117 protein-coding genes and 1 tRNA gene (1 of these 118 only partly in view) are annotated in these 111132 nt (G+C 63.8%); 79 read left to right on the forward strand and 39 right to left on the reverse strand.

The genetic code is table 11. The features are described 5' to 3' along the window. Positions 1-166: 166 nt before the first annotated feature. The 3 genes from NCS02_RS36425 to NCS02_RS33840 all read left to right on the forward strand — a co-directional run bounded on the left by NCS02_RS36425 (position 167) and on the right by NCS02_RS33840 (position 788). Complete coding sequence (locus tag NCS02_RS36425; protein WP_284507644.1) at positions 167-292, forward strand: hypothetical protein; 126 nt, start codon at positions 167-169, stop codon at positions 290-292. Positions 293-338: 46 nt separating this feature from the next. After that, complete coding sequence (locus NCS02_RS33835) at positions 339-542, forward strand: CsbD family protein (RefSeq protein ID WP_008345751.1); 204 nt, start codon at positions 339-341, stop codon at positions 540-542. A gap of 72 nt (positions 543-614) precedes the next feature. Beyond that, positions 615-788 carry a hypothetical protein gene (locus NCS02_RS33840; protein ID WP_250442198.1) on the forward strand — a complete coding sequence of 58 codons (174 nt, stop codon included), beginning with the start codon at positions 615-617 and terminating at the stop codon, positions 786-788. A 6-nt stretch (positions 789-794) separates the two neighbouring features. Here NCS02_RS33840 and NCS02_RS33845 read toward each other — a convergent pair whose 3' ends face one another. The 7 genes from NCS02_RS33845 to coxB are packed head-to-tail and all read right to left on the reverse strand — an operon-like array spanning position 795 to position 7180. Continuing rightward, on the reverse strand, positions 795-2072 hold the full coding sequence (locus NCS02_RS33845) for a c-type cytochrome (RefSeq protein ID WP_250437854.1): 1278 nt from the start codon (positions 2070-2072) through the stop codon (positions 795-797). Positions 2073-2074: 2 nt separating this feature from the next. Continuing rightward, on the reverse strand, positions 2075-2437 hold the full coding sequence (locus NCS02_RS33850) for a c-type cytochrome (RefSeq protein ID WP_175982177.1): 363 nt from the start codon (positions 2435-2437) through the stop codon (positions 2075-2077). Positions 2438-2441: 4 nt separating this feature from the next. After that, complete coding sequence (locus NCS02_RS33855) at positions 2442-3368, reverse strand: cytochrome c oxidase assembly protein (RefSeq protein WP_250520520.1); 927 nt, start codon at positions 3366-3368, stop codon at positions 2442-2444. Then, positions 3347-3682 (reverse strand): hypothetical protein, encoded by a 336-nt coding sequence (locus NCS02_RS33860; RefSeq protein WP_033535647.1) that lies wholly within the window; start codon positions 3680-3682, stop codon positions 3347-3349. The genes NCS02_RS33855 and NCS02_RS33860 overlap by 22 nt, the downstream gene beginning before the upstream one ends. Continuing rightward, entirely contained in the window at positions 3679-4308 is a 630-nt protein-coding gene (locus NCS02_RS33865) for a cytochrome c oxidase subunit 3 (RefSeq protein ID WP_250523634.1), read from the reverse strand. The genes NCS02_RS33860 and NCS02_RS33865 overlap by 4 nt, the downstream gene beginning before the upstream one ends. Continuing rightward, positions 4305-6227 (reverse strand): cytochrome c oxidase subunit I, encoded by a 1923-nt coding sequence (gene ctaD, locus NCS02_RS33870; protein WP_034471079.1) that lies wholly within the window; start codon positions 6225-6227, stop codon positions 4305-4307. The genes NCS02_RS33865 and ctaD overlap by 4 nt, the downstream gene beginning before the upstream one ends. Further along, positions 6224-7180 carry a cytochrome c oxidase subunit II gene (coxB, locus tag NCS02_RS33875; RefSeq protein WP_284504556.1) on the reverse strand — a complete coding sequence of 319 codons (957 nt, stop codon included), beginning with the start codon at positions 7178-7180 and terminating at the stop codon, positions 6224-6226. The genes ctaD and coxB overlap by 4 nt, the downstream gene beginning before the upstream one ends. Before the next feature lie 140 nt (positions 7181-7320). On the opposite strand from coxB, the gene NCS02_RS33880 reads away from it, so the two are divergent. The 3 genes from NCS02_RS33880 to NCS02_RS33890 all read left to right on the forward strand — a co-directional run bounded on the left by NCS02_RS33880 (position 7321) and on the right by NCS02_RS33890 (position 8537). Beyond that, complete coding sequence (locus NCS02_RS33880; RefSeq protein ID WP_250458508.1) at positions 7321-7758, forward strand: CBS domain-containing protein; 438 nt, start codon at positions 7321-7323, stop codon at positions 7756-7758. Between the two features lie 105 nt (positions 7759-7863). After that, positions 7864-8208, forward strand: a complete 345-nt coding sequence (locus NCS02_RS33885; protein ID WP_250520521.1) for a response regulator — start codon at positions 7864-7866, stop codon at positions 8206-8208. A 110-nt stretch (positions 8209-8318) separates the two neighbouring features. Then, positions 8319-8537 (forward strand): hypothetical protein, encoded by a 219-nt coding sequence (locus NCS02_RS33890; RefSeq protein ID WP_250520522.1) that lies wholly within the window; start codon positions 8319-8321, stop codon positions 8535-8537. 18 nt (positions 8538-8555) lie between these two features. Here NCS02_RS33890 and NCS02_RS33895 read toward each other — a convergent pair whose 3' ends face one another. Further along, positions 8556-9683, reverse strand: coding sequence for an L-dopachrome tautomerase-related protein (locus tag NCS02_RS33895; RefSeq protein ID WP_250520523.1), 1128 nt, complete (start codon positions 9681-9683; stop codon positions 8556-8558). 158 nt (positions 9684-9841) lie between these two features. Between NCS02_RS33895 and NCS02_RS33900 the strand changes: the two genes are divergently transcribed. After that, complete coding sequence (locus NCS02_RS33900; RefSeq protein ID WP_250442203.1) at positions 9842-10861, forward strand: FUSC family protein; 1020 nt, start codon at positions 9842-9844, stop codon at positions 10859-10861. A gap of 62 nt (positions 10862-10923) precedes the next feature. After that, positions 10924-12135 carry a DUF2252 family protein gene (locus NCS02_RS33905; protein ID WP_250520524.1) on the forward strand — a complete coding sequence of 404 codons (1212 nt, stop codon included), beginning with the start codon at positions 10924-10926 and terminating at the stop codon, positions 12133-12135. Between the two features lie 14 nt (positions 12136-12149). On the opposite strand, the gene NCS02_RS33910 is transcribed toward NCS02_RS33905, so the two are convergent. Continuing rightward, positions 12150-13541 (reverse strand): aminotransferase-like domain-containing protein, encoded by a 1392-nt coding sequence (locus NCS02_RS33910; RefSeq protein WP_008345729.1) that lies wholly within the window; start codon positions 13539-13541, stop codon positions 12150-12152. Positions 13542-13942: 401 nt separating this feature from the next. Between NCS02_RS33910 and NCS02_RS33915 the strand changes: the two genes are divergently transcribed. From NCS02_RS33915 to scpA, 9 genes are read left to right on the forward strand one after another with little or no spacing between them, the layout of a single operon-like run. Continuing rightward, entirely contained in the window at positions 13943-14425 is a 483-nt protein-coding gene (locus tag NCS02_RS33915) for an MSMEG_0572/Sll0783 family nitrogen starvation response protein (protein ID WP_008345727.1), read from the forward strand. A gap of 5 nt (positions 14426-14430) precedes the next feature. Continuing rightward, positions 14431-15438, forward strand: coding sequence for a Nit6803 family nitrilase (locus NCS02_RS33920; protein WP_250520525.1), 1008 nt, complete (start codon positions 14431-14433; stop codon positions 15436-15438). Next, a complete protein-coding gene (locus NCS02_RS33925) occupies positions 15431-16501 on the forward strand; it encodes an MSMEG_0568 family radical SAM protein (protein ID WP_250520526.1) in 1071 nt (356 codons plus the stop codon). The genes NCS02_RS33920 and NCS02_RS33925 overlap by 8 nt, the downstream gene beginning before the upstream one ends. Before the next feature lies 1 nt (position 16502). Next, on the forward strand, positions 16503-17063 hold the full coding sequence (locus tag NCS02_RS33930; protein ID WP_175982167.1) for an MSMEG_0567/Sll0786 family nitrogen starvation N-acetyltransferase: 561 nt from the start codon (positions 16503-16505) through the stop codon (positions 17061-17063). Then, positions 17060-18010 (forward strand): sll0787 family AIR synthase-like protein, encoded by a 951-nt coding sequence (locus tag NCS02_RS33935; RefSeq protein WP_250520527.1) that lies wholly within the window; start codon positions 17060-17062, stop codon positions 18008-18010. The genes NCS02_RS33930 and NCS02_RS33935 overlap by 4 nt, the downstream gene beginning before the upstream one ends. A gap of 22 nt (positions 18011-18032) precedes the next feature. After that, positions 18033-18317, forward strand: coding sequence for an MSMEG_0570 family nitrogen starvation response protein (locus tag NCS02_RS33940; protein ID WP_008345717.1), 285 nt, complete (start codon positions 18033-18035; stop codon positions 18315-18317). Between the two features lie 30 nt (positions 18318-18347). Then, a complete protein-coding gene (locus NCS02_RS33945; protein ID WP_250442205.1) occupies positions 18348-19637 on the forward strand; it encodes an MSMEG_0569 family flavin-dependent oxidoreductase in 1290 nt (429 codons plus the stop codon). A gap of 9 nt (positions 19638-19646) precedes the next feature. Further along, positions 19647-20471 carry a Pnap_2097 family protein gene (locus tag NCS02_RS33950; RefSeq protein WP_250437868.1) on the forward strand — a complete coding sequence of 275 codons (825 nt, stop codon included), beginning with the start codon at positions 19647-19649 and terminating at the stop codon, positions 20469-20471. After that, the gene (gene scpA, locus NCS02_RS33955) at positions 20468-22558 is read left to right on the forward strand and encodes a methylmalonyl-CoA mutase (RefSeq protein WP_250520528.1); all 2091 of its coding nucleotides are present in this window, start codon (positions 20468-20470) and stop codon (positions 22556-22558) included. The genes NCS02_RS33950 and scpA overlap by 4 nt, the downstream gene beginning before the upstream one ends. Here scpA and NCS02_RS33960 read toward each other — a convergent pair. Both NCS02_RS33960 and NCS02_RS33965 read right to left on the reverse strand, forming a co-directional pair. After that, positions 22551-24860: a M48 family metalloprotease gene (locus NCS02_RS33960; RefSeq protein WP_250520529.1), complete on the reverse strand. Its 2310-nt coding sequence runs from the start codon at positions 24858-24860 to the stop codon at positions 22551-22553. The genes scpA and NCS02_RS33960 overlap by 8 nt on opposite strands. 7 nt (positions 24861-24867) lie before the next feature. Then, the gene (locus NCS02_RS33965; RefSeq protein WP_250520530.1) at positions 24868-25341 is read right to left on the reverse strand and encodes a hypothetical protein; all 474 of its coding nucleotides are present in this window, start codon (positions 25339-25341) and stop codon (positions 24868-24870) included. A 344-nt stretch (positions 25342-25685) separates the two neighbouring features. Here NCS02_RS33965 and NCS02_RS33970 point away from each other — a divergent pair, with 344 nt between their 5' ends. Beyond that, positions 25686-26720: a methyl-accepting chemotaxis protein gene (locus tag NCS02_RS33970; protein ID WP_008345706.1), complete on the forward strand. Its 1035-nt coding sequence runs from the start codon at positions 25686-25688 to the stop codon at positions 26718-26720. 15 nt (positions 26721-26735) lie between these two features. On the opposite strand, the gene NCS02_RS33975 is transcribed toward NCS02_RS33970, so the two are convergent. Next, positions 26736-27698, reverse strand: coding sequence for a LysR family transcriptional regulator (locus NCS02_RS33975; protein ID WP_250437872.1), 963 nt, complete (start codon positions 27696-27698; stop codon positions 26736-26738). Between the two features lie 118 nt (positions 27699-27816). Between NCS02_RS33975 and NCS02_RS33980 the strand changes: the two genes are divergently transcribed. Next, positions 27817-28983 carry a mandelate racemase/muconate lactonizing enzyme family protein gene (locus NCS02_RS33980; RefSeq protein ID WP_008345702.1) on the forward strand — a complete coding sequence of 389 codons (1167 nt, stop codon included), beginning with the start codon at positions 27817-27819 and terminating at the stop codon, positions 28981-28983. Between the two features lie 32 nt (positions 28984-29015). On the opposite strand, the gene NCS02_RS33985 is transcribed toward NCS02_RS33980, so the two are convergent. Continuing rightward, a complete protein-coding gene (locus tag NCS02_RS33985) occupies positions 29016-29237 on the reverse strand; it encodes a DUF2795 domain-containing protein (protein WP_008345700.1) in 222 nt (73 codons plus the stop codon). Positions 29238-29361: 124 nt separating this feature from the next. Between NCS02_RS33985 and NCS02_RS33990 the strand changes: the two genes are divergently transcribed. The 8 genes from NCS02_RS33990 (at position 29362) to NCS02_RS34025 (ending at position 35404) form a co-directional block, all read left to right on the forward strand. Continuing rightward, a complete protein-coding gene (locus NCS02_RS33990; protein WP_008345698.1) occupies positions 29362-29907 on the forward strand; it encodes a DUF4142 domain-containing protein in 546 nt (181 codons plus the stop codon). A 149-nt stretch (positions 29908-30056) separates the two neighbouring features. After that, positions 30057-31019, forward strand: a complete 963-nt coding sequence (locus NCS02_RS33995; protein ID WP_008345696.1) for an alpha/beta fold hydrolase — start codon at positions 30057-30059, stop codon at positions 31017-31019. A 128-nt stretch (positions 31020-31147) separates the two neighbouring features. After that, on the forward strand, positions 31148-31645 hold the full coding sequence (locus tag NCS02_RS34000) for a YciE/YciF ferroxidase family protein (RefSeq protein WP_008345694.1): 498 nt from the start codon (positions 31148-31150) through the stop codon (positions 31643-31645). Positions 31646-31669: 24 nt separating this feature from the next. After that, complete coding sequence (locus NCS02_RS34005; protein ID WP_008345692.1) at positions 31670-31891, forward strand: hypothetical protein; 222 nt, start codon at positions 31670-31672, stop codon at positions 31889-31891. 157 nt (positions 31892-32048) lie between these two features. Continuing rightward, entirely contained in the window at positions 32049-32564 is a 516-nt protein-coding gene (locus NCS02_RS34010) for a CinA family protein (RefSeq protein WP_008345691.1), read from the forward strand. Next, positions 32561-33418 (forward strand): NAD(+) synthase, encoded by an 858-nt coding sequence (nadE, locus tag NCS02_RS34015; RefSeq protein WP_250520531.1) that lies wholly within the window; start codon positions 32561-32563, stop codon positions 33416-33418. The genes NCS02_RS34010 and nadE overlap by 4 nt, the downstream gene beginning before the upstream one ends. A gap of 8 nt (positions 33419-33426) precedes the next feature. Further along, a complete protein-coding gene (locus NCS02_RS34020; RefSeq protein ID WP_250520532.1) occupies positions 33427-34317 on the forward strand; it encodes an MBL fold metallo-hydrolase in 891 nt (296 codons plus the stop codon). A 55-nt stretch (positions 34318-34372) separates the two neighbouring features. Continuing rightward, positions 34373-35404: an SDR family oxidoreductase gene (locus NCS02_RS34025; protein ID WP_250523635.1), complete on the forward strand. Its 1032-nt coding sequence runs from the start codon at positions 34373-34375 to the stop codon at positions 35402-35404. Between the two features lie 25 nt (positions 35405-35429). On the opposite strand, the gene NCS02_RS34030 is transcribed toward NCS02_RS34025, so the two are convergent. Further along, a complete protein-coding gene (locus NCS02_RS34030) occupies positions 35430-35621 on the reverse strand; it encodes a DUF2934 domain-containing protein (protein ID WP_008345682.1) in 192 nt (63 codons plus the stop codon). Between the two features lie 34 nt (positions 35622-35655). Continuing rightward, complete coding sequence (locus NCS02_RS34035) at positions 35656-36000, reverse strand: ElaB/YgaM/YqjD family protein (protein ID WP_061164684.1); 345 nt, start codon at positions 35998-36000, stop codon at positions 35656-35658. A 171-nt stretch (positions 36001-36171) separates the two neighbouring features. Here NCS02_RS34035 and NCS02_RS34040 point away from each other — a divergent pair, with 171 nt between their 5' ends. Further along, positions 36172-36588 carry a hypothetical protein gene (locus tag NCS02_RS34040; RefSeq protein WP_250520534.1) on the forward strand — a complete coding sequence of 139 codons (417 nt, stop codon included), beginning with the start codon at positions 36172-36174 and terminating at the stop codon, positions 36586-36588. Between the two features lie 58 nt (positions 36589-36646). Next, entirely contained in the window at positions 36647-39064 is a 2418-nt protein-coding gene (locus tag NCS02_RS34045) for a glucose/quinate/shikimate family membrane-bound PQQ-dependent dehydrogenase (RefSeq protein ID WP_250520535.1), read from the forward strand. 52 nt (positions 39065-39116) lie between these two features. Here the strand turns inward: NCS02_RS34045 and NCS02_RS34050 are convergent, their stop codons facing one another. The 4 genes from NCS02_RS34050 to NCS02_RS34065 all read right to left on the reverse strand — a co-directional run bounded on the left by NCS02_RS34050 (position 39117) and on the right by NCS02_RS34065 (position 40907). Continuing rightward, positions 39117-39386: a hypothetical protein gene (locus tag NCS02_RS34050; RefSeq protein WP_250442214.1), complete on the reverse strand. Its 270-nt coding sequence runs from the start codon at positions 39384-39386 to the stop codon at positions 39117-39119. Continuing rightward, positions 39383-39610: a hypothetical protein gene (locus tag NCS02_RS34055; RefSeq protein WP_008345673.1), complete on the reverse strand. Its 228-nt coding sequence runs from the start codon at positions 39608-39610 to the stop codon at positions 39383-39385. The genes NCS02_RS34050 and NCS02_RS34055 overlap by 4 nt, the downstream gene beginning before the upstream one ends. A 113-nt stretch (positions 39611-39723) precedes the next feature. Beyond that, positions 39724-40365: a DUF1109 domain-containing protein gene (locus tag NCS02_RS34060; RefSeq protein WP_250523636.1), complete on the reverse strand. Its 642-nt coding sequence runs from the start codon at positions 40363-40365 to the stop codon at positions 39724-39726. Next, a complete protein-coding gene (locus tag NCS02_RS34065; protein ID WP_033535687.1) occupies positions 40362-40907 on the reverse strand; it encodes a sigma-70 family RNA polymerase sigma factor in 546 nt (181 codons plus the stop codon). Before NCS02_RS34065 ends, NCS02_RS34060 begins: the two co-directional genes overlap by 4 nt. Before the next feature lie 365 nt (positions 40908-41272). On the opposite strand from NCS02_RS34065, the gene NCS02_RS34070 reads away from it, so the two are divergent. The 3 genes from NCS02_RS34070 to NCS02_RS34080 are packed head-to-tail and all read left to right on the forward strand — an operon-like array spanning position 41273 to position 42989. Then, positions 41273-41902 carry a cytochrome b/b6 domain-containing protein gene (locus tag NCS02_RS34070; protein ID WP_250523637.1) on the forward strand — a complete coding sequence of 210 codons (630 nt, stop codon included), beginning with the start codon at positions 41273-41275 and terminating at the stop codon, positions 41900-41902. Between the two features lie 14 nt (positions 41903-41916). Next, positions 41917-42693, forward strand: a complete 777-nt coding sequence (locus NCS02_RS34075; protein ID WP_175982154.1) for a molybdopterin-dependent oxidoreductase — start codon at positions 41917-41919, stop codon at positions 42691-42693. Positions 42694-42740: 47 nt separating this feature from the next. Beyond that, complete coding sequence (locus NCS02_RS34080) at positions 42741-42989, forward strand: pentapeptide MXKDX repeat protein (RefSeq protein WP_008345665.1); 249 nt, start codon at positions 42741-42743, stop codon at positions 42987-42989. Positions 42990-43030: 41 nt separating this feature from the next. On the opposite strand, the gene NCS02_RS34085 is transcribed toward NCS02_RS34080, so the two are convergent. Continuing rightward, positions 43031-43885, reverse strand: a complete 855-nt coding sequence (locus NCS02_RS34085; protein WP_250458451.1) for an alpha/beta fold hydrolase — start codon at positions 43883-43885, stop codon at positions 43031-43033. Positions 43886-44028: 143 nt separating this feature from the next. Between NCS02_RS34085 and NCS02_RS34090 the strand changes: the two genes are divergently transcribed. After that, positions 44029-44658, forward strand: coding sequence for a CGNR zinc finger domain-containing protein (locus NCS02_RS34090; protein WP_250520537.1), 630 nt, complete (start codon positions 44029-44031; stop codon positions 44656-44658). A gap of 122 nt (positions 44659-44780) precedes the next feature. Here the strand turns inward: NCS02_RS34090 and NCS02_RS34095 are convergent, their stop codons facing one another. Beyond that, complete coding sequence (locus NCS02_RS34095) at positions 44781-45164, reverse strand: hypothetical protein (RefSeq protein ID WP_033535688.1); 384 nt, start codon at positions 45162-45164, stop codon at positions 44781-44783. Positions 45165-45409: 245 nt separating this feature from the next. On the opposite strand from NCS02_RS34095, the gene NCS02_RS34100 reads away from it, so the two are divergent. The 5 genes from NCS02_RS34100 (at position 45410) to NCS02_RS34120 (ending at position 48191) form a co-directional block, all read left to right on the forward strand. Then, complete coding sequence (locus NCS02_RS34100) at positions 45410-45850, forward strand: Hsp20/alpha crystallin family protein (RefSeq protein WP_008345658.1); 441 nt, start codon at positions 45410-45412, stop codon at positions 45848-45850. 28 nt (positions 45851-45878) lie between these two features. After that, positions 45879-46286: an Hsp20/alpha crystallin family protein gene (locus NCS02_RS34105; protein ID WP_008345656.1), complete on the forward strand. Its 408-nt coding sequence runs from the start codon at positions 45879-45881 to the stop codon at positions 46284-46286. A gap of 189 nt (positions 46287-46475) precedes the next feature. Then, a tRNA-Lys gene (locus NCS02_RS34110) sits at positions 46476-46548 on the forward strand. An 81-nt stretch (positions 46549-46629) separates the two neighbouring features. Then, positions 46630-46869, forward strand: a complete 240-nt coding sequence (locus NCS02_RS34115; protein WP_250520538.1) for a DUF3072 domain-containing protein — start codon at positions 46630-46632, stop codon at positions 46867-46869. 104 nt (positions 46870-46973) lie between these two features. Then, entirely contained in the window at positions 46974-48191 is a 1218-nt protein-coding gene (locus NCS02_RS34120) for a GGDEF domain-containing protein (RefSeq protein WP_008345652.1), read from the forward strand. A gap of 46 nt (positions 48192-48237) precedes the next feature. On the opposite strand, the gene NCS02_RS34125 is transcribed toward NCS02_RS34120, so the two are convergent. Continuing rightward, positions 48238-49737: an argininosuccinate lyase gene (locus NCS02_RS34125; protein ID WP_250520539.1), complete on the reverse strand. Its 1500-nt coding sequence runs from the start codon at positions 49735-49737 to the stop codon at positions 48238-48240. Between the two features lie 267 nt (positions 49738-50004). Between NCS02_RS34125 and NCS02_RS34130 the strand changes: the two genes are divergently transcribed. Next, positions 50005-51381, forward strand: coding sequence for a DEAD/DEAH box helicase (locus NCS02_RS34130; protein WP_175982151.1), 1377 nt, complete (start codon positions 50005-50007; stop codon positions 51379-51381). A gap of 397 nt (positions 51382-51778) precedes the next feature. Next, positions 51779-53755 carry a hypothetical protein gene (locus NCS02_RS34135; protein ID WP_284504560.1) on the forward strand — a complete coding sequence of 659 codons (1977 nt, stop codon included), beginning with the start codon at positions 51779-51781 and terminating at the stop codon, positions 53753-53755. Positions 53756-53935: 180 nt separating this feature from the next. Here NCS02_RS34135 and NCS02_RS34140 read toward each other — a convergent pair whose 3' ends face one another. The 4 genes from NCS02_RS34140 to NCS02_RS34155 are packed head-to-tail and all read right to left on the reverse strand — an operon-like array spanning position 53936 to position 57663. Beyond that, positions 53936-54730: an ABC transporter substrate-binding protein gene (locus NCS02_RS34140; RefSeq protein WP_008345645.1), complete on the reverse strand. Its 795-nt coding sequence runs from the start codon at positions 54728-54730 to the stop codon at positions 53936-53938. A gap of 46 nt (positions 54731-54776) precedes the next feature. Beyond that, entirely contained in the window at positions 54777-56237 is a 1461-nt protein-coding gene (locus tag NCS02_RS34145) for an NAD(P)/FAD-dependent oxidoreductase (RefSeq protein ID WP_250520542.1), read from the reverse strand. Next, entirely contained in the window at positions 56234-56536 is a 303-nt protein-coding gene (locus tag NCS02_RS34150; protein ID WP_250520543.1) for a (2Fe-2S)-binding protein, read from the reverse strand. The genes NCS02_RS34145 and NCS02_RS34150 overlap by 4 nt, the downstream gene beginning before the upstream one ends. A 2-nt stretch (positions 56537-56538) precedes the next feature. Beyond that, positions 56539-57663: an NAD(P)/FAD-dependent oxidoreductase gene (locus NCS02_RS34155; protein WP_250458441.1), complete on the reverse strand. Its 1125-nt coding sequence runs from the start codon at positions 57661-57663 to the stop codon at positions 56539-56541. Between the two features lie 102 nt (positions 57664-57765). On the opposite strand from NCS02_RS34155, the gene NCS02_RS34160 reads away from it, so the two are divergent. The 7 genes from NCS02_RS34160 (at position 57766) to NCS02_RS34190 (ending at position 65223) form a co-directional block, all read left to right on the forward strand. After that, positions 57766-58674 carry a LysR substrate-binding domain-containing protein gene (locus NCS02_RS34160; protein WP_175982147.1) on the forward strand — a complete coding sequence of 303 codons (909 nt, stop codon included), beginning with the start codon at positions 57766-57768 and terminating at the stop codon, positions 58672-58674. Between the two features lie 241 nt (positions 58675-58915). After that, on the forward strand, positions 58916-59320 hold the full coding sequence (locus tag NCS02_RS34165) for a thioesterase family protein (protein WP_008345636.1): 405 nt from the start codon (positions 58916-58918) through the stop codon (positions 59318-59320). Between the two features lie 24 nt (positions 59321-59344). Continuing rightward, entirely contained in the window at positions 59345-60694 is a 1350-nt protein-coding gene (locus NCS02_RS34170; protein WP_175982146.1) for a phenylacetate--CoA ligase family protein, read from the forward strand. Further along, a complete protein-coding gene (locus tag NCS02_RS34175; protein ID WP_250442226.1) occupies positions 60691-61461 on the forward strand; it encodes an enoyl-CoA hydratase/isomerase family protein in 771 nt (256 codons plus the stop codon). The genes NCS02_RS34170 and NCS02_RS34175 overlap by 4 nt, the downstream gene beginning before the upstream one ends. Further along, entirely contained in the window at positions 61458-62177 is a 720-nt protein-coding gene (locus tag NCS02_RS34180; RefSeq protein ID WP_008345631.1) for an HAD family hydrolase, read from the forward strand. The genes NCS02_RS34175 and NCS02_RS34180 overlap by 4 nt, the downstream gene beginning before the upstream one ends. Next, a complete protein-coding gene (locus tag NCS02_RS34185; protein WP_250520544.1) occupies positions 62174-63307 on the forward strand; it encodes a branched-chain amino acid ABC transporter substrate-binding protein in 1134 nt (377 codons plus the stop codon). Before NCS02_RS34180 ends, NCS02_RS34185 begins: the two co-directional genes overlap by 4 nt. Positions 63308-63390: 83 nt before the next feature. Beyond that, positions 63391-65223: a sigma-54 interaction domain-containing protein gene (locus NCS02_RS34190; RefSeq protein WP_250520545.1), complete on the forward strand. Its 1833-nt coding sequence runs from the start codon at positions 63391-63393 to the stop codon at positions 65221-65223. 22 nt (positions 65224-65245) lie between these two features. Here NCS02_RS34190 and NCS02_RS34195 read toward each other — a convergent pair whose 3' ends face one another. Beyond that, positions 65246-66130, reverse strand: coding sequence for an SDR family oxidoreductase (locus NCS02_RS34195; RefSeq protein ID WP_250520546.1), 885 nt, complete (start codon positions 66128-66130; stop codon positions 65246-65248). A gap of 115 nt (positions 66131-66245) precedes the next feature. On the opposite strand from NCS02_RS34195, the gene NCS02_RS34200 reads away from it, so the two are divergent. Both NCS02_RS34200 and NCS02_RS34205 read left to right on the forward strand, forming a co-directional pair. Beyond that, a complete protein-coding gene (locus NCS02_RS34200; protein WP_250437893.1) occupies positions 66246-67139 on the forward strand; it encodes a LysR family transcriptional regulator in 894 nt (297 codons plus the stop codon). 204 nt (positions 67140-67343) lie between these two features. Beyond that, entirely contained in the window at positions 67344-68627 is a 1284-nt protein-coding gene (locus NCS02_RS34205; RefSeq protein ID WP_250520547.1) for a sensor domain-containing diguanylate cyclase, read from the forward strand. Between the two features lie 42 nt (positions 68628-68669). On the opposite strand, the gene NCS02_RS34210 is transcribed toward NCS02_RS34205, so the two are convergent. Continuing rightward, the gene (locus tag NCS02_RS34210) at positions 68670-71027 is read right to left on the reverse strand and encodes an acetamidase/formamidase family protein (protein ID WP_250520548.1); all 2358 of its coding nucleotides are present in this window, start codon (positions 71025-71027) and stop codon (positions 68670-68672) included. A gap of 290 nt (positions 71028-71317) precedes the next feature. Between NCS02_RS34210 and NCS02_RS34215 the strand changes: the two genes are divergently transcribed. The 12 genes from NCS02_RS34215 to NCS02_RS34270 all read left to right on the forward strand — a co-directional run bounded on the left by NCS02_RS34215 (position 71318) and on the right by NCS02_RS34270 (position 84216). After that, positions 71318-72199 carry an ABC transporter substrate-binding protein gene (locus NCS02_RS34215; protein WP_008345619.1) on the forward strand — a complete coding sequence of 294 codons (882 nt, stop codon included), beginning with the start codon at positions 71318-71320 and terminating at the stop codon, positions 72197-72199. Positions 72200-72217: 18 nt separating this feature from the next. After that, a complete protein-coding gene (locus tag NCS02_RS34220) occupies positions 72218-73801 on the forward strand; it encodes an amino acid ABC transporter permease/ATP-binding protein (RefSeq protein ID WP_250520549.1) in 1584 nt (527 codons plus the stop codon). 39 nt (positions 73802-73840) lie between these two features. Then, entirely contained in the window at positions 73841-75091 is a 1251-nt protein-coding gene (locus tag NCS02_RS34225) for an acetamidase/formamidase family protein (protein WP_250520550.1), read from the forward strand. 379 nt (positions 75092-75470) lie between these two features. Beyond that, on the forward strand, positions 75471-76439 hold the full coding sequence (locus tag NCS02_RS34230) for a CobW family GTP-binding protein (protein WP_008345613.1): 969 nt from the start codon (positions 75471-75473) through the stop codon (positions 76437-76439). A 34-nt stretch (positions 76440-76473) separates the two neighbouring features. After that, a complete protein-coding gene (locus NCS02_RS34235; protein WP_008345611.1) occupies positions 76474-76977 on the forward strand; it encodes a DUF1097 domain-containing protein in 504 nt (167 codons plus the stop codon). A gap of 28 nt (positions 76978-77005) precedes the next feature. Next, positions 77006-77749 carry a nitrile hydratase subunit beta gene (gene nthB / locus NCS02_RS34240; protein WP_175982133.1) on the forward strand — a complete coding sequence of 248 codons (744 nt, stop codon included), beginning with the start codon at positions 77006-77008 and terminating at the stop codon, positions 77747-77749. A 31-nt stretch (positions 77750-77780) separates the two neighbouring features. Then, positions 77781-78404 (forward strand): nitrile hydratase subunit alpha, encoded by a 624-nt coding sequence (nthA, locus tag NCS02_RS34245; RefSeq protein WP_250437897.1) that lies wholly within the window; start codon positions 77781-77783, stop codon positions 78402-78404. Between the two features lie 10 nt (positions 78405-78414). After that, entirely contained in the window at positions 78415-78750 is a 336-nt protein-coding gene (locus tag NCS02_RS34250) for a nitrile hydratase accessory protein (RefSeq protein ID WP_061119069.1), read from the forward strand. Between the two features lie 29 nt (positions 78751-78779). Beyond that, positions 78780-78989: a CbtB domain-containing protein gene (locus NCS02_RS34255; RefSeq protein ID WP_008345603.1), complete on the forward strand. Its 210-nt coding sequence runs from the start codon at positions 78780-78782 to the stop codon at positions 78987-78989. A 13-nt stretch (positions 78990-79002) separates the two neighbouring features. After that, positions 79003-79788 carry a CbtA family protein gene (locus NCS02_RS34260; protein WP_250520551.1) on the forward strand — a complete coding sequence of 262 codons (786 nt, stop codon included), beginning with the start codon at positions 79003-79005 and terminating at the stop codon, positions 79786-79788. Then, positions 79785-80777 (forward strand): GlxA family transcriptional regulator, encoded by a 993-nt coding sequence (locus NCS02_RS34265; RefSeq protein WP_250520552.1) that lies wholly within the window; start codon positions 79785-79787, stop codon positions 80775-80777. Before NCS02_RS34260 ends, NCS02_RS34265 begins: the two co-directional genes overlap by 4 nt. Before the next feature lie 238 nt (positions 80778-81015). After that, entirely contained in the window at positions 81016-84216 is a 3201-nt protein-coding gene (locus NCS02_RS34270) for a bifunctional diguanylate cyclase/phosphodiesterase (RefSeq protein ID WP_250520553.1), read from the forward strand. A gap of 112 nt (positions 84217-84328) precedes the next feature. Here NCS02_RS34270 and NCS02_RS34275 read toward each other — a convergent pair whose 3' ends face one another. Further along, positions 84329-85030 (reverse strand): TMEM175 family protein, encoded by a 702-nt coding sequence (locus tag NCS02_RS34275; RefSeq protein ID WP_008345595.1) that lies wholly within the window; start codon positions 85028-85030, stop codon positions 84329-84331. Between the two features lie 474 nt (positions 85031-85504). On the opposite strand from NCS02_RS34275, the gene NCS02_RS34280 reads away from it, so the two are divergent. The 4 genes from NCS02_RS34280 (at position 85505) to NCS02_RS34295 (ending at position 88802) form a co-directional block, all read left to right on the forward strand. Next, entirely contained in the window at positions 85505-87196 is a 1692-nt protein-coding gene (locus NCS02_RS34280) for a methyl-accepting chemotaxis protein (protein ID WP_250520554.1), read from the forward strand. Between the two features lie 207 nt (positions 87197-87403). Beyond that, positions 87404-87847 (forward strand): response regulator, encoded by a 444-nt coding sequence (locus tag NCS02_RS34285; RefSeq protein WP_144403563.1) that lies wholly within the window; start codon positions 87404-87406, stop codon positions 87845-87847. Positions 87848-88347: 500 nt separating this feature from the next. Next, a complete protein-coding gene (locus NCS02_RS34290) occupies positions 88348-88656 on the forward strand; it encodes a hypothetical protein (RefSeq protein ID WP_008345590.1) in 309 nt (102 codons plus the stop codon). Next, complete coding sequence (locus NCS02_RS34295; protein ID WP_250520555.1) at positions 88653-88802, forward strand: hypothetical protein; 150 nt, start codon at positions 88653-88655, stop codon at positions 88800-88802. The genes NCS02_RS34290 and NCS02_RS34295 overlap by 4 nt, the downstream gene beginning before the upstream one ends. Positions 88803-88831: 29 nt before the next feature. Here NCS02_RS34295 and NCS02_RS34300 read toward each other — a convergent pair whose 3' ends face one another. Beyond that, a complete protein-coding gene (locus NCS02_RS34300) occupies positions 88832-89419 on the reverse strand; it encodes a MarR family winged helix-turn-helix transcriptional regulator (protein WP_033535651.1) in 588 nt (195 codons plus the stop codon). A gap of 235 nt (positions 89420-89654) precedes the next feature. On the opposite strand from NCS02_RS34300, the gene NCS02_RS34305 reads away from it, so the two are divergent. From NCS02_RS34305 to NCS02_RS34340, 8 genes are all read left to right on the forward strand, one after another. Then, positions 89655-91007: an MFS transporter gene (locus NCS02_RS34305; protein ID WP_008345585.1), complete on the forward strand. Its 1353-nt coding sequence runs from the start codon at positions 89655-89657 to the stop codon at positions 91005-91007. Between the two features lie 185 nt (positions 91008-91192). Then, entirely contained in the window at positions 91193-92155 is a 963-nt protein-coding gene (locus tag NCS02_RS34310) for a PDR/VanB family oxidoreductase (protein ID WP_250520556.1), read from the forward strand. 41 nt (positions 92156-92196) lie between these two features. Continuing rightward, on the forward strand, positions 92197-93522 hold the full coding sequence (locus tag NCS02_RS34315) for a Rieske 2Fe-2S domain-containing protein (RefSeq protein ID WP_250520557.1): 1326 nt from the start codon (positions 92197-92199) through the stop codon (positions 93520-93522). Beyond that, a complete protein-coding gene (locus tag NCS02_RS34320) occupies positions 93522-94715 on the forward strand; it encodes a Gfo/Idh/MocA family protein (protein WP_250523638.1) in 1194 nt (397 codons plus the stop codon). The genes NCS02_RS34315 and NCS02_RS34320 overlap by 1 nt, the downstream gene beginning before the upstream one ends. 2 nt (positions 94716-94717) lie before the next feature. Continuing rightward, positions 94718-95710, forward strand: a complete 993-nt coding sequence (locus NCS02_RS34325; protein ID WP_250523639.1) for an ABC transporter substrate-binding protein — start codon at positions 94718-94720, stop codon at positions 95708-95710. Positions 95711-95975: 265 nt separating this feature from the next. Beyond that, positions 95976-96908, forward strand: a complete 933-nt coding sequence (locus NCS02_RS34330) for an MBL fold metallo-hydrolase (protein WP_008345578.1) — start codon at positions 95976-95978, stop codon at positions 96906-96908. Positions 96909-97015: 107 nt separating this feature from the next. After that, positions 97016-97585 carry a YbhB/YbcL family Raf kinase inhibitor-like protein gene (locus NCS02_RS34335; protein WP_008345576.1) on the forward strand — a complete coding sequence of 190 codons (570 nt, stop codon included), beginning with the start codon at positions 97016-97018 and terminating at the stop codon, positions 97583-97585. A gap of 123 nt (positions 97586-97708) precedes the next feature. Further along, positions 97709-98146, forward strand: a complete 438-nt coding sequence (locus NCS02_RS34340) for a pyridoxamine 5'-phosphate oxidase family protein (protein ID WP_250520559.1) — start codon at positions 97709-97711, stop codon at positions 98144-98146. Here NCS02_RS34340 and NCS02_RS34345 read toward each other — a convergent pair. Next, the gene (locus NCS02_RS34345) at positions 98079-98246 is read right to left on the reverse strand and encodes a zinc-binding dehydrogenase (RefSeq protein WP_502800922.1); all 168 of its coding nucleotides are present in this window, start codon (positions 98244-98246) and stop codon (positions 98079-98081) included. The genes NCS02_RS34340 and NCS02_RS34345 overlap by 68 nt on opposite strands. Positions 98247-98277: 31 nt before the next feature. After that, positions 98278-98766 (reverse strand): hypothetical protein, encoded by a 489-nt coding sequence (locus tag NCS02_RS34350; RefSeq protein WP_250523640.1) that lies wholly within the window; start codon positions 98764-98766, stop codon positions 98278-98280. Between NCS02_RS34350 and NCS02_RS34355 the strand changes: the two genes are divergently transcribed. Together NCS02_RS34355 and NCS02_RS34360 are read left to right on the forward strand one after the other, a co-directional pair. Next, positions 98765-100069 carry an SDR family oxidoreductase gene (locus NCS02_RS34355; protein WP_250520561.1) on the forward strand — a complete coding sequence of 435 codons (1305 nt, stop codon included), beginning with the start codon at positions 98765-98767 and terminating at the stop codon, positions 100067-100069. The two genes, NCS02_RS34350 and NCS02_RS34355, sit on opposite strands and share 2 nt — an antisense overlap. Continuing rightward, the gene (locus NCS02_RS34360; RefSeq protein ID WP_250442244.1) at positions 100066-100530 is read left to right on the forward strand and encodes a DUF2269 family protein; all 465 of its coding nucleotides are present in this window, start codon (positions 100066-100068) and stop codon (positions 100528-100530) included. Before NCS02_RS34355 ends, NCS02_RS34360 begins: the two co-directional genes overlap by 4 nt. A 9-nt stretch (positions 100531-100539) precedes the next feature. On the opposite strand, the gene NCS02_RS34365 is transcribed toward NCS02_RS34360, so the two are convergent. Genes NCS02_RS34365 through NCS02_RS34380 form a run of 4 tightly spaced genes read right to left on the reverse strand, consistent with a single transcriptional unit; the run spans position 100540 to position 102262 of the window. Next, positions 100540-100785 (reverse strand): DUF3460 family protein, encoded by a 246-nt coding sequence (locus NCS02_RS34365; RefSeq protein ID WP_250437908.1) that lies wholly within the window; start codon positions 100783-100785, stop codon positions 100540-100542. 27 nt (positions 100786-100812) lie between these two features. After that, the gene (locus tag NCS02_RS34370; RefSeq protein ID WP_250523641.1) at positions 100813-101367 is read right to left on the reverse strand and encodes a DUF3005 domain-containing protein; all 555 of its coding nucleotides are present in this window, start codon (positions 101365-101367) and stop codon (positions 100813-100815) included. Positions 101368-101423: 56 nt separating this feature from the next. After that, the gene (locus NCS02_RS34375; protein ID WP_250520563.1) at positions 101424-102008 is read right to left on the reverse strand and encodes a diguanylate cyclase; all 585 of its coding nucleotides are present in this window, start codon (positions 102006-102008) and stop codon (positions 101424-101426) included. A gap of 44 nt (positions 102009-102052) precedes the next feature. Beyond that, positions 102053-102262 carry a hypothetical protein gene (locus tag NCS02_RS34380; protein WP_250520564.1) on the reverse strand — a complete coding sequence of 70 codons (210 nt, stop codon included), beginning with the start codon at positions 102260-102262 and terminating at the stop codon, positions 102053-102055. An 805-nt stretch (positions 102263-103067) separates the two neighbouring features. On the opposite strand from NCS02_RS34380, the gene NCS02_RS34385 reads away from it, so the two are divergent. From NCS02_RS34385 to NCS02_RS34400, 4 genes are all read left to right on the forward strand, one after another. Next, positions 103068-103991, forward strand: a complete 924-nt coding sequence (locus tag NCS02_RS34385; RefSeq protein WP_034471109.1) for an NAD(P)/FAD-dependent oxidoreductase — start codon at positions 103068-103070, stop codon at positions 103989-103991. Positions 103992-104192: 201 nt separating this feature from the next. Beyond that, complete coding sequence (locus NCS02_RS34390) at positions 104193-104555, forward strand: HigA family addiction module antitoxin (RefSeq protein WP_008345543.1); 363 nt, start codon at positions 104193-104195, stop codon at positions 104553-104555. Next, positions 104545-106053, forward strand: a complete 1509-nt coding sequence (locus NCS02_RS34395) for an ATPase domain-containing protein (protein WP_033535654.1) — start codon at positions 104545-104547, stop codon at positions 106051-106053. The genes NCS02_RS34390 and NCS02_RS34395 overlap by 11 nt, the downstream gene beginning before the upstream one ends. A 7-nt stretch (positions 106054-106060) precedes the next feature. Beyond that, a complete protein-coding gene (locus tag NCS02_RS34400; protein WP_250520565.1) occupies positions 106061-108130 on the forward strand; it encodes a hybrid sensor histidine kinase/response regulator in 2070 nt (689 codons plus the stop codon). A 321-nt stretch (positions 108131-108451) separates the two neighbouring features. On the opposite strand, the gene NCS02_RS34405 is transcribed toward NCS02_RS34400, so the two are convergent. The 3 genes in view from NCS02_RS34405 to NCS02_RS34415 are tightly spaced (each overlapping or abutting the next) and all read right to left on the reverse strand, a layout consistent with a single transcriptional unit that may run on beyond the window. Next, on the reverse strand, positions 108452-109609 hold the full coding sequence (locus NCS02_RS34405) for a hypothetical protein (protein WP_502800923.1): 1158 nt from the start codon (positions 109607-109609) through the stop codon (positions 108452-108454). Further along, on the reverse strand, positions 109596-110849 hold the full coding sequence (locus tag NCS02_RS34410; RefSeq protein ID WP_250442248.1) for an LssY C-terminal domain-containing protein: 1254 nt from the start codon (positions 110847-110849) through the stop codon (positions 109596-109598). The genes NCS02_RS34405 and NCS02_RS34410 overlap by 14 nt, the downstream gene beginning before the upstream one ends. Further along, positions 110846-111132 carry the final stretch of an LssY C-terminal domain-containing protein gene (locus NCS02_RS34415; RefSeq protein WP_175982114.1) on the reverse strand. Its footprint extends 1003 nt past the window's final position, so the window shows 287 of its 1290 coding nt (coding positions 1004-1290); the start codon falls outside the window, past its right edge; its stop codon occupies positions 110846-110848. The genes NCS02_RS34410 and NCS02_RS34415 overlap by 4 nt, the downstream gene beginning before the upstream one ends.

The following is a 111132-nucleotide window of genomic DNA, read 5'->3' on the forward strand; positions in this document are numbered from 1 at the left end:
TCTCGTCCATCGTGGGCTGCCTAAAGAGTGCCCTCATAGGCCCCATCGGGGGGGGGGGGGGGGGGGGGGGGGGGGGGGGGGCGGGCGGCCCCCCCCCCCCCCCCCCCCCCCCCCCCCCCCCGCCGCGACGACCGCGCTCGTCGCCTATGTCGTCGATTACCACGCCGTGCCCAAACGAGTCACGCCCGGCTTCGAAGCTCATCTGTCGAAGCGCTCGCTCGCGATGACCTACGTCGCGCTCGGCGCGGGCTTCGCGATCGCGGCGCTGATTCGCGGACGCGCGGCGCGCTGAAGGCATCGGCTGTCATCGCCATTTGTCCATCACACAGGAGCACACGATGAACAAGGATCAAAGGGAAGGGATCAAGGAACAGATCAAAGGCTGGACCGATACGGCCATCGGCACCGTGACGGGCAATGAAGATCGCAAGGTGAAAGGCGATGTCGAAATTACCAACGGCGCCAATCGCAAGGACTATGGCGATCAGAAGGACAACATCGAAAAGGGCGTGGAAGACCCGGGCGATCCGACCAACGAGTAATCGATAGCGCGCAAGCGTTGAAACAAGAGTGGCCGTATGGTGCGGCCGCCGTAACCGTAAGGAGCATCGAACATGAGCACGCCATCCCAGCAAAGCGGACGGGACCAGAAGCCCTCCGACGACGAAACCTTCACCACCGATGTCTCCGAAACGGACGACGAAGGCACGACCGTGCGCGAAGCCGAAGTGCGGAAGGACGACCTTTCCGAAGTCAAGCCGAACGAGGGCGCGGGCACGCCGGAGTAACGCACGTCATTTGTGGATGGTCGCGCGAAACGATCCCACGTCGTTGGCCGTGACCGGGCGCGCGTCGTTGCCCCACGACGCGCGCACATACGTGAGCACTTGCGCGATCTGTACGTCGGTGAGGCGTCCGGCGAAGGGCGGCATCGCCTGACGTGGCGGGCCGTGGATCGTCGCGGGGCTGTTGCCGCCTTCGACGAGCAGCCGGATCAGCGAGGTCGTATCTTCGCTGATGACCGAGGGATTGCCCGCCAGCGCGGGAAACGCATTCGGCACGCCCTTGCCATCGCTTCGATGACACTGCGCGCAAAACCCCGCATAGACCGCCGCGCCCTGTTCGGGCGCAACGTCGGGCGCGCGCGTCTTGAGACGTCCCGGCGACGCAAGCGACGGATCGAACACGCCGTCCGCCGCGCCGGTCGCGGGCAGCGTCTTCAGATAGACGGCGATCGAGCGCAGATCGTCATCGGTCAGGTATTGGGTGCTGTCCTCGATCGTTTCGACCATGCTGCCGAATGCGGCCATGCCCGCGCCGTGGCCCGTCTTGAGAAACGCGGCGATATCGTCCTGCGCGATGCGCCCGAGCCCCGAGCCGGAATCTCCGCGCAAATTCGGCGCGAACCAGTTGTCGTTGACGCCGCCGGAGAGGAACGTTTTCGATGACTCGTCGTATCCGCGTTCCTGATATGCGATCCCGCGCGGCGTGTGGCACGAGCCGCAATGCCCGAGCGACTGCACGAGATAGGCGCCGCGATTCCAGCTCGCATCGCGATCGGCGTGCGGTTCAAACCGCTGCTTCGGCGCGAACGCCATGCGCCACAGAGGCAACGCCCAGCGCTGGTTGAACGGAAAGGGTACTTTCGTTTCCGGCGGCCGGTGATTCACGGGCGGCACGCCATGCATCATGTAGGCGTAGAGCGCGCGCAGATCGTCGTCGCTGATCTTCACGAACGCCGGATACGGCATCGCGGGATAAAGCCCCTTGCCGCCCGGCGCGACGCCCTCGCGCAACGCCTTCGCAAAGTCCTCGTAGCTGTATGTGCCGATACCCGTCTCGCGATCCGGCGTGATGTTGCTGCTGACGATGGTGCCGAACGGCGACGTCATCTCGAGCCCGCCCGCATACGGCGCGCCGTTCGAGGGCGCGGTATGGCATCCGGCGCAGTCGGCGGCTTTGGCGAGATACGCGCCGCGCGCAATCAGTTCGGGCGATGGCGACGCCCTGTCGTCCGCCATGACGGCGAGCGGCCACAGAAGCAGAACGGAGAGGAAGCGGGATACGTTCATCGTTATTGGTGATACAGGTATGCGGCGATGTCACGCGCATCGATTTCGCCGACGCCCAGATCGGGCATCGCGCTCTGCGGTGAAATGCGCTGCGGAAAACGGATCCATGTCTGCAGATTCTCCGGTGTGTTCGGCAGCTTGCCCGCGACATAAGCCCGTTCGCCGATGTTTTGCAGCGTCGGTCCGACCTTGCCGTAAGCGCCCGGCACGCCGTCGATCCGGTGACACGCGCCGCAGCCGTAACGCTGGATCGCATCGAGGCCGTGTCGCGGATTGCCGCCGGTGATCGCGTCGGCCGAAGGCGGCTTGTCCTGGCAAGCGGCGAGCGTAGCGATCAGAAGGAGCGCGATTGGAGTCGTGTGCATGTGCTCATCCTTCGCTGGCCACGTCGGCGACGGCGCGCGGCGGCGGCCGCCGCATCAGCCAGCGCGCGCCGACGAGCAATCCGCCGATCAGATACGCAAGCCCGCCCGGAACCCACATCACCAGACCGCCGAGTTGCTGATCCTGCAAGGGATCGAAGCCGAGGGCGCGCGTCGTCTCGATGCACGACGGATACCAGACACCCGGCGCGAGCGTCAGCAGCGCACCGAGCGCGCCGGTGTGGACCATCGTCGTGAAGAGGGAAAGCATCGCGTGGGCATTGGATGCGCCCTGTGCTTCCGATGCGCGGCCGAACACCGTCCACCAGAACAACAGCGCGCTCGCCAGAAAACTGGCGTGCTGAAGCGTGTGGATGCCGGGGCGCGCGAGCGCCGCCTCGAAGAAGCGCGGCGCGTGCCAGCACCACAGCGCGGCGGCGTGCAACGTCCACGCGACGACGGGCAAGGTCAGGAAGCGCCATGGCAGTTTGATCCAGCGTGAACGCGTCGCCGCGCCGATGCGCGCTCTCGCGTTCGCGGGAAACGCCCAGAGCCACACGGCGAGCGGCCGGCCGATGACGAGCAGCGGCGCGGCCACGAGCATGAAGAGCTCGTGCTGCAGCATGTGCGCGGAGAAGAGCCATTCGCTCAATGCGTGCAGCGGCGAAACCAGCGCGACGACGAGCGTCGACCATCCGGCGGCGAACGCGATCAGCTTCGCGGTCCGCTCGCGACGGCCTTGCGCGCCGCGCTTGTGCAGCTTCAGATAGCCGGCGAGATAGAGCGTCAGGCTCGCCGCCAGCACGGCGACGATCCACGGTTCGAACGTCCACGCGAGCGGCGATGCCTCCGTCGCTGCGACGTGGGCATACCCATCGGCGGACGACAGGAGCACGCAAGGCAGCGCGCATTTCAGCAGGCGGACAGTAGCCATTGCGGTATCGAAATCGCGATCACGGAAAGCACCGACAGCGCGCCCACACCGGCTGCGACCGCCGCGATGAAACCGGCGCGTGCCGGACGGTCGCCGGTATCGGGCGTCGGCAGGGCGAGCTTACGCCGCGCGTCGCGCCAGCGCTGCCATGCGAGCAGCGTCGCGGCCACGCAGACGATCGCGCTCGCGCCGCTCACGCCGTCGAGCAACGCATGGCCTCCGAGCCGGCACGCGGGCGTCACCAGCGCGTAGTTCAAGCTGAGACAGGCGAGAACGATGAACGGAGCGCCGAGCAGCGCGAGCCAGGTTTTCATAGCCGCGCCGCCCAATAGAAGACGCCGTAGATCGGCAGCCAGCTCAACACGACGAAGTACCAATAGAGCGCGTTTTCGCTGACATCGACGAGCCGCTTGCCCTCGAACGGCCCCGTAAAGAGCAGCACCGTGAGCACGGCCGTATCGACGGTATCGGTGATGAGGTGAGTCGTGTGCAGACCGAGCAGCAGCCAGATGACCGAGCCATACGCGTTCGCGTACCAGCTCACGTTGAGCGATGCGAATTCGAATCCGCGTATCACGAGGAAAATCACCGATGCGCCCAGGCACACCGCGAGCCAGATCGCCGCTTTCCGGCGATCGCCACGTTCCGCCGCGTTCTTCGCGAGCTGGTTCGGCCACAAGCTGGCGAGCAGCACGACCGTGTTGAGCGTGCCCCAGAAAAGACGCGGCGGCTCGGCCGCCATCGGCCAGGCGGGGGCGCGCGTGCGCAGATAGAAGACCATCATCACCGCGATGGCGAACACCGTGCCTTCGATCAGCATCAGGCCGGCCGTGCTCCACCACATGAGGCTGCGGTGACTGAAGGCGAAGGTCGGCAACGCGCGCACGTCGAGCACGAGCTCGCCGGTGCCGTGCGCTTCGCGGCGCGTTTCGGCGTTCATGGCCGGCGCTCCCGCGCGACCGCGAGCCGGTTCTCGCCGCGACTCGGCCAGAACCAGCCGATCATCGCCACGGCGACCGGCAGCGACGCCCATACGATCGCCCACGGCGTGTAGATCGAGCCGATGAACAGAATCGTCGTGGCGACGGCGCTTGCGAACGGCCACAGAGAGGGCGTTGGAAACATCGGCCGATGATCGGGCTGCGCATCGAGCACGCTCGTCACGAGCACTTCGCGCGCATCGGCGGCGAGACCCGCGACGAAGGCCGGTTGCGCGGACGGCTCCCACAGCGGATCGCGTCCGTGCACGACCGGAATCGCATCGAAGTTATGCGGCGGCGGCGGCGACGGCACGCTCCATTCGAGCGTGCCCGCGCCCCACGGATCGGCGGCGGCGCGTTCGTCGCTGCGCATCGTCTTCACGACATTGACGATGAAAAGCAGCACGCTCAACGCGATCATGTAAGCGCCGATCGTCGCCGTGAAATTCATGCCGTCCCAGCCCATGCCGTGCGGATACGTCCACACGCGCCGCGGCATGCCTTCGAGTCCGAGCAGATGCATCGGAAAGAAGGTCACATTGAAGCCGATGAAGAACAGCCAGAATTGCCATTTGCCGAGCCGCTCGTCGAGCAAGCGTCCCGCGAATTTCGGAAACCAGTAGAAGAACGCGCCGAAGAGCGGAAACACCGCGCCGCCGAGCAGCACGTAATGCAGATGCGCGACGACGAAGTACGTATCGTGAACCTGGAGGTCGAGCGGCACCGACGCGACCATGATGCCGGTCATGCCGCCCATCACGAGGATGAAGAAGAACGCGAGGACGAACAATAGCGGCACACGCAGATTGAGCTTGCCGGTCCATAGCGTGCCGATCCAGCAGAAGATCTGTATCGCCGATGGAATCGCGATCATCAGGCTCGCCGCCGTGAAAAAGCTCTTGCCGAGCTCGGGAATGTTCGTCGCGAACATGTGATGCACCCACAGCCCGAAGGCGAGAAACGCCGTGGCGATGAGCGAAAGCACCATCGCCGGATAGCCGAATATCGGGCGGCGCGCGAACGTCGGAATGATCGACGAGATGAAGCCGAGCGGCGGAATGAAGATCAGATACACCTCGGGATGGCCGAAGAACCAGAAGAGGTGTTGCCACAGCAAAACGTCGCCGCCCTTCGCCGGGTTATAGAAATGCGTGCCGACGAGGCGGTCGAGAATCAGCGCTGTGCTGCACAGCATGACGGCGGGCATCGCGAAGATCACCATGAACTGCGTCACGAGCGTCGCCCAAACGAAGAGCGGCATGCGGTTGAGCGACATGCCGGGCGCGCGCAGCTTGAAGATCGTCGTGATGAGAACCACCGCTTCGAGCAGGCCGGAAAGCTCGGTGAAGGTAATCATCTGCGCCCAGATGTCGGTGCCCTTGTTCGGCGAGTAGTCGGGACCGGCGAGCGGCACGTAGCTGAACCAGCCGGTGTTCGGCGCGGTGTTCACGGCGAGCGCGGCGAACAGCAGCAAGCCGCCGAACAGGAACACCCAATACGCATACGCGTTCATGCGCGGAAATGCGATGCTGCGCGCGCCGATCATCAAAGGCACGAGGTACGCGGCGACGGCCTGCATCACCGGCACGGCGAAGAGGAACATCATCGTCGTGCCGTGCATCGTGAAGAGTTCGTTGTAGAGGTTCGGGCCGATCAGCCGCTGATCCGGACGCGCGAGCTGCGTGCGCATCGCGAGTGCGAGCAAGCCTGCGAGCACGAAGAACACGAAGGTCGTCACGATGAAGCGTCGCGCAATCGTCTTGTGATTGACCGCGCTCAACATGCCGATGAAGCCCGGCGGATCGCTCCAGGTTTTCGCGAGCGCATCGCGCACTTCGGGCGATGCGTGCGGACCGTCTGTCAGCGGTGCTTCACTCATTTGAGCATCTCCATCCAGACGAGCAGCGCTTGCAGATCGGCGGGCGGCAGGCGCGTCGACGGCATGACGGTGCCGGGCTTGAGCGCGCGCGGATCGACGATCCATCCGGCGAGATTGCCGCGATTGTTGGAAAGCGTCCCGGCCGCGATGAACTGCCTGCTCGCGACATGCGTGAGATCGGGGCCGATCGTGCCTTGCGCTTCGGTGCCGCGCACGGTGTGACAGCGCGCGCAGTCCTGGCTCATGAACACGTCGCGGCCGCGCACGGCGATGTCGTCCGATGGCGCGATGGACGGCTGGCGCTGACGGGCCGCCCACGCTTCATACTGTGCAGGCGGATCGGCGATGACCTGAAACGCCATCAACGCGTGTTCGTAACCGCAGAACTCGGCGCATTGTCCGCGATACACGCCCGCCCTGTCCGCGCGAAACTCGATGGTCGCATCGCGGCCGGGAATCATGTCTTTCTTGCCATGAAGATTCGGCACCCAGAACGTGTGGATCACATCGGCGGCTTTCAGCGACACGACCACCGGCCGTCCGACCGGCACATGGAGTTCGTTGGCGAGCGTGAAGCCGGGCGCGTCGCCATCGTTCGCGTAGCGCACCTGCCACCACCATTGATAACCCGTCATCTCGATGCGCAACGCGTTGTCGACGGGCAGGCGCGAGAGCGCGCGGTCCGTGAGGACATCGGCGAGAACGAGACCGAAGAGCAGAAACGTGGACACGCCCGTCGCGGCGACGACCCAGAAGCGCACGCGCGGCTCGCGATGCCCGACAGCGGAGAGATCCGCAGGCGTTGCGCGATTCGCGCGAGGCGCGCGCATCATCGCGATGAGACACGCGAGCAGAATCGCCGCGAACACAACGCAGCAGACGGCCAGCGTCAGATGCCACAGGTCGAGAATGCGGCTGGCTTGAATGCCCGCGGGCGTCAATGCGCTTTGCATGGGTGCATCGTCTCTATGGACAGAAAGCGGACGTGCGACCTGATTAGCAATCGGCGTGCCGCACGCTGACGCGAGACGAGGGCATGACGGATGCTGTTTCTCTCATCGCGAGAACAGCGTGATTCAGACGGGAGAATGTCATGACCAAGGTAGCCGATGTAATGACACGAGACGTTCAGGCGATCGCGTCGGGCGACACGATTCGCCGCGCGGCCGAGCTGATGGACGAATTGAACGTGGGCGCGCTGCCGGTATGCGACGGCACGCGGCTCAAGGGCGTCGTGACGGATCGCGATATCGTGGTTCGCGCGGTATCGGCGGGCAAGGATGCTTCGTGCGCCGTGCAGGAAGTGGCGAGCGAGCCGGTGGAATGGTGCTTCGAGAGCGACGATATCGAAGACGCGATGCGCCGGATGGAACGGTTGCAGATACGCCGTATGCCCGTCGTGAACGGAGAAAAGCAACTCGTCGGGATGCTTGCGCTGGGAGATATCGCGACATGGTCGGACGGCGAAGTTGCGTCGACGCTCGGCGCGATATCGACGCCGTCCGTGCCGAGTCGCGATGAACGGAAATAGCGTCGTGTCGAAGTCCGTCCGAGCGGTACGGGATTTGCTCGCGTTGCGACAGGATGCGCGTCCCTTCAAACACCGGGAGCCGGCCGCAATCGGCCGGAATCGACAATGCTGTTTCTGTTCGTCGAAGATGATGTAAACGTCGCCGCGGCTTTCGCCGAACTGGCCGCCTCGCTCGGCCATCACGCGGACGTCGCGCGTACCGGCGGCGAGGCGCTGCGCATGACAGGCCAGACTCGCTACGACTCCGTGTTCATGGATATCGGCTTGCCGGATATCGACGGACGCAAGCTCTGCGAATTCGTGCGCTGTGCGGGCGCATCGACGGAGGCGTGCATCGTCGCGGTGACCGGTACGCGCGGATTCGACATGGATTCATCGCGTCAATTCGACGGCTATCTGCGCAAGCCCGTTACCGCATCGGAACTCACGGATGTCATCCGAAGCTGCTGAGGCGCCGTGCGTGCGACGTTGCGCGGATCGCGCGGCTACGTATCCTGCATAACATTCGCTTGAGGTGAGCGACGCTACGATCGCAGCACGACAACGCACGTGCTGCCTTCATGAACCGATACTTCACCAACACGCAGGGCGCCATCCGCCGCATCATCGATCTGAAGCGCAACGGGCCCGAGGCGAGCCGCGCGAACGTCGTCGGCCAGCAGAAGGACGGCACGGAAGTCCACGGACTCGAGCAAGTGCTTCTTCACTTGCGCATCGGACGCATCGCCCATTTCACTTGCAGCAGTTCATATGTTCAGGAGATTGTCTTCGTCAGCTAGCGACGAAGACGGCATTCGCTAGCGTCCCCTGATCGCATAGAGCCGCGTCGGTAACGCGACGGGGCTTTGCGGGTCGAACCAGCTCATGTCGGGAATGCGCGAATCCGTGACGTAGATCGTGCCGTCCGCGCCTTCCGAGAACGTGTCGGGCCAGACGAGACGCTTGTCGCGCAGCAGCGTCGTGAAGCGATCGCCGTCACGCACGCGGATCGCGTGATGTTCGACCGACGACACGTAAAGCCGTCCGCGCTCGTCGAACCAGAGACCGTCCGCGGGACCGTCGATGCCGACCGCTTCGACGCGCGACGAAACCTGCTGCGCGCTCAACTGCGCGTTCTGAAGCGCGTCGGTCGCGATGCGATACAGCGTCTTGCCCTTCACCGCCTGCCAGTACAGATAGCGCCCATCGGGCGTCAGCGCGATGCCGTCGGCGGAAAAGCTCACGCGCCGTCCGTCGGTCTGCTGCAGCGGCTTGCCGTCGACCTTCACGGTCACGCTCTTGTCGGCCTGCGTGCTCGGGTCGCCGTCGAGCACGCGGCGCGCCGAGCCGGACGCCGTATCGACAACGACGATCGCGCCGCGCACGCCCGAATCGGTGATATAGACGAAGCGGCCGTCCGGGCTGAGGCGGACATCGTTGAGATAGCTGCCTTGCGGTGCGATCGTTTCATCGAACGAATAGACATGCGCGACGCGGTTCGATGCCAGATCGATCTGCACGAGCTTCGGCGCGCCCGGCACGACGAGCGACTGCGCCGGCGCACCCGGATCGATGACCCACAGATTGCCGCGCTTGTCCGCGACGACGGACTGAACGCAGACCCAGTGATCCTGCGGCGTGACTTCATCGCGACGTGAATTGCGCCAGCTATTCCAATCGGCATCGGGATAGGGTCGCAGGTCGCCGGTGCTGCCGAGCTCGGCGACGGATATCGGCGCGTCTTCCGTCCAGCGCGGAAAGTTGACGAACGTGCGGCCATCGGGCGTCACGGTGACGCCGGTCACTTGATGCTCGAAGGTCGCGACGAGCTGAAGCCTGGCATCGCCGCGTTGCCGGTCGTGTCGGCTGGCGGTTTCCTCTGCGCTGGCCATCGGCGAGAGGGCGGCGAGGCTCAGAACGAGGAGGGTTTTGACGAGCGGTCTCATGATCGGCTCCGATTCGGGGATGCGCCATTTCAGCAATCGCAATGCCGTGGCATGGGCACAGGCGATGCTCGCATCGTGCAAACCTCTCAGCGACTCAAGCCGAATTGACAATCATACGAAGACGCCCCCGACGCATCGGCCGGTTCGATGCGCTGCGCATGTGCGTGCAATCGCTCATCGCGAGCGTGCTGACGTATGCGTGCATGAATTTCATCGGTTCATCGAGTACAACGTGGGGCGTTTTTTCCAGCCTGTTCGCGCTGCAGGTGAGCTTCGACCGCAGCCTCAAGTACGGCGTAGGCCAGATGATCGGCGCGGCAATCGGCACCGTGGTGGGCCTCGCGACGCTGCATTTCTTTCCCGATGCCGCCGATGCCTTCCCGCGACTCGGTCTTGCGACGCTCGTCACATGCCTTGCGTCGACGCTCTTCCCGACGACGAACTACAGCATCGTCGTGGCGGCGGCGCTCGCGCTCGAACCATCGGCGGGCGTTGCAGGCGCGGTGTCGCGCGCCGAAGCGATCGCGCTGGGCGCGGCCATCGGCATCGGTGTGTCGTCGAGCGTGTGGCCGCAACTGTCGCGTTCGCGCGCCTTCGAGATCATGGGCGAGCTTCTCGATGACTGCCGTGCGTTGCTCGCGACGATGCCGATCCTCGGTCCGCTCGAAAACCGCGAACGCGTCGATGCGCTGCATGAGCGCTTTCTGCGCCATCTCGTCGAAGCGCGCGCGGTCTGCGGCGAGACGCGCGTGCGTGCGCGCTTCGAAACCGGATCGTCGCTCGGCGCCGCGCTCGTCGCTTTCGAAACGCTATGGCATGGACTGGTGCTGCTCGATCGCATCGGGCAATCGCAATGCGGCTGGCTGACGAACGAGGAAACGGAGCCGCTCGCGGAGCGCATCGAACTCGTGCGCGATTGCGCAAGCGGCTATCTGCAGGCACTGGCTGCATGGATGCGCGGCGGCGCACCGCTGCCGCCTGCCGAACGCTTCCTCGGGCCGCTGAACGATGCGTCCGCTGCCGTCCAATCGGATATCGCGAACGTGATTCTCGGCTACGCGAACGACTCACGGCAGTTGCAGGCGTTGTCGACGCTGTCGTTCGCACTGGAACAGATCAAGGCGAATCTCGCGAATATCGCCGGCGTGCTGGAAACACGCTTCGATCGATCCGCGTAAGCCGTTTGCAAGACGACGGCACACCATCTGCTCTGTCTTCCGACCACCTACGGCAATCGGATATGAGCAAGAACAGCAAAGCGAACAAAGGCATGCCCGCGCCCGATGACCGGCAGGCGCTTCTGACCGAACTGCGCCGTTGCAAAATGGCGCGCTCGCCGCACGCGTACGTCAGGGGCAATACCGAACGATTCTATGAGTGGGTGATGGAGGCGAACGGCGATTCGTTGCCTCGCGGCCCGGCGGTGTGGATTTGCGGCGACTGCCACACAGGCAATCTCGGACCGATTGCCAATGCCAAAGGCAAAGTGGAAATCCAGATTCGCGACCTCGATCAGACGGTGATCGGCAACCCGGTGCATGACGTCGTTCGTCTGGGCTTGTCGCTTGCGACGGCTGCGCGCGGATCATCGTTGTCGGGGCTGAACGTCGTGCGAATGATCGAGGCGCTGGCCGCAGGATATGAATCGGCATTCGCGGATGAAGTCATCGACATCAAGCGTCCCGAACCCGTTCACGTGACGATGAAGGAAGCCGTGCATCGATCGTGGCAGCATCTCGCGCGCGAGCGCATCGAGGACCTGCATCCGACGATTCCCTTGGGCAAACGCTTCTGGCCGCTTGCCGGAGACGAGCGAAAGGCGATCGAAGCGCTCTTCGCCGATGAGGACATCGCAAGCCTGCCGACGAGCCTGAAGGGACGCAAGGATTCGGGCGAGATCGTCGTGCTGGACGCGGCGTACTGGGTGAAGGGTTGCAGCTCGCTCGGCCGTCTGCGTTATGCGGTCCTGCTCGATGTCGATGGTGGCGTCGTCGAAGGCGACGACCTGTGTCTGATGGACATCAAGGAAGGCGTGAAGGCCGCCGCGCCCCGTTACGACGACGTCGCGATGCCGCGCGACAACGCCTTGCGCGTCCTCGAAGGCGCGCGAAACCTGTCGCCGTTTCTCGGTGAACGCATGCGCGCGGCCCGCCTGCTCGATCGCGGCGTGGTGATCCGCGAGTTGTTGCCGCAGGACATGAAACTCGAGATCGAGCAACTCGGCAAGGATGACGCGATGCACGTCGCGCATTATCTCGCGGGTGTCGTAGGCAAGGCGCATGCGCGTCAGATGGACGACGCAACGAAGCGCGAGTGGCGAGCCGAACTCGGCCGCAATCGATCGAAGACCATCGACGCGCCGCTATGGCTTTGGAACAGCATCGTGCAGTTGGTGAGCAACCACGAAGCGGGCTACCTCGAGCATTGCCGTCGTTACGCGACCGACGCGTGAGGGTACGCATCGCTTCAAAGCATCGGCATATGCAGATGATGCGGATCGGCCATCATGTCCGCCACGCGCCTTAGCGCTTCGCGGCAATCCTCGCGATCCTGTGGCCCGCCGAGACACAGCCGCAGCGCATTCGGCGGATTGCCATCGGTAGAGAACGCGGCGCCGGCCACCGCGCCGATGCCTTGATTGCGCAACTGCAACGCGAGTTCCGGCGCGCTCCAGTCGGACATCGAAGGCACGGGCAGCCAGAGATGAAACCCTTGCGGATCCGCGTCGAAGGCGAGACCTCGAAGCTCCGCCGACGCGATAGCCTGCCTCGCCGCCGCTTCATCGCGAATGGAATCGAGCACGTCGGCGGCGGTGCCATCGTTGATCCATTGCGTTGCGAGCAGCACGGTGAACGGGCTCGGCATGACCGACGTCGCCCGCAACGCTCCCGCGATGCGCTGAGTCTGCCGCGACGTCGGCGCCTTCAGATACGCGACACGCAACCCCGCGCCAAGCGTCTTCGATAAGCCGGTTACGTGATACGTCAGTTCGGGTGCGAGTTCGGCAAGCGTGGCGGGTGCATCGCAAGGCAACATGCCGTAAGGCTCGTCCTCGATGATCGGGACGTTATAACGCAAGGCCACATCGGCCAGCGCTTCGCGCCGCTGCCGCGTCAACGTCAACGTGCTCGGATTCTGCAAGGTCGGATTGCAATAGAAGCCGCCGGGCTTTTCCGTTCGGCACAATGCCTCGAACGCATGCGGCAGCGGTCCTTCATCGTCGCGCAACACGGCTTGCAGACGCACGCCCAGTTGCGATGCGATCGCCTTGATCCCCGGATAAGCGAGCGAATCCAGACAGATCATTTCACCCGGCCGCGCAAGCTGCGAAACGAGCGCGACGAGCGCGCCATGAATGCCGGGACAGACGAGCACGGTATCGACATCGACATCGGGAATGCGCGCCTTGAGCCACTCGCGGCCCGCAACGCGATCCGCCGTCGTGCCGCCGAAGTCCTGATAGCGCAGCAACTGAAACGGATCGGCTCGTTCCATCAGACTCGCCGCCGATGCACGCAGCCGCGCCGCGAGCGCGGGCGGTTCGGGTGGCATGTTCATCGACATCTCGACACTGCTGCCGCCCGCGAGCGGCAAGGTCTGCGTCCTGCCGCGCACGAACGTGCCGCTGCCTGCGCGTGAATCCAGCAGGCCGCGTTTGCGCGCTTCGGCATACGCGCGCGCGACGGTCGTGTAGTTGAGCCCGAGCAGATCGGCGAGGTCGCGCAGACCGGGCAGCCGGTCTCTCGGACGAAGCCGGCCGCTCGCCAAGTCTTCCTCGATCAGATCGGGAATCGTCAGATAAGCGGGCTTTCTGCTGTCTTCAAGCTTCCTGACCCAGTGATGCGCAAGCTGATTCATGACCGCGATGTCTCCGGCGATGGTTCGGATGACCTTAGCATGACAAAACAATCGATCGAAAAGAGATCGCATGCGTTGATCGCACTTGATTGCATTGATCGCATCGATGCACGGCTTCGGTGTGCCGCGCACCATGCACACGCTTTTCTGCGCTGAAATCGTGCGTGGGGTAGGCGGGCATGAGCGAGGCGGCGCGTCGCGAAGGCCCGTGAATCAAGGCTTCCGCAAAAAATTTTCGCTTCCCGCATGCAAGATCGTTTTGCTTGATTGCAAAGTGATTGCATTTCGCGGGCCAATCATTGGCATATCCGTTGCGTTTTAGCGTTCGCCGTCGCGATGAATGCGATCGACCACGATCGAGAGCGACGGCTCGTTCGCGAACCCATACATCGGAGAATGCCATGCCCGCAGTCAATCAACCGCTTCACAAGAACGGCGACTTTCTGGTCGACTACGAAGAGAAAGTCTTCGAGGATGTGAAGGCCGAACCCGGCGAAAAGGCGCTCGTCACGTTTCATACGGTTGCGTTCGAAGGCTCGATCGGCTTCGTGAACATGCTGCAGGCCACGCGTCTGCAACGCAAGGGTTTCGATACGTCGGTGCTGCTCTACGGTCCCGGCGTCACGCTCGGTCTGCAACGCGGTTTTCCGACGCTCGGCGACGAAGCCTTCCCCGGCCATCTCAACTTCAACAAGCAACTGCAGAAGTTCATGGCCGAAGGCGGCAAGGTGTACGCGTGCCGCTTCGCATTGCAGGCGCTTTACGGACACGGCGAAGCCTCGCTGATCGAAGGCATTCGTCCGATCAACCCGCTCGACGTGCTCGATCTCCAGTTGCTTCATCGCAAGGAGAATGCGCTCGTCATCCATACGTGGACCGTGTGACGATCATGGCCGATGCCCTTTCGAAAAAGCGCATCGTGCGCGCCGCCGCCGTGCAGATCACGCCGGACTTCGAGCGTCCGAACGGCACGCTCGACCGCGTCTGCACGGCCATCGACGAAGCCGCGGCGCAGGGCGTGCAGCTCATCGTGTTCCCCGAGACCTTCGTGCCGTATTACCCGTATTTCTCGTTCGTGCGCGCGCCGGTGGCATCGGGCGCGGATCACATGAAGCTCTACGAGGAAGCGGTCGTGGTGCCGGGGCCGGTCACGCAGGCGGTGGCCGAACACGCGCGGCTCGCGAACATGGTCGTCGTGCTCGGCGTGAACGAGCGCGATCACGGCAGCCTGTACAACACGCAGCTCATCTTCGATATTGACGGCAAGCTGCTGCTCAAGCGCCGCAAGATCACGCCGACGTTTCATGAACGCATGATCTGGGGACAAGGCGACGCAGCCGGTCTCAAGGTCGTCGAAACGGGCGTCGGACGAGTCGGCGCGCTCGCGTGCTGGGAGCACTACAACCCGCTCGCGCGCTATGCGCTGATGACGCAGCACGAAGAGATCCATTGCAGCCAGTTCCCCGGCTCGCTGGTCGGTCCGATCTTCGCGGAGCAGATCGAAGTGACGATCCGCCATCACGCGCTCGAATCGGGCTGCTTCGTCGTCAACGCGACGGGCTGGCTCACCGATGCGCAGATCGAAGCCGTCACGCCCGACCCGAATCTGCAACGCGCGCTGCGCGGCGGCTGCAACACGGCGATCGTCTCGCCCGAAGGCCAGCATCTCGCCGAGCCTTTGCGCGAAGGCGAGGGCATGGTGATCGCCGATCTCGACATGGCGCTCATCACGAAGCGCAAACGCATGATGGATTCGGTCGGTCATTACGCACGGCCCGAACTGCTGAGCCTCGCGATCAACGATCGCCCGGCATCGCCCGTCACTTCCTTCAAGGACACCGAACACGATGAGCGCCCGAGAGAACCTGCCGGCATCGACACGGCAATTGATGACTGAGCTTCAGTCGACGGGCCTGCGGCTCGTCGATCCGCGCGCGGGCGTGTCGAGCCGGCGCGGCGGCGCGGGACCGTCGGATCACAAGGCGGTCACGGTCGATGGCGTGACCATCATGGTGCCCGTGCATACGAGCACCGCGTGGGAATCGCCGTTCGTCGCCGGGGAGCCCGATGCGAACGGCAAGAGCGCGCTGATGCGCAACACCATTCCGATCGCGAGCATCAGCTTTCCGAAGACGCCGCGCTTCTATGCGATGCAGACGCTCGACGGCGTGCCTTACTCGCACATCGCGACGCTGCATAGCGCCGACGTGCTCGCGACGACCGTGCTGCAAACCTGCATCCGCTACGAGAGCCGGCGCAAGTCGTGCAGGTTCTGCGCGATCGGCCAGTCGCTCGCGGCGGGGCGCACAATCGCGCGCAAGACGCCGGAGCAGCTTGCCGAAGTCGCGCGCGCAGCCGTGCTTCTCGATGGCGTCAAGCATATGGTGCTCACGACCGGCACGCCGCCCACATCCGATCGCGGCGCGCAGATCCTTCGCGAAAGCGCGTTCGCGATCAAGGCCGCGGTCGATCTGCCGATCCAGGCGCAATGCGAGCCGCCCGACGACGATCGCTGGTTCGAGCGCATGAAGGCAAGCGGCATCGACACGCTCGGCATGCATCTCGAAGCGGTGACGCCTTCCGTGCGCGAACGCATCATGCCGGGCAAGGCGACGGTGCCGGTCGCGCGTTACATGGAAGCCTTCGAGGCGGCGGTCGCCGTATTCGGACGCGGACAGGTGAGCACGTACATTCTCGCGGGACTCGGCGACAGCGCGCAGGCCATCGTCGATACGGCGCGCGAGCTCATCGCGCTCGGTGTGTATCCGTTCGTCGTGCCCTTCGTGCCGATCAGCGGCACGCCGCTCGAAGATCATCCCGCGCCCACGCCCGAATTCATGCGCTCGGTGCTGGCGCCCATCGGCGCGATGCTCGCAAACGCCAACATGCGTTCCGCCGATATCAAAGCGGGCTGCGGCAAATGCGGCGCGTGCTCGTCGCTTTCTTCGTACGAGGTGTGACATGTTCGTCGAAGCCATCGAGGGCGATGCATTCGATCTCGCCTATACGCCGGTCGAATATCGCGTCAAGTGGGCGACGCTGCCGTGGGAAGCGGATGAAGCGTACAAGCTGCGCCGCGCGGTGTTCTGCATCGAGCAGGGCGTGTTCGTCGGCGACGATCGCGACGAGACCGACGAACGCGCGCAACTGCTCGTTGCGCTGAGTTGCGTCGCGGGCATGCCGGAGCAGGTCGTCGGCACGGTACGCATCCACGAGACGCAGCCGCGGGTGTGGCTCGGCTCGCGGCTCGCCGTGCACGCCGCTTTCCGTTCGCACGGCAAGATCGGCTCGACGCTGATCCGGCTCGCGGTGTCGAGCGCACACGCGCTCGGATGCGAGACTTTTCTCGCGCATGTGCAGGCGCAGAACGTGCCGCTTTTCCGGCGTCTGCGCTGGGACACGCAGCGGGAAGAGACGCTCTTCGGCCGCCCGCATCATCTGATGCGCGCGCAACTCGATGCGTATCCGCCGTGCGTCACGCCGCAAAGCGGATTCGTCGCGCTGGCGCGGAGGCCGTCGTGAACGCGCTGGCCGGTCTCGTCGAACGCTTGCGCGAGAGTCGCGGCTTTCGTCACAAGAGCGATATCTCGGGCGTGTTGTCGCGGCTGCCTGAAGGCGCTCAGGCCGTGCCGATAGGCGACGACTGCGCCGCGATTCCCGATGGCGACGGCTATCTGCTCTTCGCCATCGAAGGGCTGGTGAGCGACTTCGTGCGCGCGATGCCGTGGTTCGCGGGCTACAGCGGCGTGATGGTGAACGTGAGCGATATCTACGCGATGGGCGGACGTCCGCTCGCCGTCGTCGATGCGCTGTGGAGCGGCGACGCGCAAGCGGCATCCGAGGTGCTCGCGGGCATGGCGGCGGCATCGTCGGCGTATGGCGTGCCGATCGTCGGCGGCCATAGCAACGTGCGCAGCGACCGCGCGCAGCTCGCGGTGGCGATCGTCGGGCGGGCCAGGAAGCTTTTGACGAGCTTCGACGCGCGCCCCGGCGATGCGCTCGTGATGGCCGTCGATTTGCGCGGCCGTTTCGAGGAGCCTTATCCGTTCTGGAATGCATCGGTGAGCGCGCCTGCTGGCCGCGCGCGCGGCGATTACGAACTGCTGCCCGCGCTAGCCGAAGACGGCCTGTGCGATGCCGCGAAGGACATCAGCATGGCGGGCGCGCTCGGCACCGCGCTGATGTTGCTCGAATGCTCGAAGGCCGGCGCGCGCATCGATCTCGATGCGTTGCCCTGTCCCGAAGGCGTCGATTTCGAGCGTTGGCTCACGGCGTTTCCGAGCTTCGGCTTCGTGCTGTCCGTGCGTCCCGAACAGGTCGATGAAGTGCTCGCGCGCTTTGCTTCGCGCGATCTCGCGAGCGCGGTGATCGGCGAAGTGGATGCATCGCGTGAAGTCGTGTTGACGCGCGACGGCGATGCCGCGTTGCTATGGAACCTGCACGAGGAGCCGTTCATATGCGCGCGATGAACCCCGCAACCGAGGCTACACCATGCCAGTGATGCATTTTCTGATTCGTTGGCCCGACGGCGTCGAGGCGAACTGCTATTCGCCTTCGACGGTCGTCGGCGAGTATTTCGCGGCAGGCGAAAGCTATAGCGTCGGCGATTTCGTCGCGCGTTCGCGCGAGGCGCTGCACATCGGCTCGGAGCGCGTGCGGGAGAAATACGGCTTCGCGTGCTCGGCCGCGCTCGATCAGCTTGCGCGCATCGAAGAGGATGCGAGCCGCTTCAGCGAAGCGCACGAGGCACGGGTCACCGTGCTGGCGCTCGATTGACTCACTTGTCGAATGGTAGAGGGATTGAATATGTCGAACATCGATTCAGCACAGACCGCGCCGGCGCATTACAGCGTGATCGTCATCGGCGGCGGACAGGCCGGGCTTTCGGCCAGCTACTTCCTGAAGCAGGCCAGCATCGATCATCTCGTGCTGGAGAAGCACAGCGTCACGCACACATGGCGCACGCAACGCTGGGACACGTTCTGCCTCGTGACGCCCAACTGGCAATGCGCGTTGCCGGGGCATCCGTATCAGGGCGCGGACCCGCACGGCTTCATGAAGAAGGACGAGATCATCGACTATCTCGATGCGTTCATCGCCAAGGTGAATGCGCCGGTGCTCGAGGGCGCGGCGGTCACGCGCGTCACGCGCGACGCGCAAGGACGCTTCGCCGTGACGAGCACGCGCGGCGCGTTCACGGCGGATCAGATCGTGGTCGCGTCGGGCGGCTATCACACGCCGATCGTGCCGCGCATGGCCGAGCGTCTGCCCGCTGACATCGTGCAGGTGCAGTCATCGGAATATCGCAACGCCGGTGCGCTGCCGCCCGGCGCGGTGCTAGTCGTCGGCTCGGGTCAGTCAGGCGCGCAGATCGCGGAAGATCTGCATCTGTCGGGACGCAAGGTTCATCTCGCGGTCGGCGAGGCGCCGCGTTGCGCGCGGTTTCATCGCGGTCGCGATGTCGTCGACTGGCTCGCGGACATGCGCTATTACGACATGCCCGTGACCGATCATCCGCTGCGCGAAGGCGTGCGCGACAACACCAATCATTACGTCACGGGCCGCGACGGCGGACGCGACATCGATCTGCGCCGCTTCGCGCTCGAAGGCATGGAACTGTTTGGCCGGCTCGAAGACTTCCGTGACGGCAAGCTGCGTTTCGCGACCAACCTGCGCGCGAATCTCGATGACGCCGACGATACCTATAACCGCATCAACGCGAGCATCGACGGTTTCATCGCGAAGCACGGCATCGACGCGCCTCCCGCCGCGCCTTATGTACCCATCTGGCAGCCGCAGGAAGAGCGCGCGGAGCTCGACCTGCAGGCGAGCGGGATCACATCGATCGTATGGTGCATAGGGTTCACGCCGGACTTCGCGTGGCTCGATGCGCCGGTGTTCAACGGACGCGGTTATCCATCGCATACGCGCGGCGTGACGGCGGTGAAGGGCCTCTATTTCGTCGGCTTGCCGTGGCTGCATACGTGGGGCTCGGGCCGCTTCTCCGGCGTGGCGCGCGATGCGCAATACATCGTCGATGCGGTGTGCGCCGAGCGGGCAAACGCGCCGGAGCGCGCGTCGATCGCGTGCGCGTAAAGGAAGCTCATGCCTCGTCACGACGATACGTATCGCGCCGGCATGCCGCAGCTCAATTGCGCGGGGCTCTCGGAGAACTGGCTGCTGAAAGAGTGCGGCGACCGGCATTGGGACGCGCTCGCACGCGAAACGGCGAGCGACTTCATCTCCGACGAAGGCGGCCGCGCGTATGCCGCGTTCACGTCGATCCGGCTGCGCGCCGAAGGCATGCACGATGTGCGCGAGAACGACGCGCTCTGCATACGCACCGAGCTTTCGCGTGTGGGTCCGGTGCGGCACTTCAGCGAGCATCGCGTAAGCGGCAAAGGCGGCACGATCGCCGCGTTGTCGATGATGTCCACCTTCGTGCGACGCACCGAAGCGCGCAACAATCGCTCGGTCGCGCGGGCGAGCTTTGCGAACCTCAAAGGCGAGATCGCGCCGATGAATCCGCTCATCGCCGACATGCAGGATAGGGCGCGCAAGCTGCGCCTGCGTGAAGCAGGAGCGAGCATCGACGGAATCGCTTTGCACGAGGCGGAATGCGCGCCGGTCGAGTTTATGCCGTGCCCGTACAGCGACTTCAACGGCGCCGACTTTCTGTACTTCGCGAGCTTCCAGGCGTTCGTCGATCGTGCGGAATGGCAAACGTGGCGTCTCGCGGACTTGCCCGCGCTCGTGTCGCGCGAGCTGCATTATCACGGCAACATCAACGTCGGCGAAGGGCTGCGGGCCACGTTTCGGCGCGTGTCGATCGACGATGCGCGCATCGCGCACTGGTGCGAGATCGAGCGCACGCGCGATGGCGTGAAGATCGCCGACGTGCTGACACACAAGACACGGAGACGCGCATGAACCGCGTACCGCGCAAGCCGCTTTACACGGCGGTCGATCTGGAAGGTCTCGCGCATCTCGACTCGATGCCCGGCGCCGCGCCGTTCGTGCGCGGACCGTATCCGTCGATGTACACGACGAGACCGTGGACCCTGCGCCAGTACGCCGGTTACGCCGATGCCGCCGATTCGAACCTCGCGTTTCGCCGGGCGCTCGATCGCGGCGCGCAGGGCTTGTCCGTCGCGTTCGATCTGCCGACGCAACTCGGCTACGACTCGACCGACGATGAAGCGCGCGCCGATGTCGGTCTTGCGGGCGTGGCCATCGATACCGTCGACGACATGGCCCGTCTTTTCGAAGGCATCGCGCTAGAACGCGTCTCCGTGTCGATGACGATGAACGGCGCCGTGCTGCCCGTGCTCGCGGCGTACATCGTCGCGGCGGAGGAACGCGGCATCGCGATGGCGTCGCTCTCCGGCACCGTGCAGAACGACATCCTCAAGGAGTTCATGGTGCGCAACACCTGCGTGTTCGCGCCGGAACCGTCGATGCGAATCGTCGCGGATGTCGTGCAGTTTTTGAGCGAGCGGATGCCGCGCTTCAAGGCGCTGTCCGTTTCGGGTTATCACTTTCAGGAAGCGGGCGCGGATGCATCGCTGGAGCTGGGGCTGACGTTCGCCAACGCCCGCGCGTATGTGCGTGCGCTGCGCGCGCGCGGCCTGAACGCGGATGCCGTCTGCGAGCAACTGAGCTTTTTCTTCGGCGTCGGCGCGGACTTCTTTGCGGAGATCGCGAAGCTGCGCGCGGCGCGGCTCATCTGGTCGAGCATGGCCGAGGAAGAGGGCGCGACGTTGGCGAAGAGTTGCGCGCTGCGGATGCATTGCCAGACGTCGGGCTGGTCGCTCGGCGCGACGCGCACGCAAAACAATATCGTTCGCACGACCGTCGAAGCGATGGCGGCAGTGTTCGGCGGCACGCAATCGCTGCACACGAATGCACATGACGAAGCGCTTGCGTTGCCATCGGCATCCGCTGCGCAGCTCGCACGCGACACGCAATTGATTCTTCAGCACGAGATGGGGCTGTGCGAGGTCGTCGATCCGTGGGCGGGCTCGTACATGATGGAATCGCTGACGGCGAGCGTCGCGGCTCAAGCGCGCGAGATCGTCGACGAAATCGAGGCGCGCGGCGGTGCGCTCGAAGCAATTCGCACGGGCTGGGTTCATCGGCGGATTCAGGAGCGTGCGGCGGCGACGCAGGCGCGCATCGATTCGGGAACGCAGACGATCGTCGGCGCGAACGCGTTTATTGCCGACGATGCCGACGACGATGCGCCCGCCCGTCTCGCGATCGATGGCGAACGCGTGCGCGTGCAGCAGTCGCACAGAATCGCCGACGTGCTGCGTCGGCGTGACGAATCTCGCGTGCGTACCGCGCTCGCCGCATTGACGCGCGCCGCACGCAACGATGCCGGCAATCTGCTCGCGCTGACGATCGATTGCATGCGCGCCCGCGCGACCGTGGGTGAATGCACGCGCGCGCTGGAAGCCGTGTGGCCGCGTCATGATCCGGCATCGGCGAATACGACACGCGTGTACGGTGAATGTCGCCATGACGACGACGCATGGCACACGGCGTGCGCTCGCGTCGCGCAACTCGGCGAAACGCTCGGCCGAAAGCCATGCATGTTGATCGCGAAACTGGGACTCGACGGACACGATCGCGGCGCGAATGTCGTGGCGTGCGCGCTGGAAGATGCAGGCTTCGATGTGACGGCTACCGGATTGTTTGCATCGCCGGCGCAGGCCGCGAAGCTCGCTGCGCAACGGCCGTACGATGTCATCGGCGTCTCGTCGCTTGCCGGTGCGCACAGCACGCTCGTGCCTCGATTGCTGCGCGAGCTTGCGGAGCGCGACGTGCACACGCCGCTCGTCGTCGGCGGAATCGTGCCCGACGAAGACGCCTTCTTGCTGCGAAAGAAAGGCGTCGCCGACATATTCAATCCAGGTTCGACGATGCACGAGATCGTCGAACGGCTGGTGAAGTTGATCTGCCCGGACGCGCGCTCCGAATCGCGCCTGGTCACTTCGCAGGCCGACTTCAGATGACGTCGCTCAGCGACTTGATCCATCCGGCGATGACCACGATCCCGAGCATGGCGACGACCGCTTTGCGAACCATCGACAAGCGGTCATGTCCGTCCGAAGACCTGCCCAATTTGCCGGCGAGCGCGCCGATCATCGAAGCGGGAAGGGCGGCCAGCGACGCCACGCCGAGGTACAGCAGCACCGACGTCATGCTCGACTCGAACGTCGATTGCGCGTTGAGGTCGATGGTCACGAGGCCGCCCACGCTCATCACCGCGCCCGCGATCGATCCGGCGCACAAGCCGTAGAGCGCGTTGAAGGCGCCCCGACGCGACGCCGCGATCAGCGCCGCGAGCGCCGCCGTCAGCGCGATCGGCATGACGATCGCGAAGCCGCTTTCGCCCGCGCGTTGCGCGACGTGCAGCAGCGCGGAGAACGTCGCGTAGATCGTGCTTTCGGCATCGTGCGGAAGGAAGCGGCGAAACCGCAACAGTTCGATCCAGAGACAGAAGACGAGCCCGGCGATGATGCCCGTCGACAGCGCGCGGCCCGGTCTGAACTCGGGAAGACGCAAGCGGAATGCGTCGTCGAGAAAGACCCACGACGACGGCGCGAGCTCGCGGCGCGCGCGGCCGAACCATCGCGATGCCCACGGAAAAAGCCACGACCCGAACGCCGCGATGACCACCGGCGGCGCGGCCATCACGAGCGACGTATAGAACGTCTGATGCGGCCCGAGCGTCACGATCGACATCGACGCGAACGTGCCCCACGCGAACATCCCCGCGACGCCCGCGATGGAAACCGCGCTCGTCAGCCTGAGCGCGAAAAGCGGCGAGCGGCTTCTCACGGCGACGCCAGTCCACGCGGCGGCCGAGCGCGCGATCCAGTCGCAGATCATCCAGCATCCGATGGCCGCGAGCACGAGCGCGACCGCGTGGACTTCGAGCACCGTCGTCAGCGTGTCGGCGGTCATGCGCGGCTGGGCCGGGCCGCCCCAAAGCAGCCCCGCGCCGAGGAGCATCTGATTGACGAAGTAGCCGAGCGCGAACACGGCGCCCGCCGCCGCCGTGCCCTTCACCGGATCGCGGCCGTTCAGCACCGCTGCATAGGCGCCGCGCCAGACGCCCGTCGTGAGCGCGCCGATCGCGAAGATCATCACGGCGAGCGGCACCACCGCCGACGCGATGATCGTCACGCGCAAGACCGCCGCTTGCGCTTCGCCGGGCACGAGGCCGAGCACGAGACCGTTCATCGTTTCGATGACGACGCCCGCGCCGAAGCCGATGCCGAGCGCATCCCACTTGCCGAGGCGAAAGAGCGGCGTGGTGTCGGCGAGCACGGCGCGACGCGCATCGCCGCGCGGATGCAGGCTCAGGAACGTGCGCGCGCGCTTGTTGCTGTCGTCGCGCATCCGCGCGAGCACACGATCGACGTGAACGGGCGAGCCGTCCCATTGCGACGCTTGCACGTCCGCGTAAAACTCCCTCACGCGCAGCACCGACGCGCCCGACAGCAGCACGAGCGCGCTCCACAGCACGGTCTTTGCGAGCAGCCAGGCGGTGTCGCGCAGCGCGTGCCCGGCAAACAGAGCGACGCCGAGCAAGGGCACGACGCTCACGATGACGAACGCGAAACACGCGGCAATCGTCATGAACGTCTTGTCGATGTCACGGTTACGGATGTGCGCCAGTTCATGCAGGACGATCGCGCGGAAGGCGGCGCGATCCGCGTAGAAATAATTGGCGACGAACGCGCCGGAGAGCGCGACGTAATAGTCGCGGCGACGCCCGAACGTGACCGGCAGGCCGGTCGCGAGCGGAATCCAGACGAACGCGGGCGGCGGATTCAACTGCGCTTCGCCGCAAAGGGCGATGAGGGCATCGAAAAGACCGGGCGGATCGTCCTTTGCGATCGGCACGAGCCGCTGCGACTTCAGCTTCCACGCGGGAAAGCGCCAGTAGAAGACGCCGGCGAGCGCGAGCGTCGCGACGATTCCCGCGACTTTCCACGCCATTTGCGGCCGCAGAAGCGCCATGCAATGCGCGAATTGCGGTGCGAACTGCACACGCATTTCCGAAGCGGACAGCACGTCCCGAGTCAGTAATCGCGGATCGAAAACGCCCGCGAACATATCCGACGCGCACGCGACGAGCTTTTCCGTCGCCTCGACGTGCAGGCTTTCCCAGAAATGCCCATAGAACTGGATGCTGACGCACACGATAAGCACGATCAGCAGATCGAACCTCAGCGCGACGTCGGACGGAAACGGCAACGGATTGAGCCGCGGTCTGCGCGTGTTCGTCGTGACGGATTGCAGCACGATTCGCTCACTTCTTCGGCAGGGCCAGTTGCGCGACGACGGCATCGGCGAGGTGCGCGGCTTGTGCGCGATCGAGACGCAGGCGCGAGCCGGCCGCGATCACATGGCGATGGACTTCGCCCAACTGTTCGGGGCTCAGGATCGCGACGGCTTCGGGTTCTTCGCCCCGGAACATCTTCCGCACGCGCGCGGACACTTCTTCGCCGATGGCCGTTTCCGCCGCCTTGAGCGCGATGCCGCCGAGGATCGGCATGATTTCCGACACGACTTGAAGCACGAGCGGCGTGAAGAGGATCGAGAACGATTCGGCGCCAAAGCCGAGCGCGGCATCGCGATTTTTCGATGCCTTCATCGCGGCGTCCGGATCGGCAAACCACGCCGCGCTCGCCGCCGCGAAAAGCGGCAGCTCGTTCGGCGCGAGCTGCATCAGGACATTGCGGGACAAGTCCCGGATCAGGTCGTGTTCGGCGGTCGAGCCCATGTGTTGTCTGAACGCGTGGCTGCGTCTTCGTGTGTGGAAGAAAAGTGTTCGTCGTTAAGGACGAAGCAGCGCACCCGGTTCTGAACCGTTGCGGTCAACACTTCCGAACAAAATGTGCGCTACCGCACGTTTCGCCGCCTTTCAGTTTGTTTTAACGATTGAAGCCCGTTCGCTGATAACACGACTAGCGCGGCTCAAAACAGGGCATGTTTTCGCTTCACTGGTGCTCGGTGAAAACGCGCGTCACTTTCCAAACGTTTGCTTCGTAAAAACTCAATCGTCAGACAAACAGGCGCGAACCTTGCATTGATCGGGATACAAAACCGACCCTACGAAGAAGCCACATGTCCAATCCGCAAGCTATCGTCGATCTGACACATGAAGTCAAACGCCTCGCCTCGGGCAAGATCAGCGACATCAACGATATCAACCGCGAGACCACCTTCCTGGCACTGAACGCGCTGATCGAAGCTGCCCGCGCCGGCGATGCGGGCAAGGGCTTCGCTGTCGTCGCCAAGCAGGTGAAGCATGTATCGACACGTATCTCCGACATCACGGCCGGCCTCAACAAAGAGCTTGCCGGATCGCTTGCGACGCTCACGGAACTCGGCGACAGCATGATCGAGCGGATGCGATCGCTCGACGGTCAGCGGTACACGGACCTTGCGTTGAACATGATCGACATCATCGACCGCAACCTGTACGAGCGCTCCTGCGACGTGCGCTGGTGGGCGACGGACTCGGCATTGGTCGGATGTCTCGCCGATGAGCGCGCGGCGGCGCGCGATCATGCCTGCAGCCGCCTCAAGGTCATCCTGGATAGCTACACGGTTTATCGGGATCTCTGGGTCGTCGATGCGAACGGCGTGGTCGTGGCGAACGGACGTCACTCGACTTACGCGGTGCGCGGGCAGAACGTGGCGGGCGCGGAGTGGTACAAGGCCGCAATGAAGACGGCGTCGGGCGCGCAATACGTGGCGTCGGATGTCGAGACAGTCGCGCCGCTCGACAACGCACAGGTCGCGACGTATTCGACGGCGATTCGCGAGGGCGGCGCGCCGGATGGTCGCGTGCTCGGAGCGCTCATCATCTTCTTCGACTGGGCGCCTCAAGCCGAGACCGTCGTCAAAGGCGTTCGCCTGAGCAACGAAGAGTGGGCGCGCTCGCGCTGTCTGATCCTGGATTCGTCGTTTCGGGTGATCGCCGCGTCGGATGGCAAGGGCATCCTCAACGAGCGCTTTCGCTTGCAGACGGGCGGCAAGGAATCGGGCTTCTACCGCGATGCCGGCGGTGCAGTCGTATCGTTTGCAGCGACGCCCGGTTACGAGACCTATCGCGGTCTGGGCTGGTACGGCGTCATCTGCCAGATGCCGGCATGAGACATCGGCGGCCGCTCAACGGCGCGGACTTCGCTTCTTGCGCTCGCGAAGTTCGCTGCCTGTATCGACCGGCGTGAAGGGCGCCTGAAACCGGCTGACCAGGAAATCGATGAACGCGCGCGCGCGAGCAGTCTGATTCTTCTGCCGCGGATAGTAGACGAAGAGATCGGCCGAGGGCAGCACGGTGTTCGGCATCACGAGATTGAGCCTTCCGCTTTGCACGTACTTCGCGAGATCCCATTCCGAGCGGATCAGAATGCCGTGTCCGTCGAGCGCCCAGCGAAGCACGATATCGCCGTCATTGCTCGACAGCGCGCCCTTGACCTTGATCGCCTCGATGTGGTCATTGACGATATAGCGCCACACGCCGTAGGCATCGTCGTTCTGTCGATGAATGATGCAGCGATGCCGAGCCAGTTCTTCGACGCGCTCCGGCGTGCCGTATTTCTCGAGATATTTCGGCGACGCGCATAAGAACCGCCGGTTGCTCATGATTCGCCGCGCACTGAGCCGGCTGTCCGGAAGATCGCCGAAGCGTATCGCCAGATCGAACGCGCCTTCGATCAGATCGACAGGACGGTCCGTTACTTCGAACTGGACTTCGACGCCCGGATAGCGCTTCGCGAATTCCGAAACGATCGGGGCGATGGTCGTCCGGCCGAATCCGAGCGTTGCATTGATGCGCAACGGGCCTTGCGGATCGCGGCTCGCGACCGATAACGCCTCTTCCATCTCACGCACCTGTCCGACGATGTGAGTCGCGTAGCGCAGATACGTTTCCCCTTCGGGCGTGAGGCTGACGCTGCGGGTCGTCCGGTTGACGAGGCGCACGCCGAGCCTTTGCTCGATGACGCCAAGCCGCTTGGTCGCGGCGGGCGGAGACAGATCGAGCGCACGCGCCGCCCCCGACAAACTCCTGAGCTTCGCAAGCAGGATAAAGAACTCGAAGTCGGTCGCGGTCTGCGTTTCGGTATTCACCGGATGTGAATAATGATGTGAACGGAAGTGCAGTTTAGCAGCGTTCGTCGCGGGTAAGCTACGTTCCACGTTGCAGCCGCCGGGTTGCAATACCTGCCAAGACCCTGGAGACATTGCCGTGAGAATCGTCGAAATCCGCGAGAAGACCGTACCGATCAGTTCACCCATCCGTAACGCCTACATCGACTTCAGCAAGATGACGTTGAGCGTGGTTGCCGTCATCACCGATGTCATGCGCGATGGCGAGCCGGTCGTCGGCTACGGCTTCAACTCGAACGGCCGCTACGGCCAGGGCACGCTGATGCGCGAGCGCTTCATTCCGCGCATCCTCGAAGCCGATCCCGCTTCGCTCATGAACGACGCAGGCGACAATCTCGACCCGCACAAGATCTGGGCGACGATGTTCACGAACGAGAAGCCGGGCGGTCATGGCGAACGCTCGGTCGCCATCGGCACGATCGACATGGCGATCTGGGACGCGGTCGCGAAAATCGAGGGCAAGCCGCTATTTCAACTGCTCGCCGACCGCTATGGCGACGGTGAGCCGGACCGCAGGATTTTCGTGTACGCGGCGGGCGGTTACTACTATCCGGGCCAAGATCACGAAACGCTCAAGGACGAGATGCGCAGCTACATCGATCGGGGTTATACGGTCGTGAAGAAGAAGATCGGCGGAGCATCGCTCGATGAAGACCTGCGCCGTATCGACTCCATCCTGAGCGTGCTGCAGGACGGCCAAAAGCTCGCAGTCGATGCAAACGGCCGCTTCGACCTCGACACGGCCATTCGCTATGCGAAGGCGCTCTCGCAATACGACCTCTTCTGGTACGAAGAGCCGGGCGACCCGCTCGACTTCGAACTGCAAGCCACGCTGCGCAACTACTATGCCAATCCGATGGCCACGGGCGAAGACCTGTTCTCGATGCAGGACGCTCGCAATCTCATCCGTTACGGCGGCATGCGTGCCGACCGCGACTGGCTTCAGTTCGACTGCGCGCTAAGTTACGGTCTCGTCGAATATCTGCGCACGCTCGACATGCTGCGCGAGCACGGCTGGTCTCCGAGCCGATGCATCCCGCACGGCGGCCATCAGATGTCGCTGAACATCGCGGCGGGCTTGGGTCTCGGCGGCAACGAGTCGTATCCGGACCTGTTCCAGCCATACGGCGGCTTCCCCGACGGCGTCAAGGTCGAGAACGGCTACATCACGATGCCGGACCTGCCGGGCATCGGCTTCGAAGGCAAGTCCGATCTCATCGTCGAGATGAAGAAGCTGCTTACCTGAGCGGCAATGCGCTGCGCGCGCCGTCTACCGACTCAGCCTTCTTCCTGACCGACTGCCTTCGACACTTCCGCGGGCGTCTGAAATTGCTGATCCGGCAACGCATCGAGCGCGGACATCACGTCTTCGCTTGCGCCGTTGCTGCGCGCGGTTTCGACGAGCGTCTGCTTGTCGGCGGGATAGTCGACGCCCTTCAAGGCTTTCTGCATGTCGATGAACACGCTGTTGGAACCGCCGGAGGATGAGTTGCTTGCCATGATTCGCTCCCTTGATCGATGAATCATGGCCTTCGACAGCAGCCGTTGTGCCTGTCCAGCGCGGGGCACGGCATCGCAATTGCTGACATATGCCGCGAATCGACCATTTACTCAGGAGGCTTCCATGAAGGCACATTCGGCTCTCGTTACACTCGTCGCGGCAGGTTTCATCGGCGCGGCGCCTATCACCGTGCTGGCACAGACGCAGGCAGCGAGCACCACCCAGGCCAACGACCTGCCGGCGGTGGACAAGGCTTTCGTACAGGCCGCCAGCGAATCGAGCTCGACCGAGATCGACACGGCCAAGCTGGCGACCAGCCAGTCGCAGGACAAGGACGTGAAAAGCTTCGCGCATCACATGATGATCGACCATACGAAGCTGACGATGCAGCTGAAGATGGCGGCGCCGCATGGCGTCGAAGTGCCGAAGGACAATTCGGACACGACGGTTATCGATGCGCTCAAGCCGCTCAAGGGCAAGGAATTCGACACCATGTACATTCAGAAGGTCGGCGTCGAAGGGCATCAGAAGGCCGTCGCCGCTTTCCAGAAGGAAGCGCAGGAAGGCCAGAACGCCGACCTCAAGAAGGCGGCGCAGAAGGCGCTGCCGACCATCCAGAAGCACCTGAAGATGGCGCAGGATCTCGCCGCGAAGAAGGGCGTGCAATAAGCCCGGCTGACGGTTTCGGAGCACCGAAGCCGAAGCGATGGACGAAGCCCCGCGCGGAACCACGCGGGGCTGCTTTTTCTTGCGGGCTCGCTGGCGCGTCTACGAGGCAGCGCGGGTTCGCCGGATTCATCAGACCGAACGGGTAACGCATGTCAGATACACGAACCGGATCCCTGCTCTCGCGCCGCGCGATAGCCGGCGGCGCGGCTGTCGCGTCGATCGGTCTTGCCGCATGGACGGCCATGCGAGCGCGGCGCGCGGAACGCGACTTTCCGCCCACGGGCCAATTCATCGATGTCGATGGCGTGCGCCTCCACTACCTCGACGAAGGAGAAGGCCCGGTCGTCGTCCTGCTGCATGGCAATCTGGTCGCGTCGCAAGACTTCGTGGCGAGCGGATTGTTCGAGCGGCTTGCCCGGCGTCACCGCGTAATCGCCTTCGATCGTCCCGGCTTCGGGCACAGCGAGCGGCCGCGCGCGCGCATCTGGACGCCGCAGGCTCAGGCCACGTCGATCCAGCTTGCGCTTAAAAGGCTGGGACTGACGCAAGCGGTGGTCGTCGGTCATTCGCTCGGCAGTCTCGTCGCAGCGGCGATGGCGCTCGAACCACGTCTGGACATTCGCGGGCTCACGCTGATCTCGGGTTACTACTATCCCACTGCGCGCGCGGACGTTGCGATCAGCGCGCCCGCGGCCATGCCGATCGTCGGCGATGTGCTGCGCTACACCGTGTCGCCGATCGTCGCTCGCATGATGTACGGCCGCACGGTGCAGGCCATGTTCGCGCCGCGCGCCGTACCCGATGCCTTTCACGGCCATGTACCGCGCGAACTGGTCTTGCGCCCGTCGCAGATGCGCGCGACGGCAGAGGACGCCGCTTGCATGATTCCGGCCGCGGCATCGATGTCCGGGCGATACGGCGAGATCGACGTGCCGGTTCGCATTTTTGCCGGCAGCGACGACGCAATCGTCGATACGGACTCGCAGTCGGGCCGTCTTTACAAGGACATCGCACAAAGCGCGCTTTCGATCATGCCGGGCCTCGGGCACATGGTGCATTACGACGACGCGGGCCGCATCGGCGACGCCATCGAGACGATGGCGCTCGAATAGCCGCGACTGCGCATCCAGAACCGTTAGGCAAGCTGATCAAGATTGCACGGCACGCGAATTGCGCGGAGAGAAGCGGGCGCCGGTCGAGCCGGCGCGTCCCATCAACCCGATCCCGAAGCGGAGGCATCATGGCATCGAAAACGTTGCAGGACCTTTTCATTCATGCACTTTCCGACGTGTACAGCGCCGAGAAGCAACTGACGAGAGCGCTGCCGAAGCTCGCACGGGCGACGACCAACGGGCAACTGAAGCAGGCGTTCGAGACGCATCTGGAGGAAACGAACGGGCAGATCGAGCGCATCGATCAGGTGGTCGAACTCTTCGGCGTCAAGTTGAAGCGCATCAAATGTGCGGCGATGGAAGGTCTCGTCGAGGAAGCGCAGGACGAAATCGAAACCTTCGAGCAGGGCCCGATCCGCGACGCCGCGTTGATCGCCGCCGCGCAAAAGGTCGAGCACTACGAGATCGCGACCTACGGCACGCTGGCGACGCTCGCGAAGCAACTCGGCAACGAGGACGCGATGAAACTCTTGCTCGATACCTTGCAGGAAGAGAAGGCCACGGACGAGAAACTGACCCAGCTCGCGAAGACGCAACTCGCCGAGGAAGTGCAGCAGAAGGGCTGAAATTCGTTCACTCTGGAGATGAAGATGGCAGGCGACAATTCATACAAGCCGGGCGAGATCGTGAAGGTCTCGGGTATCTACTCGGTGGTCCACGATGACGGCAAGGACACGTTCGAAGTGACCTGCGTGGAAGGCGAGCACTTTCCGCCTACCCGGAGCGGAAAAGGCGCGCACTTCGAGCTGAAGTACGGCGCCACGCATGCTCACAAGCATGGAAATCTCAAAGGAACGGAAGCCCGGTCCTGATCGACGCCTTGCCGTAAGCGCGACATCGACGCACGCCGACAGGGTTCGGCGTGCGTCGTTTTCTTTGCGGCTGTCACACGACATGCCGGGCTCCCGCAGTGGCATACGAACTGCTAACAGCATCGCAACAGACCAGAACCTTTCGGAAGGCCGAATCATGGACATTCCCCGTCAGGCCGTGTCATTCCTCACCTCGCGCGGACTCATGCTCGCGACAGCCGAATCGTGTACCGGCGGATTCATCGCCTCGCTGGTGTCGTCGGTGCCCGGCAGCGGAAGCTGTCTCGACGTGGGCTTCGTCACGTACTCGCCGACTGGCAAGGCGGGCTTCCTCGGCGTGCGCGAGGACACCATGCAGCAGCATGGGCTGACGAGCGAAGCCGTCGCGCGCGAGATGTCGGAGGGCGCGCTGCGGCAGGAAGCATGTTGCGCGCAGATCGCGGTATCGAATACGGGCGTCGCCGATGCGGTGCCCGACGGACCGCCATCGGGTACGCAGTGCTTCGCGTGGTCGTATCGTGCGCGCGATGGCACCATCGTCACCTTCAGCGAGACGAAGAAATTCGAAGGCGAACGCAACGATGTCCGGCGCGAAGCGGCGCTTTATGCGCTATCGCGCATCGAACACTACTTCGATCAGCAGCACGCACAGCGAGTCAGGGAGAAACGATGAACGAGCAAGCTACCGATTGGCGCAGCTGGCAGGCAGCCGTGATTCGCGAACTGGGTGTCGCGAGCGATTTCGACATCGAAGCCGAGCGCGAGCGGCGCATCGACTTTCTTTGCAGCTATCTCTCATCGCAGGGACTTCGCACTTACGTACTGGGGATCAGCGGCGGCGTGGATTCGTCGACGGCGGGGCGCCTCGCGCAACTGAGCGTCGAACGTCTTCGCGCGAGCGGTTATGACGCGCACTTCGTCGCGCTGAGACTGCCCTATGGCACGCAGCGCGATGAGGAAGACGCCCGGCTCGCGCTCGATTTCATACGTCCGGACGAAACGCTGACCGTCAACGTCAAGGGCCCATCCGACGCCATGCTCGCGGCGCTCAAAGAGGGTGGCGCGCAGTACACGGACGACTTCCAGGAAGACTTCGTGCTCGGCAACATCAAGGCGCGCGAGCGCATGATCGCGCAGTACGCCGTTGCGGGCGCGCGGGTGGGCGTCGTCATCGGCACCGATCACGCGGCCGAATCGCTGATGGGATTCTTCACGAAGTTCGGCGACGGCGGCGCGGACGTGCTGCCCTTGTCGGGTCTGAACAAGCGCCGCGTGCGTGCGCTTGCGCGTTCGATGGGCGCGGCGGATCGCCTCGTGATGAAAGTGCCGACAGCCGATCTCGAATCGCTTACGCCGCAACGCCCCGACGAGGATAGCTATGGCGTGAGCTATGAAGACATCGACAACTTTCTGGAGGGCAAGGAAGTCAGCGAAGAAGTGCTGCTGACCATTCGCCGCTTCTATACGGCGACGCGCCACAAGCGCGCGCTGCCGGTCGAAGTGCCGCGCGAAGACCGCTCTGCTTGAGGCATGGCGTGCGTGTTCATCACCTCAACTGCATATCGAGTTGTCCGCTCGGCGGCAAGATCTTCGATGGCCGCACGCCCGGCCTTCTGCGCCGGGGCGAACTGACGTGCCATTGCCTGCTCGTCGAAACGGGCGAAGGGCTCGTTCTGATCGATACAGGCTTCGGATTGCGCGATGTCGCCGATCCGCGCAGCCGCCTGTCGGCGTTCTTCCTGCTGATGCTCAAGCCGGACTTTCGCGAGGAGATGACCGCGCTACGCCAGATCGAACGTCTGGGCTTTTCGGCCAGCGACGTGCGGCATATCGTGCTCAGTCATCTCGACTTCGATCACGCGGGCGGCCTCGATGATTTCCCGCACGCGAAGGTGCATATGCTGCGCATCGAGCGCGACTATGCGGTGCGTCAGCAGACGTGGCTCGATCGGCAGCGCTTCAGACCTCAACAATGGTCGACGCAGCCGAACTGGCAACTTCACGACGCCACCGCCGGCGACCGCTGGCATGGCTTCGAATGCGTGCGGCCGCTCTCGGATTCGTTGGACGGTATCGCACTCGTGCCGCTCAGAGGACACACCTTCGGTCATGCGGGCATCGCGGTACGCAAGGAAAACGGTTGGCTGCTGCTGGCGGCCGACGCGTATTTCTTTCATACGGAGATGGATCTCGAACATCCGCGCTGTACACCGGGACTGGCGTTCTATCAATGGATGATGGAAAAGGACCGCGCGGCGCGGCTAAGGAATCAGGCGAGGCTGCGTGAGCTGTGCGCCAGCGTCGGTTCGCGCGGCAAGCTCGACGTGTTTTGCAGCCACGACCCGATCGAATTCGAGCGCATGGCCGGACGATCGGCGGGCATTCCGGCCGACGCTTTCATACGGCCCGCGCGCTCGTGGGCGTAACGCGGCATGTCGCATGCTCTCCCGGTTTGGTCCAACCATAACCGGCGAGATCATCATGCGAGTACAGCTCAAACCACTCAGCGAACAAGTGATCGTCATCACGGGGGCGACGAGCGGTATCGGTCTCGTCACCGCGAGAATGGCGGCGAAGCGCGGCGCGCGCCTCATGCTCGTGGCGCGCGACGAAGCGGCGCTCAAGGCGCTGTCGGACGAGTTATCGCACGGTGACACCCAGCGAGCGGCTTACGCCGTTGCGGACGTGGGCGACGCGGCACAGTTGCAGGCCGCAGCCGATGCGGCCATCGCGCGATTCGGGCGCTTCGATACATGGATCAACAATGCGGGCGTATCGCTCTATGGCCGATGTACCGACGTCCCGCTCGAAGACCAGCGCAAGCTCTTCGATACGAATTTCTGGGGCATCGTGAACGGCTCGCTCAGTGCGTTGAAGCATCTGCGCGAGCATGGCGGCGCTTTGATCAATCTCGGCAGTGAACTGTCGGATGTCGCCATTCCGCTGCAAGGGGCATATGTCGCGTCGAAACATGCGGTGAAGGGCTATACCGATGCGTTGCGCATCGAGCTGGAAAACGATCGTGCGCCGGTGTCCGTCACGCTCATCAAGCCTGCGGGAATCGACACGCTCTTCGTCGAGCACGCGCGAAACTATCTCACGCACGAGCCGAAGCTGCCGCAACCGGTCTATGCGCCCGAGGTGGTCGCTAAAGCGATATTGCATTGCGCCGAGGTGCCCGAGCGCGATGTCCATGTCGGTGGGGCGTCGCGCGCGATGGCGTCGTTCGGCCAGCGCGCACCGCGACTGTATGACAGGCTGGTCAGTCTCGTCGGCGTGAAGGCGCAACTCACGCGGCAGCCTCATGGCGAAGGCGACGCGTTGTATGCAGGGGCGGGCAGTCTGCGCGAACGGTCGGGCCGCAACGGCAAGGTGCGCGAGCGAAGCCTTTACACCGATGCGCGCATCGATCCGCCCGGCATGCGCGGCGTGGCGATGGGCGTCGCCGCCTTGCTGCTGCTCGACGCCGGCCGCCGCTATCTTCGGGCGACGCGCAAACCGAGGTTCGAGTAAGCGCGTCGTCGAGTCATCTTCGAGATCAGCGAGAGGACGGCGATGCGCCGGCGGGCTCGCCTCCCGGCAATTCGTTGCCGCCCATGCCAGGCTCGGTCGCCAGTTGCTGCTGCGCGATGATCCAGAACTCGTCCGAGCGGCCTTCAGGGCCGCCCGCTTCTTCCCAAAGCCGATAAGCGAGTGCCCGAATCTGTTCTTCGCTAGCCGGGACGTCCATGATGCTTTCCTCCTTTTCAGCGAACGAGCGATGCTCAGCGCGCGGCGAGCATGCCCACGACCACGCCGACCAGCGCGGCCATCGTGATCGCCTTCCACGGATTCTCGTGCACGAAGTCGTCGGTCGTATCGGCGGCGGCGCGGTACTTTCGGGTCATCGCGTCTTGCATGTCGGCGAACCGGGCCTTCGCATCGGAGCGCAGATTGCTCGTCGACGTTGCATCGTTGCCTGCATCCCATGACTTCGATGCTTCGCGAAAGCTGCTGTGGTCTCCATTCGAGGATGTCATGTTGTCGCTCGTCGGGAATTCATAGGCGCTGTCGGCTCTTTCGGTCTTGATAGCGTTGACGGGTTCGAGCGCGCGGTCGTTGTCAGCCATGCTTGCCTCCACTGGAAATCGTTTGAATGCGATGAAGTCGCGGTGCGCGTCGAGAGACGCGCATGTGCGTGGCGCAATCGGCGTGCCGTCCTGACGAAACGAAAGTCCCGCGTGTATGGCATATCCGTTGCTCCATGATTCGCCGACTTTCATCGCTAATGGAGCGTACAAATGTTTCCTGTTCTGATGCAGCCTTTCTTCTCCGTCGCACGCACGAATCTCGAGACGGGCTTGCGCGCCGCTTCCAGTTTTGCGGTCGGTTTCCGGCAACTCGGAGAACTGAACGAAAAGACGATGCAATCCGCGCTCGCCGATGTGCGCGTTCAGTGGGGCGCGTCGCAGGCCAGCGAAGCGCAGCCTGCATTACCGGTCGCGTTCCTGTCGTACGCAAGCGATCTGCTGTCGATCATCGCCGCGACAGCCGCCGATGTCATCGATGCAATAGGCGCCACGTCATCGCAGCCGGACCCGGGCGCGCCGAAACTCGTGCTCGCGGAATCGATCGAGCCGCCGGCATCGGTGAGCGCATCGGGCGAGACCGCAATCGTCGACGCGACCGGCGCGGTCGTGGCCCACGTCCCCAAGTAAAGCAAACGACAGGCACGACGACTGCTGCGTTGCCGGCAACGCATCCTTTTTCCATCGAATGAACACATCCTCCTCGCCGCCGCCCGCGCGGCATCGTTCGCCTTCGTCCGTGCCGAAGTGGATCACGATCGTCTTTCTCGTTCTGTCGGGGCTTTACATGGCCATCGGCGGCGGATGGCTGATCGCGGTGGGCGGCTCGCCATACTACGTGGTCGCCGGCGTGGCGATGCTCGTGATCGCGTGGCTCGTCTGGCGCGCCAACGGCCTCGCGCTGTGGCTCTACGCGGCGCTGTTGCTCGGCACGCTGATATGGGCGATCGTCGAGTCGGGCTTCGACTTCTGGGCGCTCGCGCCGCGTCTCGATGTGCTTGTCATCGTCGGCATATGGATGGTGCTGCCATTCGTGCTGCGCATCTTTACGTGGCCCCGGCAGTCCGGCGCACTCGCGCTCGGTGCGACCATCGTGCTGTCGGGCATCGCGCTCGCATATGCGGTGTTCAACGATCCGCAGGAGCTGGACGGCACGGTGCGCGCGGCGCCGTCGGCTGCCGCCACTGCGCCCGCGCAGCAAGATGGCGACTGGCGCGCTTACGGCAATACGCAGACCGGCACGCGCTATTCGCAACTCGCGCAGATCAACGCGGGCAACGCGCACGAACTGAAGGAAGCCTGGCGCTTTCGCACGGGCGACATGAAAGGCCCGAACGATCCGGTCGAGATCACCGATGAAGTGACGCCGCTCGCCATCGACGGCACGCTCTTCTTCTGCACGCCGCATCAGAACGCGATCGCGCTCGATGGCGCCACGGGCAAGGAGAAATGGCGCTTCGATCCGAAGCTCAAGCCCGATCCGAGTTTCCAGCACGTGACTTGCCGCGGCGTGTCGTACTACGAGACGCCCGCCGCCGAGCAGGCGCGCGCCGCCGGCAACACGACGAATCTGCCGATGTGCGCGCGCCGCATCGTGTTGCCCGTCAACGATGGGCGTCTCTTCGAACTCGACGCCGCGAGCGGGAAGCCGTGCCCCGAGTTCGCGACGAACGGCTTGCTGGATCTTCAGCATCTGCAGCCGGTCAAGACGCCCGGCCAGTACGAGCCGACGTCGCCGCCGATCGTCACGTCGAAAGTGATCGTCGTCGCGGGCGCGGTCACGGACAACTACGGCACGCGCGAGCCGTCGGGCGTGATCCGTGGTTTCGACGTGAACACCGGCAAGCTGCTGTGGGCCTTCGATCCCGGCGCGCACGACCCGAACGCGATCCCCGACGATCAGCATAGCTACACGCAGAACTCGCCGAACTCGTGGGCGCCCGCTGCCTACGATGCGAAGCTCGATCTCGTCTATCTGCCGATGGGCGTGACGACCCCCGATATCTGGGGCGGCAACCGCACGCCCGATCAGGAGCGCTATGCGAGCGGGCTGCTCGCGCTCAACGCATCGACGGGCAAGCTGGCGTGGTTCTATCAGACCGTGCATCACGATCTCTGGGACATGGACCTGCCCGCGCAGCCGACCATCGCGGATATCAGGGATCAGAGCGGCAACATCGTTCCGGCGATCTACGCACCGGCTAAGACCGGCAACATCTTCGTGCTCGACCGTCGCACCGGTAAGCCGATCGTGCCCGCGCCCGAGCAGCCGGTCCCGCAAGGCGCGGCGAAGGGCGATCGCCTCTCGCCGACGCAACCGTTCTCGCAGCTCACTTTCCGACCCGCAAAGAACCTGACCGACGCGGACATGTGGGGCGCGACGATGTACGACCAGCTCATGTGCCGCGTGATCTTTCATCGGCTGAAGTACGAAGGGCCGTTCACGCCGCCGTCCGAGCAGGGCACGCTCGTGTTCCCCGGCAATCTCGGCATGTTCGAATGGGGCGGGCTCGCCGTCGATACGGACCGACGCATCGCAATCGCCAATCCGATCGCGCTGCCGTTCGTCTCGAAGCTCGTGCCGCGCGGCCCCGGCAATCCGATCGATCCGCCGCAAGCGGGCCAGGCGGGCACCGGCACCGAAGTCGGCATTCAGCCGCAATACGGCGTGCCGTATGGCGTGGAGCTCAATCCTTTCCTGTCTCCGCTGCGTCTGCCTTGCAAGCAACCCGCGTGGGGTTATGTCGCCGCGCTCGATCTCGACACGAACAAGGTGATCTGGAAGAAACGCATCGGCACGACGCGCGATGCATCGCCGATTCCGGTTCCGTTCCGCATGGGTATGCCGATGCTGGGCGGACCGATGACGACCGCCGGGCACGTCTTCTTCATCGGCGCGACGCAGGACGATTACCTGCGCGCCTTCAGCACCGACACCGGTGAAAAGCTCTGGGAAGCGCGTTTGCCCGCCGGCGGCCAAGCCACCCCGATGACCTACGAAGCGAACGGCAAGCAGTACGTGCTGATCGCGGCGGGCGGTCACGGCTCGTTTCTGACGAAGCTCGGCGATTACGTGATCGCGTATGCGCTGCCGGACAAGCATTGACCGCGACTCGTCCCGCCTGATCGATCGATTCGGGCGGGACGGCGGAGCCCGGCTAGTCGCTTTGCTCGTCGAGGTTCTTGCTCGATGAATTCGATCCTTCCGTGTCCGGTTTCGACGACTGGTCTTTTCCGGACTCGGTTCTCGATACGTCCAGTTCATCGAGCTTTTTGTCGATTTTTTCCTTGTCGCCGCGGTCCAGCGCTTCGCGAGCCGCGCGGTCTTTTTCGCGCTCGTCCTCTGCATTGGCTGCGTTGTTTTCCGGCTGGTTCATGCTTTCGTCTCGGTGGTCGATATCAGGGATGGGATCGTGCGGACGCGTCATCGCGTATTGAGCCGCACGAAAGCGTCGATCCAGTCGCGGGCCCAGATCCTTGCGTACGCGATCGCGTCTTCGCGCGTGTCGAATCCGGCAAGATCGCCGCTCATGAAGATCTGGCCCTCGCTTCCGTTTTCCGCGGGCATGGTGATTCGCGCGTGGGCCATGAACTCGCCGTCTGCCCGGCGCGGGGTGGGATCGATGTCGAAAGTAAGGGAAGTGGGGCCCATGGCGTTGCTCCGGCTGACATCTGATCGGACGCGGCGACGTCGCGCTTCCTTACATCAGCATTGATCGGGCCTGGCAGGATCGGCTTCGGTACGCTCGCGCCTCACGACGCCGATCACCAGCGCAGCAGCCTGGGCCCGAGCCAAGCGCCGATGCCCGCGGGCAGCATCATGCCGATTGCGTACCACACGCTCCAGAACGCCGGGCTCATCTCCGGGCAATGCAGGCAATAGGCGACGGTGGCGATCGCGCTCGCGAGCAGACCGGCGACCGCGCCCACGAGGCGAAGGGGTGTGGGCGCGAGACTCTTCATCGCCCAGAACACGGCGGGAAAAGTCGGGACCGACAGCAGCAGAATGTTGAACGGACACGTACGCCACGACTGGCCGAGCACGATGGGCAGACGTTCGGCCGGCGCGGCGCCCTCGAGCACCAGCCAGCCCGCGAGCCAGACCGCGACGAACGGCACGCCGACGAGCGCCCACGCATAACCCGCACGAACGCCCGGACGCCCGAGCCGCGTCACGGCGATGAACGCGCCGATCGCCACCACGAACGGATACGCCATCTTGGCCCAGAACACCGGCGTGCGCGCGATGTTCGCGAGATCCGGCCGCACGCCGTAGACGATGGCCATCAGGATCACCGAGCCGAGCGCGCCCAGCAGCAGCGCCCTGGCGAAGCGCCGCGCCACCGCGCCGCGGTCGATGCGCGTCACCTGATTCGCGAGCAGCCCGATGAGGTCGTCGGTTTTCATCGCAACCCCCGAAGCCGTGCGGCGAGCGCCTTGAGCCCACGATGCACGCCGACCTTGACCGCCGATTCCGACAGCCCCGTGATGCGCGCGGTTTCCATCACCGACAAGCCTTCGAGTTTCATATGCACGATCGGCAGGCGCTGCTTGTCCGGTAAGTCCTCCAGCAATTTGCCTATGTCGCGCCGCGCTTGCGCGGGTTCGTCGTCGGAGACGGCGAGCAAGTCGGCATAGTCGTCGATGGGATCGTTCAGGGATTCGCGGCGTGCGCGGGAGCGGAAATAGTCCATCAGCTTGTAGCGCGCGATTGCGTGCAGCCACGCGGTCAGCGGTTCGTCGGTGCGATAGGTGTGACGCGCATTATGCACGGCGAGCAGAATGTCCTGGACGAGATCTTCGACATCGTCGCGATGCTGCGGAATGCGTCTGCGCAGATAGCCGCGCAAGTGCCGCGTAAGCGCCTGCAGAAAATCGCGGTATGCGTTCGGGTCGCCATCGAGTCCGGCGATGAAAAGCACTCTCAGGCGGTTTTCCGCTTCTTGCAAGATGGTTCCCGTATTGGCGAGACGGCCGGACGGCGATTCATACACGGCGCCTGACGTGCGCGTACGGGGCGCGGACGCGTCGTGTGTCAGATCGGGCGCTTCAGAATAGACGAAGCCGTGGTGCGCCGCAATAGCGCTCACGAGGGTCGAAAAGGCGCCGTCGCGGTCCATCTTTTTCATTGCGCAAGCGTGTTGAAAGCCGTGCGTATCCGCATGACGAACTCCTTGCATGTCTTGTGAGCTAATTCGTCTTTGCGTGCCGATTGGTTACACGACGGGAAACAGAAAAAGAAAAACCCGTCTGTAACCGAACGCGGACTCGCGACGAATTCACCCGTATCCGACGCTTCATCACGGGGACCGACATGCAAACGACACTCACGCAGACGCGCGAAACCGCGCAACGCATTCCGCCCATTCATCTGCTCTGGCTGCGCATCACGCATTGGCTCAACGCGTTCGCCGCGCTGATCTTGATGCTTTCGGGCTGGCGCATCTACGACGCTTCGCCGGTGTTTCCAGGCATCGTCATTCCGACGTCGATCACGCTCGGCGGATGGCTCGGCGGGGCATTGCAATGGCATTTCGCCGCGATGTGGCTGCTGGTCTTCAACGGCATCGTGTATCTCGCGCTCAATCTCGCGAGCGGCCGCTTTCTTGCAAAGTTCTTTCCGCTCTCGCCGCGCGCCGTCCTGCACGATCTGATCGCGGCGCTCACCGGCAAGCTTTCGCACGCGGACCTTCGTCAATACAACGCGGTGCAGAAGCTCGCTTATCTCTTCGTCGTGATCGATCTGATCCTGCTCGTCCTGTCCGGTCTCGCGATCTGGAAGTCGGTGCAGTTTCCCTTGCTGCGCGAAATGATGGGCGGCTATGACCGCGCACGCGTCGTGCATTTCTGCGCGATGGCGTTGATGGCTGCGTTCGTGGTCGTGCATGTCGCGATGGTCGCGCTCGTGCCGCGTTCGCTGCTCACCATGCTGCGCGGCCGCTGATCGGGAGACTCGCGATGAACACGAACGACAGAAAGATCATGAAGCTCGACCGCGCCTCGATACTCGCGGACGCGCGCCGCGAACTCGACATGCCTTCGCGGCGTCTCTTCGGCAAGCGCATGCTGACGCTCGGCGGCCTGTCGCTGTTGACCGGCTGCTCCATCACCGATGAAGACTCGGTCAACACGTTCCTGACCGCCGTCTCGCGCCTGAACGATCGCGCGCAGGCGCTGCTCTTCGACCCGAAGCGTCTCGCGCCCACTTATACCGAAGCGCAGCTCACGCGACCGTTTCCGTTCAACGCGTATTACGGCATCGACGACGTGCCGCATGTCGATGGCGGCGACTATCGGCTGAAGGTGAGCGGCCTCGTCACGGGCAAGCGTGTGTGGACCTTGCCCGAGCTGTATGCGCTGCCTCACGCGGAGCAGATCACGCGGCACATCTGCGTCGAAGGCTGGAGCGCGATAGGGCGATGGGGCGGCACGCCGTTCTCCGAGTTTCTGCGTCGCGTGGGCGCGGACACGACCGCGAAATACGTCGGCTTTCGCTGCGCGGACGACTACTACGAAAGCATCGACATGCCGACCGCGCTGCATCCGCAGACCTTGCTCACGTTCGAATACGACGGCGAGCGTCTGCCCGCGAAATACGGTTATCCGATGAAGCTGCGCATGCCGACCAAGCTCGGCTACAAGAACCCGAAGCACATCGTCGAGATGTTCGTCACCAATACGTATCCGGGCGGCTACTGGGTCGACCAGGGCTACAACTGGTTCGGCGGTTCCTGATCGCCGCACCGCATTTTTTGCTTTTCAACCCACGAAGGAGATGCACCATGAAGCGACTGATGACCGCAGTGTTTGCAACCATGATGGCGCTCGGCGCTTCGTCCGCGTTCGCGCAGGCGAGCGGCGCGATGTCCAACGACGCCATGTCTCACGATGCCATGAGCAAAAACAGCATGTCTCACGACTCGATGAGCAAGGACGCGATGTCGCACGACTCGATGAAGAAGAGCGACAAGATGAAGAAGAACAACGCGATGGGCATGGACCATCCGGCTTCGGGCGCGATGTCGCAGTAAAAGCGAAGGCCGGGTGCGCGCCCGGCCTTGCTTACCCGTGATTAATCGGCGAGGAATTCCTTGATCGCCGCCGCAATCTGCGCCGCGTGCGTTTCGAGCGCGAAGTGGCCCGTATCGAAGAAGCGCACGTCCGCGTTCGGGATGTCGCGCTTGAATGCTTCCGCGCCCGGCGGCAGGAAGAACGGATCGTTCTTGCCCCACACGGCGAGAAACTTCGGCCGATGCTCGCGGAAATACGCCTGAAACGCCGGATAAAGCGCGACGTTGTTGCGATAGTCGGCGAACAGATCGAGCTGCACTTCGTGCGCGCCGGGACGGTTCAGGTAGTAGTCGTCGAGCGAGTAACCATCGGGCGAAACCGCCGACGCATCGGGCACGCCGTGCGTGTATTGCCACTTCGTCGTGTCCTTCGTGAGCATCGCGCGCAACGCATCGCGATTCGTCTGCGTCGGCGTCTGCCAATACGCACGGATCGGACTCCAGCCGTCGCTCAGTCCTTCCTCATAGGCATTGCCGTTCTGCGAAACGATCGCCGCGATGCGTTCCGGATGCTTCAGCGCGAGGCGGAAACCGGTCGGCGCACCGTAATCGAAGACGTAGACCGCATAGCGATCGAAGCCGACCCGTTCCGTGAAGCGGCCGATCACGCCGGCGATGTTATCGAACGTGTATGCGAAGCTGTCGCGGCTCGGCATGTCGGAGAGGCCGAAACCGGGAAGATCGGGCGCGACGATATGAAAGCGGTCGGCCAGGAGCGGAATCAGGTCGCGAAACATGTGGCTGGAACTGGGAAAGCCATGCAGCAAGAGCAGCTTCGGCGCGTCTGCCGGACCGGCTTCGCGATAGAACACGTTGAAACCGTCGACGTCGATATGGCGATGAGCAATGGTGGACATGTTGTTTCTCCGCGAGTGAGGGCGTTCGTTCGTGTAACCGTTAAACGTCTGCGATGAAGGTTACTTATCGACTAGGTAACTTGTCAAGTGCGTTTTTAGCGGTTACGATGAAGTCATCGTAGAAACACCGCTGGACCGAAGAAATGGAATACCGCTTACTTCCCGCATTCTTCGTGGCTGACGCGCCCGGCCTCGACTTTCTCAACTCGGTTGCCACGCCGGTCGATGAACCCGTCGACTGGCTCGCCGACGGCGAAGGCTTTTTGTCATGGCTCGAACAGGCGAGCCTCGTGCCCGCCGACGTGCTTGCGCACATGCGTTCGCAAATCGCACCCGCCGAACTGGACGACGTTGCGGCGAAGGCGCGCGGCTTGCGCGAATGGTTCAGATCGTTCGTGCAGAAGAACAAGGGGCGGCCGCTCGCGGCTAAAGACCTGCGCGAACTGGAAGCGCTGAACACCGTGCTGAAGCGCGATGAACAACACGGCGCGATCGTCGCGGATGCGAGCGCTTCGAGCGGGCTTGCATTCGCGATGCAGCGCCGCTATCCGACGGCCGAGTCGCTGCTGATGCCGATTGTCGAGGCGCTCGCGAAACTCGTCTGCGAAGAGGATTTCACCTACGTCAAAGCGTGCGAAGGTCCGACATGCACGCTGCTATTCGCCGATCACACGCGCGGTCACGCTCGCCGCTGGTGCAGCATGGCCAGTTGCGGGAACCGCGCGAAAGTCGCCGCGCATCGCGCGCGGCTCAGGGAAGGAAAGGGCGGTTGAGTTCTAATGGCGTGACGCGAGATCGAAAGTCCGGCCCCTGCTCGAGGTTACCGGACGCCGGGACAAGGTCGCGCACTCATTGTTCGCCGCAGGTCTGGAGCTCTGGTGTGGCGTGCGACGGTTCACTGGATCGGCGGCACCACGCCGAGCTTTTCGGCCAGCATTCTCTCGTAGACTCCGAAGTGCAGATCGACCTCTTCCTGCGTGACCACCGTCACGGAAATATTGATCTTCGTGGGCTGCAGGCCGAGGACCGTCGCGATCGCCACCTCCAGTTGCGGCGCACATAACCGGTCGTCGGCGAACGTGGTGCCGACGGCAATCTCGTAAGCAGATTCCTGCTGGAAGACGACTTCAACGAGCCGCGCACGCGCGCTCATGTTGCTGTCGATAGCCAGCCGGATGACCTCGACCGCCGTACGCATCGTCTCGGTCGGAAAACCCCTTGTCGAGCGCAGCCGGATTCGGTGCCGGCCCAGGGTCAGCCAATCGTATTCGAATTCCATGATGTCCTCGCATGGTCCGTCGGGAGCGTCGTGAAGATAGGGTGCGGGCATTCCAATTCAAGAGCGGAAAGTCGCAAAAATCCCCTTGAAATTTCCGCTCGGGATCCTATCTTGAATTCCGCTCAGGCAGTCGCGCCAGCAGTCCGGCGCGCTGCGTGTTTCGATTTGTTTGCCCGCAGCATGGCAGACGAACTGGAGCGCGTAGGCCGGTTCGTCTTCCTGCTGGTTTCAAGGAGGAAATGACCATGAGCGATCTCTACTTCGGGACCGACCTTTTCAGCGAGTTCGACCGTCTGCAACAGCAGATGGCGAGCCTCTTCGGCGGTTTCCCCTCCAGCATCCGTTCCGGGCGCTCGGGCGCCTTCCCGCAGGTCAACATCGGTTCGACCGACGACTCGATCGAGATCGTCGCGTTCGCGCCGGGTGTCGATCCGGCCAGCCTCGATGTATCGATCGACAAGGGGCTGCTGACCATCAGCGGCGAGCGCGGGAGCGCACAGCCGGAAGCCGGCGACGACACGCGTACCTATGCGCAGGAGCGGTTCGTCGGCGCTTTCCGGCGCGTCATCGAACTGCCGCAGCACGCGGACCCGGACAAGGTCACTGCGCAGTACACCAATGGCTGCCTGACCGTGAGCATCGGCAAGCGGGAGACGTCGAAGCCGCGCGCCATCACGGTTCAATGAAACGCGTCGCAGAACGTAGGAGGACATCATGAACGACACGACCAAACTTGCCAGGAAAGACGACACGACGGTGGCTCGGCGCGACGACGAGCAGTCGCCACGCCGGATCACGCTGGCGCCGCCCGTCGACGTCTTCGAGGATAGCCAGGGCGTCACTCTGTGGGCGGATCTGCCCGGCGTGACGAAGGACCGGCTCGATGTGAAGGTCCACGACGGCAACCTGTACATCGAGGCCGAGGCGGTGGTGCCCACGCCGGCAGGACTGCGCCTGCAGCATGCGGAGATCCGCCAGCCTCATTTCGCGCGGGCGTTCTCGCTGGGGGCTGACTTCGACGCATCGAAAATCGATGCGAACCTGAAGAACGGCGTGCTGAAGCTGACGATACCGCGCCGCGACGAAGCCCGGCCGCGCCGAATCGAAGTGCGTACGAACTGAGGCCGGCGGGCGGGCAGCAACGACAGGAGAACGTGGGTGGCGGCCGTCTGCCGCCACCCTCCGACTGCGCAGACCCGGATGCGCACCGTCATCAAGGAGCGCTCGCGCGGACATACACGCGATTGCCGGCCATCGGCCAGGGCAGGCACCCAAGAAGCGCCTTTGTGGCGGGCGGAGATCGGGCGAGCCGGGCCGTTAGCTCAGTTGGTAGAGCAGCGGACTTTTAATCCGTTGGTCACTGGTTCGAATCCAGTACGGCCCATATCGGCATCACACGTCGGGGCTTTCGCCCAGGCAGGGCACATTCTTTGCGCAGCAAGGGGCATTGCAAGGAGATCCCAGCATGACCCAGAAATCCGCCGATCCGCAAGACAACCCCAAATCGCACCCGACGTCGAACGCGGAAAAAGACCCCGCCGACTGGACCACAGGCGATGAGCCGATGACCGGCGCGCAGGCGTCTTACCTCAAAACGCTCTGCGAAGAAGCCAAGGAACCTTTCGACGAAACCCTGACGAAAGCCGACGCGTCCCGCAGCATCGACGAACTTCAGCAAAAGACGGGGCGCGGTAAATCAGGCTGACGGCACGCGTCCGAATCCGGCACGCGTGCCTAAATTTTCCGATTCTGCAGCCGTAAACGAGTCATGTCAGATCGTCTTCGGCCGGAAGAAGGCTTAACGAGCGCATGCGTGTCGACCTCATCACCCTTTACCTGTTAGCGATAGGAACGCTCCTCGCCAGCAGCGCGCTGACGCTCTGGGAGCGCCGGTCGTATCCGCGGCGCAGGCGCGAACTCGGCGTGCTCGCGGCCGGTTATGCGACGCTCGCGCTCGGCTGCGCCGCCGCGTCGATGCGGCACGGCGTGCCCGGCCTCCCCGGCGTCGTGGGGGCCGCGGTGTCGAATCTCATCATCGTCGGCGGGTATCTGCTCAATCTGCAAGGCGTCGCGCTCCTGAACGGACGCCGCTACGGCCGGTTCGCCGTCGGCATCCTGTCGATGCTCGCGCTCGCCTGGGCCATCGCGGGCAAGCGCGGCGAAGCGGTCATGTGGGCGTACATCAGCGCCATTCCCATTGCCGTGGTGTGCGGTCTGACTGCGCGCGAACTCCTCGGCACGCGGGATTCGAAATGGAAGCAGTCGCGCAACATCGCCGTGGCCGTCACGGGCGGCCACGCGCTCTTCTACGCATTCAGGGCCGCGATTCTGCCGTGGCTGGCGGCGTCGTTCGGACCGCAGTTGCTGGCGATCGCCGGTCAGGCGACGATGTATGAAGGCGTGCTCTATTCCGTCGTTCTGCCGATGACGCTCCTGCGCCTCGCGCGCGACGAAGCCCACGCCGATCTGCGACGCGAATCGCAGACCGATTACCTCACGGGTCTCGGCAACCGCCGATGGTTCTTCGAAGAAGGCGCACGCGTCATCCGCGAAAGCGACGCCTTTCCGCCGGCGTCGTGTCTCGCGCTCGACCTCGACCGCTTCAAGGCGATCAATGACCGCTTCGGCCACGAAGCCGGCGATGACGTACTGAAGTCGTTCGCGAAGATTCTGCGCAGCGTGCTCGGACGCGATGTGATCCTGGCGCGCATCGGCGGCGAAGAGTTTGCCGCGCTGTTGCCGGGGCACGAAAGCGCCCGCGCGAAAGACCTGGCCGAAGCCGTCGTTCGCCGCTTCGCGCAGACCGTCACGCGCACGGCGGGCGGCGTGGAGATCGAGGCGACGGTGAGTATCGGCATGGCGCGCATCGGCACCGATGAAGACACGCTGGAAAAAGTGCTCGCTGCCGCGGATCGCGCGCTCTACAGCGCAAAATCGCGCGGCGGCAACCGGCTTGAAATCGCGCGAGCCGCGACGGCCCGCGCGAATCTCGACGATGCGCCGGACCGCCGTCTGACGGCACTCTGAGCGTTCATTCGCCTGGGTCGAGCAGCCCGTCGCAACACCCGGACGATCACCGGCTGCTCAAGAGCTTGTCGAAGTCACGATCGAGTCCGGCCAACGATGAATCGATCGTCTTGCGCTTCTCGGCCACCCATGCGTCCTGCTGCGCGATCTTCGCTCTTGCCGCAGTCAGCATGCGTTCCATCTCCGCCGGTTGAGGCCCGCCGACGGTACGCCGGTTATCGACGATAGCCGCCGGATTCAGCGTCGAACGAAATTCCTCTTCGCTCATCGGCAGCACGCCGTTGCCGTAGCCTTTGGTCGTTTCGGCGTAGATGCGCTGCGCCTGATCGTAGGGGAAATCGCTGGGCTTGATATCGTTCGCTCGCGCGTATTCCACGACCTCCGACGCGAAGTGGTGGCCCAATCGGAAAGGCAGCTTGTATTTGCGCATCAGCACGTCGGCGACTTCCTGCGATGCGGTCCAGTCGCTGTTCAGTTCCTCCAGCGCCCGGCCCTGATCGATCACCAAAGCCTTGAGAATGTCGTCCCATTTGCGCAGGACGGTGATAGCGCTGTTCACCATTTCCTTGTTGTCCCTGACTTCCTTCGCGTCCGGCATGCCGGGCGGCAGATTGTGTGCGCGAATGACCGGTCCCATCGCGAGCGTGATGGCAGTCGATGCATCCGCGCGTGTCGAATTCAGCAGGCCCGGATTGCGCTTCTGAGGCATCGCGCTGGAAACGTAGGTGTTGTTGCCGCCTTCCTGAAGCAGAATCCACGGACGCGGCTGCGCATATTGCGTCATGACGTCCTCGATGAAACTGCCCGCATGAAGCGCGATGCTCGTTACGATCGAGCCGACTTCTACCGGATGATCGACCGCGGCGATCTGATGCGCGTCGTAGGCGTTGTCGACGATGTCGGCGAAGCCCAGATATTGCGCCATGCGAACGCGGTCCAGCGGCCAGCTCGTGCCGTTCAGCACCGTGGTTCCCATCGGGCACAGATCGATGCGTGCGTACGCTTCGCGGATGCGCTGCGCGTCGCGATCGAGGGCGGCAGCGTAACCGAGCAGATAATGCCCGTAGCTGTTCGGCTGGGCGGCGACGCCATTGGTGTAATTCGGCACGATGGTGCGCTCGTGCTTTTGCGCCAGCGTAACGAGCGTCGCGGATGTCTTGTTCAACTGTTCGGCGAGGCGCAGCATATCGTCGCGCAAGATGGCGGCGCGATACGTGGCATGCATGTCCTGGCTGGAGCGCCCGGCGTGCAGCAGCGTCGCATCCATTCCTGCGGCTTGAATCAGCAGCGGCTCGAATGTGATGACGGTGGAAGGGCGCTTGCCGCCGGGTTGATTGCCGTCGTGAATCACTTTGGCGAGGCCTGCCGCGATGCCGGGCACCAACGCCTTGTCCAGCAACCCTTCCTGACTATTGATGACCGCGGTAGCCTTGTTGATTTCGCCGAGCCAGTAAAACTCGTCGCGGTTCGTCGTCTGCTGGGCGCTCGCGGGCAACGCATGGAGAAGAATCGCGAAAGCGAGCGGAATTACCTTCTTTCTGAGCATGGTCTCGATTGTCCTTGTCGCTGCAGTGACAGCGTTTGTTCGAATAGCCGTTGCGCCGATAGCGAAGAGCGCATTCTAAACGCGGGCCTTTTCATCCATCATCGCAATCGATGAAGCGGGTCATCGCGGTGTCTCCTCGATCTCGCAAGCGTGGCGGGTTCATCGATGCGAATCTGGAACCCGAGCTTTCGCGCCGCTTTCGTTGGCGCGCGCCGCCGATGCGCGCTTCGTAAAGCTAAAATTGCGGTTTTAGCCCGGAATACGCGCATGTCCTTCGCCTCGCTTGGCCTGATCGGTCCGTTATTACGTAATCTGCAGGACCTCGAATATCGGACACCTACGCCGGTGCAGGCGAAGGCGATTCCTGCCGTGCTCGGCGGCAAGGACGTCATGGCTGCGGCGCAGACCGGCACTGGCAAGACGGCGGGTTTTGCGCTGCCGCTGTTGCAACGGCTGGTGCAGCACGGTCCGCCGGTGTCCAGCAACCGGGCGCGCGTTCTGGTGCTGGTGCCTACGCGTGAGCTGGCAGAACAGGTGCTGCAGAGCTTCATCGAATACGGCAAAGGCCTCGACTTGCGATATCTGGCCGCCTACGGCGGTGTGAGCATCAATCCGCAGATGATGAAGTTGCGCAAGGGCGTCGATGTGCTCGTCGCCACGCCGGGCCGTTTGCTGGATCTCAATCGGCAGAACGCGGTGCAGTTCGATCAAGTGCAGACGCTCGTGCTGGACGAAGCCGACCGCATGCTCGATCTCGGCTTTGCGCGCGAACTCAACGCTGTCTTTGCGGCGTTGCCGACCGAGCGCCAGACGCTGCTGTTCTCCGCCACCTTCACCGACGATATCCGCGCGATGGCGGCGGGCATTCTGCGCGGGCCGGTCAATATCAGCGTCAGTCCGCCCAATGCGACGGCCAGCAAGATCAGGCAGTGGGTCGTGCCGGTGGACAAGAGAAACAAGCCTGATCTCTTCATGCATCTCGTGGCCGAGAACAACTGGGAACACGCGCTGGTGTTCGTCAAAACCCGCAATGGCGTGGATTATCTGGCGGCGATGCTGGATGAAGCGGGATACGCCGTCGACACCATTCACGGCGACAAGCCGCAACCCGCGCGCTTGCGTGCGCTCGAGCGCTTCAAGACGGGCGAAGTGAGCATGCTGGTCGCCACCGACGTAGCCGCGCGCGGGCTGGATATCGATGACTTGCCGCTGGTGATCAACGTCGATCTGCCGATCGTCGCGCAGGACTATGTGCACCGTATTGGCCGTACCGGACGCGCGGGCGCCAGCGGTGTGGCGGTGTCCTTGGTGTGTGCCGATGAAGCGCCGCAACTGGCCGCGATCGAAGCGCTGATCCGGCAAACGCTGCCGCGTGAAGAAGAGCCGGGTTTCGAGGCCGAACACCGCGTGCCGCAAACCAGCGCGACGGGCCAGATCATCAAGAAACCCAAAAAGCCGAAGAAGCCCAAAGTCGCGCCGGCCGCGACGTCCCGCGTTGCGGACGCGGACAAAGGCATGATCTCGCCTGGCAGCAATCCTTTCGGCGTGCAGAAGCCACGCGGCAAATCCGCCGGCAAGCCAGCGGCGGGGTCGCGCAAGCCCGCTGGTAAATCCGCTGATGGGCGAAGCAAACGGCGACCCTGATCCGGTCTGAACCTCAGCGTGGCGATAAACAACCGCTAGTGGCCGAGAGCAATCAGCGAGACCCTGTCATGGCACGGCGGTCGAGCGTGACGTCACGGATGCGCCGCGCGGCCACGATCCGCTCTTCTTTAGCCTTTCGAATCCGCTGAACAACCGGCCGTTATCGAGTCTGATCGCCGGATCGCGGTGCTGACGCTTGCCTTACGCTGATGACGTCGATGGTCGGCTTTCCGAAAGCCGCATCGGACACATCAAGCGCGGTTCATCGCCGCGCCCGCATCCTTATCGGTAGGTCATCGTGAAGCCCATTCTTTTCACCGCCGCGGCGAGCGCGGCGTTTTCCCTGTGTCTGTCCGCGTGCGGCGGATCGACTCCGTCGACGTCGGGCGGCGTATACATGGGCCCGGTCGCGAACGCATCGGTGACCGTGCATGAGATCGCGGCCGACGGCACCGTCGCCGACAAGGCTTCCGCCGTCGCCACGACCGGCAGCGACGGCACGTTCAAGCTGACGGGCACGCTGCGCTATCCGCTGCTCGTGCGCGTGAAGGGCGGCAGCTTCGAGGAAGAAGCGAACGGCACGGCGACGACGCTCGCCGGCGAACTCGACGCGGTCTATCTGAGCGCGCCTTCGCAGATGGTCGTCTCCGCGTATTCGAACGCGATCGTCGCCGATGCGCGCGCCGCGGGCGGTCTTATCGCGGGCAATATCGCGGCGGCTATGTCGCGCGTGAACGCGTTCGCCGGCGATATCGACGTGCAGCAAACCATGCCGGCACTCGTCGCGGCCGGCACGGCGTCGACGGTCACGGACGGCGCGAAGATGGCGCTCGCCCTCGGCGCGGAGTCCGAAAGCCGCACGGCCGACGGCAGCAGCATCGAGGCGAGCACGCAGGACATCGTCGCGCAGGCGGCCAACGGCGACACGCTGACGTCGTGTCACGCGGGCGCGGGCAACATCGCGGAAGACGGCACGGTGAGCGCGCCGGGCGGCGGCAACTGCTCGATCACGACGGGCGCGGCGACGTACATGTCGAATCCGCGCAACCGCTCGGGCATCACGTCGGTCGCACAGATCGAGCCGGTGATGCCAGGCGCGGTGCAGACCGCGAAGGGCAGCGCGAGCACGTGCGGCGACCGCGTCGCGCTTCTGACCGATAACCTCGCGCTCTTCGATGGCCGCCGAAACGACGTGCAGGCGAAGCTCACCGGCAAGCTGACGAAGACCAACTGGTCGACGCTCAAGACGCCGAGCAGCTGGGGGCCGCTCGCCGGCCAGTACGGCGCGATCCAGGCGCCCGCCGGGTGCGCGGATATCGGCACGTTCCAGCGTGAACTGGTGATCGCGGTCGAGAATTACTGGGTCGATCAGAACATCAACTATTGCCACCACCATATTCCGGGCTGGCTGCCGTTCGACGATTCGTCGGACGCCGATCCGAAATATCGCAACTCGTCCAAGGGCAGCACGTCGGGCGGAAAGACCGATCCGGCGCAGAAGTACGGCATGACGTGCACGGCGCAGCGCAGCGGCGTCGACGGCTCGCAGGTCGTGCAGCGCAAGGGCGAAACGAACGCGACCGCGCTCGAGCCGGCGCAGATTCAGTGGCACGGCGTCGACTGCTCCGACTTCACCGCGTGGGTCTACAACTTCGCGGGCTTGACCACGGACAATCGCGAAGTCGAAACCGGCATCACGACGCAGGCGTGCATGACGCCCGCGGGCGCCACGACGACGCCGAAATGGGCGGGCGTCAAGCAAATGGGCGTGTTGCTCGACATCAACCACGGCAATTTCGATGCGACGTCGAAGCTGCTGTTGCCGGGCGATCTGCTCTATATCACGCAGGCGCCGAAGAAGGTCAACGGCGTGACGGCGCCCGAAACGGCGACGTCGACGATCGCGTTGTCGCACGTCGTCACGTGGACGGGCAAGACGTGGTCGCAGTTGCGCAACGGGCCGGACGGCTGGCGCTACGATCCGGCGCACATCGGCGAGCCGGGTTCGCGTCTGGGCGGCGATCTCGCGTACATCCTCAACGACGACGACGTCGAGGCCGCGCTGAAGCGTCTCGATCCGTACATGATCATCGACAGCCATTACGCGGGTCCGGCGTATCGCCCGTTCTACGGCTGGTATCGCGGCAGCGTGTCGAACGCGCGACGCATCATCGATGCGGACGCGGCGCGCGCGAACCCCGAACTCGCCGATCTGATCATCGAGCAACGTTCGACGCGCGCGGCCACGACGACCACGCTCGGCCAGATCGTGCTGGCGTCCAATCGCGGTCTCAAGAACGGCTACACGCTGCAGTACACGCAAGGCAGCAACGGCGCGATGGCGGACTGCGAACGCGTGGGCATCGCTAAATAAAGCGGCGTAAAAGCCGTCAAGCAACGGCGCGGCAAGACCACGGACAGTCGCCTCTTCGGCGCACTGCTGGACGTTTTTGGCCGCGCCGCTTCGACTAGGCGAGGACGCCGCCGCGGCCGGGTAGCGTGTGTTCGAGGCCGCCCTCACGAGCGACCCTGTGTACGCGCCAAGCTACGGACATTACTTCCCGTACATGTCGAAATCGAAGTACCGTGCTTCGATCTTGCGATAGGTTCCGTCGCGCAGCATTTCGGCGAGGGCGCCATTCAACGCCTCACGCAGTTCCGGATCCGATTTGCGCACGCCGGCGGCGTCGCCGTCGCCCATGATCTTCGCGTCATAGACCACATCGCCCGCGAATGCGAAACCCTTGCCCGCGGGCGTCGCCAGAAAACCCAGCTTGCCCTGCACGGCATCCATCAGCACCGCATCGACGCGGCCCGCCGTCAGATCGGCATACGCCTGGTCGTAGCTCGGATACGCGACCACTTCGACGCCGGACGATGCCCACTTTTCCCGCGCATAGGTTTCCTGCACCGTGCCTTGTTCGACGGCCACCCGCTTGCCCGCGAGCTTCGACGCGTCGGGCAGCAGATGCGCGCTCTCCTTGGCGATGAGGCGTGTCTGATTGCGGTACAGCCGGTCCGTGAAATCGATCTGCTCGCGGCGCTTCGCGTTCGCTGCCATCGATGACAGGATCACGTCGAACTTGCGCGCCTGCAGGCCGGGGATCAGGCCGTCGAAGCTGCTTTGCACCCAGACGCACTTCGCCTTGAGTTTCGCGCACAGTGCATTGCCGAGGTCGACGTCGAAGCCCACGACCTGACCGTCCTTCGCGACCGATTCGAACGGCGGATAGGTCGGGTCGACGCCGACGCGGATCGTGCTCCATTCCTTGGCCGATGCCATCGTGCTGACGGCCATCAGGGCGAGCGCGGCGGCGGTCGACATCGTCTTTGCGCGGGTGGTCTTCATTGGGGGCTCCGTGTATGGGGTGTCGTTTCGTCTGTCGTGGATGGATTCAACTGGGAAATTCGCCGCGTGCGAAGTCGTCGTCGAGCGCGATGGACTCGGCGATTTCATCGACCGTGACCGGCTTGATCGGCGCGCGGATGCGGTAGTAACCGACATCGCCGACCGCGCGCTCCTGCACCTGCGCGATCAGTTCGCCGACCGTCGTGCCGCACCATCGGCCCTGACACGGGCCCATGCCGCAGCGTGAGAATGCCTTCATCTGATTGGGTCCCTGGCAGCCCAACGCCGCGATCGCGCGAATCTCGCCCGCGGTGACTTCCTCGCACCGGCACACGATTACGTCGTCGGCGGGACGGCGCAGCGCGGCGGGCGGCGCGTAGAGCGCATCGAGCAGCGGACGCACGGCGAGATGGCGTTTCATCGCAAGCCGCGCAGGACGGCTGCGTGCATCGCGGGCTGGCGCATCGAGCGCGCCGAGTTCGCGCGCGATATCGAGCGCCGCAAGCGTGCCCGCGTGCGCGGCGGCCTTCGCCCCGCCGATGCCCGCGCCATCGCCCGCGATCCACACGTTCTTCACGCTGCTGCGCCCGCGCGCATCGGTGCGAGGCCGCCAGCAGGCCGACGACGCATCCCATTCGTGCTCGCAAGCGAGCGCGCGCGACAGTTGCGTCGACGGAATCACGCCCTGATGCAGCAGCACGAGCGACGTGTCGATCGATCGGGACGCGCCTTGTTCATCGACGAAACGCACGCGTTCGGCCCGTCCTTCGCCTTCGATCGAAAAAGCGCCAGCACGGCGATGCACCGGGATGCCCGCGCGCTTGACCGCGCGCATCATGCGCAGACCCTTGAGCAGATAGTCGGCGCCGGCGAGTGCGGGGAGCGCATGAGGCAGCGCGGCGCGCCAGGCATCGCGCGGTGTCGTGTCGATGATGGCCCGCACACGGCGTCCCGCATTCAGCAATTGCGATGCGAACAGCCACAAGAGCGGTCCGCAGCCGGCGAGCACGGCGTCTTGCGAGGGCGCCAATCCGGACGACTTCAGCAGCGTCTGCGCCGCGCCGACGCCCATCACGCCCGGCAAGGTCCAGCCGCGCACGGGCCACGGACGCTCCTGCGCGCCGGTCGCGACGAGCACCGCGCGCGCCGAAACGTCGAGCGTGCCGCCGGGCTCGCCGTCGTGCGCGCGGCGCGTGAGCATGGCGACGGCGCGGCCGTTTCCGGACTCGATCTGCCATACGACGCAGCGCGCGAGATGGGTCGCGCCGCTGGCCTCGAAAGCGTCGATCAGCGCGCGTCCCGCGAGATAGTCGTCGCCGAGCACGGATGCATCCGCGAGCGGAGACCGCGACGCGTTGCGATAGATCTGTCCGCCGGGCGCTTCGCCTTCGTCCGCGACTAACACCTCGAGGCCCGCGCGGCGCGCGACGATCGCCGCCGACATGCCCGCAGGCCCGGCGCCGATGATCAGCAGATCGCACTTCGACTGTGCCGGATGCCATGTCATGCGAGTCTCGCCTTGCCGGGCATCGGACGCACACGCATGCCTTCGCGCACGCGCGTCATGCACGCCTGCACGTTCGGCACGCCGTCGATTTCGACCAGACAGTCGAAGCACACGCCCATCATGCAGAACGGTCCGCGCGGTGCGCCGCTGACCGGCGTGTTCCGGCACGCCAGCGTGCCGCTTTCCAGCAGCGCCGCCGCGACCGTGTAATGCGCCGGCACCTGCCGATGCGCGCCGTCGATGTCGATGCACACCAGCGGCGTCGACAGCGTGGCGAGGGATTCGAAGTGCGTGGGCATGTCTAATTCGAAAAGCGCGTGGCGACGAAAGGATGAAGAATCGCGGGACGTGCGCCGCCCGCGATCCACGGTGCGATGACGTCCGCGTGCGCGGCGGCGAGCGTCACGCCGCTATGACAAATGGCGAGGAACGCGCCGGGATGCGCCGCCGATTCCTCGTAGACCGGCAGTCCATCCGGCGTCATGATGCGCAACGCGCCCCATGCCCGCACGATGCGCGCATGCGCGAGTGCCGGAAACGCGGTGCGTGCGCGCCGGGCGATATCGGCCATGACGGCGCGTGTCTGGCCGTCGTCGAAGCCGACCTGCTCGGCGGAGTCGCCGAGGAGCACGGAGCCTTCGCGCGTCTGCCGCACGACCAGCGTCGGATAGTCGAGAAACGGCGCGAGCCGCTCGGTCACCATGATCTGACCGCGCAGAGGCGTGATCGGCGCGTTCATGCCGACCATCGGCGCGAGGCGCTTGTTGTCGAGACCCGCGGCGAGCACGACGCGTCCGGCTTGCAGCATGCCGTGCGTCGTGTCGATCTCGAAGCGGCCCGCGCGAGGGCGAATCTCGCGCACCTCGCTATGCGGAAGATACGTGCCGCCGTGCGACGCAAAGGCCTGCTGCATGGCGCGCAGCGTGTAGAGCGGGCTCGCGTGGCCATCGTGCGGCGAATAGAGCGCGCCCGCAAGTTCGTCCGATGCCGAAGGCACACGCGCCTTGAGCGCGTCGATGTCGAGCACTTCGTAGTCGAGCGATGCGTCCTGCGCATGAATCGATTGGAGCAGCTGCCGGCCGGCTTCGAGCTGCTCGGCCGTCTCGCACAACTCGATGCCGCCGGGCCGTTCGAATCCGGCGTCGATGCCCGTTTCGCGCTTCAATTGCGCGGCGAAAGCGCTCCAGCGCTCCGACGACTCGCGCGACCATTGCGCATACGGCAGGCATCGTCCGCCTTTGCCCTGCACCCAGACAAGGCCGAAATTGCCGCGCGCCGCGCGATGCGCGGAGTCGGCTCCGTCGCACACGGCAACGCGCTGGCCCGCACGCGCGAGCCCGTAGGCGATCGCCATGCCGACGAGTCCGCCGCCCGCGACCACGATATCGAACCGGCGGCATGTGTTATGGGCGAGATCGACGTGCATGAATTGCGCTTTGTGCCTGCATTGATGTATCGAGACGCAACTTTCGGCGGATAAAAAACGCCCGTCAAATGCCGAATGATCGGTCATCTATAATTCAATGTTATGGAAATGTCCGAGCTCAAAATCCGGCAGATCGAAGCGTTTCGCGCGGTCATGCTTCGACACACCGTCACGCGCGCCGCCGAGTCGCTGCATATCTCGCAGCCCGCGGTGAGCCGTCTTATCGCCGATCTCGAAAGCCGCGTCGGCTTCGTGCTGTTCGAACGGCAGCAGGGGAGGCTTGCGCCCACGGCCGAAGCGCGCGTGCTGTTCGAGGAAGTGGAGCGCGCGTTCGTCGGACTGGACCGGATCACGCAGGCGGCCCACCAGATACGCGCGATGCGACGCGGTTCGCTGCGCGTGGCAGGGTCGCCCGCCGTCGCGCTCGATCTGCTGCCGGCGGTGATCGCGCGTTTCGTCGAGCAGCATCCGGGCATCGACGTGAGTCTGCTCGCGCACAGTGCGACGACGGTGGTCGACAAGGTTGCGTCCGGCCAGTGCGACGTGGGCCTGACCGCCGAGGCTATCCCGCATCCGGCCGTGAAGAGCGAGCGGCTTCCGAACGCGGTGATGCGATGTATCGTGCCGCGCGGGCATCGCCTGGCGCGCCGTGCATCGTTGAGTCCCGACGACCTGCGCGGCGAGCCCTTCGTTTCGTTTCCGCACAGCTTCGACGCCCGCGCCGCGATCGACCGCGTCTTCGTGGAAGCGGGCGTGACACGCAATCTCGTGATCGAGGCGCAGTTATCGCAAGCGATCGTGGCGCTGGTCGCCAATCGAGCGGGAGTCGCGCTCATCGACCCGGTGACGGCGGCCTACGCACGGCAACGTGTGGCGGTGAAGCGTTTCGCGCCTGCCGTGCACGATCATTTTTATATCGTGACGAATGCCTCCCGGCCCGTTCCCGTTGTGGCCGACGCGTTTTGCGACGCCGTGCGGGAGGCCTTCGGACGGGTTGTCGCTGAGGTCTGACTTCATGCGGAACTCGCCCCGGTTTCATCCGTGATGGATGTCGAGACCCGCGCACGCTCGTCACCGTGCAGCGACTGCCGCATCAGCCGCCAAGACGTCCGTAGCGAATCGAAACGTCAAGAATCTTAACGGTCCGCCGTTCCAACGTCTTGCAAAATCGCCCGAAGCCCCGCCCGACGGGGCTTCGGCCCATATGGCCCGGACCTTGCCTTATTGGCGGCTACACAACCCGGAGCCGCACATGATCGAACGAGGCCGAGCCGCCACGCTCACCCACACCGTCACATCCGCGGATCTCGCATCCGCCCACGCGCGCGACGCGGACGAGCGCTACCCCGACGTGCTGTCCACGCCCGCGCTCCTGTCGCTGATCGAGCGCGCTTCTGCCGATGTGCTGCGCGACGCCATCGGTGACGGGCAACTGTCCGTCGGCGTGACGACGCATCTCAACCATCTCGCGCCGACGCCGCTCGGCGCCGAAGTATCCGCGACCGCGACCTTCCGCGACATCGACGGCGCGCTGTACTGGTTCGACATCGTCGCCACCGATGCGGGCGGGCCGATCGGCACCGCGAGCCACGCGCGGGCGATCGTCGAGCGGTCCGCGATCGAAGCACGCGCCGCCAAACGCCGCCGCGCCGAATAACGCCAACACGACAGAGGACCACACATGAACGTAGCAGTTCATTCGCCGGCGCGCGGCGTCTACTTCGACGAAGCGTTCGAGACGCTCCCGCTCGACGAAGTGCGGCGTCATCAGGATGCGTTATGGGCGTCTCACTGGCCGTATCTGCGCGCGATGTCCGCGTTCTATCGCACGAAGCTCGAGCGCTGGGCCGGCCGCGACGACATCACGCTCGACACGCTGCAGGACATGCCCTTCACCGAGAAGGACGACTTGCGCGTAAGCCAGGAGAACGCGTCGCCGTATGGCGATTACGTCGCGTGCACGGAGAGCGGCATCGCGCGGCTGCATCGTACGTCGGGGACGACGGGACGGCCGCTGATCCTCGCCAACAGCGCGCGCGATGCCGCGGATATCGCCCGCGTCGGCGCGCGCTCGATGTGGGCGGCGGGACTGCGCCCGGAGCATCGCGTCGTGCACTGCCTCAACTACTGCATGTGGACGGGCGGCTTCACCGATCACACGATTCTCGAAGCCGCCGGCGCGACCGTCGTGCCGTTCGGCGTCGGCAACACGCGGCTTCTGATCGATTCGATCCTGAATCTCGGCATCGACGCGATTTCGTGCACGCCGTCTTATCCGGCGCTGATCGAGCAGGTGCTGCGCGAGACCGGCGGCCCCGCGCCGCGCGATCTCGGGCTGAAGCTCGGGCTTTTCGGCGGCGAGGCCGGTCTCGACAATCCGGAGTTGCGCGCCGCGATGGAGGAGAAGTGGGGCTTCGCGGTGCGCAATGCGAACTTCGGCCTCTCGGAAGTGCTGAGCATTCTCGGCGGGCAAACGGACTGGACGACCGATCTGCTGTATCACGCGGCGGACGTGGTGTTCGCCGAGATCATCGATCCGCACACGCTCGCGCGTCTGCCGATCGAAGCCGGCACGACGGGCGAACTCGTCTGCACGCATCTGCGCAAGCAGTGCCAGCCGCTCGTGCGTTATCGCACGCGCGACGTCGTCACGGTGACGGCCACCGACGCCGGCCCCGATGGCCGCAGCGCCTGGCGCTTTCGCGTGACGGGCCGCACCGACGACATGTTCAACGTGCGTGGCGTCAACGTGTTCCCGGGCGCGGTGCGGCTCGCGGTCGAGGCGTTGCCGCAATGGGCCTCGGGCATGTTTCGCATCGTGCTCAAAGGGCCGGGGCCATACGACCGCATCGCGATGACGGTCGAGGCCGCGAACGGCTTGCCCGTCGCACGCTGGAACGATGCCGCCGCGCGCATCGAGGCGGCCGTGCGCGAACGCATCGGCGCGAGCGCGGCTGTGACCATTGTCCCGTTCGAGCACTTTCCGCGCACCGAAGGCAAGACACGCTGGATCGACAGGGAGCCCGCATGAGCTACGTCAGGACACGCACGGAAGGACCGCTTCGGGTGGTGACGCTCGACCGCCCGGAGCGCATGAACGCGATCGGCGGCGCGCTGCTCGACGATCTGCACGAGGCGCTGCAAGAAGCGAACGACGACCCCTCGTGCCGCGTCATCGTGCTGACGGGCGCGGGCCGCGCGTTCTGCGCGGGCGACGATCTCAAGGAGTTCGGCGAGCAGAGCGCGACTGACGCAAGCATTCGTCTGCATATCGAGCGCATTCAGCGCATCACGCGCGATCTGATGTTCAACGCGAAGCCCGTCGTCGGCGCGGTGCATGGCTTTGCCGTCGGCGGCGGCTTCGAATGGATGCTCAATTGCGACATGGTCGTGGCGTCCGACGATCTCGTCGCGTTCTTTCCGGAGATGGCGTGGGGCCAGTTCGTCACGGGCGGCGTCACGCATTTGCTGCCGCAGGCGCTCGGCCATCAACGCGCAATGGAATTGTGGCTGCTCGGCGAGCGGCAAAGCGCGCAATCGCTGATGTCGATGGGACTCGTCAATCGCGTCGTGCCACGCGACGCCATGCTCGATACGTCGATCGCGCTGGCCTCGCGCATCGCGGAGCAATCGCCGGGATCCATCGCGCGGCTGAAGCGCCTCGTCACCACGCAATTGAGCGAATCGCTCGCACGGAGTCTCGAACTCGAGTTCGACGCGACGATCGACGCCTTCGCCGATCCCGACGCCGCCGAACGCGTCAAGCAGTTCGCCACGAGAAAGGAGCGCGCGCAATGAACCCCAAAGCCCTGACGTTCGATTACTTCGGCACGCTCGTCGATGTGGATCGCGGCGGCACGCTCGGCATCGCGGAAGTGTTGCGGCGTCTGTCGATCGAGACCGGCGACGCGATGTTCGACATCTATCTCGACTGGGATATTCGCAATGTGCGGCTGTATCGCGGGCAGGCGTATGCGCGTTACCGCGACGTGGCGGGCGAGGCGCTCGCCGCCGTGCTCGATGCGCGCTGGCCCGGCGCGCGCAAGGGCCACGCGCTGGACGAGCTGACCGACCTGTTTCTCGCGCATCTCGTCGAGGCGTCGCCCGCGCATGAGGACGCCGAGCCGTTTCTCGACTGGGCGGCGTCGCGCTATCCGCTGATGCCGATCACCAACATGGACAGCGACCTGTGGCGGCGCACGCAGCTCACCCGCTACTTCGAGCATGTGACGACGGCCGAGATGGCGCAGGCGTACAAGCCGTCCGAGGCGATCTTCAGGCTGGCGCTCGACCGCCTCGCGCTGCCGGCGCATGACGTGTTGCACTGCTCGCTCGCGAGCTGGGCCGACATCGACGGCGCGAAGCCGCTCGGCATGGCGGTCGCATGGATCAATCGCGGCGCGGACACGCTGGGCGCGTGGCAGCCGCGCCCGGATTTCGAGTTCGACACCTTGTCGCCGGTACGGGACCTTCTTGAGAATCTGACACTCACTGCGACGGGAGAATCACGATGAAACCGATGAAGACGGCAATCACGTTCATTGCATGCGCGGCGATGCTATGCGGCGCGGCGCATGCGCAGGAAGTCGTGAAGATCGGCGTGGCCGGCCCGCTGACCGGCAGTGCGGCGTCGAGCGGCAAGGACGACGAGCGGGGCGTGCGGCTCGCCATCGACGAATTGAACGCGAAGGGCTTCGCGATCGCCGGCAAGCCGGTGAAATTCGAGCTGATTTCGATGGACGATCAGGGCGATCCGAAGGTCGGCGTGAACGTCGCTCAGAAGCTCGTCGACGATGGCGTGTCGGCGGTCATCGGCCATTACAACTCGGGCGTGAGCATTCCGGCGGCGCGCATTTACAACGACGCCAAAGTCGTGATGATGACGGGCGCCTCGTCGAACCCGGATCTCACGCATCTCGGCTATCCGTACGTGTTCCGCCTCGCCACCAACGACAACGTGATGGGCGGGCGCATGGCGGTCTATGCGTCGAAGGTGCTGGGCGCGCAACGCGCCGCCGTCATCGACGACCGCACCGCCTACGGCACGGGCGTCGCGGACGTGTTCATCAAGACCGCGCAGAAGGAAGGCTTGCAGATCGTCGCGCGCGAGTACAGCACCGACAAGGCGACCGACTTCAAGGCCATTCTCACGCAGATCAAATCGCGCAATCCGCAGGTCGTGTTCTACGGCGGCTATTACGCGCAGGCCGCGACGCTCGCGCGGCAAATGAGCGAGCTCGGCCTGAGCGCGACGCTCGTCGGCGGCGACGGCATCTGTTCGCCCGAATTCGACAAGCTCTCGGCGGGCGTCGCGGACAAGCGCATGTTCTGCGCGCAAGGCGGCGCGCCGCTCGACACGCTGCCCGACGGCAAGACCTTCCGCGCGAAGTTCAGGAATGCGTTCAGCGCCGATGTCGATACCTACGCGCCCGCGTTCTATGCGGCGACGCTCGTCGTCGCGGATGCGATGCGCAAGGCGGGATCGGCGAAACCGGAGGTCTTCGTGAAGGCGCTGCGCGATCAGTCGTTCGACAGCATTCTGGGCCCCGTCAAGTTCGATTCCAACGGCGACTGGATCGATGCGCCTGTCACGGTGTACCGGCTGAACAGCGGGGCGCTCACGGCGATCGCACAGAAGGACTGAGCGCGCGATGCCGCGATGCGCGGGGCGGCGGGATTTTGTCCTGTTACATTCGAAGCCGTTGACCCACCGCATCGCAGGTAGATATGGCCACCGTCGCGCTCGATCCCAGCATCGCCACACTCGAGAGCGCGCTCGCGTCGCCCAGATGGCGCGATGCGCGCCGCCTGGCCGCGCGCGAGGCCGGCGCGTGCATCTTCACGCTCGATCGCAGTGGCCATGTGCTCGAACCGCTCGCGCACATTGGCGATGCCGCGCTCGATGCCTTCCTCGCGCGCTGTCCTTCGGCGGGGCTCGCCGCGCTCGCCGAAGCCGCCACCGTTTCATCGGACGGCCGCTGCGTGACGCTGGCGCTGCAGGACGCCGATGCATCGATCGCGCAGGCGTTCGCGCTGCGTGTCGATGCTCATGGCCGCCGGGTTTTTCTCGTCGCGTTGCGCTGGCGGAAGGCGGCGAATGAAGCGGCGAATGAAGCGACGAATGAAGCGACCCCCGCGCCCTGGATCACGCTGCTCGGCGCGACGCTCGACGTGCTGCTGCAAAGCGCGTTCGACCTGGCCGCCTACGACACGCTCGTCGAGGAACAGCGCGCGATCATCGATCATATCGGCGATGGGCTGATGGTCATCGGACAGGGCCAAGTGTTGCGCCACGTCAATTCGGTCGCGGGACGCATTCTGGGCATCGATCCGCGGACGAGCATCGGCAAGACGCTCAACGAAGTGATCGATTTCGAGCCGATCGTCGGGCCGATCTATCGGACAGGTGTGGGTTACGTCGATCGCGAGCTCATCATCGATTCGCCCGCGCGCCACTTGCACCTGCTCGATACCGCTATCCCGATCAAGAATCGTTGCGGCGAAGTCGTGTCGGTGGTGAACACGTTTCGCGAGATGCGGCGCGTGCGCAAGATGGCGGGGCGCTACGCGGGCAATCACGCACGCTTTACCTTCGACAACGTGATCGGCTCCAACGCGGGCCTCAAGCGCGCGGTCGATGCAGCGAAGAAGGCGGCGCGCGGCGCGTCGAACGTGTTGTTGTCCGGCGAAAGCGGCGTCGGCAAGGAAGTGTTCGCGCAGGCGATCCACAATGCGAGCGCGCGCGCCGCGCTGCCGTTCATCGCGATCAATTGCGCGGCGCTGCCCCATGCGCTGATCGAAAGCGAGCTCTTCGGCCACGCGCCCGGCAGCTTTACCGGGGCGGCGCGGGAAGGCCGTCCGGGCAAGTTCGAATCGGCGGACGGCGGCACGGTGTTCCTCGACGAAATCTCGGAGTTGCCCATCGACGTGCAGGCGAAACTCTTGCGCGTGCTGCAGGAGCGCGAAGTCACGCGCATCGGCGACACGCGCGGCATTCCCGTCGACGTGCGCATCATCTGCGCGAGCAATCGCGATCTCGCTTCGATGGTGCTCGCGAAGACGTTTCGCGAGGATCTGTACTATCGCTGCAATGTCATCGAGATCATGATCGCGCCGCTGCGGGAGCGTCGCGAGGACATCCGCGCGATGGCCGCGTTCTTCCTCGATCGATATTGCGCGCGCATGCACAAGCCGAGGCCCGAAATCGCGGAGCGGGCACTGCGGCAACTCGAAGCGCATGACTGGCCGGGCAATGTGCGCGAAATCGAGAATCTCGTCGAGAAGATCGTCAACTTCAACGAAGGCGAGCCTGTCGCGGATGTATCGGCGTTTTTGGGCGGCGCATCGGTTTCGCCGGCGCGCGATGGGTCGGCCGAGCATCATGGCGAGCCGGTGTCGCTGAAGGAGGCGGAGCGCCTCGCCATCGAAAGTGCGTTGAAGGCGTGCCACCTCAATGTGACGCATTGCGCGAAGCTCCTGCAAGTGTCGAAGCCCGCGCTCTACGCAAAGATGAAGCGGCACGGCATTCGCGTCGAACGGTCGATTCGTCAACTGGACTGAGCGAGCGGGCTTTTCACGGCAATCAAATGGTGCGCTGCGATTGCCCCTCTGCCAGATCGGCGGCGAAGTCGCGATAGGCGTGCAGGGGACGGCCCAAAATGCCGACAAGGCGCTCGGCATCGCCGAGTTCGGGCACCATCCCGTCGCTGAGGTAACGCTCGGCCATCAGGCGCATCTCGTACGCCATCCACTTTGGCATGAAGCTCGCCAGATTCTGCTCGAAGCCAGTCGGGTCGTCGCCACCGTAGCCAACGGGACGACCGAGCACGTCGGTCCAGATGGCGGCGAGTTGGGGGCCGGTCAGCGTGTCAGGCCCGACAAGGTTGATGACCTCCAGTGGAAGGTGAGCGGCCGCCTCGTCCCGACGGATCAGTTCGAGGGCCGCGACCTCCGCAATGTCGCGGGTGTTCACCATTGCGACGCCCTTCGTTCCGATAGGCATCGGGTAGACGCGGTGCTCGATGATCGCGTCCTTGATCATCAGTTCGTTGTCCATGAAGTACGCGGGCCGCAGGATAGTGGCGCTGAAGCCCATCGCCTCGATCATATGCTCCGCACCGGACTTGACGGCGAAATGCGGCACATTGACGAAGCGCTCTGCGTGCATCACCGACAGATACACGACGCGTTCGACGCCGGACTCGCGGGCGATATTCAGCGCGATCAGCGCCTGCGTGAATTCATCGCCCGAGACCGCGTTGAGCAAGAACAATGTGCGCACGCCGGCGAACGCGCGGCGAAGTGAGTCGATGTCGAGCATTTCGCCCTGCACGACACTCACGGCGCTGGGAAAGTCGGCCTTCGACGGATCCCGCACGAGTACGCGCACGTCGGCATTGCGACGCACGAGCTGGTCGACGACCTGGCGGCCGACACGGCCGGTGGCGCCGGTAACGAGAATAGTCATGGTGTTGCTCCTTGAGCGTGGTTGGGATGGCTCAAAGGTACGTGATCCAAATCTGGTCCGGAAGATGCTATAAAGAGACGACGTGTCTCACCAATGGAACGCCGGAATAGCGCGAATGGATCTTCTTGCACTTGCTGATTTCAACCTCGTCGCTCGTTACGGAAGCTTCGGCGAGGCGGCTCGCGCCGCGGGTCGTCCGAAGGCGACGCTTTCGCGAAGGGTGAGCGAACTCGAAAGCGACCTTCAAATCCGGCTTCTCGAACGGGGACCGCGAGGCGTAAAGCTCACGCAGGAAGGACTGGCGCTCTATGAGCGCACCGGTGCGCTTCTCGCCGAGCTCAGCGCCAGTGCCGCAGCGATAGCATCGAGCAGCGAGCAGCCTCGCGGCCGCTTGCGAATCAGCGCACCCGCGCTTTTCTCGCAAATCGCCATGGGAAAACTGGTCGCCTCGTTCGCGCTGAAGTGGCCGGAGGTTCGATTGGAAGTCACGACGGAAGATCGCCCGGTCGACATGATCGAAGAAGGTTATGACCTGGTTATACGGGTCAACCCGGCTCCCGACGAGAATCTGGTTGGACGGATCATCCTGCACGACCGGCTCGTCGTCGTGGCGAAGCCCGGACTGGAGCCGCCCGAGGGAAAAGCGCGCGTGCCGGCAGTCATCCGTGGAGCGGCCGATCAAACGTCGTTCTGGGATGTCACCGGCGCCGAGGGGAGAAAGCGCATATTCGTCGAGCCATTCGCCAGACTGTCATCGCTCGTCATGGTGCGCGACACGGTCCGGCTTGGCGTTGGGATCGCGTGCCTGCCGCTGTCGCTCGTCAGCCGCGATATCGCCGCCGGTCGACTTTCACAGTGGGGCCAGCTGGACGGGTCCGACATTGCGCTGTGGGCGCTTTACCCTTCAAGGCGCTTTCTGAGCGCGCGCGTGTCCGCTTTCCTGAATCACCTCAAAGCATCGTTTCCCTCCGGCGCTCCGGAGGAATTGGCGGCGTTGATCGACGGGTAGGAGCGTCAGACGATGCGCTGATACGAGGGTCTCGCCGTTGCGTTCGCCTTCGAGCCGGCCGCAACAAGCTGCGCTGCGGTGAATCGCGCTCGGACGCTTCGCCCTCAAGCCTTTGCCCACGCTGCCGATAACAAACGCATGGTGGCGTCAGCGACGCAAGTGGATGATTATCGGTGCCGGACGACGGCGCGGCAGGATAGGAGTATGTCGGGGTTGCCCAACACATCGCGGGAGATTACGGAAGGCGCAACGATCGGCGTGGCTATCGTGGGCCGCGATGCGCGCGGCGGTCTGATCGTCAGGACCTGCAACGACGCGTTCATGCGCATGACGGACGCCTCGCGAGCGGACACGCCCGCGCTTCCCCTCGCGGTCGATGCCATGATGCCGGCCGAGGCGCATCCGATGCTCATCGAAAAGTTGAAGGCGTGCTTCGACGGCCAGACGCACACGCATCGATTCATCGACGGCGCGCGTTCGTGGCGTCTCGCGCTCGAACCGCTCAGGGGGCCGGGCGCGCTCGGAGCCGTGCACGAAGTCATGATTTCGTGCATCGACGATACGCCGAAGAAGCCGCTCACGCGCGAAGTCGAATTCGACGCGTCGCGCTTTCGCGCGGTCGTGGACTCGGCGTACGACGCGATCGTGAGCATCGACGAGCGGCACGAGATCACGCTGTTCAATCGGGCCGCCGAAAATCTGTTCGGCTACACATCGGCAGAAGCGCTCGGGAGGCGCATCGAGATGTTGCTGCCAGAGCGCGCGCGTGCGCATCACGCGGACAACGTGCGGCAGTTCGCGAATTCGCCGATGACGAACCTGCGCGCGATGACCGCGCCGCGCATGGACGAAAGCAACAGCGTTTTCGGGCGGCATCGCGACGGCACCATCATTCCGGTGGAAATCGCCATCTCCAAGATCGACGTGGGCGGCGTGGTCGAGTTCACCGCGGTCATTCGCGACATCACCGAGCGCGCGCGGCTCATGGAACTGCTGAAGCAACAGGCCGTCACCGATGCGCTCACCGGTCTGCCGAACCGACGCGAGTTCATCGACTTCGTCGAAAAGCTGCTCGCGACCGACGAGATCCTGTCCGTCTTCATTCTCGACATCGATTTCTTCAAGGCGATCAACGATAACTACGGCCACGATATCGGCGATGAAGTGCTGCGCGTGCTCGCGAATGTCGGAAAGTCGATCCCGCTCGAATCCATGCTGTTCGCGCGCTGGGGCGGCGAGGAGTTCGTCGCGGCGCTGCCGGGCGCGGACGCGAGTGCCGCGCCGCGGATCGCGGACGCCTTGCGCCAGCGTCTGGAGCGGCAGGATGTCGATCATGTCTGGCGCGTCAAGGCGATTCCTTTCACCGTGAGCATCGGCGTGGTGACACGCGAGCCCGGCGAGCGCGACGTGGATGCGCTCATGCGCCGCGCGGACCGGGCGTTGTATCACGCGAAGGCGGCGGGGCGTAACCGTGTCGAGGTCAGATGAACGCGGGCAGAAGCCCGGCCTGCACGAAGCGCGGGACCGCGCTCAATCCGCGAACAACGCCTTGCGGATGATCGCGTGCACGCCCCAGTTGCCATCGACGACTTGCGTGACGCCGAAGTCCACCGCCACCGACATCAGCGAGATGGCTTCGTCTTCGGTGAGTCCCTTGGTGGACATCAGAAACCGCCGCGTCTTGATGAAGGCATCGCGCATGGCCTGATCCAGCGTGGACTTCTGATAGACCTCGCTTTGCGCGCTGGTGCCGAACTCGGCCAGATAGTCGGGATGGCTGAAGCCGTGCAGCACCCATTCATCGGCGGTTTCGACGAGCGGATACGTGAGGTCCGCGAACGACTGCGAGGCAAGCGTGTGCTTCTTGTGCAGGATCAGTTCGAAGTCGCCGGTGAGCGAGCATTCAATGGCCGTGCCGCACAACTCGGAATCGCCTTGCGACGCGTGCGGGTCGCCGATCGACAAGAGCGCCCCGGCCACGCCGACCGGCAGAAACACGCTCGCACCCGGACCGACGCGCCAGTTGTCGAGATTGCCGCCGAAGGCCGAAGGCGGAATCGAATCGATCAGACCGTTCTGCTGCGGCGCCACGCCGATCACGCCGAAGTGCGGTCGCACGGGAATGGTCACGTTCTTCAGCACGTCGTGATTCTCGACGACGCTCGCGTGATCCACCGGCACGCCCGGATAATCGATGATCGGATGCAGCACGCCGAAAGGATCGCGCTGCGGCGTCCAGCGGTAGTTGTAGACGGCGCGCGCATAGGCGCTGTCGTCGCGCGCTTCGTCCGTGTGAATCTCGTAGATGGTCACGACTTCGCGCGGCTTCGGTTCGGTGAGCAGCTCGCGATAGTGAAAGCCCCACCACGCCGCGACGTTGCTGCCGAACGCGCGGCCGTGGAACTTCGGGTTCCTGCAGCGGCGCGGATGAATATCGACGATGCGCACTTCGAGGACATCGCCCGGTTCCGCACCTGTCACCGCAATCGGCCCGGTGCAGATATGCACGCCGAAGCCTTCGCCCGCGCCGCGTCCATAGATGGAGGCGTTCATCGGGCCCGCGCCGCGACGGTCCACGTTCTTGCGTTCGGCTGTCCAGTGGAACACGCTCTCCGCGCCGGGATCGCCCGCGATCATGCGGTCCCAGTCATCCGACGCATGCTGCGTGAGCGTTTCGACCGTCACCGTATCGCCGCTCGCGACTTCGAGCACGGGCTTGAGATCGTGGCTGAAATAGCCCCAGTGCACCGTGTTCGCCGTTGCGCGCAGCAAATGATGCCGCGGCCTGCCGCCCGTCCGCGCAGGCCGCGCTTGCACGGCATCGCTTTCGTCGCGCACGGCGACGAGCGTGTCGCCCGTCTCTTCACTGCGCGCCTGCGCGATCAGACTCGCGGCGTTCACCGGCAGCCCGCGCGATAGCGAATGCACGAGATGGCGCGCGAGTTCCAGGTTCGCTTCGTGCCGGAACGTGCGCGGCGATGCGCCATAACGCTCGCGGAATACGCGGCTGAAGTGCGCCGGATCGTTGAAGCCCCAGCGAAAGCAGATGTCGGATATGGAGACTTTCTCCGAGAGCGGATCGGCCAGTTCCGCGCGGCAGCGTTCGAGGCGGCGCGAGCGCACATACGTCGAGAAACTCTGTCCGGCGAGTTCGAACAGCTTCTGCACGTAACGCGGCGACACGCGTTCGTCTTTGGCGAGCGAGGCCACGCTCAGGGTCGAATCGGCGAGATGCGTTTCGATGAAGCGGCACAGTCGCGCGAACAACGCCGACTGCGGCGGCGTCAGCCCGTTGAACGAACCTTTGCGTTCCTGTCCGGCGAGACAGGCCACGAGCATTTCGGCGAGCGCGAGTTCGGTGGGACGCAACTCCTCCGCGCTCAGCGTTTCGAGGCTTTCCACGACCGAACGCAGAAAGCCCGAGAAGATGTGGCCGATGCCCGTCGCGCCCGGCAACAAGGCCACGCGCAGCGAGAGCGGCGAAATGAGACGCGCGTTGATGGCGCTCCTGGGCGCTCGCACGATGAACGCGCGAAAGCGTCCCGCGAAAACCAGCGACGCGCTCTGGCCCGGCGCGGCATAGACGATGTCATGCGGGCTCACGCGCTCGCGCAGACCATCGGCGACGAGCGTGGCGTCGCCATCGATCAGCAGCGCGAGCATGAGACTGTCCGCGTGATCCGCGCTCATCTGCAGCGTCTGCGCGGCCGAGGCGATGGTCGTGAACTCGATCCCGCCCGCCGATACGCGCGATGTCAGCGTGCCGTGCAAACCGCGTTCGCCGCCTTCGATCTTGCCGCGCCATCCGAGACGTGCGAGCGCCGCGTTCCATTCATGCCGGCGCTCGAACTCGGGATACGACTCGGTAGTGAAGCGCGACAGATTCAACGAAAACTCCACGATAGGCGAAGCAGCAAGCGCTTTTCAAAAGCAACCTTCGCGCCATCGCGATGCTTACGGCGGCGGGTGCATCGCGTATCGAAGACAGTGCATACATGCGCCATCGCGGCGCACGTCTGCACTTGCGCGCATCACGCGACGCGCGGCCTCATGCGTTCTTGGACGAGCGTGCACGCCAATACCAGCAGTTGTGCGCAGCCAGTCAAGTTCGCGGGATTTCGGTCGCCTACGCTCTGGGCATCGCAAGTCAATCGTCATCAGCCGTCAGGAGCGTATCGATGCAAAGGAATCTCGTGGGCCGTTTATCTCGCGCAGGACTTGGCGCGCTGTGCGCGGTGTTGTTCGCCTTCGCGGGACAGGCGCACGCCGCCGCGCCCGCCGAATGCAGCGCGTTGCAGGCGAAGTACCCGCAGTTCAAGGGCAAGACACTCACCAATGCGATCAATCCGCATACGCCGGGCTATGAAGCGCTCGACCCGAACGATCCGAGCAAGTACATCGGCTTCGATATCGATCTGGGCGAGTTGATCGCGCAATGCCTCGGCTTCACGATGGCCTACAAGCCCGTGACCTTCGCCGCGCTGCTCACGACCTTGCAGAGCGGTCAGGCCGATATCGTCATCTCCGATATCTACGCGACCGAGGAGCGCGCCAAGGCCGCCGACTTCATCACGTACTCGAAGGTGTTCGACGGCGTACTCGTCGCCAAGGGCAATCCGAAGAAGATCACCGGCATCAACACGTCGATGTGCGGCACGACAGCCGCCGAAAACACGGGCTATGTGGAAGTGCCGCTGATTCAGGCACTGGCGCCGCAATGCAAGGCGGTCGGCAAGCCCGAAGCCACCGTGCAGCTCTACGACAACAACGCCAACTGCATCCAGGCCATTCTCGCGGGCCGCGCGGATACGTACATCAACGACGTGAACACGGTCGACCAGGCGGTGAAGGCGTATCCGGACAAGCTGGAGAAAGCGACCGCCGTGACCTTGCCGTACTTCGTGGGCATCGGCGTGCCGAAGGACAAGCCCGATTTCCGCGATGCCGTGATGGCCGCGCTCGTCGCCATTCAGAAGAGCGGCGCGCAGTCCGAACTGCTGAAGAAGTGGGGCCTCGGCGTCGAGAATCTCGCGACGCCGCAACTCGTCGTTGCCAAGTAAGCGCGGAAGCATCGGCATATGGAGCTGTTCCTTCACTATCTCGGCCTGCCTTATCTGCTCGACGGCATCCGCTTCACGATCACCGTCACCTTGCTCGGACTCGCGGGCGGGCTCGTGCTGGGACTCGTCCTTGCCGCCATGCAACTGAGCCGAATCGGACCGCTCGCGGCCATCGCGCGCGGCTATACGGTGATTTTTCGCGGCACGCCGCTGATTCTGCAACTCGTGTTCGCCTACGACGCCCTGCCGCATATCGGCATCAAGCTGAGCGCCATCGGCGCGGCGGGCCTCGCGCTCGCCGCGAACGAAGCGCCGTTCATCGCGGAGATATTCCGCTCGGGCGTGCTCGGCGTGGATCGCGGACAGACGCTCGCGGGGCAGGCGCTCGGCATGACGCCTTCCGTGCTGATGCGCCGGATCATCGCGCCGCAGGCCCTTCGCTCGATGATTCCCGCGCTCGGAAACGAAACCGTCAGCGCGTTGAAGAACTCTTCGCTGGCTTCGGTCATCTCGGTGGGCGAGCTGACCTTGCGCAGCACGCAGCTTGCTTCGTCGACGTTCGACTTCTTTTCGATCTTCTTTGCGTCGGGTCTCTTGTATTTGTGTCTGACGGGCGCGATCGCCGCCATTCAGCTGATGATCGAACGCGCGCTCGATCTGGACCGCGCCAGCTCGCGCGGCGGCTTCTGGGGACGACGCCGGAGCACGCCCGTATCGACGAAGCCCGCAGGCCCGACCGATCTGCCGCCGGTCTTCGTCCCGGCTCGCGTGACACCCGGCGACCGCGCACGCCGCTACGACGCGCTGTCTCGCAACGGCACCGCCGTGCAGATCAATGGCGTACACAAGCGCTACGGCGAGCAGCCGGTGCTCAATGGCTTCGATCTCGACATCCGCTCGGGCGAAGTCGTCGCGTTGCTCGGACCGAGCGGCTCGGGCAAGAGCACGCTGCTTCGCTGCATCAATCATCTGGAACAGTGGGAACAAGGCGAGATACGCGTGGGCGGACGGCGCCTGGGCTTTCGCGATGACGGGCGGCGCATGAATCCGCGCGAGCTTGCGAAGGAGCGCGCGAGTCTCGGCGTCGCCATGGTGTTCCAGCAGTTCAATCTTTTCGGCCATCTGACGGCGCGCGAGAACATTGCATTGCCGCTCGTCTGGGTGCACGGCGCGACGCTCGCCGATGCCAACCGACGCGCGGATGCCCTGCTCGAACGCGTGGGCCTCGCGCATCGCGCCGATGCGTTGCCGCGTCATCTGTCGGGCGGCCAGCAACAACGCGTGGCGATTGCGCGTGCGCTCGCGCCGAATCCGCGCGTGCTGCTGCTCGACGAGCCGACTTCCGCGCTCGATCCGGAACTCGTGGGCGAAGTGCTCGAAGTGATCCGCCGCCTCGCGCTCGACGATGGCCTGACGATGATCATTTCGACGCATCAGTTGCGCTTCGCCGATGAAGTGGCCGACCGCGTCGTGTTCCTGAGCGGCGGCAGCGTCGTGGAGGACGGACCCGCGCATCAGGTCTTGACGCGGCCGCATCATCCGTTGACGGCGCGCTTTCTCAACGTGATGGGCGCGGGCAGCACGCTCGAAACCGTGCACTGAATCGCATCGATAACACAGCCACTCGCCGAGGACGAATCAATGAAGCATTACACGCTGCCCGTTTCATCATCCACCGTGCATTGGGGATACTTCAGCAAACGGGTAGAACCGCGCCTCACGCTCAAGTCGGGCGACCGCGCCACCATCGAAACGCTGACGCATCACGCGAACGACGACCACGAGCGCATGATCGCGGGCGATCCGGGCGCGCAGAGCGTGTTCGAATGGACGCGCGAGCACAAGGCCGTTTCGCGGCGCGGCGCGGGTCCGACCGAAGGACCGTTCCGCCTCGGCGCTGGCGAAGGCCTGGGCGTGCATCTGCTCACCGGTCCGGTGGCAATCGAAGGCGCCGAACCCGGCGACGTGCTCGAAGTGCGCATCCTCGACGTCAGGCCGCGGCCGAGTTGCAGCGCGTGTCATGCAGGCAAGTGCTTCGGCTCGAACGTGGCCGCGTCGTGGGGCTTTCAGTATCACGATCTGATCGAGGAGCCGAAGCCGCGCGAAGTGGTGACCATCTTCGAACTCGATACTTCCGGCGAGCCGTACGCGCGCGCGGTCTACAACTATGTGTGGACGCCGCAGACCGACCCGGATGGCATCGTGCACGCGACGATCGATTATCCCGGCGTGCAGGTGGATCACCGGCTCGTGACGAAGCGCGAAAACATCTTGCCGGATATCCGCGTGCCGGCGCGACTGCATTTCGGCACCATGGGCGTCGCGCCCGCCGAAGCGGACTATGTCAGTTCGATTCCGCCGAGCTACACGGGCGGCAACATCGACGACTGGCGCATCGGCCGGGGCGCGACCATGTATTACCCGGTGGCGGTCGAAGGCGCGCTTTTCTCGGTGGGCGACCCGCATGCCGCGCAGGGCGACAGCGAACTGGGCGGCACCGCTATCGAAACATCGTTGACGGGGGACTTCGAATTCATCCTGCACAAGAAAGCGGATCTCGAAGGCACGCTCCTCGAAGGGCTCACGCATCCGCTGCTCGAAACGGATCAGCAATGGTCGGTGTACGGCTTCACGTTCCCCAACTATCTGGCCGAACTCGGGACGAACGCGCAAGTGGAAGTGGCGCAGCATGCGAGCCTCGACAAAGCCATGCGCGATGCCTTTCGCAAGCTGCGCCGCTTGCTGATGACGGTGCACGGTTTGAGCGAAGACGAAGCCATTGCGCTGATGTCGGTAGCGGCGGACTTCGGCGTGACGCAGGTGGTCGACGCGAATTGGGGCGTACACGGTTCGATCCGCAAGGAAGTGTTCAAGAACTACAAGAAGCGTTGATCGACGCGAATCAAGACATCGATCCATAGCCTGTCAATCCGCGCGCACGCGCGCGTCGCTTGCCTGACTGAGGCGAGCGGCCTGTCCATCCATCCATAACGTTCACGAAACCCTCGCCAAGGGAATGCCGGGTCGCGTCCGTTCGTATCGGCGGGCGAGAAGAGGGCATCGCCTGCACTTCGGCGATGCGCGTCGCGCACCAATGTGTTTCGTCGCCTTACGTGCGTTTTTGTCCGTCCGTGTCGCTTCGGAACAGAACGGACATGCGCTCATGCACGCCGCGCCAAGTATCGCCCGATGGCGGCCAAGCGCGGGAAATCGGAACGGAAGCCGCTAAAGGGTAGGCGTTCCTAATCGACGCACGCGAAGGATAACCCTCATGCGACCCGCCAAAGTGCCTGCCACTGTCATTACCGGTTTCCTTGGAGCCGGCAAGACCACGCTCGTGAATCACCTGCTCGAATCCACGCGGCCGATGCAGATCGGCATCGTCGTGAACGAATTCGGCGAAGTCGGTATCGACGGGCAGTTGATCGTCGCCGATGAACGCGCCGTGATCGAGATCAACAACGGCTGCGTCTGCTGCACGGTCCGCACCGATCTCGTCGCCAGCGTGCGCGACATGTTGATGCGCTTCGGCGATCGCCTCGCGCGTCTCATCATCGAAACGTCGGGCCTCGCCGATCCCGCGCCGGTGCTGCAGACCTTTCTCGCCGATCCCGACGTGCGCGAGCGCGTGGAACTGGAATCGGTCGTCGCCGTGGTCGATGCAATGCACGCGCAATCCCAGCTACATGACGACATCGCGCGGGAGCAAGTGGTGTTCGCGGACCGCATCGTCATCAATAAGACCGATCTCGTTTCGACCGATGCCGTCGATGCGCTCGTCGCCGGGATTCGCCGGCTCAATCCCACTGCACGCATCGAGTACGCGCAGCGTTCGAGGATCGACGCCCATGCGCTTTTCGGCACGCGGAGCTTTTCGGTCGACAACCTGCTCGCCATCGAGCCGAATCTGCTCGACGAAGACGGCCACGATCACGAACACGACGACAGCATTGCATCGTGCGCGATCGTGGTGCCCGGCGGCATCGATGCGACGCGTTTCAACCGCTGGATCAATCAGCTCGTGCAAACGCAAGGCACACAACTTCTGCGCATGAAAGGCGTGCTCAACATGCACGACGAACCGCGACGCCTGCATTTCCATAGCGTGCATATGTTGCTCGACACCACGTTCGGCCGTGCGTGGATGCGCGACGAAACACGAGAGAGCCGTTTCGTGATGATCGGCCGCAACATCGACGCCGCGCGAATGCGCGACGGCCTTCTGAGTTGCATGAACTGAAGCCTTCATTCATTTCTTCTTCAAGGAGCTACGCATGAAAAAGCCAGAGGCATACACGGTGAGCATCGGCGTATTGGCGGTCGTCGATACATGGCTCACCGGCACGATCTTTCCAGTTCCGGTTTGGGTGACGTTCATCGCGTGGGCGTCGTTCTTCGTGCTCGGCGGCGGGCGCGCGGGCTTCGTCAAGAGCGTGGCGTCGAATCTCACGGGACTCGTCATCGCCTCGCTTACCTTGCTCTGCATTGCGACGACGAGCGGCGGCGCGATCGCGGTGGCCGTGCTGGTTGGCATCGGCAGCGCGGCGATGGTTCAGGCGTCGAAGATCAAATTGCTCGATGTCTTGCCCGCGATCGTCTGGGGCTTCGCCTCGACGGTCGGCACGATGGTCGCAACGGGCAAGGCGATCACCACGGCGGGCATCGGCAATCCTGCGCTGGTCGCGGCCGCCGCGCTCGTTACCGGCGCAGTGTTCGGCTTCGTCTCGGAAGTGGTCGGCGAAGCCCTGCAATTCAGACGCGAGCATCGGCTCGGATAAGACCGTTTCCATTCAAGCGGAGCACAACATGAAGCTGCAACATCATCTCGGCGGCATCGAAAATCTGGGGCCGGTCAGCACTGAAAAGCGCGTATTCGTCGAGCCGTGGGAGAAGCGCATCTTCGGCATTCATACGGTGATGATGGCGGAGAGCGCGCATCTGTCGGACACGCCGCATCGCTATCCAGTCGATACGCTGCCCACCGCCTTCAAGAGCAACTGGACCTGGGCCTCGCTGCGCACCGGCGCCGAAGACATGCAGCCGTTCGAGTACTTCAAGTATCGCTACTACGAGAAATGGCTCGGCGGCATTGCGCAGTTTTTCGTCGATCAGGGGTATGTGTCGGCGGAGGAACTCGCTGAGAAAACCGCCCACTACAGCGCGCACCCGGACGCGCCTTTACCCGATCGCCCCAATGCCGAACTCGCGGCGCAGATCGACGCCTATCTGCAGCACGGCGACTCGGGCTATCACGCGCTCGACGGCGCGGCGCGCTTTCGAGCGGGCGATGCCGTGCGTATCGCCGATCCCGAAGCGGTGGACCACACGCGCTTGCCGGGGTATTTGCGCAACAAGACCGGCGTGGTGGATCTCGTCTATCCCGGCGCGTTCTCCTATTTCGTCTCGACGGGCGTGGACGGTATCGGCGCGCCGATGCCTGTGTATCGCGTTGCCTTCGACGCCGCGTCGATCTGGGGCGCCGGCAAAAGCGAGCCGAACACGACCATTTACGCCGACCTGTACGAAGCCTACGTGCAGGCCGCCGATTGAACTCGAACATAAGCCAACCCCGAGCGAACCCATGAGCCAACTCTTCGAATTTACCGGCGACCGCGAAGCATCGAGCGCCGCCAAAGTGCGTGCGCTGGAAGCCTTGCTGATCGAAAAAGGCGTGATTGCCACCGACTCCGTCGATGTCGTGCTCAAGCACTTCGAGACGATGGCCGGCCCGTTCAACGGCGCGAAGATCGTCGCGCGCGCATGGGTCGATCCCGACTACGCGAGACGTCTCGTCGAAGACACACCGAAGGCGATCGCCGAACTCTCGCTTCCGCTCGGCATGGCGGGCGCGGAAGGCGAGCATATGGCGGCGGTCGCAAACGACGCGAACGTGCATAACCTCATCATCTGCACGCTGTGTTCGTGTTATCCGTGGCCGGTGCTCGGCTTGCCGCCGTATTGGTACAAGGACCCTGTATTTCGCGCGCGCGGCGTGCGCGAACCGCGCGCCGTCCTGCAGGAATTCGGCGTACAGGTGCCCGCCACGAAGGAGGTGAAGGTGTGGGACAGCAGCGCGCAGATTCGCTGGTTCGTGGTGCCCGAGCGCCCCGCGAACACGGAGCATCTGAGTGAGGAAGAACTCGCCGCGCTCGTTACGCCCGAGTCGATGATGGGCGTTGCACTCGTCGAAGCGCCCGCAGCCTGAGGAGCGTGCCATGTTCACGCGTTTCGAAGAATACGCTGCCGCGTCGATGCTCGGCGCACCAGATTCTCCGCCGCGTCTCGACGGCAAGCTGCTGTTCACCAATCGCTGGGAGCGCGATGTGTTCGGCCTCGCGCTCTCGCTATCGAAGGCGGGATGTTTCGAGTGGGAGGACTTTCGCCAGAGCCTGATCGCGTCCATCGCGAAGTGGGAAGCAATCGAATGCGCGAATCAGCCGCGCTGGGACTACTACGAACGTTTTCTCGAAGCGCTGCTGAACGTGGTCGAGACGAGCGGCGTGCTGTCGCGCCGGGAGATCGAAGCGATCGTCGCGGCGCGCAGCCGTTAACATTTTTCCGACTCTTTTGGAGGTACTGCATGAATCAAGCTGTCCTGCATTCCACTGACACGTTCGAACCGATTCCACTGCGCGAACTGCTGCCGTGGACGATCTTCGGCGGATTGCTGATGCTGCTGGCGCTGTATTTCGTCGGCGCGGAGCAGGGTGCTACCGCCGTCTTTCAGGGCACCGCCATTCACGAGTTCGTGCATGACGGACGCCATCTGTTGGGCTTCCCCTGCCACTGACGAGGAGACGACGATGGTCGGCAAACTGTTGATGCGCGGCATGCTCGCGGGCCTCATCGCGGGACTGCTGGCGTTCTGCTTCGCGCGGGTGGCGGGCGAGCCGCAAGTCGAACGCGCGATCGCTTTTGAGGCCCATGAAGCGCACGAGCACGCTCACGCCGGCGATGCGCCCGAGCCTGAAATCGTCAGTCGTGAAACGCAAGCGGGCGTGGGCTTGCTGACGGGCGTACTCGCGTACGGCGCTGCATTCGGTGGGCTCTTCGCGTTGTGCTTCGCCTATGCGTGGGGACGCGCGGGAAGCATGGGCGCGCGGCCGCTTGCAGCATGGCTTGCGCTCGCGGCTTTCGCCGCCCTGGTGGTGCTGCCGGCGCTGAAATATCCGGCGAATCCGCCTTCGGTGGGCGCGGCGGAAACCATCGGCGTGCGCACCGCGCTTTATTTTTTATGCATGGGGATTTCCGTCGCCATTACACTGCTGTCGATAGCTTTGCGCCAAGCCCTGTCGCGCAAATGGGGCGATGCCAACGCGACGCTCGCCGGTCTGCTGGCTTTCGCGATCATGGCCGCCGCGATGCTCGCGCTGTTGCCGGCTATCGACGAAGTGCCCGCCGAGTTTCCCGCCACGTTGCTGTGGCAATTCCGGGTGGCGTCGATCGGCATGCAGGCGATCATCTGGACGGTCATCGGCGCTGCGTTCGGCGTGGCGGCGGAGCGCATGGCGTTGCCCGGCGCTGCGCGCGTGGGTCGAGGCATGCCCATGAGCAAGTCTGTTCTCAGAGGATCCGGATATCCGCGATGAAACGCATCAAGGTCGGAATGCTCGTCTTTCCTGGATTTCAGCTGCTCGACATCGCCGGGCCGAAGGATGCGTTCGCCGAAGTCAAGGTGCTGAGTTCAGGCGAGTGCGAGTACGAAATGATGATGGTCGGCACGACGCGGGGCACGGTGCAATCGTCGAGCGGCCTGACTACCGTGCCGGATCGTACGATCTTCGATCCGTGCCCGGAGTTCGACACCATCATCGTGCCGGGCGGGCTCGGCATCTTCGACGCCTTCGACGATCCGGCGCTGAGCAACTGGCTGCGCGCGCAGCATCGGCAGTGCCGCCGCGTGTCCGCTATCTGCAACGGGTTGTTCGCCCTCGGCTCGGCGGGGCTGCTCGACAACAAACTGGTGACGACTCACTGGATGGACGTGCCCCGGCTCGCCAGCACTTTTCCGAAGGCGCGCATCGAGCCGGATCATATCTTCGTTCGCGACGGCAGCATCTACACGACGGCCGGTGTCACGGCGGGCATCGACCTCTCGCTCGCGATGATCGAAGACGACTTCGGCCGGCAAATGGCGCTCGATGTCGCCAAGTATCTGATCGTCTATCTGCGGCGCTCGGGCGGGCAGTCGCAGTTCAGCCCGCTGCTGGAAACGCAGGCTTCGCCGGGTTCGCAGACTATCGAAGTCCAGCAATTCATGCTGGATAACCTGCATGTGGATCATACGGTCGCGTCGCTCGCGGAACGCGTGCATATGAGTGCGCGCAATCTCTCGCGCATCTTCGCCAAGGATTGCGGCATCACGCCGATGACTTACCTCGCCAATGCGCGCATCGATGCCGCGCGGCGCTACCTGGAAGCCACGGACTTGCCGCTGAGAGTCATCGCACACCGATGCGGCTTCGAGGACACCGACAAATTCCGCCGCACCTTCCTGCGCCGTCTGCAGATCAGTCCGGTCGATTATAGCAACCGGTTCAGATCGATGAACAAGCAAGAGTCGCTCAGTGCGGTCTGAAGAGACTCGCCACGCGGGATGATGCGCTGAGCGTGACTTTTCCGGCACTAAACGCGTGCATGGCCATGCACTTCTTCGGGGCTAAAGCGGCGCACTAAGACTTTAATTAAAGGTTAATTTTGGCGAGCCGTAAGAGGCGTAATAGATAGGTGGGCGAACACGATCGCCGGCGGCCATTCGCTGCCCGGTGAACGCCCGCCTGCATGACTCTTCTTGCACGTTTCCAAACGTCTCGCCCATGAAACGGAATCCTTTCTTCAAGCTGCTCGCGCGTTTGCGCGTGGGGCACAAGTTGCTGCTCATCTACCTGCTCGATCTCAGCGCGGTGATCTACATCAGCGGGATTCTGATTCACGAAAAGTATCTGGCGATCGATTTTTCGAACAAGGAGATTGTCGGCAACGCGTATGTTCACGAGGTCGAACATGGCATCACGTCCATCGCGATGGCGGGCGCGGGCAAACCGCCGACGGCGGCGCAACTCGATGCCGAGATCGACAGGCTCGTTCGTGCCGAGCAGCAATACGGCGCGCAGATGGGAAGCGCGGAGCCCAGCAACGCGCTGCGGACCGCTCTGCAGACGATGGCGCACGAACGCGAGGTCGGGATCGCGTCGACGGACCAGGCGCTGACGGCCTCCCGCGATCTGATAACGCGCATCGGTAATCAGTCGAACCTGATTCTCGACCCGGATCTCGACAGCTACTACGCGATGTCGCTCTCGATCTTGCGCTATCCCGCGCTGCTGACCGCGGTGAACAGCATCGGGCGCCATCTGCACGACGGCGCTCACGCCCGCTCGCGAGAGGAAGTGCGTTCGCGCTATCTGGTCCTCGAAGGGCAACTCGACGGGGTCATGCAAGGTTTGCGGTCGGACTACGCCGAGGCGGGGGCGGCCAATCGTCAATTCGAGCGCACACTCAGCCCGTCGTTCGATCGAATGCGCATTGCCGTCGAGGCATTCAGGCATGCGGCGCGCGTGGTGGTGGACGACAACGTGGCGCCGGATGCAACTGTGCTGATGATCGTCGACAGCGCGCAGCAAGCGCTCGTTCAAAGCGTAGACGGCCTCTGGCGCGATACCGGCGAGCAGCTAGACGGCCTGCTGCATGCACGCGTGCAAGCCCTGTTTTCGCGCATGTGGCTGCATTTGGGCACGGCGCTTTTCCTGCTCTGCGCCATCCTGACACTGGTTTATTGCGTCGCGCAGCAGATTTCGTCGCCGCTACGCAAACTCGCGCGCGTGATGGATGTGGTGCGCCGCACCGGCGATCACACGAAGCGCGCCGACTGGGACAGTCAGGACGAGATCGGCCAACTCGTGCGCGGCTTCAACGAAATGCTTGCGCAACTGGATCGCGAACGCGTCGTGCAGAAGGAATTGGCGGCGACCGCCCGCGCGTCGGCCGCGCAATCAGCGCTCGTGGAAGCCACGCCCGTGCCGATGGTCGTCACCGCCATTCCCGGCCACGAGGTATTGCACGCCAATGCGCCTGGACTCTTCTGGCTCAATGGGAGCAGCACCGACCCGTGGGCTCAGGGTCTCGACTCCGCGACCCGCGCGCGCTTCTTTCAGCAACTTTCCGACCGCGAAGCCATCGACGAATTCGAAGTTCACTGGAAAGCGACCTCGCAGCCGAGCTGGGCGATGCTGTCGGCGCGCCGTCTCGACTTCCAGGGACGCGACGCCATTCTCACCGCCTTCACGCCGATCAATCAGATCAAGCTCATGGAGCAGCGGCTGGAACTGTGGGGCAAGGTGTTCGAGGCATCGTCCGAGGCGATCGTCATCCTGAACGCCGAGGCGCGTCTGCTCACTGCGAATCCTTCGTTCTTTCGCGCAACCGGTTATCGGATGGACGACGTGGCGGGCAAGCCGCCGGCCTTCATCGACACGCAGGCGCAGGAAGACGAAAACGGTCCGCTGGGTAACCTCTTGCAACGCGTCGGGCGCAGCAGCACCTGGCACGGCGAAGCGCAAATAAGCCGCCGCGAGGGCGGTGATTATCCGGCGTGGCTCATGATCAGCGCGGTACACGACAAGCGCGGCACCGTATCGCATTACATCTGCACGCTGATCGACATCACGGACCGCAAGAAGAGCGAAGCGCGCATTCAGTTTCTCGCGCAGCATGACGTGCTCACCGAACTGCCCAACCGTGCACTCTTTGCCGCGAAACTCGGCGTTGCCATCGCAGCAGCGCAGCGAACGCGGCAGCGCGTCGCGGTGCTGTTCATCGATCTGGACCGCTTCAAGAACATCAACGATTCGCTCGGACATCACATCGGTGATGGCCTGTTGCGGTCCGTGTCGCGACGCCTGCTCAATGCGGTCGGCACCCACGACACCGTGAGCCGCCTGGGCGGAGACGAGTTCACGGTGCTGCTCAACGGAGTCGGTCACGCGAGCGAAGTGGCGCGCAGCATCGAACAGCGGCTGCTCCCGCTGCTTCGCGAAGCGCATGAAGTGAGCGGGCTGACACTGCAGGTTGCGAGCAGCATCGGCGTCGCACTGTACCCGGATGATGGCGAAGACATCGATACGTTGATGCAGAACGCCGACGCCGCGATGTATCAGGCCAAGTCTGCCGGACGAAATCAGGTCAAGTTTTTCTCGGCCGACATGGCCGAACAGGCGAGGCATCGGCTCACGCTGGAAACGTGTTTGCGCACGGCTATCGAGTTCGGCGAGTTGCGGCTCGAGTGGCAGCCGTGCCTCGAAGCGCGGTCCGGTGCGCTCGCGAGCGTCGAAGGACTGCTGCGCTGGAAGAGCGCGGTACTGGGTGAAATCGGTCCGGCTGTGTTTATCCCGGTGGCGGAGGACACGCGCCTCATCGTTGCCATTGGCGCGTGGGTGATCGAGGAAGCGTGCCGGCAGCTTGCCGCCTGGCGCGACGAAGAGGGCCTCGAAATACGCGCGTCCGTCAACATTTCGGCGCTCCAGCTACGCGAGCCGGAGCTCGTTGCGGCGCTTGGCACGAGTCTGCTCGCGCATGGCGTGCCGCCGCATTGCCTGGAACTCGAAATCACCGAGACGGTTCTCATGGATGGCGCCGAACACTACGCGCAAGCCATTCACGCCATTCGCGGGCTAGGCGTCAAGCTCTCGCTCGACGACTTCGGCACCGGCTACTCGAGTCTCAGCTATCTGAACCGGTTTCCGCTCGACCGTCTGAAGATCGACCGCGCGTTCGTGCGAGACATGCTCGACGCATCTGCCGATCTTGCCATCGTCAAGGCGATCGTCGATCTCGGGCATGAGCTTGGTTTGCGCGTGGTGGCCGAAGGGGTGGAAACCGGCCATCAAGCGCAAGTGTTGCGCAAGATCGGCTGCGATGAGTTGCAGGGTTTCCTGTTCGCACCGGCGATCCCAGCCGAGGAATTGGTGCTGTGGAACAGGGCGCGGCAGGACGAGGCGCTCGATGCTTCGCCGGCTTGAGGCGAAGCATCGAGGCCGGCGCCCGTGCAGCCGTCGAACTCTGCTGGAATGACGAGCGGGATTGAGCAACCGGCCGAATTTGGCCGATCCCGCTCGAGACAGCGCGCCCCCTTTACTTGCCTAATTTCTCAGCCTCGCTCGGCTCCTCTCTGGGGTTGTAGCGCGGCGTGGGCTGTGGCAGCAGAAAGAAGGCGATGGACAGCAGTGCAATGGCCACGCCGATGCGGCACGCCGCGATCGCGACGGGAACTGCAGCGATCTGAACCAGCGTCGCAGCGCCGTAGCGGCGCGTCATCTGCTGGAGGAAATCCGGCGCGAGCCGTTCGTCCATCAGCCGGCGGCCTGGCATTGCATAGAACCACTTCGCCATCCAGGTGCAGGCGGTCAGGGCAAGACCGGCAACGAGGGTTACTGATGCGACGGGCTCGAAGCCCGTGCCGAGGTGAAAGCACCACACGCGGATCGGATAAGGAATGACGACGATCGCCAGCAGGAACAGGAGGTTGATTACGCCGAACCAGTGATCGCTCTTTGCATAAATGCGACCCGAATAATGGTGTTGCAGCCAGTAGGCTCCGATCACGACATAGCAGAGAACGAGCGCGAGATATTCGCGCCACTGCTCCGCCATGGCGCTTGCCAGGTCGCTGTAGTCATGCGTGCCCTCGGGAGATCCGGGAACCTTGATCTCGACGATCAGCAGGGTCAGCGCGATCGCGAACACCGCGTCGCTGAATCCCTCGAAGCGGTCGAGTCCGCGCTCGGCACCATGCGTTTCCGTGTCGGCAGATTTACGCCTGTTACGTAGCATCATCTGAGTCCTTTCGCGCTCGACAAGATCAGAGTCACCGGCCGAAAAACGGCAACGCCTTTCCTTTGCGTGCCGCCTTCATTGGCAGCCGACGAAGCACGGCCCGGACGACTTGCGCGTTCGCAAGGCTGACTCGAGCGCCGAACCCGTCTGACGCGGCCCCGCTACGACGGCGTCGCGGCGGAAAGACTCGAAGCATTCGGTGTGCCGCCCACGCGTTCGCAAGCGGGGGTTGGGCATCACGATACCGGCCGACCAGACGTAGTTTGGCTTGAAAGGGGTCAAGTCGAACTTTGAACACGTCCGACGGGGGAACGCTCGCGTACCGCGGCAGCGTGTCCGCAGCGCGTCCCGCGGTCGGCCAGACGAAAACCGGATGTCCGCCGCAATCCTCGACTCAAGTGCTTGCGGTTAGTGCCGTTAGCAGGGAGGACGCCGCGAATTGCCGCGACCACAACCATGCACACGGAATCTGCAATGAAAGTTTCTACTCGGCTGACACTGTTAGCCGTCACAGCGCTTATCGCTTTGCTCGTAGTCGGAGGATACAGCGTCTATAGCGAGCGACGCGCAATGCTCGATGCGAAACAGGCGGAGATAGTCAACCTGTTGAAAATGGCCGAGCACCTCGCTGAGTATTATCACAATCAGGAAGTTGCCGGTGCGATGACTACGGAGCAAGCGCAGTCCGCAACGAAGACCGCTTTGAACAGGATGAATCATTCCGATCAGAGTTACTTCTGGGCCCGCCTTCCGGATGGGACCTCGCTCGTTCATCGCAAACAGGAGAACATCGGCAAAATCCTGCTGGGCAAGGCGCCGGACGGACGGCCAGACACGGAGTTCTATCGCGAGATGCTCGCCAAGGAGCACATCCCCGTAGCGATGGTGGTCACCGCCCACCCATCGACCGGCGTCATGACAGGCAAGATGAACGGCATTGTCGAGTTCAAGCCTTGGGGCTGGTGGATCGGCACCGGATTCTTCACCGACGATATCAGCGCCACCATCCTGCATACGACGCTTCAGACTGCCGGCTTGATAGGTGTAGCGCTCTTGGTCATTGCTGCGTTGGCGTGGAAAATCATACGCAGCGTCACCGGAGCCCTCGGCGGGGAACCAGAGTTTGCCGCGCGCGTTGTTCGGGAGATTGCAGGCGGAGACCTCGGTTCGCCAACGCCCTTGAAGGACGGTGATGACCGCAGCCTTCTCGCGGCAGTCGAAAGCATGCGCCGTGGTCTGCAAGACATGGTTATCACGATCCGCACAAGTTCGGAATCCGTATCATCGGGCGCTGTTCAAATTGCGGCTGGCAATACCGACCTCTCGAGTCGCACAGAGCAGCAAGCGGCATCGCTGCAAGAAACTGCCGCGAGCATGGAGGAACTGACGGCGACGGTTAAGCAAAACTCGGAGAACGCCCAGCAAGCGAGCGGACTGGCGGACAACGCGAATGCGGTCGCCAACGAGGGAAGCGCCATCATCGGTCAGGTGATTCAGACGATGGATGGCATCGAGCAGAGCTCCGAAAAGATCGCCGAAATCATCGGGATTATCGAAGGCATCGCATTCCAGACCAACATCCTGGCGCTCAACGCTGCAGTCGAAGCAGCACGCGCCGGCGAGCAGGGCCGCGGCTTTGCCGTCGTTGCGAGCGAAGTGCGCAACCTTGCGCAGCGGTCATCGACGGCCGCCAGGGAGATCAAGGATCTCATCGAAACGTCAGGCGGAAGAGTCCAAGAAGGGACCGTACTCGTCGCACAGGCAGGCGAGACGATGAAGCGCGTGGGCACGGCGATCCAGCGAGTCACCGACATCATGGGCGAGATCGCGTCCGCATCCAACGAGCAAAGCCGTGGCATCGAGCAAGTGAATCAAGCTATCTCGCAGATGGACGAGGTGACGCAGCAGAACGCCGCGCTCGTTGAAGAGGCAGCGGCCGCGGCAGGTTCGATGGAGGATCAGGCGAAGCAACTGACCGCCGCCGTAGGCGTGTTTCGCACCGGTCAGACGCTCGCCGTCAAGCCAATCAGTCATCGCGCTCCTCAGACGCCGCGATCCGCACTCGCCGAAAAAAGCGGGACGACGCCGCGCGTGCCGAAGCCTTCGAGCGGGCAGAAGCCGGTTGCAGTCGCGGCGGCGGCTGACGGCGACTGGTCGACGTTCTGAGCGTGGCGGGCGGCCGATGCCTTGGCCTGAGTCGGCGGCGAAGGCTTGCGTCGAATTCGACGCGTTGTCTCGATCGGACGTCCTTGGGCTCGCTCAACACCGTCGTCTCGAAAGGCGGCCGTTGTAGTGAATCAATAGTGCGAAGCATCTTGCAGGGGCGATAGCCAATACTTGCGAGCGCTTCTTTGAATGAAGGAGAAGGAAAGGGTGGTAAATGCTCACACGCGTTTGTTGGTGGTCGATGACATGGCCACCATGCGCAATCTGATCCGGAAAATGCTGAGAGCGATCGGTTATACGACCATCGACGAAGCAGAGGACGGAGTGTCAGCGCTCGAAAAGTTGCGCACGCAACAGTTCGATCTCGTCATAACTGATTGGAACATGCCCAATATGGACGGGCTGACTCTCCTGCAGGAGATCCGCAAGTCCGATCTGGCCGAACTGCCGGTATTGATGGTGACCGCCGAAAAGCGGCGCGAGAACGTGCTCGCCGCGATCAACGCCGGTGCGAGCGGCTATATCGTGAAGCCGTTTTCAGAAGCCGCGCTCGCAGACAAGCTGGCTCAAATTGCGCCGCCTTTAGCCAGCGCCGCGCCGACAGGTAAGGACACATCCGGATTCGGCGCGATCTTCGAGAGAACCCTATGATGGCGCGAGCGCTCTGCTTGGTCGCTCGCAAGCGACACAAGAGGATTTTTTCGGCGTCTGCGAGAAGCGCTCGAGCGTAGTTTCTACATGAACGGCGGCGTAGACGGCAGGGCGCTGAGCATGGAGCGCGACCGGTGGCCGGATGCTGACTCGCGTTTAATCGACTACGCGATGCGTCTGGCTGGCCGTCGCTGGGACTCACCATCCGCCTCGGTGCGCGCGTGAGGGCCGTGCCGATGCCGCGGATGTCGCGCTGAACCTGCATCGCGTGCGCCCACCCGAGCAGGTGCGCCCGCCGTTTGCATTCGACGATGGACCATGACCAGCCTCCGTGAGCCGGCCGTCAACGTTGTCCTTCATTCGCGCCAGTGGACGGCACGCCGGCCGGACTTGGAGGATCGCGTAATTCAGCGTCTTCGTTAGCGCGGTGGGGCGGGTTCTTGGGCTGTGCCGGACCGAGATCGGTGAGCCCGTCGAAATCGATCGGATTCTGAGGCGGCTTGCTGTTTTCCGTTCGTGCGGCGCACATGATCGGCTCCATCGTTGTCTTGATTTCTCAAGAACAGCAAACGGTGTTCCGGCCGTTTGGCATTCTTCGTGCTGCAGTCGATGTTGGGCGCCTCGAGGCGCTCACATTCACGTACCGATTGGAGCCGATCATGACCATTCCGCAGAACGAACCCGGCACTGACGTTGTCGATACCGACAAGACGAAGCAACCCGACACGAAGCCCGCTGAACCGAAACAGGATTTGCCTTTGACGGAGGCTGATGACGGCAACACTCGGACGCCGCCGAATCCATCGTGACCGGCAAGGGACCGGCCATTAGCAAGCGCCCGAAACGCCCTTTGCACGTCATTCCCGCACCAGGCGCGCTTCTCGATCAGCACCCAAAACTCGATGCGGAAATCGTGATGGATGACCGCCCAATCGATCCGTTCGACGTCGCATGACGCGATCGGCGCGGAGGCGCTATGGCGCATCACGCGTCTTCAAAACTCTCGCCGCGCTCGGCGATCAGCTTGCCCAGTTCGCGCGTCGATAAGACGCGTCGCATGGGATTGGTCGAGCCCGACTCATCATCCGCGAGATTTTCGATGATCGTGAGCAGCACCTTGCGCGCTGTCTTGATTTCGCGGTCAGTCAAACCCGTCACGCTGATCTCGTTAACTTCCTCGGCAAGCGGAACCAGTTGGTCTTTCAATGCGCGCCCTTCGGCGGTGAGGAACACATGCGTGTTCTTCTTGTTGTCCGGCCGCTGCTGACGCTCGACGAGTCCCAGCTTCTCCATCGCAGTGACGGCGGCGAAGGTCGTCGGCGCCATCACGCCGGCCTGTTCGCTCAATTCGCGCTGCGTCAGGCCGTCTTTCTCCCACAGAATGCGCAGGAAAGTCCAGTGCCCGAACGACACCGAGTGCTCGGCGAGCCGCATCTGCAATGCGCGCACCATCGAGCGCGTGGCGTCCTTTACAAGGTGCGCGAGGCGATCGTTGGGCACCGATTCGTGCCAATGGCGCAGCATCTCCGCGGTCTCGCGGGGCGCGCCCTCCACAGCCTTCTTTCGTGTCATGGCGGTTCGTTCCCGAATGCAGTTGGTCTTCCCGACATCATAGCCGCGCAGCCGTCGCGCCCGCATCCGTTGCAAAGCGCGCAGAACTCCGTGCAAACCCGAACTTGTCCGCGCGCGCCGGTCTCCTTACCATAATGATTAGATATCGAATAAAAATAAGGTGTGTCCGGGTCGCGGGAGGCATCTTTCTGCGCCAGGGCATCGTCCTCATGAGCATGGGAATCGGAGACGCTTTGTGGCCAAATCCACAGTCACGCAATTCATATCGGAATCGGACGCGGCGGCAGCGCGCGTAGAGGCCACGTATCACAAGGTCACCTGGCGGCTGATGTCGTTCATCTTCGTCTGCTGGGTGCTCAATTATCTGGATCGCGTGAACGTCAGCTTCGCGCAACTGCATCTGAAGCAGGATCTCGGTTTGTCCGACGCCGCTTACGGTCTCGGCGTGAGTCTGTTCTTCATCGGCTATATCCTGCTGGAAGTGCCGAGCACGCTGTGGCTCAAGAAGATCGGCGCACGCCTCACGATTTCCCGCATCATGATCCTGTGGGGCGGCATCTCGACCGCGATGGCCTTCATGACCACGCCGGCGCAGTTTTATATCGCGCGCATCCTGCTCGGCGCGGCGGAGGCCGGGTTCTGGCCCGGCATCATTCTCTATCTGACGTACTGGTATCCGGGCGCGCGGCGCGCGCGGATCACATCGCGCTTCCTGCTGGCGATTGCCGCGGCGGGCATCATCGGCGGGCCGCTCTCGGGCTGGATCCTGCATAACTTCGTCGACGTGCTCGGCTACAAGAACTGGCAGTGGCTCTTCTTTCTCGAAGGCCTGCCTGCGCTGCTGATGGGCATCGTCGCGTTCTTCTATCTCGTCGATCGCCCGCAAGACGCGCGCTGGCTCGACGAGGAACAGAAGAAGATCATCCTCGATGCGCTCGCCGCCGACCGCGCCGAGAAAAAGCCCGCCAAACATACGCGTCATCAGTTGCTGGCGGCGCTCAAGGATCCGCGCGTGTATATCCTCGCGGCGGGCTGGGGCACGGTGCCTTTGTGCGGCACGATCCTCAACTACTGGACGCCGACCATCATCCGTCAGGCGGGCGTGTCGGACGTGCTGAACGTCGGTTTGCTGTCCGCGCTGCCGTACATCATCGGCGCGCTCGGCATGTTCGCGGTCGCGCGCAGTTCCGACGTGACGCTGGAACGCCGCTGGCATTTCTTCCTGTGTACGGCGGTGGGCGCGCTGGGCGGCTTCCTGCTGCCCGTGCTGGCCGGCAATACGACAGCGGCCATCGTCTGCCTGGGCATGATCTCCATTTCGTACTTCGGCGCGGCCGCGATCATCTGGTCGATTCCGCCGGCCTATCTCTCCGATGACGCCGCCGCCGCGGGCATCGGCGCGATCAGTTGCCTGGGGCAAGTCGGCGCGTTCTGCGGACCCATCGCGCTCGGCTGGATCAAGACGATGACGGGCAGTCTGGCCATCGGGCTATCGGCGATCGCGGCCATCGTCATGCTGGGCGGACTCGCCGTGCTGATCGGCGTGCCGGCCAACACGCTGCGCGAGCACGCGGAAAAGCATTCGTAAGCATCGATTCTCGCAGCAGCGGCGGCGCCTTCGTCATGAAGGCGCCGTTTTTTCTTGTAACGAGGTGACGCGCTTCAGGGAAAACCCGCTTGCCGATAAATGATTAGATATCTAATATAAACGTCATGGTGATCGACGCTGGGAAGGCTCGATCGAATGAGGCGACAAGCAGGGGAGCCGGTGCAATGAACGACGAACTGTCATTCAGGACGCTCGTGGTGACGAAGAAGGATCAGGTGGCGGCAGGCATCTTCCGTTTCGAGTTGCGTGACGGCGCAGGCGGCGAGCTGCCTGCGTTCACGGCCGGCGCGCATCTGACGGTGCGCGTGCCGAACGGCGCGAATCGCAGCTATTCGCTCTGCAACGATCCGGCCGAGACCGACCGCTATGTGATCGCCGTGAAGCGCGACGCGGCGGGTCGCGGCGGCTCGGTCAGCATGGCGGACGACCTCGCGCAAGGCGATCGCATCGACGTCTCGGAGCCGCGCAACGAATTCGTGCTCAACGAGCGCGCGCGCAGTTTCGTATTCGTTGCGGGCGGCATCGGCATCACGCCGATTCTCTCGATGATGCGTTATCTGAAGGCCATCGACGGCCCGCGTTTCAAGCTCATCTACGTCTCGCGCAGCCCTGAGACCACCGCTTTCATCGACGAACTGTCGGGCCCGGAATGGAAGCCGCATGTGGTCATTCATCACGACCACGGCGACCTCGCGCAAGCGTTCGATTTCTGGCCCGTGTTCGAGAAGCCCGCGAGCGGCGCTCATGTGTATTGCTGCGGCCCGCGCGCGTTGATGGACGGCGTGCGCGACATGACCGGGCACTGGCCGACCGGCAGCGTGCACTTCGAGAGCTTCGGCGTGGATCAGTCGCGCGCAGCCGACAACGCGCCTTTCAGCGTGAAGCTGGAACGCTCGGGCCGCTCTTTCGAGATTCCGAAGGACCGCTCGATTCTCGAAATCTTGCGGGACAACGGCATCCGCGCGCCGAGCTCGTGCGAAAGCGGCACTTGCGGATCGTGCCGCACGACGCTGTGCGCGGGCGAAGCGGATCATCGCGACATGGTGCTCGGCGAGGACGAGAAGCGCGATCAGATCATGATCTGCGTATCGCGTGCGAAGAGCGAAGAACTGGTGCTGGATCTCTGAAGAACATTCCCCACTGCATAGGTTGGTCAGGAGAAGCGTAAATGCTCACGCATGAAGAAAATGAATTGCTGTGCCGCGTCGAAGGCGATGCGCCGATGGGTCAGTTGATGCGCCGTCACTGGACGCCGGTGTGTCTCATCGAAGAAGTCAGCGAACCTGACGGGGCGCCGGTGAAGGCGCGTCTGTTCGGCGAGGATCTCGTCGTCTTCCGCGATACCGACGGCAATGTCGGCGTGATGGACGAGTACTGTCCGCATCGCCGGGTGTCGCTCGTCTATGGACGCAACGAAGATTGCGGTCTGCGCTGTCTCTATCACGGCTGGAAGATGGACGTGAAGGGCAATGTGATCGAGATGGTCTCGGAGCCTTCGTGCAGTGACATGACGAAGAAGGTCAAGCACAAGGCCTATGAAACGAAAGAGTGGGGCGGCTTCGTATGGGCTTACATGGGCCCGCAGGACGCCATTCCCGAGTTCGTGCCGCCGGCATGGGCGCCGACCGAAGACACGCGCGTGAGCATCGCCAAGGCGGTCCTGCCGTGCAACTGGGCGCAGATTCTCGAAGGCGCGATCGATTCGGCGCACAGCTCCAGTCTGCACTCGTCGGACTTCGTGCCGGCGCGTGTGGGCGGCGCGGAAGCGACCTCGAAGAACTGGCTGCGTCCATCGACGGACAAGGCGCCGCGCCTCCAGGTGCATCGCACCGAATACGGCTTTCGCTATGCCGCGCTGCGCCGCCCGATACAGAACGCGGCTACGCATGACTACGTGCGCTCGACCGTGTTCGTCGCGCCGGCAACCGCGCTGATCCCGCCGAACAACCTCTACAACGTCGCGAACATCAACGTGCCCTGCGACGACCACAGCACGGCGTTCTATTTCATGGCGTGGGGCCATCCGGACAAGACGCCGGAAACCGAGACGTGGCGCAAGTTCCTGGGGCAGCAGGTCGGCATCGATCTCGACGAGTACTATCGGCCGCTGCGCAATCACGACAACCGTTTCTGGCAGGATCGCGAAGCCATGAAGGCCGGCAACTTCACCGGCATCAAGGGCTTCCCGAATCAGGACATCGCCATGTGGGTGACGATGGGCGCGATCGCGGATCGCACCGAAGAGCGCCTCGGCGCGAGCGATGTCGCCGTGGTCGAGTTCCGCCGCCGCATGCTCGATGCGCTCGAGGCGTTCAAGTCCGGCGAGGCGGCCATCGGGACCGGCGAGAAGGCCATTCCACGCAGCGTGTGCTCGTTCCAGGCGATGGTGCCGAAGGACACCGACTGGAAGCAATACGCGGCGCATCCGGTCTGGATGGAGTCCGTCGACAAGGAAGCGCCGGAACTCGAATCGAACTATCAGGTTCAGGTCTGATGACCACGATCAGACTCGGCATCGTCGGCCTCGGCCGCGCCTTTTCGCTGATGCTGCCGACCTTTCTCGGCGACGCGCGCGTGCGACTCGCCGGGGCGTGCGATCCGCGCGAGACGGCGCGCGCGCAGTTCGAAGCGGATTTCGACGCGCCCGCTTTCGACGACATCGAAGCGCTCGCGCGCCGCGCCGATATCGATGCGCTTTACATCGCGAGTCCGCATCAGTTTCATGCGGCGCATACGCGAATCGCGGCGGCGCACGGCAAGCATGTGCTCGTCGAGAAGCCGATGGCGCTGTCGCTCGCCGAGTGCGACGACATGATCGCCGCATGTCGCGAGGCGAACGTGCATCTCATCGTCGGTCACTGCCATAGCTTCGACACGCCGTATCTGCGAACGCGCGAGTTGATCGCATCGGGCGCGTTCGGCGACGTGAAGATGATCCAGGCGCTTAACTACACCGACTATCTCTACCGGCCGCGCCGTCCGGAGGAACTGAAAACGGAAGAGGGCGGCGGCGCGGTTTTCAGTCAGGCGGCGCATCAGGTGGATATCGTGCGGATGCTTGCGGGAAGCCGTGCTACGCGCATCCGCGCCGCCGTCGGCAACTGGGATACGGCGCGTCCGACCGAAGGCGCGTACACCGCGACGCTCTGGTTCGAGAACGGCGCATTCGCGACGCTTGCCTACAACGGCTATGGACATTTCGATTCCGACGAGTGGACCGGCTGGATCGGCGAAATGGGTCAGACGCGCAACGCCGACGAGTATGGCGCCGCGCGGCGCAAGCTCGCGAAAGTGGCGTCGCGCGAAGAAGAGGCGCGTCTCAAGGCTGCGGGCACGTACGGCGGCAACGCCTATGCGCCCGCCGCCAAGACAGCCGATACCCGCAGGCATCAGCACTTCGGGCCGCTGATCGTGTCGTGCGAGCGCGGCGATCTCCGGCCGATGCCCGATAGCATCGTCGTGTATGGAGACGAACGGCGCGAGCGCATCGAGCTCGAGCCGCCCGAGGTGCCGCGCGCGGAAGTCATCGACGAACTCATGGCCGCCGTGCACGGCGAGACCGCTCCGCTGCACGATGGCGTCTGGGCGCGCGGCACGCTGGAGATCTGCCTCGCGATGCTGCGTTCGAGCGCCGAACAGCGCGACGTGCTCATCGGCGGCGAAACGTCAATCACAAAGGAAAGTTGAATATGGGCAAGCTCAATCTGTCGGTCGCGGTGGGGAACTACGATCGCATGCGGCCGCTGGTCGATGGCGAAGTGCAGATCGACGGCGTCGATCCGACTTTCATGCTGCAGGATCCGGAAGAGATCTTCTTTCGCGCGTTTCGCCACGCCGACTACGATATCTGCGAACTGTCGCTGTCGAGCTATAGCGTGAAGACGGCGGCGGGCACGAGCCCGTATATCGGCGTGCCGATTTTTCCGTCGCGCGCGTTCCGGCATACGTCGATCTATGTGCGCAACGATCGCGGCATCGAATCGCCTGCCGACTTGAAGGGCAAGCGCATCGGCGTGCCGGAATATCAGCTGACGGCGAACGTGTGGGCGCGGCTCTTTCTCGAGGAAGATCACGGTCTGAAGCCGTCGGACGTCACGTGGGTTCGCGGCGGCTATGAGGAAGCCGGCCGGCTCGAAAAGATCAGTCTCAAGCTGCCCGGCGACGTGAGGCTCGAAAACGCACCGGAGAACCAGACGATCTCGGGCATGCTCGCATCCGGCGAGATCGATGCGCTCATCGGCCCGCGCGCGCCGTCGTGCTTCGCGAACGGGCATCCGAACGTCAAATACCTTTTCGACGATCCGCAAAAGGCTGCCGCCGACTGGTACACGCGCACGAAACTGTTCCCGATCATGCATCTGCTGGGCGTGCGGCGCACGCTCGCCGAGCAGCATCCGTGGCTGCCCGGCGCGGTGGCGAAGGCGTTCGAGAAGAGCAAGGCGCTGGCGCTCGCCAGACTCAGCGATACGTCCGCGACCAAGGTGACGCTGCCGTTCGTCGAAGAACAGCTGCGCAATGCGCGGCGTCTCATGGGCCACGATTTCTGGTCGTATGGCTTCGAGCCGAACCGGCACGTGTTGTCGCGGTTCCTTGAGCGGCATCATCAGGAAGGCTTGTCCAGCCGGCTGCTGCAGCCCGAGAAACTCTTTCATCCCGCGACGCTGGAAAACTTCAAGATCTGAGCGTGACATGGCCGCGGCAACGCGGCCTCACATCTTCGATAGCGCCTCACATGCCGGTTCCGGCATCTTCCGTTCAGTCTGGACTCACCGGATGACGGCCGTCGCGCGACCGTCCATTGTCGCCACTCAGGCAACACGGTGTACGCACTCGCGACCCTACTGGCCTTCGCTACCGCTTCCTACAATCCGTCACACGCTCGGTCGAACGCGAGCGAAAGGAAGCGCAACGCGCGCTCACGCCATCAAATTTCCAGGACTATCGAAGATGAGCCAGACAACCCGCAATGTGCAGCCCGTTATCGCCAAGCTCGGCAAAGAAGGATCGGGCGAGCTCGTGTCTTCCCGATACGCAGTTCGCATAGGCGATATCGATGTCGTGCTGATCAGCGACGGCGTGCTGCCGCTGCCGACCTCCACCATGTCCACGAACGTGAGCGAAGCCGATCGCAACGAATGGTTCGATGGCCGTTTCCTGCAACGGGACACGTTCGACTGGGCGTTGAATATCGCGCTCGTGCGCAGCGGCGAACGCCTGATCCTGATCGACTCGGGCGTAGGCGATGGGTTCGAATACTTCTCGCGCGCCGGTCAGTCGGTAATGCGCCTGGAATCGGCCGGTATCGACCTGGCTGCCATCACCGATATCGTGATTACGCATATGCACATGGATCACGTCGGCGGGCTGAATGTCGATGGCGTCAAGGCGAAGCTGCGTCCCGACGTGCGCATTCATGTGTCCGCCGCTGAAATCGCGTTCTGGAAGAATCCGGACTTCAGCAAGACGGTGATGCCCGAAGCGGTTCCTCCGGCGCTCCGCGAGGCTGCTGCGAAGTTCGCCAAACGCTACAGCGAGAACATCGTGCAGTTCGATCAGACAGTTGAAGTCGCACAGGGCGTGTCGGCGCGGGTGACGGGTGGCCACACGCCGGGGCACTGCGTCGTGGATGTCGCATCGAACGGGGAGAAGCTGACGTTCGTCGGCGACGCCATTTTCGAAGTCAACTTCGACAACCCCGATTGGCAGAATGGCTTCGAACATGATCCCGAAGCCTGTGTGGACGTGCGTATTGCGCTGCTCGACGACGCCGCTGACACCGGCACGCTGCTCGCTGCTGCGCACGTCGCGTTTCCGTCGATCGGTCATGTTGCAAAGAGCGGTGAGCGTTACCGCTTCGTGCCGGTGCAGTGGGACTATTGATCGATACTTCGCGGCGCATTGCGAGTTGGATTCGAGGACATCCGCGTCACTGGCAATGATAGTCAGTGAGCGGCCTTCTTCTACTGGTTCTATACAACGGACACGATATGGAACTCAACGGTCTCCTGCCAGCCGTGTGCTGCACGGCTTTGCTTGCAACAGTACCCGCCATTGCGGTTGCAGATTCCTTCACTGTCAAGGTCGATGGGCTGAATCGCGGTCGGTTCGAAAATGAACAGGTGTACGGTCAATTCGGCTGTCATGGCGAAAACGTCTCTCCGCGCATTTCGTGGTCGCATGTTCCGGCCGGCACGAAGAGCATCGTCATCACCATCTACGACCCGGATGCACCCACCGGCGGTTTGGGCTGGACGCACTGGCAAGTGGCAAACATTCCGCCGTCGCAAACATCGATTGAAAAAGGCGCGTCGGGCAATGCCCGAGTGCTGCCGATAGGTGCAATCGAGACGCTGACCGATTTCGGTGCTTCGGCGTATGGCGGACCGTGCCCGCCGCCGGGCAAAGCGCATCGATACATCGTGACGGCTTCGGCTTTGACCGTTTCGAGCCTCGATGTCAAAGCGGATTCAAGTCCCGCGCTTGTCGCCTATCAGATGCATGGGAAAGTCATCGGCCAGGCGCGCTACGTGGCGCGCTATCACCGTTCGGCGGACTGAGCAGACCTGCAAGGCGATAGTGATCACCGGTCCGGCTGTACACGCTTGGTCCATCCGGCGGCTCTCCGATGCGAACCGGCACGCGGGTTGCGGAAGATACGCGATCAACCCACGGAGAGCACCATGAGCCAACTGACTTTGCACGATCTCGCAACCAAGATGGCGGAGATCGACTTCGCGATGCTTTCGACGCGCTCGCTGAACGGCAAGATCGCCGCGCGGCCGATGAGCAATAACCGCGATGTCGAATACGACGGCGACAGCTACTTCTTCACGCTCGAAGAAACGCATACGGTGCAGGAGATCAAGGCCGATGCGACCGTGGCGCTGACTTTCACGAGCAGCGCGAACCCGGACGGCGCGCCGCCGCTTTTCGTGGCCGTCGAGGGCCGCGCGGAGCTCATTCGCGAGAAACCGGCGATGAAGGATCACTGGAACGAAGACATCGAGAAATGGTTCTCGAAAGGCTTCGAAACGCCGGGGATCGTACTCATCAAGGTTCGCGCCGAGCGCATTCACTACTGGATGGGCGAGGAGGATGGCGAGATCTCGCCTGACTGATTGCCGTAGCCGCTGACAGAATGATCTTGCCGACATTCGTCGACGATTCCATCCGCCGATGCGCGTCGGTTGCACGCGCGAGCGGATACGTCGAGTCCACGACGCGGATTGCAGCGAGCGAGGCTGCGCATTCAGCGGCGCTTCGACATAAAGGGCACAACCAGTCCCGCGCCGAACGCCAAATAGACAGCGGCGATGTGCGCCGCGGGCAGGTGATATTCGAAGCCGGGCGTGAAGCGCTTGGGGACGACGATATAATCGCCGGCCGCTGCGGCAAGCGTCGTCGCTGCGGCGAGTGCGACGCGTTGTCCGTGAGTCGGCGCGGCACCGCCGCGCAGTCTCGGCGATGTGCGCGCGGCCGCGACAGCCAGCGCATTGCAGGCGGCCCAGCCGATCGACATCGACTGGTGAATGGCGAGACCGGCAAGCAGATGGCGCCATTCCGGCCGCGCGGTCTGGTTTGCTTCTTGCGGCCATAACCAGTGGCTGACGGCGCTGATCGGCGCGCTTGCGCGTTTGCCGTGCAGACGCCCACAGATCGCAAGGGCCGCCGTCGATAACAGTCCGGCAACGGAGCCGGGAATCAGGATATCCGTCACAGGGTCGATGTCTTCAGTCATGGTCATTTTTCTGACAGGCGCCACGGGGCTCCTCGGCTCGCGCATCGCGGCGGCGCTGGTTGCGCAAGGACACGCGGTGAGGTGCGCCGCGCGCCATGCGCCTGGCGGCGAAGGCGCCGTGAGAGGCTGCCGTTTCGTGGCGCTCGATTTGAGCGATGAACTCGACCCAGCAAGCGTGATGCCGCTGCTCGAAGGCGTCGATGTGGTCATCAATGCCGCCGGCATCTTCGAGGACCGGACCGGACACGACTTCTCGCGCATCCATACGCGTTCGCCGATCGCGCTGTTCCAGGCGGCCGTGATGGCGGGAGTCGGCCGCATCGTGCAGATATCGGCGCTTGGCGCGGATGGGGGCGCACAGACGCCTTATCACCGCTCCAAGAAAGCCGCCGACGACGCGTTGCGCGCGTTGCCCATCTCGTCGTTGATCGTGCAGCCTTCGCTCGTGTTCGCCGAAGACGGACGCAGCACGCAGTTCTTCGCCGCGTGGTCGACGTTGCCGGTCGTGCCGCTGCCGGGGTCGGGCGCGCAGGTCGTGCAGCCGGTTCATGTGGACGATGTGGTCGAACTCGTGACGCGCGGCGCGTTGACGCGCGCAAGCGCAGCCCCCGCGAGCGAGACGGTGGCGGCTGTCGGTCCGAGACCTGTGACGATGAAGGAATACTTGCGTCTGCTGAATCGGCTTTGCTCCGCCGGTGCGCCCTTGTTCATGCCGGTGCCGATGCCGCTCGTCAAGACGGCCGCCGCGTTATGCGCGCGCTTGCCCGGCGCGCTGATGAGCCCCGATGCACTCGCGATGCTGGAACGGGGCAACGCGGCATCGGCGGATGGCATGCAGCGATGGCTCGGCAGGCCGCCCCGATCGCTCGGCGATGAGCCGTCGAAACGCGCCACGCTTGGCCTGCGTGCGAAGCTCGCGTGGCTCGCGCCGCTGCTGGCGGGCGCCATCGGCGCGGTGTGGATATGGACCGCGATCGTGTCCGCCTGGCTTTATCCGCGAGCGGCGAGCCTCGACTTGCTGGCGCGAGTCGGCGCGCCCGAAGGCACGCGCCTCTTCCTGCTGTATTCGGCCGCGCTGCTGGACCTGCTATTGGGCGTGCTGTGCTTCGCGTGGCCCGCGCGGCTCGGACCGCGACGCCGTCTCTGGTGGGCGCAGATCGGGTTGATCGTCGTCTATTCGGTGCTGATTACCTGGCGCTTGCCGGAGTTCTGGCTGCATCCGTATGGCCCGCTGTCGAAGAATCTGCCGATGATCGCCGCACTCTTGCTGCTGATGAACATTGATGGAAAGGGCTCGACGTGACTTATCTGACGATCAAGTGGATCCATGTGATCTCGTCGACGATCCTGTTCGGCACCGGAATCGGCTCCGCGTTCTATCTGCTCGCCGCGAGCATCGGACGCGATGCACGGACCGTCGCGCGCGTGTCGCGGCTCGTGGTGCTGGCCGACTGGCTTTTCACGACGCCGACCGCCATCGTTCAGCCGCTCACCGGCTATCTGATGATGCGGCTCACGGGCTTTCCCGTTTCGAGTCCCTGGCTCGCCTGGTCGATCGGCCTCTACGTTTTCGCGATCGCGTGCTGGCTGCCCGTCGTGTGGCTGCAGATGCGCCTCGCCGCCGAGGCGCAAGCCTGCGCCGTATCCGACGCCGGGCTGTCGAGGCGCTACTGGCGCCTCATGTCCGCATGGATCGCGCTCGGCGTGATGGCGTTCGTCGCGTTCGTCTGCATCTTCTGGCTGATGGTCACGAAGACGCTCTAGGCACGCGGTTCAATCCGTCCGGCTGTAATAAACATACGAAGGTTGTCTCAGCTCGCCTTCCTTCCCGGCGACATCGCCGGAGTTCGGAAACTGTGGAAGCTTGTCCCACAGCAGCGCGCGTCCGAGCATCTGTTCGCGATCCAGTTCGGGATGATCGTGCTTGAGCCGATTCAGAAACTGCTCGAAGTCCGACACATAGAGATCGGTCTTGACGGCGTGCTCGCGCCGATGAAAGAGACGCTGCAAGAAACTCATCGCTTGCTCCTCGGGGTGCGGCCCGGGCTATTCGCGCTCCAGCCTGAACACGTGCGATGCGCGTGAACCGTTGCGCTCCTCGGCGTACACCGTTTCCGTAACGACGACCCGATAGCTCGGCTTCGGCAAGATGGAAGGGAGATTGCCCGTCACGCGGCTATCGATGCCGCCCAGTCCTGCGGCCGGCGCCGGCACGTTGTTTTCGAGCGTCGCGTTCGATGTGATGACGTTGTCGTGCCAGCCCGACAGATCGCGGCGCGCCTCGATCGACTTCGCGTCCGCGTCCACGGTATCGTCCGTCGAGCCCATGCCTTGCGAATCCACGCCGACGATGCGGCTGTTCGCCCGCTGCACCGGATCGCCGGAATCCCGCGCGATCGAAGCATGGTCGATGTCGGGCAGCGGCGACGGGTCATTGCGCTGCCCGGGCTCGGCCGAGCCAGCATTGCGGTCGCGGCCGAACTCCGCTGCCTGCGTGGCGGCATCGGGCGATGCGGTGCCTGTCGCTGGTGTCTTGGCGGGGCTTTTTGCCGCCATCTCGTTCTGCTGGGCCTGGGTCGGGTTGCCTTCGGCGTTCTGCATGCTTGCTCCAAGTCGTCGTTTCTCGCTGCACGACTCGGTCTGCGCATGGCGCGTGCCTAGCGCATGACGGACTCGCTGGCGGCATCCGTCTTCCGCCGTTGCCGCTTGCGCGAAGCGCGGATAGACGCTGCGAGTTCCATCGCGTACGGCACGACGCCGAATATCGCGCAGAGCATCAGCACGGCTGTGACGGTCGTCGAGGACAACGGAGGATCGCGCCATGCGGGCGTGTAACTAGCGGCGTTATCGAACAGTCTGGCGAAGACATCGGGATGGGCGAGACAAATGATGGCTAGCCCGACGATCGGTGCCATCTCAAGAACGCTATGTACCATTTGCTCGACGGGTGTAATGACGCGCGTCGCGGATGCGTAGCGCAGATCCGCATACACGGTGAGATGGTGGACGACGATGAGCGCGGCCATCGCAACGATCGCGAACGCGTTGATTTGCAGGAACAACGCGCACAGCACGACACCGGCGCCTTCGGTTAGCTGGGCGATATGCATCAGCGATTCGCGCACGCCGGCAGTCTCGGGAAGATTCGCCCAGCGGTGACAAAGCGCGTCCGCGGTGCCGGCGGCGAGCCACAACGGAAGCACGCCGTAGAGCAGGAAGTGCTGCGCGAGCGCCGGATTCATGTTCCGCTGCCGCCGGGCGATGCCGCGGCCTGACACAGTTGAAGCTAGACGCCGCCGACGAAGGAAAGCGACGCGAGATGCTCGGCGCAGCGCCTGAGCGCGCCGACGTCGGCCTCGCAAACGAAGTTGATGCCATCGGGTGCGACGCGGGCATCGAGAACGGCGACGTGGCGCTGCATCAGTGCGGTTATCAGGTCGTGCTCGGGGAGCGACTCCGCTGTCATGGTTCGAATAGTGATGTTGGCTTTCGGCATGTTCGACTGGTTTCACCACAGGTACGTGCTCATTGTCACGGGCACTGCCGCGCGTCACAACTCAGCGCGCATGTACGAAATGCGAGGAAGCGGAACGTCAACGCGGAAGTACAAACGCGGGCGTCCACAAACCGCGCGATCCGAACACCGAGGGTCTGCCGGGCAGCAGAGCGCTCGCGGATGACAAGGCGACCGGCGTCAGCCTGCCGCTGTTTCAAGAAGTGAACCCGGCCTCTTATATTCAAGACGCGTGCTGAAAGTTGCACGGCCACCGATCCACAGACGGTTGGCCGACCGGCTCGCGACACAATGTCCGAACATCGGTGCACCGTTCAGTGTGAAACACAGTCGGTCGGAACGCTGTGACAGGCGGACGGCGGGTTGCCTTTGGCCACCGAACCGCGCACCCGTTCTGATTGCTGGTTGATCTGGCGTCGCGATCATCCCACCCACAAGCGGGCGGCGGCGCTGCCCGCGCGAACGTCGGTGTCCTTCCCACGAAGCGCGCTTTCGGTGCCTCGACCTGAGACTGAGACGAAAGACGAGATTCGCTTTTCGACGAAGTCGACGGCTGCCTGGGCTGCCGCGCACGAGACCCGCTTGCTAACTCCGGGCATGTCGAATCGGCAGCGTGGCTCGACGGGGCGGGTGCTTGCGACCCTTACGCACTGTCGCGATCACTTTGATTGTCGGGTTCCAACATGGGACTTTTGGGAATCGGAATTGCTCAACCCTGCCACGAAGGCTTGTTAGTGAACCGCGCACCGTGTTGATTCGGCTATGTCGGTTGTGCAAGAAGGAATCGATGATGGATCAGGCTTTTGACTGTGTTGTTATCGGCGGCGGTCCGGCTGGGTTGACCGCTGCACTCTATCTTGCCCGGTTCAGGCGCTCGACCCTGGTTATCGATGCCGGTCAGAGCAGAGCGTCGCGGATCCCGATCGTGCGTAACCTTGCTGGTTTTGAAGGCGGCATCAGCGGCAAGGAACTCATCGTCAAGATGCGTCGGCAGGTCGATTGCTACCCGGTGCCGATAATCGCCGGCCGAGTCGTCGCGATACGACAGGTGTCCGCCGGCTTCGTCGTGGACTACAGGAGCAGCGGCGATGCTGACAGGCAGAGCGCTCTGGCACATCGTGTCCTGCTCGCGTTCGGGATCCGCGATAGGCTACCGCCGATCGTCGGAGCCGAACGGCTTACCGAAAAAGGATTGCTCAGGTTGTGCGCGATATGCGATGGCTTCGAGGCGCAAGGCAAACGGGCGGCGATGCTGGGTTCCGCGTCACGAGCGCTGTCGCACGCTTTGTTCTTCCGAACGTTTTGCAGGCAGGTAGCTGTCGTCGCGCCCGACCTTTCGGCGCTGACGCAAGAGGAGCGCGCGTCGGCCGTAGAGAACGCCATAGAATTGGTGCCGTTGGGTGCGCTCGAAGCTTCGGCTAACGCTGACGGGCGCTTGAGCGTTGTCTGCCCGGATGGGCGGCGACAGAGGTTCGATATTGTCTATCCTGTGCTTGGCTCTCGCGAAGAAACTGAGCTATTGAGTGGCTTGAACGTCGAACGGGATGAGGACGGCATGATCGTGGCGGATAAGCGGCAGCGCACTAGCGTGGCCGGCATATTTGCCGCGGGCGATGCAGTCAATTCGTTGAATCAGATCTGCGTGGCAGTCGGCGAAGCCGCGATCGCGGCGACGGCTATCCATTGCAGCTTGCCAGGCAATCCGCTTTGAAGCGGCGGCAGGCCGCTGCGACATCAGCATCGGCGTGAGTAGGCTAGCTGCGCCGTATCTTGCTTCGCACTGTCGCGGCTCAGAGCGAGGGAATCTGTGAAAAGATGGTCTGGCCGGGCCGGGCCGGGACGCTCACGGCGCGGCTCACCCAGCTTCATGGTAGCCTGATCACTTGTCACGCAACGCGTTACGCTTGCCACCATGGCTTCCACGTCGATTCCCGGCACCACCCGCTATCAGGACGAGGCACACCATCCAGGGGATCTTCTCAAGATCTTTGTGCTGCCCCATTTGGGCCTCTCGGTGAGCCAGGCGGCCCGAGATCTGGGCGTGGCTCGTCAAACGCTTCACCGGATCTTCGACGGCAGCGCGAGCATCACGCCCGAAATGGCGGTGCGTCTCGAGGCCTTTTGTGGCGTGCCGGCGATGCACTGGTTGGAACTGCAATCCGCGCATGATGTCTGCGACGCTCGTACTTCGCTCGAGCAGGCGCTGACGAAAATTCCGAAACACAGGCTCTCCCGTGTTGCAATGAAGCAGCTTGGAGCAACAGATGAACGATAGTACCGTAATGCCCCAATACGCTCGCACGGGCGTCCCGGGGCTCGACGACATTCTCGTTGGCGGACTGAGCCGGGGCAACTTGTTCCTTCTCGAGGGAAGTCCGGGCACGGGCAAGACAACCATCGCGCTGAGTTTCCTGCAGGCTGGCGCCGAACTGGGGGAGCCATGCCTTTACATCACGCTCTCGGAGACGATGGAGGAACTGCGCAACGGCGCCTTGTCGCACGGATGGCGGCTCGGTCCACAGATCAGCATCTTCGAAGTCAGCCCGTCCGAAAATCTGCTTGACGCCGATCAGCAGCAGACGCTGCTCTATTCCTCCGACCTCGAGCTGGGCGAGACGACGCGGCTCATCCTCGGCGAGTTCGAGCGCGTGAAACCGAAGCGCGTGGTCATCGATAGTCTTTCGGAGATTCGCTTGCTTGCGCAAAGCTCGCTGCGCTACCGCCGGCAGATCCTGGCATTCAAGCATTACTTCGCGGGCCGCGACGCCACGGTGCTCATGCTGGACGATCTCACCTCCGATGCGGCGGACAAGACTGTGCATAGCGTGGCGCACGGCGTCATCAAACTGGAGGAGTTATCGCCGCAATATGGCGCCGAGCGCCGGCGCCTAAGGGTGCTCAAATACCGCGGTCAGCATTTTCGTGGCGGCTATCACGATTTTGCTATCCGACACGGCGGGGTGGCGGTGTTCCCGCGACTTGTCGCCGGTGAGCACCGAACCAGTTACGCGCGCACGCAAATGACAAGCGACGTTGCGGAACTCGACGCTTTGCTCGGCGGGGGTGTCGAGCAAGGATCCAGCACGCTTATTCTTGGCCCCGCAGGGACCGGCAAGAGCCTCTTCGCGATCCAATTCGTCACGGCGGCCGTGCGGCGGGGCGAAAAGGCTGCGCTCTTCGTCTTCGATGAAGAGCTCGGCCTTCTGTTCGACCGTGTGCGCCCAATGGGCATCGACCTCGAAGCCATGAGAGATGCCGGTGACCTGCACGTCGAACAACTGGACGCGGCAGAGCTGTCGCCGGGCGAGTTCGCGCATCGCGTGCGTGCGAGTGTCGACCGCGCGCGTGTAAAGACGGTTGTCATCGATAGTCTGAACGGGTATCAGGCCGCCATGCCTGAGGAAAACGCGCTCGTACTGCACGTGCACGAGTTGTTGCAGTATCTGAATCGGCAGGGCGCGAACACCTTTTTGACTGTCGCCCAGCACGGCCTCGTCGGCGACATGAAGGCGCCGGTCGACGTGACCTATCTTGCTGACACGGTCATCCTGCTTCGTTACTTCGAAGCGATCGGGCGCGTTCGACGCGCGGTGTCGGTCATCAAGAAGCGCACCGGGGCTCATGAGGAATCGATCCGCGAGTTCCGTATCGGTTCGGAGGGGCTCACGCTCGGAGAGCCGCTGGAAGATTTCCAGGGGGTGCTTCGAGGCGTGCCGACGTTCGTCGGAAAGTCGGCGCCTCTGCTGACGCCGAAGACTGCAACCAAGGACTGACGATCGCATGGCCGAAACCGAGCGATGTCCCGTGCTGCTCCTCACCCCGTCGGGACGCGACTGCGTCGTTGCGCAGGCGCTGTTGGGGGCGGCCGGGATCGACGCAGAGCCGTGCAAGAACGTAGCGCAACTCGGCGAGACGTTGAGAGACGACGTCTGCTGCGTTATCGTCGCCGACGAAGCGTTGAACGGCGCCGACCTCGCCACGCTGGCGGGATGGGTGTCGTCGCAGCCGCCGTGGTCGGACCTTCCATTTGTCGTACTCACACAGCGCAGCGGTCCCGTTCGCAGACCGATGGCCGAGCGGTTGATTACCGCACTCGGCAACGTCACGTTCATCGAGCGTCCGTTTCATCCGACGACGTTCGTAAGCGTCGTCGAAACAGCGGTGCGGGGCCGGAATCGCCAGTTCGAGGCTCGGGCTCGAATCCGAGAACTCGATGAGGGCGAAGCGCATCTTCGCATAGCACTCACGGCCGGACACCTCGGCTCCTGGAGCCTCGATCTTTCCAGCAACACGCTGACAGCATCGACGACTTGCAAAGCGATATTCGGCCGCTTGGAGACCGACAACTTTACTTATGAAGAACTGATTGCAAGCACTCATCCCGAGGATCGCGAGCGGGTGCAGGCAGCCATCGCGGTCAGCGCGGAAACCGGCTGCGACTATGCGATCGAGTATCGCAACGTCTGGCGGAACGGGACCGTGCACTGGGTTGAAGTCAGGGCGCGTGTCGTGCACGACGACCGGATCGTTCGGCTCGTCGGCGTTTGCTCCGACGTGACGCTGCGCAAAACGTCGGAAGATCAGCTGCGCCGGGTGAACGAATCGCTCGAAGTCAAGGTGCTGGAGCGCACCGCGCAACTGGAAGACGCGCATCGAACGGTGCTCGAGGAAATACGGCAGCGCGAGCACACAGAGAAGCTGCTGCGGCAGGTCCAGAAGCTCGAGATGATCGGCCAGTTGACGGGCGGCATCGCGCACGACTTCAACAATTTGCTGATGGCGATCATGGCGAATCTCGAACTCGTGCGAAAGGAAGTGCCGCCGGAAGAGCGAGTGGGTCGGTTGGTCGATGGCGCGCTGAAAGGCGCTCAACGCGGCGCCGCGCTCACTCAACGGCTGCTCGCGTTCGCGCGACAGCAGGTCCTTAAGGTCGAGCCTGTCCAGATGTCTGCGCTGGTTCACGGCATGGCCGACCTTCTGGACCGGTCGATTGGCTCTATGATCGAACTGGTCATCGATACGCCCGAAGAAGTGCCGTTTACTCGCGTCGACACAAATCAGATTGAACTGGCGATACTGAACCTGGTAGTCAATGCGCGCGATGCGATGCCCGACGGCGGCGCAATCCAAATCAGCGTCGATACCGCGCATTCTGCGGGCGATGGCGACCTGCGAGCCGGCGACTACGTGCGGGTGACAGTGAGGGACACAGGCACTGGCATGGACGCCGCGACACTCGCCAAAGCGACGGAACCCTTCTTCACGACCAAGGAAGTGGGGAAGGGCACGGGGCTTGGCCTTTCGATGATTCACGGTCTCGCGCGTCAGCTACAAGGCGCGCTTCGTCTAGAAAGCACGTATGGAAAGGGCACGCGTGCATCGCTCTGGCTTCCTGTCACGGGTCGCCCGGCTGCCGAGGAGCGTATCGCCGATGACCCGAAGGACGACGGTCCGGCCGACGCCAGCGAGCTGCGCGCCACCGTACTAGTCGTCGATGACGACCCACTTATTTTGTCAAGCACATCTTATCTCCTGCAGGACCTTGGACATGAGGTGATCGAGGCCGCATCAGGGGACGCCGCGCTCCAAGTCCTTCGCGCCGGCCAGAAAGTTGACGTTCTGCTAACTGATTTCTCAATGCCCAAGATGACCGGCGTTGAATTAGCCAATGCGGCGCGGGCACTCAGGCCCGTCCTGCCTGTCATACTCGCAACCGGCTACGCGGAACTGCCGGAGGGCACCGGAGCGGATCTACCGAGACTACGCAAGCCGTATCAACAAAGCCGGCTTCTGCAAGAGATCAGGAACGCCGTGAAAAGCTTGGAATCGCCGCAATCCGGGGCGCAGTAAGCTGTCCATCGCACGAGCCAGCGAACGGGCCGCCTTCCGGACACGTAACGGCCTTGACGGACGAAGGACGTCTGCAGAGATGGTTGCCGCTTAACGCATATGGCTGCACGAATTTACTTCCTCACCCTTCCGTTAGCTGGTTGGCCGTTGTGCTGACTTCCGCAACCGGCCGGTTTCTGCCGTTCGACCAAGTCGCAGTGAGACCGCTCCAGCGGCCGGTTCAGGTCGAGACCGGACCGACGCCGGACCGGTGTACATTGGGTTGCATCAACCGGTTGAAACGGCCCCGAACGCGTTCGTTGACAGACGACTGCCAGCTAATCAGCGGATCGGCACGCCAAGATCCTCCTCCAGGAAGCGCAGAATCGCCTCTGCCAGCGCCTCACGAGGATACGCATTCTGTGTAACGAAGAGCGCCCCGATCGTAGGGTGGGTCCGCGCAACAGGCACCGCGAGCGCCCAGTGATCCGCATTGACGTAGGCGAGAAGCGTGCTGCCGGGGACAACCTGATCGTAAAAGATGACCTGGCTGTCGTTCCGCGAGTCGACGCGCGCGAGCTTGTCATAGCTCGACTTCAGGATCGAGGAGATTCGCTCGGGCTGCGGGAACGTCACGACCGAGTAGTAATGCAGATCAGCCGGAAGCGGATGCTGCGCGAGCCACGCTTTGCGAGTCGCAGGTCTCAAACTCTCTACGGCACCACCATCGCCCGATGTGCAGGTTGCGCCCGGAACATATCGCAACAAGTCGGCCTGATATTGGTCGGCGTCGTTGGCGAGCGGGGAGCCGCCGATTGCACCGGCGGCACTCACCACCGCCGCCACGCGGCTTCGTATCTCAGGATAGGCGACCAGTGCTTCCAAAATGTCGGGCGCCCCCTTCGAATAACCAATCAACACGAGCCGCGGCGCGTCCTCCGATGCCGGCATAGCCATGATCGCGTCGCGAATTTGCCGTGCATTGTTAGTGGAACTCGACAGCGCGTCGACGTTGATGAGCGCTGCATCGAAGTCATACTCGCGAAGATGCGTCACGACGGTATCCGGCGTATCCAGCCAGGGATCGAAGCAATCGTAGCCGACGCCATGCACCACCGCCCCAATCAGGTGCCGCCTAGACTGGCCAAGTTCGACGGGCTCGCCGGTGCCAGGGGACTCTGCGCCGACCCGCGTCAGCGCTTGCTCGCACGGGCGGTAGTCGGGTAGCGCTGCACCGCGTGCTTCGAGGACCGCGCAATATATTTCCCGAAAGCGCCCTCGCTTATCCATGACGCCAGCCTGAGACGCGGGCATGAGAACCATCGGGGGTGTATCGGCCGAGTACGGGATAAGCGGCTTCGCCGCGCATGCGCCGAAGAGAACGCACGACGTGATCGTCGCTAACCGAGCGCTGATCTGGCGGCACGCATCGAAGGCAGCGGCAACCTGACGCTTGAATTGAATGAGCGCCCATCTCGATCTCGAGTCACTGACTCGCATTGCCGGTTGCTCCAGTTTGACGAGTATCTGGCTCTTCCAGATAGGGGACCCACTCAAGAAAATCGACATCCGACAGACTCCGCGGCCGGGTGGCGAAGAACACGACCGCGCGCAATCCGTCCGTATAGTAAGTCGCACCGTCAAGGGTTATACGAGGACGAGTCGGCGGTGCGGGGCCAACACCGTTCACAAATCCGAGCTTTTCGAGGCCGCTCGAATACATCAGGTCCTGCATCAGAAAGTTGCGTGCCTCGTCGACGTTCTCGTGGAGAGTGAGGCGTTTTTTATCGCGGGGCGCAAAGCGCCCGCCGACAGGGCGGCCGACCTGCGCGACGTAGACCAGTTGTCCCTGAAAGCGGATCGGAGCGAGCCATCCCCGGATCCAGTTTGCGGGTGCCCCGGCCTGCGCCTGCTTGCGCATGACAAAGTCCGGTTCCCGACCGAAGACGCGCTGCGCGAGGTCAAACTCCCGCGCATCGCGCCGATAGTCGCGCCGCACCAGCGCTGCGCCGATGTCGGTGAGCTGGCCAATGCCAATGGCATTTAGCGGATCGGCCTGAATAGTCCCGCTCGGGTCGGTGGCACAGCATGGTAGGCGCTCGAGCGCCGCGCGCAGCGACGCCAGGTCCTGGTAGTCCGTGATTCCAGTGGCAGAGGGTGGCAGAGGGATCTGCGACAGCCGTGGATCCATCGTGCCGCCTGGCACACGCAGAAAGATCGAGAAGGGCATCAGCGTCTGGTTTCCCAGCAGATCGACATTGACGAGCTTGATGCCTTGATCGGGGTTGGTGAACAAAATGCCCGATCGTGTCTCCCCCGACGGGATGGGGTTGTTGAACCTGAGATCACGGAAATAGTCGTCCATGCGCTTGTTGCTTGCGCCGCCAAACAGCGTATGCATTGACCATGCGACTTCATGAGGTGAAAAGTAGTCCGGGTCCGTGCCCGAGCGTAAAAGCCACAGCGCCTGCGACGTCCCATTCTGCACTTCGAGCCAAAGCGGCTGCACTCCCGTTCTGTTGACGTCGGCACCATACATCCGCTTGCTGTCTTCTTCGCTAAGCACCGTTGCGCTCACGCGTACGCCGCGACTGGAGGCGCTGACCTCGCGCTGACGCAACGGCTCAGCGTCCGCCTCGGGCGGAACTTGCCATGTCGAGCAGCCGGCCAGCGCGAGCGCCAGGCATAGCGCGAGTCCTGCATTAGACCGTCGCCTGCGCAAGGTCTGCTGGATGGTCATGGCCTCGCTCCTGGCGTCACCCGCAGTACCTTGTACGGAGTGATCCACGGGAAGATTTCGATCTGCGATAACGGCCTCGGCGTGCGATCGAACACCAGCACGACGCGGAAGCCGTCGGTGTAATACGGGTCGGTCGTCAAATTCCTTCGCGGCGCAGCTTCCAACACGGCACCCACTCCCGTCACTAGTCCCATCTTGAACAGGTTCTGGGAATACGCCATGTCTTCGGTCAGCGCAGTGCGTGCCTCATCCACCTCCGGGTCGATCTTGTGTGTCGTGAACG

This window comes from Caballeronia sp. NCF2, from assembly GCF_023631205.1.
GTDB classification, from domain to species: domain Bacteria; phylum Pseudomonadota; class Gammaproteobacteria; order Burkholderiales; family Burkholderiaceae; genus Caballeronia; species Caballeronia zhejiangensis.

What these genes read in the sequence shown, in the direction of transcription:
- NCS02_RS34185 (WP_250520544.1), top strand. Translation starts at nt 62,174, where the DNA reads ATGAAACCGATGAAGACGGCAATCACGTTCATTGCATGCGCGGCGATG.
- NCS02_RS34135 (WP_284504560.1), top strand. Translation starts at nt 51,779, where the DNA reads ATGGGCCCGGTCGCGAACGCATCGGTGACCGTGCATGAGATCGCGGCC.
- NCS02_RS34150 (WP_250520543.1), bottom strand. Translation starts at nt 56,536, where the DNA reads ATGCCCACGCACTTCGAATCCCTCGCCACGCTGTCGACGCCGCTGGTG.
- NCS02_RS34160 (WP_175982147.1), top strand. Translation starts at nt 57,766, where the DNA reads ATGGAAATGTCCGAGCTCAAAATCCGGCAGATCGAAGCGTTTCGCGCG.
- NCS02_RS33880 (WP_250458508.1), top strand. Translation starts at nt 7,321, where the DNA reads ATGACCAAGGTAGCCGATGTAATGACACGAGACGTTCAGGCGATCGCG.
- NCS02_RS33850 (WP_175982177.1), bottom strand. Translation starts at nt 2,437, where the DNA reads ATGCACACGACTCCAATCGCGCTCCTTCTGATCGCTACGCTCGCCGCT.
- NCS02_RS33950 (WP_250437868.1), top strand. Translation starts at nt 19,647, where the DNA reads ATGCCTCGTCACGACGATACGTATCGCGCCGGCATGCCGCAGCTCAAT.
- NCS02_RS33885 (WP_250520521.1), top strand. Translation starts at nt 7,864, where the DNA reads ATGCTGTTTCTGTTCGTCGAAGATGATGTAAACGTCGCCGCGGCTTTC.
- NCS02_RS34180 (WP_008345631.1), top strand. Translation starts at nt 61,458, where the DNA reads ATGAACCCCAAAGCCCTGACGTTCGATTACTTCGGCACGCTCGTCGAT.
- NCS02_RS33905 (WP_250520524.1), top strand. Translation starts at nt 10,924, where the DNA reads ATGAGCAAGAACAGCAAAGCGAACAAAGGCATGCCCGCGCCCGATGAC.
- NCS02_RS34095 (WP_033535688.1), bottom strand. Translation starts at nt 45,164, where the DNA reads ATGGAATTCGAATACGATTGGCTGACCCTGGGCCGGCACCGAATCCGG.
- NCS02_RS34140 (WP_008345645.1), bottom strand. Translation starts at nt 54,730, where the DNA reads ATGAAGACCACCCGCGCAAAGACGATGTCGACCGCCGCCGCGCTCGCC.
- NCS02_RS33860 (WP_033535647.1), bottom strand. Translation starts at nt 3,682, where the DNA reads ATGAAAACCTGGCTCGCGCTGCTCGGCGCTCCGTTCATCGTTCTCGCC.
- NCS02_RS34350 (WP_250523640.1), bottom strand. Translation starts at nt 98,766, where the DNA reads ATGACTGAAGACATCGACCCTGTGACGGATATCCTGATTCCCGGCTCC.
- NCS02_RS34220 (WP_250520549.1), top strand. Translation starts at nt 72,218, where the DNA reads ATGGAGCTGTTCCTTCACTATCTCGGCCTGCCTTATCTGCTCGACGGC.
- NCS02_RS34385 (WP_034471109.1), top strand. Translation starts at nt 103,068, where the DNA reads ATGATGGATCAGGCTTTTGACTGTGTTGTTATCGGCGGCGGTCCGGCT.
- NCS02_RS34215 (WP_008345619.1), top strand. Translation starts at nt 71,318, where the DNA reads ATGCAAAGGAATCTCGTGGGCCGTTTATCTCGCGCAGGACTTGGCGCG.
- NCS02_RS34085 (WP_250458451.1), bottom strand. Translation starts at nt 43,885, where the DNA reads ATGTCCACCATTGCTCATCGCCATATCGACGTCGACGGTTTCAACGTG.
- NCS02_RS34390 (WP_008345543.1), top strand. Translation starts at nt 104,193, where the DNA reads ATGGCTTCCACGTCGATTCCCGGCACCACCCGCTATCAGGACGAGGCA.
- NCS02_RS34230 (WP_008345613.1), top strand. Translation starts at nt 75,471, where the DNA reads ATGCGACCCGCCAAAGTGCCTGCCACTGTCATTACCGGTTTCCTTGGA.
- ctaD (WP_034471079.1), bottom strand. Translation starts at nt 6,227, where the DNA reads ATGAGTGAAGCACCGCTGACAGACGGTCCGCACGCATCGCCCGAAGTG.
- NCS02_RS34030 (WP_008345682.1), bottom strand. Translation starts at nt 35,621, where the DNA reads ATGGACGTCCCGGCTAGCGAAGAACAGATTCGGGCACTCGCTTATCGG.
- NCS02_RS34260 (WP_250520551.1), top strand. Translation starts at nt 79,003, where the DNA reads ATGGTCGGCAAACTGTTGATGCGCGGCATGCTCGCGGGCCTCATCGCG.
- NCS02_RS33890 (WP_250520522.1), top strand. Translation starts at nt 8,319, where the DNA reads ATGAACCGATACTTCACCAACACGCAGGGCGCCATCCGCCGCATCATC.
- NCS02_RS34300 (WP_033535651.1), bottom strand. Translation starts at nt 89,419, where the DNA reads ATGACACGAAAGAAGGCTGTGGAGGGCGCGCCCCGCGAGACCGCGGAG.
- NCS02_RS34325 (WP_250523639.1), top strand. Translation starts at nt 94,718, where the DNA reads ATGGGCAAGCTCAATCTGTCGGTCGCGGTGGGGAACTACGATCGCATG.
- NCS02_RS34040 (WP_250520534.1), top strand. Translation starts at nt 36,172, where the DNA reads ATGTTTCCTGTTCTGATGCAGCCTTTCTTCTCCGTCGCACGCACGAAT.
- NCS02_RS33900 (WP_250442203.1), top strand. Translation starts at nt 9,842, where the DNA reads ATGTGCGTGCAATCGCTCATCGCGAGCGTGCTGACGTATGCGTGCATG.
- NCS02_RS34265 (WP_250520552.1), top strand. Translation starts at nt 79,785, where the DNA reads ATGAAACGCATCAAGGTCGGAATGCTCGTCTTTCCTGGATTTCAGCTG.
- NCS02_RS33855 (WP_250520520.1), bottom strand. Translation starts at nt 3,368, where the DNA reads ATGGCTACTGTCCGCCTGCTGAAATGCGCGCTGCCTTGCGTGCTCCTG.
- NCS02_RS34100 (WP_008345658.1), top strand. Translation starts at nt 45,410, where the DNA reads ATGAGCGATCTCTACTTCGGGACCGACCTTTTCAGCGAGTTCGACCGT.
- NCS02_RS34255 (WP_008345603.1), top strand. Translation starts at nt 78,780, where the DNA reads ATGAATCAAGCTGTCCTGCATTCCACTGACACGTTCGAACCGATTCCA.
- NCS02_RS34170 (WP_175982146.1), top strand. Translation starts at nt 59,345, where the DNA reads ATGAACGTAGCAGTTCATTCGCCGGCGCGCGGCGTCTACTTCGACGAA.
- NCS02_RS34075 (WP_175982154.1), top strand. Translation starts at nt 41,917, where the DNA reads ATGAACACGAACGACAGAAAGATCATGAAGCTCGACCGCGCCTCGATA.
- NCS02_RS33865 (WP_250523634.1), bottom strand. Translation starts at nt 4,308, where the DNA reads ATGAACGCCGAAACGCGCCGCGAAGCGCACGGCACCGGCGAGCTCGTG.
- NCS02_RS34175 (WP_250442226.1), top strand. Translation starts at nt 60,691, where the DNA reads ATGAGCTACGTCAGGACACGCACGGAAGGACCGCTTCGGGTGGTGACG.
- NCS02_RS34025 (WP_250523635.1), top strand. Translation starts at nt 34,373, where the DNA reads ATGCGAGTACAGCTCAAACCACTCAGCGAACAAGTGATCGTCATCACG.
- NCS02_RS34375 (WP_250520563.1), bottom strand. Translation starts at nt 102,008, where the DNA reads ATGAATCCGGCGCTCGCGCAGCACTTCCTGCTCTACGGCGTGCTTCCG.
- NCS02_RS33990 (WP_008345698.1), top strand. Translation starts at nt 29,362, where the DNA reads ATGAAGGCACATTCGGCTCTCGTTACACTCGTCGCGGCAGGTTTCATC.
- NCS02_RS33945 (WP_250442205.1), top strand. Translation starts at nt 18,348, where the DNA reads ATGTCGAACATCGATTCAGCACAGACCGCGCCGGCGCATTACAGCGTG.
- NCS02_RS33895 (WP_250520523.1), bottom strand. Translation starts at nt 9,683, where the DNA reads ATGAGACCGCTCGTCAAAACCCTCCTCGTTCTGAGCCTCGCCGCCCTC.
- NCS02_RS34275 (WP_008345595.1), bottom strand. Translation starts at nt 85,030, where the DNA reads ATGATGCTACGTAACAGGCGTAAATCTGCCGACACGGAAACGCATGGT.
- NCS02_RS33995 (WP_008345696.1), top strand. Translation starts at nt 30,057, where the DNA reads ATGTCAGATACACGAACCGGATCCCTGCTCTCGCGCCGCGCGATAGCC.
- NCS02_RS34195 (WP_250520546.1), bottom strand. Translation starts at nt 66,130, where the DNA reads ATGACTATTCTCGTTACCGGCGCCACCGGCCGTGTCGGCCGCCAGGTC.
- NCS02_RS34145 (WP_250520542.1), bottom strand. Translation starts at nt 56,237, where the DNA reads ATGACATGGCATCCGGCACAGTCGAAGTGCGATCTGCTGATCATCGGC.
- NCS02_RS34105 (WP_008345656.1), top strand. Translation starts at nt 45,879, where the DNA reads ATGAACGACACGACCAAACTTGCCAGGAAAGACGACACGACGGTGGCT.
- NCS02_RS34165 (WP_008345636.1), top strand. Translation starts at nt 58,916, where the DNA reads ATGATCGAACGAGGCCGAGCCGCCACGCTCACCCACACCGTCACATCC.
- coxB (WP_284504556.1), bottom strand. Translation starts at nt 7,180, where the DNA reads ATGCAAAGCGCATTGACGCCCGCGGGCATTCAAGCCAGCCGCATTCTC.
- nthA (WP_250437897.1), top strand. Translation starts at nt 77,781, where the DNA reads ATGAGCCAACTCTTCGAATTTACCGGCGACCGCGAAGCATCGAGCGCC.
- NCS02_RS34250 (WP_061119069.1), top strand. Translation starts at nt 78,415, where the DNA reads ATGTTCACGCGTTTCGAAGAATACGCTGCCGCGTCGATGCTCGGCGCA.
- NCS02_RS34155 (WP_250458441.1), bottom strand. Translation starts at nt 57,663, where the DNA reads ATGCACGTCGATCTCGCCCATAACACATGCCGCCGGTTCGATATCGTG.
- NCS02_RS34050 (WP_250442214.1), bottom strand. Translation starts at nt 39,386, where the DNA reads ATGACGCGTCCGCACGATCCCATCCCTGATATCGACCACCGAGACGAA.
- NCS02_RS34370 (WP_250523641.1), bottom strand. Translation starts at nt 101,367, where the DNA reads ATGCAGAACGCCGAAGGCAACCCGACCCAGGCCCAGCAGAACGAGATG.
- NCS02_RS34335 (WP_008345576.1), top strand. Translation starts at nt 97,016, where the DNA reads ATGGAACTCAACGGTCTCCTGCCAGCCGTGTGCTGCACGGCTTTGCTT.
- NCS02_RS34190 (WP_250520545.1), top strand. Translation starts at nt 63,391, where the DNA reads ATGGCCACCGTCGCGCTCGATCCCAGCATCGCCACACTCGAGAGCGCG.
- NCS02_RS34405 (WP_502800923.1), bottom strand. Translation starts at nt 109,609, where the DNA reads ATGCGAGTCAGTGACTCGAGATCGAGATGGGCGCTCATTCAATTCAAG.
- NCS02_RS33940 (WP_008345717.1), top strand. Translation starts at nt 18,033, where the DNA reads ATGCCAGTGATGCATTTTCTGATTCGTTGGCCCGACGGCGTCGAGGCG.
- NCS02_RS34315 (WP_250520557.1), top strand. Translation starts at nt 92,197, where the DNA reads ATGCTCACGCATGAAGAAAATGAATTGCTGTGCCGCGTCGAAGGCGAT.
- NCS02_RS33930 (WP_175982167.1), top strand. Translation starts at nt 16,503, where the DNA reads ATGTTCGTCGAAGCCATCGAGGGCGATGCATTCGATCTCGCCTATACG.
- NCS02_RS33985 (WP_008345700.1), bottom strand. Translation starts at nt 29,237, where the DNA reads ATGGCAAGCAACTCATCCTCCGGCGGTTCCAACAGCGTGTTCATCGAC.
- nthB (WP_175982133.1), top strand. Translation starts at nt 77,006, where the DNA reads ATGAAGCTGCAACATCATCTCGGCGGCATCGAAAATCTGGGGCCGGTC.
- NCS02_RS34000 (WP_008345694.1), top strand. Translation starts at nt 31,148, where the DNA reads ATGGCATCGAAAACGTTGCAGGACCTTTTCATTCATGCACTTTCCGAC.
- NCS02_RS34005 (WP_008345692.1), top strand. Translation starts at nt 31,670, where the DNA reads ATGGCAGGCGACAATTCATACAAGCCGGGCGAGATCGTGAAGGTCTCG.
- NCS02_RS34090 (WP_250520537.1), top strand. Translation starts at nt 44,029, where the DNA reads ATGGAATACCGCTTACTTCCCGCATTCTTCGTGGCTGACGCGCCCGGC.
- NCS02_RS34330 (WP_008345578.1), top strand. Translation starts at nt 95,976, where the DNA reads ATGAGCCAGACAACCCGCAATGTGCAGCCCGTTATCGCCAAGCTCGGC.
- NCS02_RS34310 (WP_250520556.1), top strand. Translation starts at nt 91,193, where the DNA reads ATGAACGACGAACTGTCATTCAGGACGCTCGTGGTGACGAAGAAGGAT.
- NCS02_RS34280 (WP_250520554.1), top strand. Translation starts at nt 85,505, where the DNA reads ATGAAAGTTTCTACTCGGCTGACACTGTTAGCCGTCACAGCGCTTATC.
- NCS02_RS34205 (WP_250520547.1), top strand. Translation starts at nt 67,344, where the DNA reads ATGTCGGGGTTGCCCAACACATCGCGGGAGATTACGGAAGGCGCAACG.
- NCS02_RS34125 (WP_250520539.1), bottom strand. Translation starts at nt 49,737, where the DNA reads ATGCTCAGAAAGAAGGTAATTCCGCTCGCTTTCGCGATTCTTCTCCAT.
- NCS02_RS34010 (WP_008345691.1), top strand. Translation starts at nt 32,049, where the DNA reads ATGGACATTCCCCGTCAGGCCGTGTCATTCCTCACCTCGCGCGGACTC.
- NCS02_RS34045 (WP_250520535.1), top strand. Translation starts at nt 36,647, where the DNA reads ATGAACACATCCTCCTCGCCGCCGCCCGCGCGGCATCGTTCGCCTTCG.
- NCS02_RS34395 (WP_033535654.1), top strand. Translation starts at nt 104,545, where the DNA reads ATGAACGATAGTACCGTAATGCCCCAATACGCTCGCACGGGCGTCCCG.
- NCS02_RS34060 (WP_250523636.1), bottom strand. Translation starts at nt 40,365, where the DNA reads ATGAAAACCGACGACCTCATCGGGCTGCTCGCGAATCAGGTGACGCGC.
- NCS02_RS33925 (WP_250520526.1), top strand. Translation starts at nt 15,431, where the DNA reads ATGACTGAGCTTCAGTCGACGGGCCTGCGGCTCGTCGATCCGCGCGCG.
- NCS02_RS33910 (WP_008345729.1), bottom strand. Translation starts at nt 13,541, where the DNA reads ATGAATCAGCTTGCGCATCACTGGGTCAGGAAGCTTGAAGACAGCAGA.
- NCS02_RS34380 (WP_250520564.1), bottom strand. Translation starts at nt 102,262, where the DNA reads ATGCCGAAAGCCAACATCACTATTCGAACCATGACAGCGGAGTCGCTC.
- NCS02_RS34355 (WP_250520561.1), top strand. Translation starts at nt 98,765, where the DNA reads ATGGTCATTTTTCTGACAGGCGCCACGGGGCTCCTCGGCTCGCGCATC.
- NCS02_RS34130 (WP_175982151.1), top strand. Translation starts at nt 50,005, where the DNA reads ATGTCCTTCGCCTCGCTTGGCCTGATCGGTCCGTTATTACGTAATCTG.
- NCS02_RS33835 (WP_008345751.1), top strand. Translation starts at nt 339, where the DNA reads ATGAACAAGGATCAAAGGGAAGGGATCAAGGAACAGATCAAAGGCTGG.
- NCS02_RS34070 (WP_250523637.1), top strand. Translation starts at nt 41,273, where the DNA reads ATGCAAACGACACTCACGCAGACGCGCGAAACCGCGCAACGCATTCCG.
- NCS02_RS33920 (WP_250520525.1), top strand. Translation starts at nt 14,431, where the DNA reads ATGGCCGATGCCCTTTCGAAAAAGCGCATCGTGCGCGCCGCCGCCGTG.
- NCS02_RS34115 (WP_250520538.1), top strand. Translation starts at nt 46,630, where the DNA reads ATGACCCAGAAATCCGCCGATCCGCAAGACAACCCCAAATCGCACCCG.
- nadE (WP_250520531.1), top strand. Translation starts at nt 32,561, where the DNA reads ATGAACGAGCAAGCTACCGATTGGCGCAGCTGGCAGGCAGCCGTGATT.
- NCS02_RS33840 (WP_250442198.1), top strand. Translation starts at nt 615, where the DNA reads ATGAGCACGCCATCCCAGCAAAGCGGACGGGACCAGAAGCCCTCCGAC.
- NCS02_RS34120 (WP_008345652.1), top strand. Translation starts at nt 46,974, where the DNA reads ATGCGTGTCGACCTCATCACCCTTTACCTGTTAGCGATAGGAACGCTC.
- NCS02_RS34055 (WP_008345673.1), bottom strand. Translation starts at nt 39,610, where the DNA reads ATGGGCCCCACTTCCCTTACTTTCGACATCGATCCCACCCCGCGCCGG.
- NCS02_RS33970 (WP_008345706.1), top strand. Translation starts at nt 25,686, where the DNA reads ATGTCCAATCCGCAAGCTATCGTCGATCTGACACATGAAGTCAAACGC.
- NCS02_RS34400 (WP_250520565.1), top strand. Translation starts at nt 106,061, where the DNA reads ATGGCCGAAACCGAGCGATGTCCCGTGCTGCTCCTCACCCCGTCGGGA.
- NCS02_RS34080 (WP_008345665.1), top strand. Translation starts at nt 42,741, where the DNA reads ATGAAGCGACTGATGACCGCAGTGTTTGCAACCATGATGGCGCTCGGC.
- NCS02_RS34410 (WP_250442248.1), bottom strand. Translation starts at nt 110,849, where the DNA reads ATGACCATCCAGCAGACCTTGCGCAGGCGACGGTCTAATGCAGGACTC.
- NCS02_RS34270 (WP_250520553.1), top strand. Translation starts at nt 81,016, where the DNA reads ATGAAACGGAATCCTTTCTTCAAGCTGCTCGCGCGTTTGCGCGTGGGG.
- scpA (WP_250520528.1), top strand. Translation starts at nt 20,468, where the DNA reads ATGAACCGCGTACCGCGCAAGCCGCTTTACACGGCGGTCGATCTGGAA.
- NCS02_RS34365 (WP_250437908.1), bottom strand. Translation starts at nt 100,785, where the DNA reads ATGAGTTTCTTGCAGCGTCTCTTTCATCGGCGCGAGCACGCCGTCAAG.
- NCS02_RS34035 (WP_061164684.1), bottom strand. Translation starts at nt 36,000, where the DNA reads ATGGCTGACAACGACCGCGCGCTCGAACCCGTCAACGCTATCAAGACC.
- NCS02_RS33845 (WP_250437854.1), bottom strand. Translation starts at nt 2,072, where the DNA reads ATGAACGTATCCCGCTTCCTCTCCGTTCTGCTTCTGTGGCCGCTCGCC.
- NCS02_RS34235 (WP_008345611.1), top strand. Translation starts at nt 76,474, where the DNA reads ATGAAAAAGCCAGAGGCATACACGGTGAGCATCGGCGTATTGGCGGTC.
- NCS02_RS34320 (WP_250523638.1), top strand. Translation starts at nt 93,522, where the DNA reads ATGACCACGATCAGACTCGGCATCGTCGGCCTCGGCCGCGCCTTTTCG.
- NCS02_RS33965 (WP_250520530.1), bottom strand. Translation starts at nt 25,341, where the DNA reads ATGGGCTCGACCGCCGAACACGACCTGATCCGGGACTTGTCCCGCAAT.
- NCS02_RS33915 (WP_008345727.1), top strand. Translation starts at nt 13,943, where the DNA reads ATGCCCGCAGTCAATCAACCGCTTCACAAGAACGGCGACTTTCTGGTC.
- NCS02_RS34200 (WP_250437893.1), top strand. Translation starts at nt 66,246, where the DNA reads ATGGATCTTCTTGCACTTGCTGATTTCAACCTCGTCGCTCGTTACGGA.
- NCS02_RS34225 (WP_250520550.1), top strand. Translation starts at nt 73,841, where the DNA reads ATGAAGCATTACACGCTGCCCGTTTCATCATCCACCGTGCATTGGGGA.
- NCS02_RS34340 (WP_250520559.1), top strand. Translation starts at nt 97,709, where the DNA reads ATGAGCCAACTGACTTTGCACGATCTCGCAACCAAGATGGCGGAGATC.